Origin of the sequence: Mesorhizobium sp. 1B3, from assembly GCF_050958605.1 — a bacterium.
Lineage (GTDB): Bacteria > Pseudomonadota > Alphaproteobacteria > Rhizobiales > Rhizobiaceae.
The window spans coordinates 56,131-171,473 of record NZ_JBJHDO010000001.1 but is presented as its reverse complement, the minus strand read 5'-3'; the positions used below and the strand labels follow the sequence as shown (position 1 = coordinate 171,473).

General features: G+C 61.7%; 99 protein-coding genes, 1 tRNA gene and 4 pseudogenes (2 of these 104 only partly in view). 39 read left to right on the top strand and 65 right to left on the bottom strand.

The annotated features are described in order from the left end of the window. From ACCO56_RS00790 to ACCO56_RS00735, 12 genes are all read right to left on the bottom strand, one after another. Positions 1–301: the beginning of a M24 family metallopeptidase gene (locus tag ACCO56_RS00790; RefSeq protein WP_433636695.1), read on the bottom strand. 800 nt of this gene lie to the left of the window's left edge; 301 of the gene's 1,101 nt are visible here — the first part of the coding sequence; it begins with the start codon at positions 299–301; the stop codon falls past the left edge of the window. Between the two features lie 75 nt (positions 302–376). After that, positions 377–1,186, bottom strand: coding sequence for an aspartate/glutamate racemase family protein (locus tag ACCO56_RS00785; RefSeq protein WP_433636694.1), 810 nt, complete (start codon positions 1,184–1,186; stop codon positions 377–379). Between the two features lie 170 nt (positions 1,187–1,356). Then, a complete protein-coding gene (locus ACCO56_RS00780; protein WP_433636691.1) occupies positions 1,357–3,018 on the bottom strand; it encodes a hydantoinase B/oxoprolinase family protein in 1,662 nt (553 codons plus the stop codon). A 9-nt stretch (positions 3,019–3,027) separates the two neighbouring features. After that, the gene (locus tag ACCO56_RS00775; protein WP_433636688.1) at positions 3,028–5,097 is read right to left on the bottom strand and encodes a hydantoinase/oxoprolinase family protein; all 2,070 of its coding nucleotides are present in this window, start codon (positions 5,095–5,097) and stop codon (positions 3,028–3,030) included. Beyond that, positions 5,097–5,594, bottom strand: coding sequence for a GAF domain-containing protein (locus ACCO56_RS00770; protein ID WP_433636686.1), 498 nt, complete (start codon positions 5,592–5,594; stop codon positions 5,097–5,099). Before ACCO56_RS00770 ends, ACCO56_RS00775 begins: the two co-directional genes overlap by 1 nt. Then, positions 5,581–6,396 (bottom strand): ABC transporter ATP-binding protein, encoded by an 816-nt coding sequence (locus tag ACCO56_RS00765; RefSeq protein ID WP_433636684.1) that lies wholly within the window; start codon positions 6,394–6,396, stop codon positions 5,581–5,583. The genes ACCO56_RS00770 and ACCO56_RS00765 overlap by 14 nt, the downstream gene beginning before the upstream one ends. Then, entirely contained in the window at positions 6,393–7,283 is an 891-nt protein-coding gene (locus tag ACCO56_RS00760; RefSeq protein WP_433636682.1) for an ABC transporter ATP-binding protein, read from the bottom strand. Before ACCO56_RS00760 ends, ACCO56_RS00765 begins: the two co-directional genes overlap by 4 nt. After that, entirely contained in the window at positions 7,280–8,113 is an 834-nt protein-coding gene (locus ACCO56_RS00755; RefSeq protein WP_433636679.1) for an ABC transporter permease, read from the bottom strand. The genes ACCO56_RS00760 and ACCO56_RS00755 overlap by 4 nt, the downstream gene beginning before the upstream one ends. A 1-nt stretch (position 8,114) precedes the next feature. Beyond that, positions 8,115–9,140: an ABC transporter permease gene (locus ACCO56_RS00750; RefSeq protein WP_433636678.1), complete on the bottom strand. Its 1,026-nt coding sequence runs from the start codon at positions 9,138–9,140 to the stop codon at positions 8,115–8,117. Between the two features lie 104 nt (positions 9,141–9,244). Further along, the gene (locus tag ACCO56_RS00745; protein WP_433636676.1) at positions 9,245–10,843 is read right to left on the bottom strand and encodes an ABC transporter substrate-binding protein; all 1,599 of its coding nucleotides are present in this window, start codon (positions 10,841–10,843) and stop codon (positions 9,245–9,247) included. Beyond that, positions 10,840–11,520 (bottom strand): helix-turn-helix domain-containing protein, encoded by a 681-nt coding sequence (locus tag ACCO56_RS00740; protein ID WP_433636675.1) that lies wholly within the window; start codon positions 11,518–11,520, stop codon positions 10,840–10,842. The genes ACCO56_RS00745 and ACCO56_RS00740 overlap by 4 nt, the downstream gene beginning before the upstream one ends. A gap of 127 nt (positions 11,521–11,647) precedes the next feature. Next, positions 11,648–12,358 (bottom strand): phosphoribosyltransferase, encoded by a 711-nt coding sequence (locus tag ACCO56_RS00735; RefSeq protein WP_433636673.1) that lies wholly within the window; start codon positions 12,356–12,358, stop codon positions 11,648–11,650. Between the two features lie 137 nt (positions 12,359–12,495). Here ACCO56_RS00735 and ACCO56_RS00730 point away from each other — a divergent pair, with 137 nt between their 5' ends. Then, on the top strand, positions 12,496–13,674 hold the full coding sequence (locus ACCO56_RS00730; RefSeq protein WP_433636671.1) for a M20 aminoacylase family protein: 1,179 nt from the start codon (positions 12,496–12,498) through the stop codon (positions 13,672–13,674). A gap of 10 nt (positions 13,675–13,684) precedes the next feature. Here ACCO56_RS00730 and ACCO56_RS00725 read toward each other — a convergent pair whose 3' ends face one another. From ACCO56_RS00725 to ACCO56_RS00695, 7 genes are all read right to left on the bottom strand, one after another. Continuing rightward, a complete protein-coding gene (locus tag ACCO56_RS00725) occupies positions 13,685–14,596 on the bottom strand; it encodes a nucleoside hydrolase (protein WP_433636669.1) in 912 nt (303 codons plus the stop codon). A 5-nt stretch (positions 14,597–14,601) separates the two neighbouring features. After that, positions 14,602–15,924, bottom strand: coding sequence for an amidohydrolase family protein (locus ACCO56_RS00720; RefSeq protein WP_433636667.1), 1,323 nt, complete (start codon positions 15,922–15,924; stop codon positions 14,602–14,604). A 13-nt stretch (positions 15,925–15,937) separates the two neighbouring features. Then, complete coding sequence (locus ACCO56_RS00715) at positions 15,938–16,999, bottom strand: ABC transporter ATP-binding protein (protein ID WP_433636666.1); 1,062 nt, start codon at positions 16,997–16,999, stop codon at positions 15,938–15,940. A 4-nt stretch (positions 17,000–17,003) separates the two neighbouring features. Beyond that, on the bottom strand, positions 17,004–17,795 hold the full coding sequence (locus ACCO56_RS00710; RefSeq protein WP_433636664.1) for an ABC transporter permease: 792 nt from the start codon (positions 17,793–17,795) through the stop codon (positions 17,004–17,006). Positions 17,796–17,798: 3 nt separating this feature from the next. Next, positions 17,799–18,626 carry an ABC transporter permease gene (locus ACCO56_RS00705; RefSeq protein ID WP_433636663.1) on the bottom strand — a complete coding sequence of 276 codons (828 nt, stop codon included), beginning with the start codon at positions 18,624–18,626 and terminating at the stop codon, positions 17,799–17,801. 103 nt (positions 18,627–18,729) lie between these two features. Beyond that, entirely contained in the window at positions 18,730–19,758 is a 1,029-nt protein-coding gene (locus ACCO56_RS00700) for an ABC transporter substrate-binding protein (RefSeq protein WP_433636662.1), read from the bottom strand. A 155-nt stretch (positions 19,759–19,913) separates the two neighbouring features. Further along, positions 19,914–20,285, bottom strand: a complete 372-nt coding sequence (locus ACCO56_RS00695; protein ID WP_433636659.1) for an SET domain-containing protein — start codon at positions 20,283–20,285, stop codon at positions 19,914–19,916. Between the two features lie 270 nt (positions 20,286–20,555). Between ACCO56_RS00695 and ACCO56_RS00690 the strand changes: the two genes are divergently transcribed. From ACCO56_RS00690 to ACCO56_RS00680, 3 genes are all read left to right on the top strand, one after another. After that, entirely contained in the window at positions 20,556–22,025 is a 1,470-nt protein-coding gene (locus tag ACCO56_RS00690) for a GumC family protein (RefSeq protein ID WP_433636656.1), read from the top strand. Between the two features lie 69 nt (positions 22,026–22,094). Then, complete coding sequence (locus ACCO56_RS00685; RefSeq protein ID WP_433636655.1) at positions 22,095–22,895, top strand: CpsD/CapB family tyrosine-protein kinase; 801 nt, start codon at positions 22,095–22,097, stop codon at positions 22,893–22,895. Between the two features lie 460 nt (positions 22,896–23,355). Beyond that, a complete protein-coding gene (locus ACCO56_RS00680; protein ID WP_433636653.1) occupies positions 23,356–25,140 on the top strand; it encodes a hypothetical protein in 1,785 nt (594 codons plus the stop codon). Between the two features lie 187 nt (positions 25,141–25,327). Here the strand turns inward: ACCO56_RS00680 and ACCO56_RS00675 are convergent, their stop codons facing one another. Next, positions 25,328–26,335: a glycosyltransferase family 2 protein gene (locus tag ACCO56_RS00675; RefSeq protein ID WP_433636651.1), complete on the bottom strand. Its 1,008-nt coding sequence runs from the start codon at positions 26,333–26,335 to the stop codon at positions 25,328–25,330. 104 nt (positions 26,336–26,439) lie between these two features. Here ACCO56_RS00675 and ACCO56_RS00670 point away from each other — a divergent pair, with 104 nt between their 5' ends. Continuing rightward, positions 26,440–27,252 (top strand): glycosyltransferase family A protein, encoded by an 813-nt coding sequence (locus ACCO56_RS00670; RefSeq protein ID WP_433636648.1) that lies wholly within the window; start codon positions 26,440–26,442, stop codon positions 27,250–27,252. Between the two features lie 87 nt (positions 27,253–27,339). On the opposite strand, the gene ACCO56_RS00665 is transcribed toward ACCO56_RS00670, so the two are convergent. The 3 genes from ACCO56_RS00665 to ACCO56_RS00655 are packed head-to-tail and all read right to left on the bottom strand — an operon-like array spanning position 27,340 to position 30,486. Next, positions 27,340–28,614, bottom strand: a complete 1,275-nt coding sequence (locus tag ACCO56_RS00665; protein WP_433636646.1) for a rhamnosyltransferase WsaF family glycosyltransferase — start codon at positions 28,612–28,614, stop codon at positions 27,340–27,342. Positions 28,615–28,627: 13 nt separating this feature from the next. Continuing rightward, positions 28,628–29,548 (bottom strand): glycosyltransferase, encoded by a 921-nt coding sequence (locus ACCO56_RS00660; RefSeq protein WP_433636644.1) that lies wholly within the window; start codon positions 29,546–29,548, stop codon positions 28,628–28,630. A gap of 2 nt (positions 29,549–29,550) precedes the next feature. Next, complete coding sequence (locus ACCO56_RS00655; protein ID WP_433636642.1) at positions 29,551–30,486, bottom strand: hypothetical protein; 936 nt, start codon at positions 30,484–30,486, stop codon at positions 29,551–29,553. Positions 30,487–30,820: 334 nt separating this feature from the next. Between ACCO56_RS00655 and ACCO56_RS00650 the strand changes: the two genes are divergently transcribed. After that, entirely contained in the window at positions 30,821–32,293 is a 1,473-nt protein-coding gene (locus ACCO56_RS00650) for an O-antigen ligase family protein (RefSeq protein ID WP_433636641.1), read from the top strand. Between the two features lie 144 nt (positions 32,294–32,437). Here the strand turns inward: ACCO56_RS00650 and ACCO56_RS00645 are convergent, their stop codons facing one another. Together ACCO56_RS00645 and asnB are read right to left on the bottom strand one after the other, a co-directional pair. After that, positions 32,438–33,337, bottom strand: coding sequence for a glycosyltransferase family 2 protein (locus ACCO56_RS00645; protein WP_433636639.1), 900 nt, complete (start codon positions 33,335–33,337; stop codon positions 32,438–32,440). Positions 33,338–33,350: 13 nt separating this feature from the next. Next, positions 33,351–35,219 carry an asparagine synthase (glutamine-hydrolyzing) gene (asnB, locus tag ACCO56_RS00640; RefSeq protein ID WP_433636637.1) on the bottom strand — a complete coding sequence of 623 codons (1,869 nt, stop codon included), beginning with the start codon at positions 35,217–35,219 and terminating at the stop codon, positions 33,351–33,353. A 33-nt stretch (positions 35,220–35,252) separates the two neighbouring features. Between asnB and ACCO56_RS00635 the strand changes: the two genes are divergently transcribed. The 8 genes from ACCO56_RS00635 (at position 35,253) to ACCO56_RS00600 (ending at position 43,648) form a co-directional block, all read left to right on the top strand. After that, a complete protein-coding gene (locus tag ACCO56_RS00635) occupies positions 35,253–36,293 on the top strand; it encodes a glycosyltransferase family 2 protein (RefSeq protein WP_433636636.1) in 1,041 nt (346 codons plus the stop codon). 428 nt (positions 36,294–36,721) lie between these two features. Further along, positions 36,722–37,906 carry a glycosyltransferase family 4 protein gene (locus ACCO56_RS00630; RefSeq protein ID WP_433636633.1) on the top strand — a complete coding sequence of 395 codons (1,185 nt, stop codon included), beginning with the start codon at positions 36,722–36,724 and terminating at the stop codon, positions 37,904–37,906. Between the two features lie 230 nt (positions 37,907–38,136). Beyond that, entirely contained in the window at positions 38,137–38,637 is a 501-nt protein-coding gene (locus tag ACCO56_RS00625) for an acyltransferase (protein WP_433636631.1), read from the top strand. 1 nt (position 38,638) lies between these two features. Further along, positions 38,639–39,676, top strand: a complete 1,038-nt coding sequence (locus ACCO56_RS00620; RefSeq protein ID WP_433636629.1) for a Gfo/Idh/MocA family protein — start codon at positions 38,639–38,641, stop codon at positions 39,674–39,676. Further along, a complete protein-coding gene (locus tag ACCO56_RS00615) occupies positions 39,673–40,779 on the top strand; it encodes a DegT/DnrJ/EryC1/StrS family aminotransferase (protein ID WP_433636628.1) in 1,107 nt (368 codons plus the stop codon). Before ACCO56_RS00620 ends, ACCO56_RS00615 begins: the two co-directional genes overlap by 4 nt. Further along, entirely contained in the window at positions 40,769–41,494 is a 726-nt protein-coding gene (locus ACCO56_RS00610) for an acyltransferase (protein WP_433636625.1), read from the top strand. The genes ACCO56_RS00615 and ACCO56_RS00610 overlap by 11 nt, the downstream gene beginning before the upstream one ends. Continuing rightward, on the top strand, positions 41,484–42,461 hold the full coding sequence (locus ACCO56_RS00605; RefSeq protein WP_433636624.1) for an NAD-dependent epimerase/dehydratase family protein: 978 nt from the start codon (positions 41,484–41,486) through the stop codon (positions 42,459–42,461). Before ACCO56_RS00610 ends, ACCO56_RS00605 begins: the two co-directional genes overlap by 11 nt. Then, entirely contained in the window at positions 42,458–43,648 is a 1,191-nt protein-coding gene (locus ACCO56_RS00600) for a DegT/DnrJ/EryC1/StrS family aminotransferase (RefSeq protein WP_433636622.1), read from the top strand. Before ACCO56_RS00605 ends, ACCO56_RS00600 begins: the two co-directional genes overlap by 4 nt. Before the next feature lie 79 nt (positions 43,649–43,727). Here ACCO56_RS00600 and ACCO56_RS00595 read toward each other — a convergent pair whose 3' ends face one another. From ACCO56_RS00595 to ACCO56_RS00580, 4 genes are all read right to left on the bottom strand, one after another. Beyond that, complete coding sequence (locus ACCO56_RS00595; protein WP_433636621.1) at positions 43,728–45,245, bottom strand: O-antigen translocase; 1,518 nt, start codon at positions 45,243–45,245, stop codon at positions 43,728–43,730. A 5-nt stretch (positions 45,246–45,250) separates the two neighbouring features. Then, entirely contained in the window at positions 45,251–46,324 is a 1,074-nt protein-coding gene (rfbB, locus tag ACCO56_RS00590; protein ID WP_433636619.1) for a dTDP-glucose 4,6-dehydratase, read from the bottom strand. Between the two features lie 8 nt (positions 46,325–46,332). Then, on the bottom strand, positions 46,333–47,253 hold the full coding sequence (gene rfbA / locus ACCO56_RS00585; protein ID WP_433636617.1) for a glucose-1-phosphate thymidylyltransferase RfbA: 921 nt from the start codon (positions 47,251–47,253) through the stop codon (positions 46,333–46,335). Positions 47,254–47,324: 71 nt separating this feature from the next. Then, a complete protein-coding gene (locus ACCO56_RS00580) occupies positions 47,325–48,614 on the bottom strand; it encodes a polysaccharide biosynthesis/export family protein (protein ID WP_433636615.1) in 1,290 nt (429 codons plus the stop codon). A 508-nt stretch (positions 48,615–49,122) separates the two neighbouring features. Between ACCO56_RS00580 and ACCO56_RS00575 the strand changes: the two genes are divergently transcribed. Further along, positions 49,123–49,917, top strand: a complete 795-nt coding sequence (locus ACCO56_RS00575; protein WP_433636613.1) for a LuxR C-terminal-related transcriptional regulator — start codon at positions 49,123–49,125, stop codon at positions 49,915–49,917. 512 nt (positions 49,918–50,429) lie between these two features. Then, positions 50,430–51,017, top strand: coding sequence for a sugar transferase (locus ACCO56_RS00570; protein WP_433636611.1), 588 nt, complete (start codon positions 50,430–50,432; stop codon positions 51,015–51,017). Between the two features lie 191 nt (positions 51,018–51,208). On the opposite strand, the gene ACCO56_RS00565 is transcribed toward ACCO56_RS00570, so the two are convergent. Next, positions 51,209–52,009 (bottom strand): LuxR C-terminal-related transcriptional regulator, encoded by an 801-nt coding sequence (locus tag ACCO56_RS00565; protein ID WP_433636610.1) that lies wholly within the window; start codon positions 52,007–52,009, stop codon positions 51,209–51,211. A gap of 1,012 nt (positions 52,010–53,021) precedes the next feature. Here ACCO56_RS00565 and ACCO56_RS00560 point away from each other — a divergent pair. Next, on the top strand, positions 53,022–53,774 hold the full coding sequence (locus ACCO56_RS00560; RefSeq protein WP_433636608.1) for a Crp/Fnr family transcriptional regulator: 753 nt from the start codon (positions 53,022–53,024) through the stop codon (positions 53,772–53,774). A gap of 91 nt (positions 53,775–53,865) precedes the next feature. Here the strand turns inward: ACCO56_RS00560 and ACCO56_RS00555 are convergent, their stop codons facing one another. The 13 genes and pseudogenes from ACCO56_RS00555 to ACCO56_RS00495 all read right to left on the bottom strand — a co-directional run bounded on the left by ACCO56_RS00555 (position 53,866) and on the right by ACCO56_RS00495 (position 75,379). After that, positions 53,866–54,465, bottom strand: coding sequence for an NADPH-dependent FMN reductase (locus tag ACCO56_RS00555; RefSeq protein ID WP_433636607.1), 600 nt, complete (start codon positions 54,463–54,465; stop codon positions 53,866–53,868). Between the two features lie 165 nt (positions 54,466–54,630). Further along, positions 54,631–57,771, bottom strand: a complete 3,141-nt coding sequence (locus tag ACCO56_RS00550) for an efflux RND transporter permease subunit (RefSeq protein ID WP_433636605.1) — start codon at positions 57,769–57,771, stop codon at positions 54,631–54,633. A gap of 4 nt (positions 57,772–57,775) precedes the next feature. Then, complete coding sequence (locus ACCO56_RS00545; RefSeq protein ID WP_433636603.1) at positions 57,776–58,918, bottom strand: efflux RND transporter periplasmic adaptor subunit; 1,143 nt, start codon at positions 58,916–58,918, stop codon at positions 57,776–57,778. Positions 58,919–59,352: 434 nt separating this feature from the next. Further along, a complete protein-coding gene (locus ACCO56_RS00540; protein WP_433636600.1) occupies positions 59,353–60,762 on the bottom strand; it encodes an HlyD family type I secretion periplasmic adaptor subunit in 1,410 nt (469 codons plus the stop codon). Further along, the gene (locus ACCO56_RS00535) at positions 60,759–62,903 is read right to left on the bottom strand and encodes a peptidase domain-containing ABC transporter (RefSeq protein WP_433636598.1); all 2,145 of its coding nucleotides are present in this window, start codon (positions 62,901–62,903) and stop codon (positions 60,759–60,761) included. Before ACCO56_RS00535 ends, ACCO56_RS00540 begins: the two co-directional genes overlap by 4 nt. A 92-nt stretch (positions 62,904–62,995) precedes the next feature. Further along, on the bottom strand, positions 62,996–63,328 hold the full coding sequence (locus ACCO56_RS00530; protein WP_433636597.1) for a hypothetical protein: 333 nt from the start codon (positions 63,326–63,328) through the stop codon (positions 62,996–62,998). Between the two features lie 53 nt (positions 63,329–63,381). Further along, positions 63,382–64,608 (bottom strand): GTP-binding protein, encoded by a 1,227-nt coding sequence (locus tag ACCO56_RS00525; RefSeq protein WP_433636596.1) that lies wholly within the window; start codon positions 64,606–64,608, stop codon positions 63,382–63,384. A 1-nt stretch (position 64,609) separates the two neighbouring features. Beyond that, positions 64,610–71,074: a DUF4082 domain-containing protein gene (locus ACCO56_RS00520; RefSeq protein ID WP_433636594.1), complete on the bottom strand. Its 6,465-nt coding sequence runs from the start codon at positions 71,072–71,074 to the stop codon at positions 64,610–64,612. 180 nt (positions 71,075–71,254) lie between these two features. Next, a pseudogene (locus tag ACCO56_RS00515) lies at positions 71,255–71,536 on the bottom strand (slr1659 superfamily regulator); the annotation flags it as partial. Between the two features lie 261 nt (positions 71,537–71,797). Beyond that, on the bottom strand, positions 71,798–72,289 hold the full coding sequence (locus ACCO56_RS00510; protein ID WP_433636592.1) for an Hsp20/alpha crystallin family protein: 492 nt from the start codon (positions 72,287–72,289) through the stop codon (positions 71,798–71,800). A gap of 235 nt (positions 72,290–72,524) precedes the next feature. Beyond that, positions 72,525–73,637 (bottom strand): helix-turn-helix transcriptional regulator, encoded by a 1,113-nt coding sequence (locus ACCO56_RS00505; RefSeq protein WP_433636590.1) that lies wholly within the window; start codon positions 73,635–73,637, stop codon positions 72,525–72,527. A 184-nt stretch (positions 73,638–73,821) separates the two neighbouring features. Then, positions 73,822–74,816, bottom strand: a pseudogene (locus tag ACCO56_RS00500) (GlxA family transcriptional regulator). Continuing rightward, positions 74,813–75,379 carry an isochorismatase family protein gene (locus ACCO56_RS00495; RefSeq protein ID WP_433636588.1) on the bottom strand — a complete coding sequence of 189 codons (567 nt, stop codon included), beginning with the start codon at positions 75,377–75,379 and terminating at the stop codon, positions 74,813–74,815. The pseudogene ACCO56_RS00500 and the gene ACCO56_RS00495 overlap by 4 nt, the downstream one beginning before the upstream one ends. 194 nt (positions 75,380–75,573) lie before the next feature. Between ACCO56_RS00495 and ACCO56_RS00490 the strand changes: the two genes are divergently transcribed. Both ACCO56_RS00490 and ACCO56_RS00485 read left to right on the top strand, forming a co-directional pair. After that, entirely contained in the window at positions 75,574–76,032 is a 459-nt protein-coding gene (locus tag ACCO56_RS00490; RefSeq protein ID WP_433638269.1) for a carboxymuconolactone decarboxylase family protein, read from the top strand. Continuing rightward, positions 76,029–76,904, top strand: coding sequence for a sigma-70 family RNA polymerase sigma factor (locus ACCO56_RS00485; protein WP_433636587.1), 876 nt, complete (start codon positions 76,029–76,031; stop codon positions 76,902–76,904). The genes ACCO56_RS00490 and ACCO56_RS00485 overlap by 4 nt, the downstream gene beginning before the upstream one ends. Here ACCO56_RS00485 and ACCO56_RS00480 read toward each other — a convergent pair. Then, a complete protein-coding gene (locus ACCO56_RS00480; RefSeq protein ID WP_433636586.1) occupies positions 76,898–77,815 on the bottom strand; it encodes a LysR substrate-binding domain-containing protein in 918 nt (305 codons plus the stop codon). The genes ACCO56_RS00485 and ACCO56_RS00480 overlap by 7 nt on opposite strands. A gap of 109 nt (positions 77,816–77,924) precedes the next feature. On the opposite strand from ACCO56_RS00480, the gene ACCO56_RS00475 reads away from it, so the two are divergent. The 9 genes and pseudogenes from ACCO56_RS00475 to ACCO56_RS00435 form a co-directional block, all read left to right on the top strand. Beyond that, positions 77,925–79,088: a M24 family metallopeptidase gene (locus tag ACCO56_RS00475; RefSeq protein WP_433636583.1), complete on the top strand. Its 1,164-nt coding sequence runs from the start codon at positions 77,925–77,927 to the stop codon at positions 79,086–79,088. A 65-nt stretch (positions 79,089–79,153) separates the two neighbouring features. Further along, positions 79,154–79,927 (top strand): ABC transporter permease, encoded by a 774-nt coding sequence (locus ACCO56_RS00470; protein WP_433636581.1) that lies wholly within the window; start codon positions 79,154–79,156, stop codon positions 79,925–79,927. Between the two features lie 39 nt (positions 79,928–79,966). Continuing rightward, a complete protein-coding gene (locus ACCO56_RS00465; RefSeq protein ID WP_433636579.1) occupies positions 79,967–80,950 on the top strand; it encodes an ABC transporter substrate-binding protein in 984 nt (327 codons plus the stop codon). Positions 80,951–80,953: 3 nt separating this feature from the next. After that, the gene (locus ACCO56_RS00460) at positions 80,954–81,766 is read left to right on the top strand and encodes an ABC transporter ATP-binding protein (protein WP_433636578.1); all 813 of its coding nucleotides are present in this window, start codon (positions 80,954–80,956) and stop codon (positions 81,764–81,766) included. Continuing rightward, the gene (locus tag ACCO56_RS00455) at positions 81,763–82,515 is read left to right on the top strand and encodes a maleate cis-trans isomerase family protein (RefSeq protein ID WP_433636576.1); all 753 of its coding nucleotides are present in this window, start codon (positions 81,763–81,765) and stop codon (positions 82,513–82,515) included. The genes ACCO56_RS00460 and ACCO56_RS00455 overlap by 4 nt, the downstream gene beginning before the upstream one ends. Positions 82,516–82,547: 32 nt before the next feature. Continuing rightward, positions 82,548–83,399: a sulfite exporter TauE/SafE family protein gene (locus ACCO56_RS00450; protein WP_433636575.1), complete on the top strand. Its 852-nt coding sequence runs from the start codon at positions 82,548–82,550 to the stop codon at positions 83,397–83,399. Positions 83,400–83,439: 40 nt separating this feature from the next. Continuing rightward, positions 83,440–85,239 carry a gamma-glutamyltransferase family protein gene (locus ACCO56_RS00445; protein WP_433636574.1) on the top strand — a complete coding sequence of 600 codons (1,800 nt, stop codon included), beginning with the start codon at positions 83,440–83,442 and terminating at the stop codon, positions 85,237–85,239. 158 nt (positions 85,240–85,397) lie between these two features. Further along, the gene (locus ACCO56_RS00440; protein WP_433636573.1) at positions 85,398–86,975 is read left to right on the top strand and encodes an ABC-F family ATP-binding cassette domain-containing protein; all 1,578 of its coding nucleotides are present in this window, start codon (positions 85,398–85,400) and stop codon (positions 86,973–86,975) included. A gap of 78 nt (positions 86,976–87,053) precedes the next feature. Then, positions 87,054–87,254: pseudogene (locus ACCO56_RS00435) on the top strand (PIN domain-containing protein); the annotation flags it as partial. 21 nt (positions 87,255–87,275) lie between these two features. On the opposite strand, the gene ACCO56_RS00430 reads toward ACCO56_RS00435, so the two are convergent. From ACCO56_RS00430 to ACCO56_RS00410, 5 genes are read right to left on the bottom strand one after another with little or no spacing between them, the layout of a single operon-like run. Further along, a complete protein-coding gene (locus ACCO56_RS00430; RefSeq protein ID WP_433636571.1) occupies positions 87,276–87,722 on the bottom strand; it encodes a type II 3-dehydroquinate dehydratase in 447 nt (148 codons plus the stop codon). Positions 87,723–87,737: 15 nt separating this feature from the next. Continuing rightward, on the bottom strand, positions 87,738–89,039 hold the full coding sequence (locus tag ACCO56_RS00425; RefSeq protein ID WP_433636569.1) for a TRAP transporter large permease: 1,302 nt from the start codon (positions 89,037–89,039) through the stop codon (positions 87,738–87,740). Continuing rightward, a complete protein-coding gene (locus tag ACCO56_RS00420; protein ID WP_433636568.1) occupies positions 89,036–89,569 on the bottom strand; it encodes a TRAP transporter small permease in 534 nt (177 codons plus the stop codon). The genes ACCO56_RS00425 and ACCO56_RS00420 overlap by 4 nt, the downstream gene beginning before the upstream one ends. 55 nt (positions 89,570–89,624) lie before the next feature. Then, positions 89,625–90,611 carry a TRAP transporter substrate-binding protein DctP gene (dctP, locus tag ACCO56_RS00415; protein WP_433636566.1) on the bottom strand — a complete coding sequence of 329 codons (987 nt, stop codon included), beginning with the start codon at positions 90,609–90,611 and terminating at the stop codon, positions 89,625–89,627. Between the two features lie 15 nt (positions 90,612–90,626). After that, the gene (locus tag ACCO56_RS00410; protein WP_433638267.1) at positions 90,627–91,529 is read right to left on the bottom strand and encodes a shikimate dehydrogenase; all 903 of its coding nucleotides are present in this window, start codon (positions 91,527–91,529) and stop codon (positions 90,627–90,629) included. Positions 91,530–91,705: 176 nt separating this feature from the next. Between ACCO56_RS00410 and ACCO56_RS00405 the strand changes: the two genes are divergently transcribed. Continuing rightward, positions 91,706–92,383, top strand: coding sequence for a TetR/AcrR family transcriptional regulator (locus ACCO56_RS00405; protein ID WP_433636564.1), 678 nt, complete (start codon positions 91,706–91,708; stop codon positions 92,381–92,383). Here ACCO56_RS00405 and ACCO56_RS00400 read toward each other — a convergent pair. Continuing rightward, complete coding sequence (locus ACCO56_RS00400; protein ID WP_433636562.1) at positions 92,371–93,039, bottom strand: methyltransferase family protein; 669 nt, start codon at positions 93,037–93,039, stop codon at positions 92,371–92,373. The genes ACCO56_RS00405 and ACCO56_RS00400 overlap by 13 nt on opposite strands. 287 nt (positions 93,040–93,326) lie before the next feature. Between ACCO56_RS00400 and ACCO56_RS00395 the strand changes: the two genes are divergently transcribed. Next, complete coding sequence (locus tag ACCO56_RS00395) at positions 93,327–93,950, top strand: FMN-binding negative transcriptional regulator (protein WP_433636560.1); 624 nt, start codon at positions 93,327–93,329, stop codon at positions 93,948–93,950. Between the two features lie 112 nt (positions 93,951–94,062). On the opposite strand, the gene ACCO56_RS00390 is transcribed toward ACCO56_RS00395, so the two are convergent. The 4 genes from ACCO56_RS00390 to ACCO56_RS00375 are packed head-to-tail and all read right to left on the bottom strand — an operon-like array spanning position 94,063 to position 96,127. Then, on the bottom strand, positions 94,063–94,278 hold the full coding sequence (locus tag ACCO56_RS00390) for a DUF4287 domain-containing protein (protein WP_433636557.1): 216 nt from the start codon (positions 94,276–94,278) through the stop codon (positions 94,063–94,065). Positions 94,279–94,335: 57 nt separating this feature from the next. Then, entirely contained in the window at positions 94,336–94,929 is a 594-nt protein-coding gene (locus ACCO56_RS00385; protein WP_433636555.1) for an OmpA family protein, read from the bottom strand. A gap of 2 nt (positions 94,930–94,931) precedes the next feature. Beyond that, complete coding sequence (locus ACCO56_RS00380) at positions 94,932–95,429, bottom strand: hypothetical protein (protein ID WP_433636554.1); 498 nt, start codon at positions 95,427–95,429, stop codon at positions 94,932–94,934. Between the two features lie 35 nt (positions 95,430–95,464). Continuing rightward, positions 95,465–96,127, bottom strand: coding sequence for a TetR/AcrR family transcriptional regulator (locus ACCO56_RS00375; protein WP_433636552.1), 663 nt, complete (start codon positions 96,125–96,127; stop codon positions 95,465–95,467). A gap of 421 nt (positions 96,128–96,548) precedes the next feature. On the opposite strand from ACCO56_RS00375, the gene ACCO56_RS00370 reads away from it, so the two are divergent. After that, positions 96,549–97,742, top strand: a complete 1,194-nt coding sequence (locus ACCO56_RS00370) for a M14 family metallopeptidase (RefSeq protein ID WP_433636550.1) — start codon at positions 96,549–96,551, stop codon at positions 97,740–97,742. Positions 97,743–97,916: 174 nt separating this feature from the next. On the opposite strand, the gene ACCO56_RS00365 is transcribed toward ACCO56_RS00370, so the two are convergent. The 5 genes and pseudogenes from ACCO56_RS00365 to ACCO56_RS00345 all read right to left on the bottom strand — a co-directional run bounded on the left by ACCO56_RS00365 (position 97,917) and on the right by ACCO56_RS00345 (position 103,360). Further along, entirely contained in the window at positions 97,917–98,237 is a 321-nt protein-coding gene (locus ACCO56_RS00365; protein WP_433636548.1) for a hypothetical protein, read from the bottom strand. Positions 98,238–98,350: 113 nt separating this feature from the next. Beyond that, the gene (locus tag ACCO56_RS00360; RefSeq protein WP_433636546.1) at positions 98,351–98,548 is read right to left on the bottom strand and encodes a hypothetical protein; all 198 of its coding nucleotides are present in this window, start codon (positions 98,546–98,548) and stop codon (positions 98,351–98,353) included. Between the two features lie 161 nt (positions 98,549–98,709). Continuing rightward, positions 98,710–102,438: an autotransporter outer membrane beta-barrel domain-containing protein gene (locus tag ACCO56_RS00355; protein WP_433636545.1), complete on the bottom strand. Its 3,729-nt coding sequence runs from the start codon at positions 102,436–102,438 to the stop codon at positions 98,710–98,712. A 588-nt stretch (positions 102,439–103,026) separates the two neighbouring features. Beyond that, positions 103,027–103,215 (bottom strand): annotated as a pseudogene (locus tag ACCO56_RS00350) (DUF2274 domain-containing protein); the annotation flags it as partial. Next, positions 103,184–103,360, bottom strand: a complete 177-nt coding sequence (locus tag ACCO56_RS00345; protein WP_433636544.1) for a hypothetical protein — start codon at positions 103,358–103,360, stop codon at positions 103,184–103,186. The pseudogene ACCO56_RS00350 and the gene ACCO56_RS00345, both read right to left, overlap by 32 nt. 361 nt (positions 103,361–103,721) lie before the next feature. On the opposite strand from ACCO56_RS00345, the gene ACCO56_RS00340 reads away from it, so the two are divergent. Continuing rightward, a complete protein-coding gene (locus tag ACCO56_RS00340; protein WP_433636542.1) occupies positions 103,722–104,336 on the top strand; it encodes a Fic family protein in 615 nt (204 codons plus the stop codon). Further along, the gene (locus ACCO56_RS00335) at positions 104,333–104,752 is read left to right on the top strand and encodes a hypothetical protein (RefSeq protein WP_433636540.1); all 420 of its coding nucleotides are present in this window, start codon (positions 104,333–104,335) and stop codon (positions 104,750–104,752) included. Before ACCO56_RS00340 ends, ACCO56_RS00335 begins: the two co-directional genes overlap by 4 nt. 502 nt (positions 104,753–105,254) lie before the next feature. Here the strand turns inward: ACCO56_RS00335 and ACCO56_RS00330 are convergent. Continuing rightward, positions 105,255–105,331 (bottom strand) — tRNA-Arg (locus tag ACCO56_RS00330). A 189-nt stretch (positions 105,332–105,520) separates the two neighbouring features. Next, positions 105,521–107,017, bottom strand: coding sequence for an ATP-binding protein (locus ACCO56_RS00325; protein ID WP_433636539.1), 1,497 nt, complete (start codon positions 107,015–107,017; stop codon positions 105,521–105,523). 362 nt (positions 107,018–107,379) lie between these two features. Between ACCO56_RS00325 and rpmH the strand changes: the two genes are divergently transcribed. From rpmH to yihA, 4 genes are all read left to right on the top strand, one after another. After that, complete coding sequence (gene rpmH, locus ACCO56_RS00320; protein WP_011579721.1) at positions 107,380–107,514, top strand: 50S ribosomal protein L34; 135 nt, start codon at positions 107,380–107,382, stop codon at positions 107,512–107,514. A gap of 13 nt (positions 107,515–107,527) precedes the next feature. After that, positions 107,528–107,869 carry a ribonuclease P protein component gene (rnpA, locus tag ACCO56_RS00315; RefSeq protein WP_433636536.1) on the top strand — a complete coding sequence of 114 codons (342 nt, stop codon included), beginning with the start codon at positions 107,528–107,530 and terminating at the stop codon, positions 107,867–107,869. Positions 107,870–107,885: 16 nt separating this feature from the next. Beyond that, positions 107,886–109,700, top strand: a complete 1,815-nt coding sequence (yidC, locus tag ACCO56_RS00310; RefSeq protein ID WP_433636534.1) for a membrane protein insertase YidC — start codon at positions 107,886–107,888, stop codon at positions 109,698–109,700. Between the two features lie 180 nt (positions 109,701–109,880). Next, positions 109,881–110,561 carry a ribosome biogenesis GTP-binding protein YihA/YsxC gene (yihA, locus tag ACCO56_RS00305; RefSeq protein WP_433636532.1) on the top strand — a complete coding sequence of 227 codons (681 nt, stop codon included), beginning with the start codon at positions 109,881–109,883 and terminating at the stop codon, positions 110,559–110,561. Here the strand turns inward: yihA and msrB are convergent, their stop codons facing one another. The 4 genes from msrB to ACCO56_RS00285 all read right to left on the bottom strand — a co-directional run bounded on the left by msrB (position 110,562) and on the right by ACCO56_RS00285 (position 113,303). Further along, positions 110,562–111,062 (bottom strand): peptide-methionine (R)-S-oxide reductase MsrB, encoded by a 501-nt coding sequence (msrB, locus tag ACCO56_RS00300; protein WP_433636530.1) that lies wholly within the window; start codon positions 111,060–111,062, stop codon positions 110,562–110,564. 174 nt (positions 111,063–111,236) lie between these two features. Next, complete coding sequence (locus tag ACCO56_RS00295) at positions 111,237–111,794, bottom strand: fasciclin domain-containing protein (RefSeq protein ID WP_433636529.1); 558 nt, start codon at positions 111,792–111,794, stop codon at positions 111,237–111,239. Between the two features lie 235 nt (positions 111,795–112,029). Further along, positions 112,030–112,767 carry an anti-sigma factor gene (locus tag ACCO56_RS00290; RefSeq protein ID WP_433636527.1) on the bottom strand — a complete coding sequence of 246 codons (738 nt, stop codon included), beginning with the start codon at positions 112,765–112,767 and terminating at the stop codon, positions 112,030–112,032. Further along, entirely contained in the window at positions 112,764–113,303 is a 540-nt protein-coding gene (locus ACCO56_RS00285; RefSeq protein ID WP_433636522.1) for a sigma-70 family RNA polymerase sigma factor, read from the bottom strand. Before ACCO56_RS00285 ends, ACCO56_RS00290 begins: the two co-directional genes overlap by 4 nt. 130 nt (positions 113,304–113,433) lie before the next feature. On the opposite strand from ACCO56_RS00285, the gene ACCO56_RS00280 reads away from it, so the two are divergent. Together ACCO56_RS00280 and argB are read left to right on the top strand one after the other, a co-directional pair. Continuing rightward, a complete protein-coding gene (locus ACCO56_RS00280; protein WP_433636520.1) occupies positions 113,434–114,966 on the top strand; it encodes an amidase in 1,533 nt (510 codons plus the stop codon). A gap of 103 nt (positions 114,967–115,069) precedes the next feature. Beyond that, positions 115,070–115,343, top strand: partial view of an acetylglutamate kinase gene (gene argB / locus ACCO56_RS00275; RefSeq protein ID WP_433636519.1) — the 5' portion only. The gene runs 623 nt beyond the window's last position; 274 of the gene's 897 nt are visible here — the first part of the coding sequence; its start codon is at positions 115,070–115,072; its stop codon lies beyond the right edge, outside the window.

Here is a 115,343-nt window from a genome sequence, read left to right as displayed (position 1 = left end):
CGCTGCGCGCGCCGATCTCGTCGAGAGCGGCCTCGAGCGCAGCTTGCGGTCCATCCGCGTCAGCCCAGGTGAAGAAGGAGATGTCGGTACTCTCGCGCGAACCCTCGGCGTTGAGCACCGGCATCAGGAAGGTCTCTTTCTCGGGCGCGACCAGCAGCAGGCAGGGACGTTCATCCGGATGCGGATGGAAGCCGAGCAGCCAGTCCATGTGCGAGCCGGGAGCGATGGCGACGAGGCTCGTTCCCGTGTCTTTCATCCTGGCCCGAAGGGCGGCAAGCCGCTGCTTGGTATCGACTTTCACTGTATTTCCTTTCCATGAATTCGGAGGCGGATGTTGCTGGTGCCAGGGCCAAGGAGTGCATTTGCACGCAACCGGCTAGGCCGCTTCGACCACGACCCTGTTGCCGAAGGGTTCATTCGTATCGAACTGGCCGAAGCAGGCGATCTCTTCTTCCGGCGGCGGCTCGCTCGACCAGCGACGGCTCGGCACCCAGCCGCATTGGCGCTTCAATACGGCGCCGTATTCGGCCCGCTTGAGTGCTGCGATCGACGGGTCGATGACCGGCACGCCGAGCTTCTTCTCGACTTCCCTGTAGAAGCCGATCTCCATGGTACAGCCGAGGATCAGCGCCTCCGCATAGTCCTCCTCGACCGCCTTGCGACCTGCTTCGAGGAGCCTCCGCTCGGTTTCGGCATGGTCCTTCTGGAAGTCGTTCACGCCAAGCCCGACGTGATAGAAACCGGATAGCCGATGCTCGTGGCCGTAGTCGCGCACAGTGTCGTGCATCTGGTGCACCCATTTCCGGCGGCCGACCACGATGCCGAAACGGTTCGAGAGAGTCGCCGCGATCTCGCAGGACGAAAGGCATGGCGCGGTGACGATCATGCCCTCCGAGATCTCGCGGGCATCGTGTAGCGCCGTGTCGTAGAAGCAGCCGATCGCCAGAGCATCGAAGCCTTCACGCGCAGCGGCGCGAACGGCGCGGATGATGCCCTTCGTCACCATCGCTTCGTAGGACCGGTACTCGATATGAGTGAAGGAGCCTTCGCTCGGCGGGAGTGAGGTGATGTGGACCTCGGTTCCCGGCAGCTTGTGGTCGCGCGCCATGTCGGCGAACACGCCGTCATAGTCACTGTTGCCCACCGGGTTAAGATACATGATCTTGATCGGCTCTGACTGGGCCATCAATGTCTCCTCTTCCTTGTTCTTCGACCTCAAGCGCCGGCGCGCATCCGCGCTGGGCTTTCGCGCCAACAGGCGCGACGGGCGGTCGCCCTTGCTGTTTTCGACGCTGCCGAAAACAGGTTCTTGCCCCGGTCCGGCGGAGCCCGCCAGACCGGCCTCGTCCCGGCTTGTCACGACAAGCCATACACCTCACGGGCTCGCTCGGGCGTGATCAGCCCGTTGCGGATGTCCTCCGCGACGGCGGCACGATCGCGCTCCTTGGGGTCGCCGATACCGCCACCATTGCCGGTGACCACGCGGATGACGTCGTCCGTATGGGTGGTCAGGCCCGACACGAAGGAGAAACGGTCACTCGAGCCGTCCTTGCGCATCACCTTCACATAGTTGGGCGATCCTTCCAGACCGCCGTCGAGCGACCAGGGCGGGAACTTCGAACGGGTATAGCCTGCCGTCAGAAAGCCGTTGTCGCCACGGATGCGATAGTCCATCACGATGCCCCGGCCGCCGGTGAACTTGCCCTCGCCGCCAGGCTCGAGATTGAGTTCCATGCGGTCGACCAGGAGGCCGTTGCGAGCCTCGTTGATCTCGGCGGGGCAATTATAGGTCTCGCCATGGAAGCCACAAAAGATCGCGCTGTTGCCGTCACCGGCCCGGCTTGCACCCCAGCCACCGAGCTGGGGCTCGATGATGGTGTATTGACGGCCCGTGTCCGGATGGATGCCGCCGATGAAGGTTCCGCAAACCGAGGCGAAATGTCCGGCTGCCAGCCGTTCCGGCATATGTTGCGCGAGGCAGCGCCACATGATGTCGTATACGCGCAGTTCGATCTCGTAATAGAACCCGATAGGCGCCGGTTCCTTCGCCTGGAACACCGAGCCTTCGCGAGTCAGCAGACGGATCGGGCGAAACGAGCCCTCGTTGGCCGGCGAATATGGATCCGTCAGCGACTTGAAGATCATCTGGGCGGAGACCATGACGCCGTCACGGCTCGTGTTGACCGGTCCGGCGGACTGGTCGGGATTGTCGCGCAAGTCCACCAAGAACTCGGTGTCGCTGATGGTGATCTTCACGTTGAAGATGCGGCCGTCATCCTGCTCCTCCGACAGCTCGAACGTACCGTGCGGAAGTTTGGCAAGCTCGCTCAACGAGACCTGCTCGCCGAAATCCATGAAGGACGACATGGCGTTCTCGAAGGTCTCCACGCCGTATTTCTCTGCCAGGTCGACGAGACGCTTCGCGCCGATCCGCACCGATGCGATGGCCGCCCAGACGTCGCCTTCCAGCACATCGGGCATGCGCGAATTCACCTTGATGATGTCCATCACCGATCGGATCGTCTCGCCCTTCGAGATGATCTTGACGGCGGGCAGGCGCAGGCCTTCCTGGAAGATCTCCGTCGCCTCGCCTGTCAGCGATCCCGGCGCCATGCCGCCCACGTCGGAATTGTGGGCGATATTGGCCGTCCAGGCGATGATGCGGCCTCCCGCGAAGACTGGCATGGCGACGATGATGTCGTTGAGATGCGTGACGCCACCGTAATAGGGATCGTTGGTGACAAACACGTCGCCGGGCTCGATGTCGCCCGGCTTGTCGAACTTCTTCACCAGCACTTTCACGGCCTTGTCGAGCACGCCGATGAAGGCGGGAATGCCGGCGCCGGAGGACGCCAAGGCCCCCTTGGCGTCGGTGATGCCGGTGCCCATGTCGAGCACTTCGTAGATGATCGAGCTCATCGCGGTCTTCTTCATCACCGCGAACATCTCGTCGGCCGTTGCCTGGAGCGAATTCTGTATGATCTCCAGCGTGATCGGGTCGTTAGCCTTGTTCGACATCTTCCCCTCCTAGCCCAGATGGATGTGGATGTTGCCGTAGCCGTCGATCTCTACCCGGTTGCCGGGATGGATGACGACCGTGGTGCCGGGATCCTCGACGATGGCTGGGCCGGTGAAGCTCATGCCCGGCTCCAGCCTGGTCCCGTCGTAGATGGCAGCCTTGTGGACGCCCTCCAGCGCATAGTCGACGTCACGATGACCCTTGAGCGCGATCTCGGACTTGGCATCCGTCGCCTCACGCTTGCGCATGGTGAGCTTGCCCACTTCGGCCGATGCCACGAGGTGAATGCCGACCATCTCGACCGGAGCGTCGAGGCGGTAGGTGTATTCGCGCTCGTAGGTCTCGTGAAAGGCCGCTTCGATCGCCGCGAGCCGGTCATCGCTGACCGTGCCCTCGATCAGCACTTCGGTCGTATGCTCCTGGTTCTGGTAGCGGAACTTGCCGTAGCGCAGGAACCGGACTTTCGCCGGGTCGACGCCCTCGGCAGCGAACTGGGCCTTTGCCAATTCCTCCGCTTCTGCGAAGGCCGCTTCGATCCCTGCGGCGGCCCCCTTCTTGAGATCGGCCAGCCGCGTCACGAAATAGTCACGACGGAGATCCGACATCATCATGCCCCAGGCCGAGAACACGGAGGCGCCTTTCGGGACGACCACTTTCTTGACACCGAGCTCCGCGCCGAGCGCCACCCCATGCATGGCACCGCCGCCGCCGAACACGACAAGCGTGAAGTCGCGCGGGTCGTGGCCGCGATTGAGCGACACGAGCTTCAGCGCGTTGACCATATTGTTGTTGGCGATGCGGATGATGCCGCGTGCGGCTTCGTCCGCATGGACGCCGAGCTTGTCGCCGACTGCCTTGATGGCAGCCTCGGCCGCCTTCATGTCGGCCACGACCTCTCCGCCGCAGAAATAGTCCTTGTTGATGCGCCCTAGCCAGAGATTGGCGTCGGTCGTGGTGGCCTTGTCGCCGCCGCGCCCATAGGCCGCCGGTCCCGGCTTGGCGCCGGCCGATTGCGGCCCGACATGCAGCTTGCCGAAGTCGTCGACCCAGGCGATCGAGCCGCCGCCATTGCCGATCTCGACGAGATCGACCACCGGCACCATGATCGGATAGCCTGCCGAGGTGCGGTCGCGCTCGATCCAGTAGTCAGTCTTGATCTTGACCTCGCCGTTCTCGATCAGCGAGCACTTGGCCGTCGTGCCGCCGATGTCCAGCGCCAGCACGTTGGGCTCGCCGATCAGCTTGCCGAGCTCGGCCGCGCCCCAGAAACCTGAAGCGGGTCCGGATTCCACCATGGTGATCGGGATCTTCGCGACGGACTCCAGAGAGTCGACGCCGCAATTCGACTGCATGATGTAAAGGCTCCTGGCGAAGCCTTTCTCGACCAGCCCATTCTTGAGACGGGACAAATAGCGCTCCGCCGTCGGCTGCACATAGGCCGACAGCACCGCCGTGTTCGAGCGCTCGTATTCGCGCCACTCGCGGGTGATCTGGTGCGAAGAGACCACGGAAACGCCCGGCCACAGCTTCTGCACTTCCGCAAGCGCAGCCTGCTCATGGGCAGTGTTGGCGTAGGAATGGAGGAAGCAGATAGCGATCGCCTCCACCCCGTCCTTGCGAAAATCGTCGAGGATCGCCGGCAGTCCGCCGAGGTCGAGCGGCTTCAGCTCCTCGCCCTTGTAGGACATGCGACCCGGCAGTTCCCGACGCAGATAGCGGGGAACGAAGGGCTTGGGCTTCTCGTAGTGAAGGTTGAAGAAATCAGGCCTGTTGCCACGCGCGATCTCCAGCGTGTCGCGGAAACCTTCGGTGGTGATGAGGCCCACCTTCACGCCCTTGCGCTCGGTGAGAGCGTTGATGACCACGGTCGTACCGTGGGCAAGGAAATCGACCGCCTTCGGATCGACGCCGCCCTTCTCCAGGACGTTCAGGACGCCTTGCTCGAAATTCGGTGGTGTGGTGTCCGACTTCGCTGTGATGATGCGCGACTCGCCGGTTCCGTGATCGGTCTCGAAGCAGACCAGATCGGTAAAAGTGCCGCCGACATCGGTCGCGACGCGGATCGTCTTGTTCGTCATTAATGGCCTCCCTCGCATTCGTGGAGCAGAAGGCAGACGGTCCCGGGAAGCTTCAGCGCTTCCGCGGCCTCGACCTTCTCCCTGGTGTAGAAACCTGCTTCGTGCAGGCAGTTGATGGTACCGAGTACCCGTCCGCCGACGATGATCGGCACGTTGATGACCGATTCGCAGCCGAGCGATTTGATCAGTTCGTGGTCGCTGAAGACGGCGGCGATACCTTCGATGTCATTGGCTACGAAGGTCCGCTTTTCGCCGATCACCTGGCGCGTCCAATCGGTCTCGTTGGCAGGCTTGGTGCCGGAAACCGGATACGCTTCCGGCATGTTCGAATAAATGCGGCCGGCTTCGCCCGTTCTGGCGTCGTGGGTCATGACCGTGAAGAGCTTAACGCCCACGGCCTGTTTCGTGAGTTCGCAAAGCGCATCGAACGCCCCTTGCGCATCCGCCTTTTCGGCGGCGACGGATTTGGTGAAGGACGAGTAGTCAGGCACTTGCATTGCTCTTCTCCATGAGCCGGTCGCGCAACTCCACCTCTTCGGCGGTGACGACCGGTACGGCGCCGATGAGCCGGCGCGTATAGGGGTGCTCGGGATGGGCGAAGACGGTCTCGGTCGGGTTGAGCTCGACGAGCTTGCCCCTTTCGAAGACCGCGACTCGGTCGGCGATGTTGCGGACCACCGAGAGATCGTGGGTGATGAAGATGTAGGTCAGACCGCGCTTCATACGCAGCTCGTTGAGCAGCTTGAGGACTCGGGCCTGCACGAGCACGTCCAGCGCGGAGGTCGGCTCGTCGAGCACGACGATCTCCGACTGGCAGGCGAGTGCCCGGGCGATCGCCACGCGCTGCCGTTGGCCGCCCGACAAGGCGGCGGGCGAGCGCTTGCGGAAGTCTGCGGGCAGGCCGACTTCCTCGAGCAATTGTCCTGTGCGTTCGGCGCGGCCGGCCTTGTCGCCAATGCCATGCACGTCGAGCGCCAGGCGCAGTGACGCGCCGATCGTACGCTTCGGATTAAGCGACGACAGCGGATTCTGCTGGACGAGCTGGATCGCGCGGCGATGGGCGAGATCGCGCCGGGCCGGCAGCGCGCTGCCGCGGAAGCTTATCTCCCCAAGCGTCTGCGGATAGATACCGAGGATCATGTTGGCGAGTGTCGATTTGCCCGAACCGGACTCGCCGACGATGGCCAGGCATTCTCCCTCATGGACGTCGAAGGACACATCGTCCACCGCGCGCACCTCGCGCGAGCCCGTAGCGAAGACCTTGGAGACGGAACGAAGGGAAAGCATGGGATGGGTCATGCCGACCTCCCCGGTTCGCCATGGCCTTCGTGGATCACGAGCGGCGCGAAATAGGCTTCCGACGCGTCCTCGATTTCGGGGATGCCGCCTCCGGTGATGCGTGGCACGGCTCTCATCAAGGCCTGGGTGTAGGGGTGGCGCGGATCCTCGAAAAGACTTGCCGCGGGTCCCTGCTCGACGATGCGGCCCTTGTAGATCACGTAGACCCGGTCGGCGAATTCGCGCACCACACCGAGGTTGTGCGAGATGAAAAGCACGGAGGTGTGGTGCTTCTCGACAAGGTCGCGCATCAGGCCGAGCGTCTGCGCCTGGACGGTGACGTCGAGTGCCGTACCCGGCTCGTCGGCGATCAGCAGAGAGGGTTCGTTGGCGAGCGCCATGGCGATCATCACGCGCTGGTTCATACCGCCGGAGAGCTGGAACGAATAGGAATCGAGCACCCGCTCCGGCTCGGGTATCGCCACGTCCTTCAGAGCCGCGACGGCCTTGGCGCGAGCGTCCGAGGCCGAGATGCCGGGAGCGCCGCGCGACAGCACCTCGTGGAACTGCGTGCCGATCGTATAGACCGGGTTGAGCGAAGAGGTCGGATCCTGGAAGATCATCGACATCTTGGTGCCGCGCAGATGTTGGCGTTCGCGCGCCGACAGCCCGGCGAGATCGCGACCCTCGAATTCGACAAGGCCGGAAAGCCGCGCGCTTTTGAGCTTCTGCAGGAGGCCGAGCACGATGCGCGCCGTCACCGACTTGCCTGACCCGCTTTCGCCGACCAGCGCCACGCGCTCGCCCTTGCCGATATGCAGCGAGATGCCGTGCAGCACCTCGACCAAGCCCGACCAGGTACGGAAACCGAGCTTCAGGTCGCTTATGCGCAATGTGGGCGTCGTCATTGATCGCCTCCCAGGATTTCGCGCAGCGCATCCCCAACCAGGTTGAACCCGAATACGGCGATCAGGATCGCAAGGCCGGGGAACACGGTGAGCCACCAGGAGTCGGGCAGGTATTTCGCCCCCTCGGCGACCATCGAACCGAGGTCGGGGGTCGGCGGCTGCACGCCGAGGCCGAGGAAGGAGAGCGACGACGCGATCAGGATCACGAAGCCCAGATCCAGCGTCATCTTGGTGAGGATCGAAGGCACGCAGTTCGGGAGGATCTCGCGGAACATAACGTGCGATTTCGAGGCGCCGATCACCTCGGCGGCGAGCACATAGCCTTCTTCTTTCTCGGCGCGGGCGAGATTGTAGACGAGCCGCGTGTACCAGGGCCACCACATGACCGTGACCGCGATCATCCCGTTGGTGAGGGTCGGCTCCAGCAGGCCCATGACCGACATGGCCAGCACCAGCGGCGGGATCGACAGGAAGACGTCGGTCAGACGCATCAGCAAATATTCGGTCCAGCCGCCGAGATAACCGGCGAGCAGACCGATGGTGACGCCGACCGGCACGGCGATGGCCAGCACCACGATGCCGAGGATCAACGAAATGCGATAGGCATAAACGATGCGGGTGAAGAGATCGCGCCCAACGAGATCGGTGCCGAAAATGTAGGGCCATTCCGGCGGCCGGTTGAAATTGGCGAAATCGACCACCGCGCCGACATGTTCGGGGAACGGCGTGATGAAGTCCGCGAAGATCGCCGCGAGAACCACCACCGCGATCAGGACGAGCCCGAGCAACGAGAGCGGATTTCGCAGAAGAATGGAAAGGGTCCTCTTCATCTCAGGAGGCCCTCTGCGAATAGCGGATCCGCGGATTGATGAAAGCGATCAGCAGATCGACGATGACATTCACGATGAGGAACATGGCCGAGATGATCAGCACGGTGCCGACGATGGCATTGAGATCCTTGCGCAGGATCACGGCAACGCCGTAGCGCGACAAGCCGGGCCAGGCGAATACGGCTTCCACCAGGAAGGCGTTGCCGAGCATGGCCGCGAAGTCGAGGCCGATGATCGTAAGTGAGGGAATGAGCGAGGGACGGAAGGCGTAGCGCCGCGCGATGCGCTTTTCGGGGAAGCCGTAGGACTGCGCCATCTCGATGTAAGGCCGCTCATAGGTTTCCACCATGTTGGAGCGCGTCAGGCGCGCGGCCTGCCCGATGCCCGAAAGAGCCAGCGCGAAAGCCGGCAGCACGACGTGCCAGGCGGCGTTGCCGAAGGCCCTGATGTCACCGGCAAGCAGCGTGTCGATCAGCAGGAAGCCGGTGACGGGCGCGACGGTCATCGTGTCGGAGATGCGCCCGGCGATCGGGAAGAGCGGCAGGAAATAAGCGAAGACGAGCATCAGGATCACCGCCCAGACGAAAGCGGGAGCGGAGACGCCGAGCAGTGTCACCATGCGGATGCAGCCATCGACCCAGCTGTCGCGGTAACGGGCCGAAAGGACGCCGAGCGGCAAGCCGAATACCACCATCATGAGGCCGGCCACGATGACCAGTTCCAGCGTGGCCGGCAGGAACTGCGCGATGTCGACGGACACCGGACGATTGGTGTAGAGCGACATGCCGAGATCGCCGCGGAAGAGATCTGCGATGAAATAGCCATATTGGGTGACGAGCGACTGATCGAGATGCAGCCGCTCGCGCAGCGCCATTACCTGTTCGGCGGTCGCGTTCGGCCCGAGCGCTATGCGCGCGGGGTCGCCGGGAATGACCCTGGCGATGGCGAAGATCAGCATGGAGACCCCGATCAGCACGATCAAAGAGGTGCCCAGCCGCTTCGCGAGGAGGCGGATGACAGCAGGCATCGCGAGACGCTTCCGTTACAGGAGCGGCAGTGGCCATGCTTCGCGATTCCCTGGGCGTTCCCAGCTTTTGGAATTGCTTCGGCCACCAGCCGCTCGGTTTCAGCCTATTCGTTCATTTCCATCAGCCGGAAAGTGAAACCCATTCCCGGGAGGGTGAAAGCCTTGCTCTTGTCGGACAGCGCAGGCACCGATACCCGCTTGCTTGCAGCGAATACGGCATTCTGGTCATAGGCGAAAATTGTCGGCGCTATTTCACGCAAGCGCTTGCCTGCCTCGGTGTAGACGGCGGCACGCTCGTCTTCGCCCGTGACTGTGCGCCCCTTGTCGAGCAGCTCGTCGACCTTGGCATCTTTCAGATACTCCGTGGACTGCCATGTTCCGGCCGCTGAGGAATGATACATGTTGTAGAGCAGCGTATCGGGATCCGCTGTCACTGCATTGTTGAAGATTTGCGATATGTTGGGCGTGTTTTCGGGCTTGGTCACCTGCTCGGAAAACAGCGCCCAGGGAATCTTCCTCACCTCGGATTTGAGGCCGATCTCGGCAAAATTCGCCTGCATCAAGAGCGCGAAACGCTCCTCCAGCGGAACCTCGCCGACCCAGGAAAGCTCGACCGTGAATTCGTCGGGCTTGTATTTGCACTGAGCCAGATAATTCTTGGCCGCCTCGACGTCGCGCTTGAAGGTTTCGCTGGCCGGCAGCGAGCCGAGCATGCCGACAGGCAGCGGTCCCGTGGCCGGGCTGCCCAGGGAGACCGTGTCGGTGATCGCCACCATCCTGACGGCGGTATCGTAGTCGAACGCATTGGCCACGGCCAGGCGGCAGTTCACGTCGTCGAACGGTTTCTTGGCCGTATTCATCTTGATATAGAAACCGGTGCCGCCAGACTCCGTCAGGAGTTGGGCACCCTGCCCGGCGAGCGACTTCAAGACCTCCGGCGGCAGCCACTGCGAGGAGATGTCGTGCTCGCCCTGAGCGATAAGGGTGCGCACCGTCGCAGCCTCCAGCCCATAACGAAAGCGAACGGTTTCCGGCGCCTTGGCGGGCACGCCGAGGAAATAATCGGCGCTCTTGGCCATCACCGTTTCTTCCTGCGGATTGTGCGACACGACCTTGTAGGCGCCCGTGCCTGCCGCATGGGTGGAAAGATAGGCCTGGCCCCAATCCTTCATCTCGCCATCGCCGGCACCGAGATTTTCCATGACGAGCTTCTTGTCGACAATGGGAAGGCGCAGCAGCGCCGAAATGAAGGGCGAATACACATCCGAAAGCGTGAACTTAACCGTGCCGGCGTCGATGGCCTCCGCCTTCTCCACATCCGCGAAAAGGTGAGAAAGCCCCTGACCGATCGCCTTCATGCGGTCGAGTGAGAACACGACGTCCTCGGCCGTCAGCGGATTGCCGCTCTGGAATTTGACGTCCTGGCGAAGTTTGAACGTGTAGGTCTTCCCGTCGGTCTCCCAGCTTTCCGCCAGATGCGGGACGACGCCGGGTCCGCCCTGCTTCGACAGGACCAGCGTATCGTAGACGTTGAACATCAGGACAGAGTCGGCGTAGTCGCTCGCCTTGGCGGGATCGAGCTCGCCGACCGCCACTTCGTCGAGACGGAGCACGGTCTCGGCAGCCGCCTGGCCGGACAGGGCGGCAAACGACGCGGTGCCGGCGATCAGCGCGGCCGCGAACGGCTTCAACAATCTCTTCATGATGACTTCCCCTTTATTGTTTTCGGTTGCTTTGCTGTGCTCTTGCGGCCGTTCGCGCGCGACACGGCCATGCTGGTTTCCGGACGTCCCGTCGGCGCGCCGTCTCCGAACACATCCATCGTGCAGGTGTGCAGGAGCGTCGTCGTTTGCGCGGTATGGTTCCACGTCACATGCGTCCTGATAGACGGGAAATGGACGGAATCCCCGGCTTCGAGGATGGTGCGCTCACCGTCGATCTCGATGGTCAGCGAGCCGTCGAGGATGAAGAACATCTCTTCGCCCTCATGCGACATCGGCTCGCTTCGGAAGCCCGGCGGTTCATGGATGATCACGCTGCGCAGAACATTGCCGGGAAAGGACGCGGAAAGGCGCTCATAGGTGATCCCATTTCCCCCGAGCGCATAGGTCGGGCGGCTGCGGTGGCGCGTCACGGGTTCGACACCGCTCGGCTGAGACAAGAACTCACCGACCTCCGACTTCAATACGCGGCATACGGTTATCAACGAGACGAGCGAAGGCGTGGTGATGCCGCGTTCGATCTGCGAGATGAAGCCGACGGAAAGGCCAGCGGCGTCGGCGACATGCTTGAGCGTCAGGCCGAGAGACTGGCGACGGTCCCGCAGCCGCGTTCCCAGCGGATCTGCGAATTCCGACGATGTCTCGACTTTGCTACTCAACCGCGTCGTCCTCCACCGGTTTTAGTATTTCTAAAAAAGTAGACGGACCGGCAACGCTGAGTCAACAAGAATTTTAGCGATACTAAAACTGCGTGATGGGAATCGCTTCACTGCCCGGGCAGGGCAATTAAGTTATTGAAAAATTGCGGCTTTCAGGGGCCCATGATCCGTCCTCCGATCGCCGCAGAAGAGGCGAGGACACCGCGCCGGCCACAACGGGAGACAGCCTCGGGTCGAACTCTCTTATCGGCTTTCGCCAGCGCTCGCCCTGCAGCATGGCTGCGACGATCCCAACGGGGTTCAACCCTGCCTTGCGCAGCAGACGCAGCACCGAAACCATGGAAGCGCCGGAGCTGACGACATCGTCCACCACGACGATCCGGCGCCCCGTGAGCAGCGGCAGCATGCGCGGATCCAGATAGAGCCGCTTGGCATGGGTTGGGCTGGTGATCGAGGACATCGGCTCGGAAAGATCCTCGCTGTACCAGAATTTGCGCGAGGTTCCGAGTGCCACCATGCGGGGATGACCGAGGCGGCGGGCCACTCCGTTGGCAAGCGGCAGACCCAAGGTCGGAACGCCGACGATCACATCGGGCGCGTGATTTCGGGCGAGCGCGGCCATGGCTTCTGTGAGCGCGTCCTCGACGGCGAAGCTAGCCTGGTTGACGATGAGCGACGCCACGGCCGAGGTTCCGTCGCCAGGGAGGACGCGGATCGGCAAGGCGATCTGGCGACCGTCCGGCAGCACGGCGGGATAGAGATCGACGAAGCCCGGCACGACGGAAAAACTATCGGCGGGATAAACGACCTGCCAGAATTCATGCGGTGCGAGTGGCAATGCTCGCCTTTCTATTGCAGAAGGGCCAAGGCGTCGGATCGACGCGACGAGAGTCGGGATTAAAACATCGGCTTCGGATTTGGGAGCCGAATTCCACAATCCCATGCTTGGTATCGATTGCACTGACGGAGCGGACGATGGGCTTACAGGATGTGGACCCCGCTGAATGGGACATGCTGACGGCATTGCGGCGTGACATCCATGCCCATCCCGAGCTCGGCTTCGAGGAGGAACGGACGGCCGGCATCGTGCGGCGGATGCTGGCCAAAGCCGGTGTCGAGGTGCATGCGGGGTTAGGGAAAACCGGCGTGGTCGGCACGCTGAAACTCGGCGACGGGACAAGACGCATCGCCTTGCGCGCGGATATGGACGCGCTCGCCATGCCGGAAACGGCGGAGGATCGCCCGTACAAATCGCGGACGTCAGGTAAGATGCATGCCTGCGGTCATGATGGCCATACCGTCATGCTGCTCGGCGCCGCACGGCGGCTCGCCCAGCGGCGCAACTTCTCGGGAACGGTGCATTTCGTCTTTCAGCCGGCCGAGGAAGGAAGGGGCGGCGCACGCGCCATGATCGACGACGGCTTCTTCCGGCAGTTTCCCGTCGACGCGGTTTACGGGCTGCACAACATGCCGGGTCTGCCGCCCGACGAGATGGCGGTCGTGGCGGGCCCTCAGCTCGCTTCGTCGGATCGCTGGTCGATCACCTTCGAGGGCATCGGCACCCATGGCGCGAAACCGCATTTTGGACGCGATGCCATGACCGCAGCCGGCCAGTTCCTGACGTCGCTGCATACGATCGTGGCCCGGCGCATCGACCCGCTACAGCCGGCCGTGATCAGCGCCTGCGCCATCGAGGGCGGGCATTTCGAGGCTCTCAACGTCATCCCGGACAAGGTTCGGATCGGCGGCACGGCGCGGGCTTTCACGCCCGCTGTGAGAGACCAGATCGAGGAGGAGATCGGCGAGCAAGCGAAAGGCGTTGCCGGGCTCTACGGGGTCGCTTGCGACTACAGATATTTCCGGCAGATGCCGCCGGTGGTCAACGATGCCGGCGCGGCCGCACGCGCCCTCAAGGCGGCACAAAGCGCGCTCGGCGTGGAAAGGGTGCGGACGGCCTTCGCTCCCTCCACCGCAGGCGACGACTTCGCCATGTTCAGCAGCGAAGTGCCCGGAGCCTATGTCTGGCTTGGCAACGGTCCTGCCGAGGACGGCGCCCTGCACCACAACAGCCGCTACGACTTCAACGACGCCGCGATTCCCTCCGGTGTCGGTTTCTGGACGACACTGGTCGAACAGGAACTGGACAAGACGTAGTCTTCCTTGGCTACCGGGCCTTCAACCGTTCCAGGAGCAACTGGAGCGCCCCGGCAGCATCGACGGTCATCGCGATATCGACCGGCGCACCGCCCTTCTCGTCCAGAAGGAGCGACCCGGCATCGGGACCGTCGCTGATATCAACCGACAGCCTGAAGGTCTCGATGCCGAACAGGCCGGGTTCGATTGCCTGAAGCATTACGCAGGGATCGTGCAGGGGCCGGCTCTCGCGGCCGCTTCCCGACTGGAAGTAGGCATCGATCAGCTCGCCCGATGCGATGGCGGCCGTGGTGCCGGCAGCCTTCAGCAAGGTGGTGTCGGTTCGTGACGCGCGGACCTTTCGAGTCACATCGAGCGGGATCATCGTCAAGTTGAGCCCAGCCCGCAGGACGACAGCTACGGCTTCGGGATCGGCCGCCATGTTGAATTCCGAGCGTGGTCCGACGTTGCCGGGCTCGCGCACCGCCCCGCCCATGGCGATCACACGCCTGATACGTCGCGCGGAAGACGGCCTGTCGAGCACCAGCCGGGCCACATTGGTGAGCGGCCCGAGCGCGAGGATGTCGATCGTGTCGGGCTCGTTTTCGTCAAGCAGCCCGGCGAGCCAGCCCACCGCGTCGCCCGCCGGGGCGCTTGCCGGATCGGGAAAGGCGACACCGCCCAATCCGTCGCCGCCGTGGATGTCGGCAACGTCGAATCCCTTGCGCGACAGCGGCCCCGCAGCCCCGATCAAGACAGGAATGTCGCTCCGCCCAGCGAGCGCCAGGATGCGTCCCGCATTCCGCGTCGTCGTCGCGATGCCGATATTGCCCGCGACGGTGGTGATACCGCGAATGTCGAATTCCGGCGACCACAAGGCGAGGAGGATGGCCACAGCATCATCGATGCCGGGATCTGTATCGATCACAACCAACCGAGACATGCAATTCATCCCGCGGCGTCGATGCGCGCCATTTCGGCCTTGAAGGCGGCCGCGACCTGCAGCGCGTCGCGCATCACCTTCTTGCGGTCGAGCGTCAACACCTCCCGACCGCGCATCAGCCACTTGCCGGCGACCATGACGTCCCGGACATCGACCGGCATCGCCGAAAAGACGAGCGAGGCATAATAATCGTAGATCGGCTGCATGCGCGGCGCCGATACGTCAATGCGGACGAGATCGGCCTGCTTGCCCGGCTCCAGCGAGCCTATCCGGTCGTCGAGACCGAGCACCCGTGCGCCCTCGATCGTCGCCATGCGCAGCACTTCGACCGCCGGCATCGGCTTGCGGCTGTGGCCGAGCAGCTTCTGGAACATCGTGACCGGCGCGAATTGCGAAAAGAGGTCCAGCGTGTTGCCGCTCATCGGGCCATCCGTGCCGATGCCAACCGGGATGCCCGCCCTGCGCATCGTCTCGACCGGTGCGATGCCCCTCCCCGCCTTGGCGTTGGATCGGGCGTTATGAGCGACACAGACCCTGGCATGCGCCATCTTCTCAATGTCGCTCTCGCTGACATGCAGGCAATGGGCGCAGATCAAACCTTTACGCAACAGGCCTGCCTTCTCCACCACCTCAACCGGCCGCAGTCCGTGATTCCTCGCGCACCATTCCATTTCCGAATCCATCTCGGCGAGATGGATCTGCACGGGCACGTCGGGATGGTCGTCGGCCCAGCGGGCGACCCGGTTCATCACCGCGATGTCGGTCGAATAGGGCGCATGCGGCGCAATCGACGGAACGACGCGCGCATGGCCAGCGAACTCCGCGACCAGTTCCTCGACCAGCGCAAAACCTTCGTCGATCGTGCGATGGTCCGGCGGATCGAAGTCCGCGATCGTCTGCCCGACGACGCCCCGAAAGCCTGCCCTGTCGACGACGCGGCCGACCTCGGTCTCGTAATAATACATGTCGGCGACGGTCGTGACGCCGCCCTCGATCAGTTCAAGCGCGGCAAGCGCCGTGCCCGCCCGAACCATCTCCGGCGTGACGAACTTCCGCTCCATAGGCAGCACGTAGCGATAGAGCCGGTCGTCGACATCCTCACCGAGACCACGGAACAACGTCATCGCCATATGGCAATGCGGGTTGATCATTCCTGGCATGACGATGTCGCCGCCGGCGTCGATGATCTCCGCTCCGGCGATCTCAGGCGCAGGCCCCGCACCGACGGCCTTGAGGGCATCGCCTTCGACATGGACATAGCCGCCTTCGATGACGCTCATCGCGGCATCGCAAGGCAGGATGACGGCATTGGTGATCAGGATGGACATGGTGCCGACGCGCTCACTCCGCTTTCAGGACGCAGCACTGGTCCGGCACGGGCACGAGCCGAGCGGCGCTGCCGGGTTCCAACGGAGCCGAAAGCGAGCCGTTGGCGATCAGTTTCCCTGCGGCCGTGTCGCATTGGTACTGGTAGGCGCGACCGAGATAGGTGCGCAGGCCTAGCGTCGCGGGAATTCCCTCGACGCCAGGATCGGCCGAGAAGACCAGCCCGTCGGCACGCGTCGCAAGCACGAAATCATCTGGGATGACACCGAGCCTTTCCTGGTTCAGCGAGAGCCTGGTACCTCCCGCTGCCTCCGCCGTCACGAGAGAGCCATCGCGTGCGGCCACCTTCATGGGGATCAGGTTCTCGAAACCAACAAAGCGTGCAACGAAGGCATTGGCCGGGCGCTGGTAGAGCACCTCCGGCGTATCGAGCTGCATGATGCGGCCGGCGTTCATGATCGCAACGCGGTCGGAGATCGAGAACGCCTCCTCCTGATCGTGCGTCACATAGACCGAAGTGGTGGTATTGGCGCGCTGAAGCTGACGGATCTCCACACGCATGTCGACCCTGAGCTTGGCGTCCAGATTGGAAAGCGGCTCGTCGAACATCAGGAGCGGCGGTTCGATGACGAGCGCTCGGGCAAGCGCCACGCGCTGTTTCTGTCCGCCAGAGAGCTCGCCGGGCAGGCGATCGGCGAGCGTCGCAAGGCCGACACGTTCCAGCATCGCCTTGGCCCGCTTCTCCCGCTCGGCCGCAGCAATGCCCCGCTGCTTCAGGCCGAAGGCGACATTGTCGAGCACCGAAAGATGAGGAAACAGCGCGTAGTTCTGAAAGACCAGCCCGATGTCTCGCCGATGGGCCGGCAGCTTGGTGAGATCCTTTTCGCCCAGCCTAATGGAGCCCGATGTGGGCTCCAGGAAGCCGGCGATGAGGCGCAGGGTGGTCGTCTTGCCGCAACCTGACGCACCGAGGAGCGAGACGAGTTCGCCGGCACCGACGGTGAGCGAGAGGTCGTCCAGGACCTTTGTCGTCCCGTAATGCGCGGTGAGATTTTTGACTGTAAGGGACTGGGTCATCGTCTTATTTCGCGAGGAAAGTGAGGCCCAGCGTGCGCTCGACGATCGCCATGACGGCGACGGTGAGGAACATCAGGAGCACGGAAACCGAAGCGATCGTCGGATCGAAGAATTGTTCGACATGGGCGAGGATCTGGATCGGCAAGGTCGAGATGCCGGGACCGGTGAGAAAGAGCGAGGTCGACACGTCGTTTATCGAGGTGATGAACGCCAGGATGAAGGCCGCGATCACGCCGGAGCGGACATTGGGCATAACGATCGTGAAGAAGGTCTTGACCGGCGGACTCCCGAGGCTGATCGCGGCCTCTTCGACAGAGAAGTCGAAGGAGGCGAGGCTGGCGGAAACGACACGCACGCAATAGGGCAATACCAGGAGCGTATGTCCGATCAGCAATGTCGGAAAAATCGGCATGCTCGCCCCCACCGCCACCGACTTGAGGAGCGAGAAACCAAGCACGATTTCCGGCACCAGGATCGGCAGGACGAAGATCGTCGACAGCCAGGAGGGCAGGCGCACGCGATAGCGGTTGAGCGCATAGGCTGCGGGAATGCCGATCAGCAGGGCCAATCCAGTCGCCAGGAAGGCAAGCTGGAGGCTGGTGACGATTGTGCGGCGAAACGCGCTGATCTCGAAGATATTCTCGAACCAGCGCAGTGACAGGCCCTGCGGCGGGAAGGTCAAATAGGTCGTGTCGCTCACCGACGCGCCGAGCACGATGATCAGTGGGCCGACGAGAAAGATATAAACCGCTATGGTGAACAGGATAAGCAGCGGGTGGATGCGCGCGGTCATCATGGTCTAGGTAGCCATCGGATTGAGACGCCGCGCGATGCGGCTCATGATCAGCACGGTGGAGATGGTGATGACCACCATGATGGCTGCAATGGTCGAGGCGCCGACCCAGTCGAAGCGCACCATCGCCCGTTGATACATCAGCGTGCCCATCACCATCTGCTGCTCGCCGCCGACAAGCTGCGGGGTCGCGTAGGCGGTGAAGGATCCGGTGAAGACGAGCACGGCCCCGACGATCAGACCCGGCACGGCAAGCGGTAGGATCACCTGCCGGAAGGTCGCGGTCGGTGTGGCGCCGAGCGAGGCGGCGGCCTGCACCACGTCGTCGGGGATATTCTCGAGAACGCCCACAAGCGTCAGGATCATCAGCGGAACAAAGAGATAGACCATCGCCACTATCACCGCGCCCTCGCTGTAGAGCATGGAGAGCGGTTCGGTGACAGCGCCGATGCCGAGCAGAAAGTTATTCATGATTCCGTTCTTGCCGAGGATGATCAGCCAGGCGAAGGAGCGCACGACGACACCAGTGAGCAGCGGGAAGACGGCGGCGACGATAAGCAAGCTCTTCAGTCGCCCCGGCGTCTTGGCGACGACATAGGCCGTGAGGAATCCGACCACCAGCGAGATGGCCGTCGTCGCGAGCGAGATCTCGATCGTACGCCAGAGCACATTGCGGCGAAACCCGCTGCCGAAGAATGCGGCATAGGAAGAGAACGGTCCGGCTTCCTCGCCGAAGGTGGCAAAGATGGTGGCCGCTACGGGCAGCACCAGGAAGACGAGGACGATGAGCGTCGCCGGTGCGGCGAGCGCCCAAGCGGCATGGCGTTTGAACATTCCGGTGTATCCTGATCAACGGGCGCTCCGACAAAAGATCGGAGCGCCCGCCCTAGCTCTAGATGCCAGCGCCGCCTGTCGACCGACTTGGCGGCAGCCGCCTCTACATGCCGAACACTTCGTTCCAGCGGTCGATCCACTCGTCCTTGGCGGCGTTCAGCTTCTCGTAGTCGACGGTCTTCAGGGAAGCGACCACATCGGCCCCATAGGTCCATTGCCTGGCCTGTTCGGGCGTGAGCTTGACGGACGTGGCGACCGGCGCATCGACGCCGTTCTCCGCAAGGGTCTGCTGCAATGCCGGATCGAGCACGAAATTGATGAACTCGTGCGCCAGTTCGACATTGGCAGCATTTTTGGGGATGTTGATCGTATTGAGCGTGGCGATGGCGCCATCGGAAAGCTCGGCCCAGGTCGCCGTCGGCACGGCTGCCTGGATCTGGGCGAGGGTGAAGTCCTGGGCAACGGCGACGGAGATCTCCCCGGTCGAGAACAGATTCACCAGCTCCGAACCCGTATTGAAGTTCTTTACCACGTTGGGCTTCAGCGCCTCGATCGACTCGAAGGCCGCGTCCGCGTCGGCGAAGGCATCCACCCCGGCATGGCCGCCGGCGATCATCACCATCATCGGGCCGGCAGTCGTCGTGATGCCTGGCAGCGAGATCTGGCCCTTGAGCTCTTCCTTCCAAAGGTCGCTCCAAGAGGTGATCGGCGTCTTCACCTTGGCCGAATCGTAAATGATGCCGACACGGCCTATCGAATAGGCCGGACCATATTCGCCCTGGGGCGCCTTCGCGATCTCGTAGAGGCCGGCGAGGTTGGGCAGCTTGGATCGATCGACCTTCTGGAAGACGCCCTCCTTGATGCCGATCTGCGAATAGGCGTCCGTGAAATAGGCGACATCGACGCCGGCGCCATCCCGGATCTTGATCTTGTTCAGTCGGTCGGCATTGTTGCCGGTCTCGAAGACCAGTTCGCAGCCGCATTTTTCCTGAAACGGCTTGACGATGTACTGGTCGAGCTTGTCGCCATTGAACCCCCACCAGGAGATGGTGAGCGTCTTGGACTGCGCCATGACCGGCGCGGCTGCGAAGCAGGCAGCGCCTGCCAGCAGCAATGTGAGGAATCTGTTCATTCTGGCCCCTTCCTTTGCCGGCCCGCACGCGCCAAACTGTACGCCTTCGACGGCCGGACCATATTTTCGCAGCCTTCCTCCAGCAAGGCCAAATATCGCGCAACCGACAGGTATAGCTGCCCGCGAAACAGGCAACACAAGTGATGCGGGAAAACTCATGTGAGTTCGAAGCCTTCGTAAAACTCCCGGTAGTCGCAGGTGATTTCCTCGTCCGCGGCTATGTCGCGCAATGCCGTACCCTCGCCCTGCCGGGAGAAATCCGTGTTCGGAGTTTCGGAATGGTTCATGAAGCGTCCGTTGTCGGTCTCGTAGACCAGGAATCCCGGTTTCACCGGGCTTGGATAGGCATAGCGGTCGAGAAGTTCGCGAAGGTGTGAAGGCGCGGAGGCGTACTTCTCAATGGGGACGAGCATGTCGAAATCCGGGTCCGGCCGCCAGATGATTTCGCCCGCCACGATCGGGCGCGCCGCGAAGACCCCCACTCCTTCGATGCTGCTCGCGGCAATGTAGGTGCCCACCAGAAGCACGCCATCTCCTCGGTCGCTCGCCCGTTGCCGGCCCCTCAGGCCGTAGGGCTCCGATAATGGATAGCTCACTGAAGCGGATCGATCGAGCCCGAGACCGCACGGCGGCCGCCTAACGCATGGGTCGGAAGGGCTAATCCATTGGGACTATGGTTCGGCCGATCCGCCGGACGCCCCTAACCCGATCGATGATCTATCATATGTCCAACGCCCGCCCGAGAATGAACACGCGGCCATCGGGTCGTTTTCGGGGGCCGGTTCGGCGGGGCGGCAATGGGCGATCTCGACTTACGTTTCTATCTTTCCATTCTGTGGCGTAGATCACCTTACGCGGTAGCGATTGGCATCCTCGTCAGCGGAATCGCAATCGCGGTGGCGATGTTGATGCCGGAGCTCTACCGCGCGAACGCGAAGATCCTGGCGGAGGCCCCGCAAATCCCTGCGAAACTCGCCCGCACGACCGTGATGACGGATGTCGGCGGCCAATTGCAGATGCTCCAGCAGCAAGCCATGACGACCGAGAACCTCGTAGCACTTGCCCATAAGCTGAACATCTATGGGGACGATACAGCAAAGCTCTCGAACGAGGATATCGTCGATGATATGCGCTCGCGCATGGCGTTCGAAGCCATTCCCCTGGATCCCCAGCAGGGAGGTCAGGGCAATATGGTCCTCAACGTTACCTTCGACGCCGGTGATCCCGGCCTCGCCGCCGACAGCGTGAACGAGTTGGTGTCTTTCATCCTGGGTAAGAATGCACGCCAGAGGACCGATCGTGCTGAAGATACGCTGCAGTTCTTCGAAAGCGAGGTCGAACGGCTGCGGAGCGAACTCGCCAAGACGGAAGCGGATATCCTCAACTTCAAGAACGAGAACAAGGACACGCTACCGGACAGCCTGGAGTTCCGGCGCAATCAGCAGGTCGCCCAGCAGGAAAGATTGATGATGATCGAACGCGAGGGAACCGAGCTTCGCCGCCGGCGCAACAATCTCATCCAGACCTACGAAACCACTGGGTTCCTCAACAACGCCGGTCCGATCACCCCCGAGCAGCAGATGCTGCAGGAACTGAACCGCGCCCTGTCGGACCAGCTCGCGATCTTCTCGGAGAGCAGCCCTAATATCCTGGCGCTCAGGAAGCGGATCGCCGCCCTCCAGGAGAGCCTTCGCAGAAAGCAGGCCGAAAATCCAAAGGCCGACGGAAAGAAGCCCCTCTCCGAGTTCGATCTGCAGCTCTCCGACATCGACGATCGTCTGCGCTATATCGAGCAACTGAAGCCGTCGCTCACGCAAAGCATCGCAGACCTTTCCAGGACGATCGCCGCCACGCCGCAGAACGCGACGATCCTTAACGCGCTTGAACGAAATCGCGATAACATCCAGACTCAATACAATGCGGCTGTTGCAAGCCTCGCCGAAGCCTCGACGGGACAGCAGATAGAGATGCGTTCGCAAGGTGTGCGTCTGTCCGTGCTGGAGCCGGCGACACCACCGGAGGGCCGGCTGAAGCCCAAGCGGCGGCGCATCGTGGGGGCTGGCCTGCTCGGTGCCGCGGGCCTGGGACTTGCCTTCGTCGTCCTGCTCGAGATGCTGAACAAGACGATCCGCAGGCCGATCGAACTGGCAAAGGCGCTGGAACTCCAGCCTCTCGCGACCATCCCCTATATAAATGTGCCGGCAGAACCGCGCCGCCGAAACCCACTGCACCTGCTCGGCCTAAGATGGGCCGCTCGAACACCTTGATCTTCCCGATGCCCAGGCGGAGGCACACTCTTGGACTTGCAACAAGAATCATTCAACGGGATTGGGACGATGGAGCGCATACAGACAGCCTTGCAGAAGGCGCGCGAGCAGCGCGGTTCGGACCAGTTGGCTGAGCAGACGTTTTCCTCCTGTCTGCGCCTCGGCAGCGAGGTTCTTTGGGAGACCCTCCCCAAGCTGAACACCGACCCTAAGCTTCTGGCGCGTAACCGTATCGTCACGCCCTACAGGTCCGACACGGCCTATGTCACCTTCGACATGCTGAGGACCGCGGTTCTGCAGCAGATGCGCCAAAACAACTGGAAATCGGTGGCGATCACGTCGCCCACACCGGGCTGCGGGAAATCCGTCATCAGCCTCAATCTCGCTTTCAGCCTGGCCAATCAGAAGGAATGCCGGACAGCCCTGATCGATCTCGACCTCAGGCGGCCACAAATCGCGAAGCTCCTGGGGATGAAGACCCCGCCTTCCATCGAAAGTTTCCTCAGGGGCCATGCGGAAATCGAAGACGTATTCGTCCGTTACGGCGACAATCTCGCCATTGCGGGCAACGGACGGCCGGTGCGCTTCGCAGCGGAATTGCTGCAGAGCTCGGATACCGCCAAGACATTCAAATCAATGAAGCAGAAGCTCGATCCCGATGTTCTGATCATCGACATGCCGCCGATGCTGAGCAGCGACGACGTCCCTGCGTTCCTTCCCAATGTGGACTGCGCCATCCTTGTTGTCGCCGCCGAAATGACCACGGTGAGGGAAGCCGATATTTGCGAAAGCAGCCTGGCGGAAAAAACCAATGTGCTCGGCGTCGTGCTCAATAAGTGCCGTTATACCCCCGACAAATACGGCTACTAAAAATCAATCAACCGATCGCAAGCATCGACAAGCCATCTTTGGCTACTCAATAGAAATCGGAACATTCGGCTCCTCACTTGTCGTACTGATCAATGTCCCGCACATCCAATTTCAATCATTAATAAATATTTATATCCTTGCTCCGTCATTCAAGAATCGCTACCACCCGTGATTACGGCAGTATTAGGTGCTGCCGCATAAAACCCTTTCTGGTCGCTAATCCTTGAGTAATTTTAAGCGATATGCTGTCAGGATTCCGCCTCGCCCTGAGACATAACGGCTAAATTAGCTCGGGTCTCCAGTCACACTTCTTCATCTTTGTTGATTTGAAACTCCGCCAGAAGGCATACTAGCAAACGCTTTAGTAGCGTCTGCTTACTTATTTTGGCGCTGCCCATCCATATCCAAAAGTAGTGAAAGATCCCGGCCAACGGGCGTGGGGGAGAAGGGTTTTAGCAAAATGCCAAGCACAACTTTTCCCAATGAAAGCAATTCAGGCGTGCCTGCGGGGACAAAGCTGACTGCCTATACGGGTCCGATGAATATCACTCGGAACGGCACGGTCATCGAGAATGCCATCATCAACGGAACGCTGTCGATCAAGGCGGCGAACGTCACGATCAAGAACAGTATCATTCAGAATTTCACAACATGGGGGATCGAAGGTGAAGACGCAGCCAACCTTCGTGTCGAGAATAGCGACTTCATCGGATTGGGCCGCTCTCAAGTAACTAATTCCGCGATCCTCGGGTCGGGCACGTTTGTCGGCAACGACATTCAAGGCGTGGCGATCGGCATCCAGCTGACCGATGGCGCCAGCACGGTTCGCGGCAACTACATCCATGATCTCGCCAGCAACGCCGCCGACCCGCACTATGACGGAATCACCGCTCTTGGAAGGCAGAACAACGTCCTGATCGAGCACAATATGATCTCCGTGCCTCAGGATCATGGCACGGCTTCGATCCTGATCCAGAACACCTTCGGCCCTGTCAACAATGTCACGGTCCGGGACAATTTCATGATCGGTGATCCGTCGTATACATTGTATGTGGATGGATCGAGGGATGGCGGCCCCATCACGAACGTGACGGTCGAGGACAACTATGTCGACCGGGGGGCCTACGGCTATTTCTCGGTCACCAACTCGAACCCGGTCATCCGCAACAATATCCAGTGGCAGGAAGGCAAAGACCCATATCCCATCGACCCGGACACAACACCCACTCCGACTCCGACGCCCACACCTACTCCAACGCCCACGCCCACTCCGACTCCGACTCCGACTCCGGACGGCCGCACGATTACGGGAACGAGCGGAAACGATTCCCTGGCGAGCAAGGGGCTGGCAAGTGCATGGAACGAGAAGTTCCTTGGCCTTGCAGGGAATGACACCCTGACCGGTGGCGCCGGCGCGGATCATCTCGATGGCGGCGCGGGCATCGACACCGCCAGCTATGCAGGCTCCGATGCCGCGGTCAATGTCCGGCTCGATACCGGCAAGGCCTCCGGCGGCCATGCGACCGGCGACAAGCTGGTCAGCATCGAGAACCTGACCGGCTCGAGCCACAATGACACGCTGCGCGGCAATTCCGGCAACAACGTGCTGGATGGCGGCAAAGGCGCCGACTATATGGCGGGTGGTGCCGGCAACGACACCTATGTCGTGGACAACGCCAAGGACGTCATCTTCGAAGCAGGCAGGGGCGGCGGCCGCGATACGGTTAAGTCGTCGGTCAGCTACACCATCGTCTCCAACGTGGAAGAGCTGCATCTGACCGGCACGGCCAATGTGAACGGCACCGGCAACACCGGCAGCAACGTGCTGCGCGGCAACTCCGGCAACAACGTCCTGAACGGCCACAATGGCGACGATGTCATCAATGGCGGCCTCGGCAACGACACGCTGACCGGCGGCTATCAGAAGGACACCTTCGTGTTCGATACCGCCCTCAGCGCCTCGAACAATGTCGACCGGATCACCGACTTTTCGGTGGTGGATGACGTCATCCATCTCGACAACGCGGTGTTCACGGCGCTGACCAAAACCGGGGTTCTCGCCGACTCGGCCTTCGTCAAGAACACGACCGGGCTCGCCCAGGATGCCAACGACCGCATCATCTACGAGACCGACACCGGCGAGCTGTACTACGACGCCAACGGCAGTGCCGCCGGTGGCTCGGTACACTTCGCGACCTTGAAGGCCCACTTGAACCTCACCGCGGCCGACTTCGTCGTGATCTAGTAATCAGCAATCTCCCATCGGCAGCTTCACTCACGGTGGGCACACTGGACGGACTTACCAGGACCCGTCCGCTGCCAACTGGGCAAGCTGGAGCGCTTCTCGTCGCGCCCCTGGGCGTCGCGTGAATCCTTGTTCACGCGACGCGCTGTAAAAGCGCAGGGCGCACGTCACCGGAAAGGAGACTCGGCTATTTGTTGTCTCGCACTGCAATGTGATTGACGAACGACCTGACTGAGAGCCAAGTGTTCGCTCCCATAGCGCGTTTCAGAGCCAGTTTCATCCAAGGCAACGACAACCGCGACGTCGGGACAAGCTCCACAGCAAATCGAGCGATTGCATTGCTGAGATCGGGATTGCGGCGATTAAAGGCTACGCTTGCCTCATTGATTGCCTGCGCGGCAAGATCGCGTAGCAATCCACTCCGGATGTCGTCGCCCTCTCTCTGCATTCGCGGGTCGCATTCGAAGAGGCATTCTATTGCCTTTCTGCGCTCCTCCAGGTCGCGAAGGATATACTCGCCAAAATACGTGAGAGACATGTTTGAGCCATGCTGCCTGTACACGGCCTGATACTCGTCAACGAAACCGACCGGCGCCCGCATGGCCAATCTCATCCACATCTCCATATCGCCACTGTGCGGCAGATCTTGACGATAGCCGCCAATGTCCTTTTGCAGTTTCGTCCGAACAACAGCAGTAGGTGTCGGCACGATATTCTTGGCCCCGCTTAGCCGAAAAAAAGATCTCCCGTCCATCGCACTGTTTTGAACGAAGCCAGGTGCGCGCCCCAAGGGATGTACAGGCAAGGACGTTCCATCCTCATTGAGCACGGTTGCGGCGCCAAAAGCGAAACCCACTTCCGGCATGCCCGACAAGAGCCTTGTCGAGCGTCCGAGTGAGCCGGGCAACAGATAATCATCGGCTGAGAGCAGCAGGAAGTACTCTGCGGATGCCCATTCGATCCCTTCGTTGTAGGTCGCGATGTGGCCCATGTTGACCGGGTGACGACGAAATAAAACTCTGCTGTCTGAATGCGCTAGAGATGATGCAACTTCCGCGCTATCGTCAGGGGACGCATCATCAATGATGAGTATGCGCGCATCAACATCCCCCTGAGACAATACGCTTTCGACGCATTCCTTAAGAAAATGTCCGTATCGATAGCATGGCACCACCACATCAATTGAATGCGCCATATTGATCTCCCAGGTTGACCCACACTGACCTATCCCGAACCATAACCAGGATAGTAGGCTTGTTGTGTTCCTGAAGGTTGTCAATTGTCACGGACGAGCAATGCATGGCCTCGCCTACTGCTTTCAACGCAGACCTGCCTCCCGACAGGCCCACCTATACCGCTCTCATTCGGACCTTCAACTCGGAAGCAACCCTGCCGGATACGCTCCGCTCACTTGAACGTCAGTCCCTCCCTCCCCACCGGTATGTATTTGTCGATTCAGGGTCCACGGACCGAACGCTGTTGCTGTTTCCACCCGGCTCAACAATTCACGAATACAAAACAGATAAATTCAATTATTCTATCTCTCTTAACCTTGGAATAGATTACATCGTCGATGAATTCACCTTAATTACCAGTTCACACACAACAATACTTGGAAGAGAAGCCATTGAATACGCGATCAATCTTCTTCGATCGAGAGATGACATCGGCGCGGCCTATTTCTTACAGGAATTTTCTGATAATATTCGCTACTCTCTGATAAATCAGAAGACTTTTTCGGGATACAACGGCGTATGGAATACATGCGCGATTTATAAGACCGAACTTCTCAAGAAAAGACCATTTCGGCCTGAGGTTTTCTCAGCAGAAGATCAGGACTGGTCGCGATGGCTCCTGCACGAGGAAGGACTACACATAGCACAGATACACGGATACGGCATGTCATATAACAACCCATCCAAGTATCCTATTAGAAAAAAATTAAATGAGGAATTTGCAATTGCCCTGTTCGTTAAACCTGAAATGATGAGACTTCCCTATATTATCAAACTAATTCTTAGATCCGTAAGACCTATCTCAAGCATAAGAGATCGCGCCTGCAACTTATTGCTTGCATATCGTATCATTCATCGAAACCTCTTTCGAGAATAGCTTGTTGTTCGAGCCGCGCCAGAGACCCGCAGAGGTCATCGAGCGCTTGATCCTCCAGCTTTTGATCTCGAGCACAGGACGAGCCGGCTACGTTCCCAGTGCTCGGCGAAGCGCCACATCCACCGCGGCTCCCGCGTCGTCCCATGAGGCCGAGACGACGCTTGCCGCCGCACGCCGGGAGACAGTGTCGAAGCTCGATTTCGTGACCACCGCTTCCAGCGCCCCCGCCAGCGCATGCGGTGTCGGGGGGGCGTAGACCACATGGGGATTGTCCAGAACGATGCGATTTTGATCAGCGTCATTGACGACGGGAATGCAGCCGCAGGCGAGCATTTCGTGGGGAACGAGCGATACGTTCGTCAAAGACAGCGAAAGGCCGGCAAAGCAGCGATTATAGATTTCGTTCAGCTTCGCCGGCGTCACCAGACCGTGATTCACGAACTTGAATCCCAGGTCCCCCATCCTTTCACCAAAGAGATGCAACTCGATCTGCGGCTGGCGCTTCGCAAACAGCCCTAGCGCCAACAGACCGAGTTCGACCGCGCGCCGTGGGGTTTCCGCGCGCGCGTAAAATGCCACTCCGTTACGTTTCACGGCTGGATCGTGGCTGTATCTTGCAGTATCGCACCCGAACGGGAAATAGTCGGTCTCCATGCCGAAATCCCGCGACAGCTTTTCCGCCAGCCACCGTCCCGCCGTGATGCCGTGAAAACCCATCCGGTAGGTATTTTCGGCAAGAACGCTGCTGGTGCCCACCGAGTAAAAATACGGCTCGTAGTCCTGGACAAAGTAGAACCGCTTTCCATGACAGGGAGAGTTGAACACCGGATATGCTGACGTCCAGTTGGTCGCTACGACGGCGTGGGCATGACGCATGCCGTCCTTCACATTGCCGATTTCGCATGTGAGCCCGTAATGTTCGCGCGCGATGGCCTCATAATATCGTTGGTCACCGCCGTAAGGCGCATAGAAATATACGCGGTTGGAATAGCCTCTCCCCTGCAGATACTTGACGATACGATAGAGGGTCGTGTGGCCGCCCGAGCCTGGGCCGGCGGGTCCTGTAACCCAGTTCACGGCGATCGGTTCGCCCGGAGTGATTTTCGGAAACACTATCTTTTTGGGCCGCGTCAGGTCCGCAGCCATTACATCCTCCGGAAAGACAGGCCAGACGACGCCGCGTGGCCGGACCCAGTCCGATGCTTTAGAACGGACGCGAAAGACAACTTCCTTGTACCCGCCCTTTGCAAGGATATTTACAAGCTGACGAGCGCGGCGGCTTGCCTGGCGATGCATGGCGCCGAGGGCCGACGCCCCGGGAGCGGCGGCGGCTTCTATGATTTGTGATGTGCTGAAATCCATTAGCCTGAAATCCTCAGGATGCGGGTGGCTTTGCTGGCCCGGCATTCAAGCCTTGCCGCAGCCCGAACCTTGTTCTCCAAAGGAGCTTGACCCGATCGAGTCCGTCGCGTCCGAGAAGCCCCATCACAAGACGTTTGCCTGTTGCCCTGCCGGATTCACGGACGAAACGGACCGGCCGGGAAATGAACTGATCTCTGCCGAGGTCGAGAAGACGTGGCTCGGCGACACCATCGAGGAGTCGTCCAAACTCATGCCTGTAAGGCGTTGGCGCCACGAGGCGTCCTTGGACGCGGTTGCTCACGTTTGAGCCGTGGACGATCTGCAGCCAGCCAGGAGATCCTTCGAGCTCGACGACAGGCATGCGGTTGCCCAGTTCGGTATGCCATGCTGACCACGCCATGACCGGCGCGGACCAGGACTCTCGAACCGAATTGAACGCGTTCCGCGGATAGCGATACAGATACAGACCTTCCGACCGCCTGATCAGACCGTTCACGAGGTAAATCGCAACCCTTTCTTGGGCCGTGGTGACCGCCTGCACTCTGTCGACAAAATCGACCGCAATCCCATCATCGTTATCGAGATTGGTTGTGATAAGGACCTCACGCTCACGATCGATCAACCCGCGGATGTCACCCATCATCTCTGCGTTCGACACGCTTTCGCGATAGATCGGAGCATAGTACCCGTGCTTGACGTGGCTGGCGATGCGATCGCGCAGCCATGCCGGGCTTGCGGGATCGAAATAGATCATCCAAACGAAATTCCGGTTTGTTTGCGCTGCCACGGACGGCAGGCAATATTTCTCGAACAAACCCACGCGCTGGCGGAGCCAGCCCTCCTTGGCCCTGATCAGGCTCTCCACACCAGGCGACGGCAAGTTAAACCGTGTAAGCAATATGTGATTGATGGATGTTTTGTTGGATTCCCGCATGATCAGCCGCCGTTTTCGGTATTGCAGGGTTGCCAGTATGAAGCGCCGGGCTGACCGTTCGCATCAAGGGTAACGATCGCCGCATCCCAGATTTTTACGACCGAGCACTTGACGTCTATTGGGCCGTACCCCCAGGACTTGACCACGATATTGAGGTCTTTCACAGATCCCGGCATGCCTAGTCGAAACGGATAACCTCCGCCGCTGACGAGAAGACCGTCGATGTCGACCGAGGCGTTGCCCTGGTTGCTAGGGTAGAAGAAAGGAGCCGTTCCGCCACAGCCAATGGCAGTGCCGAGTTCGAGCGTAACGTTGCGCACCCTTAATGGTGGGCCGTCATAACCTTGAATACCGTCTCCATGCCAATCACGGCATATGTCGGGTGCGACGACCCGCGCGAAGCTGTCCTCGATTGTGACTGGACCGCATTTGCCGTCGCTTGCCCCTCCGATGCGAAAACCTTGCGCAACATTGTCGATCTTCACGTTGCGCGCCGTGTAACCACCCACTCCGATTGCCGGCTGATCGGTGTCAAGGGTTGGTGCGGTGGAGCGCGTCACGGTTGTATCCTCGATGACCAAGCCATTATGGCATTCGGAGCCAGGCCGGTTGTCGATACGTCCTCCGCGGATCTCGACGCGGCGAATAGTGACGCCCGGCGCATCGATCATCAGATCACCATCCGTGATCCTGAGATCCTCTACGACGGCCCCTGGCTCGCGAACCCAATAATCCCCTGTCAATGATCGCACCGGGACCCAGTTCGATGGGATGCCGGTCGTACCACGTGATGGAAAAAGACGCTCCGCCTTCATGCCTCGCGAAGCGGACCTTGCCTCGGCCAGTTTCACGGCGCCGAACGCGGCAGCGGGCGGCGGCGGAGCCTCGCCCAGACGACGAAGACTCTCCTGCGTGGCAGCCTGCGGCGCATCCGCCAACGACACGCGCGCGAACCCGACAACAAGCAGTAGGCAAGCCACGAAAACGCCGAGCTTGTCCGAAATTGCGAAAAGCAGACGCATATGCTTTGCACGGCGCGTTCCGCCACTCATCGCTCTCATCCTGGTGACATTCTGGAAGCTCCCGCCGGCCCATTGGGTATTCGAGATTTTATGCGTCGCGCACAGCAAGGAAAGGCGCTGCGGCCCCTCCATTCGGACTAGGAGGCATAAGCTAGATGGATCAGTCGCGCAGCGAGAGAGGCTGTGTATAGTCGGGTCGTTCTCCAAAGGTGCGCGGGAAATGGGCATCGGTGCAACCAGGACACCGCGGGTGACCACGGGACTCGATCCGGCGCTTCAGTCGGAACAGTCAAAGCCTGTCACGGTGGTGCGGTCGGCAAGTGCTGCACGCTCCTTGACGCGCGCGACACGATCCAACCGGCGGACGAAGATCGGACCGGATCAGACCGGCCAGGTTGAAGCTGGAACACGGCCACAAAGAGCGCCCTGGCCAGTCTTGATCTTCATTGCCAGCCTCGTGATCCCATGGATCATCCCGTTGGGTCCGCTGAGCATGTCGCCATACCGGTTTGTTCTGCTGGCTCTCCTGGTGCCTTGCCTCGTAATGTGGGCTGGAGGTCGCGCGGGTCCCATCCTGGCAGTCGACGTGGCAGTCCTCCTCTACTGTGTGTGGTCAGCAATCAGCGTGGCCGTGGCCCACGGTGCCTCGGCCTCGGTGCAACCAACCGGCATCTTCTTCATCGAGACAATGGGCGCATATCTCCTGGCCCGCTGCTACATCCGCACGGCCGCAGACTTCGAGAGCATGGTCGTTCTGGTCACCAGGACCATTATCCTGCTACTCCCTTTCGCAGCCTATGAATGGGTTGCCGGGCAGAAACCACTGCTCTCGATATTTGGAGCGGTCTTTCCTACAGTCGACGTTACTTTGATGGAGCCGCGGCTCGGTTTCTGGCGCGTGCAAGGTCCGTTCGCCCACGCCATCCTTTTCGGGCTTTTTTGCGGAAGCATGTTTGTTCTGGCATTCTACGTGCCTGCCGCAGGCTACAAGACGATCCGAAGGCGGTTGTCGACAGGCATGGTCGCTGCCGCTGCTGTTATGTCGATGTCTTCAGCGCCTATCGCAGGCCTACTTTTCCAGCTCGCGCTGATCGGCTGGAATTGGCTCCTGAGGCAGAACAAGAATCGCTGGAAAATCCTTTGGGCGCTGGCCTTCGCCGGGTACCTGGTCGTCGAACTTGGGTCCAACCAATCACCGATCCAATTCTACATATCCTACTTCACTTTCGACAAGAATACCGGCTGGTTTCGCCTTTACATCTGGGAATACGGGTCTGCTTCGGTCAGAAACAATCCACTTTTCGGGATTGGCTTCAACGACTGGGTACGACCGAAATGGATGGTCCCAGATAGCGTCGACAATTTTTGGCTACTTACTGCCATGAGATACGGAGTCCCGGCCCTGGCCTTTATCCTGGGAGCATATCTCTGGCTTCTTTTTCAGATTGCTTCCAGAAAGTTTCAGGATGAAAAACTACAGACCTACAAGGTGGCCTATCTGATCTGCATGACGACTTACTTCATCGTCGGAACCACCGTTCATTTATGGGCTGCCCCCTATGTGTGCTTCTTGTTCCTCCTGGGAAGCGGTGCCTGGTTCCTCCACGCCAGCGCAGAGTGCCCGGAGGCGCCGGTCGATGTTACAAAGAGCAGCCTCAGCCGAGGCAATTTCAACCCGAAATACTCCAGGCGAGCGCCGGCACGGGCACGTGAAAAGCAGTAGGTGGCATTGCGCGAGCCATCGTCTCCGGAGCCGGTTGCAATTTCCGAATTCGCGCGGCAGGGAAGTTGGTCAGCCCTCGCCCTCGCCTCCTATGTGCCGGCACGGCTTCCCCGGAACGCGCCATCAGCCAGAGCCGCAATACGGTTATTGCCGGTTCCACGCGCTCGAGATGGCACGCGCATCCTCATGTATCAGCACTTCGATCATACGCCGCCCGCGATAGAGCCGGATGCGGGCGAGGCACAGGAACGCCAGTACGCGTTCCCATGCGCCCGAGACACGAGGAGAGAAGAGCAAGGTACGAAGCTCGAACGCCGGTGAGCCTGCGATTGCGATCGCTCTCGCAGCCCATCGCAATGCTCCCAGCCTACGGGAACGCATGAGTTCATAGTCATGCGCGATGTGCCTGTCCCACTTTCGGGTGAGTTCGGAGAAGGACTTCCGCGCGGGGTGATACACGATCATCTCGGGGACGTACCGTATCGCATAGCCTTTTGCGCCTGCTCGCAATCCCCAGTCCCTGTCCTCCGCTGTCTCGATTCCTGCAAAGGGTCCGACCGCTGCAACGACTGACGGCAAAGTGGCAAGATTGCCGGTGCCCGAGAATCCTTCCGCTATGTGTTCGTTGTTCCGGTACGAGTAGATGCTTTCGTAAGGTTCGAGGAATGTCGGTCGAGAGGGGCTCTCATAGCCAACCCTTACGTCGCCACCGATAATCTGGGTCCCGGCTTTGGCGAAAGCTGCTTCGATCGCCGCGAGCCATCCCGGATCGGCCCGGCAATCCGCGTCGATGAAAGCCAGTATGTCGCCGTGAGCCTCCCGGATACCGCGGTTACGTGCCGGTCCAGGACCAGGCGTCCTCTCCTGAACGAGCCTTACATCCGGCCATGCGGCGCAGACTTCGGCTGGAAGCCGGGCGGAGCCGTTGTCGACGACAATGATCTCGCGCTCGGCGACCAAGCCTTTTTGTCGATGCAGGGCCTCCAGCGACGCCCTCAGGTGGCTTTCCTGATTCAAATGCGGAATGATCACCGAAATCAGCATGTCGATTGCCCGCTCAGAAGAATTCACGCATGAACGTCTCAAGGGAAAACAGAGCCCATAAAGTCTTGTCGTGGTTCTGTTTCCCCATCGCGTGACTATCCAGCAATTGCGCGACTGTGGCGCGATCGAGGTAAGCCGCGCTGATGCTGTCTGTCCCAAGCAGAATGGATCGGGCTGGATCGCGAAGAGGACCTCGAAACCACTCCGTGACCGGCATCCGAAAACCGTTCTTCTTGCGAGTGAGGACTGCCTTTGGCAGCCGTGAGCCAAGCGCCTCGCGCACGATCCGTTTGGTGGCGCGCCCCCCTATTCTCCAATGGTCAGGCAGGGTGCTCGCGAATTCCGCGAGGCGAACGTCCATGAAGGGGGTCCGAGCCTCTATCGAAGCCGCCATCGTCATCATGTCCATGCGCTCGAGCAGGTTGTCCGGCAGCCAGGAAGTCTGGTCGAAGTGGAGCACGCTGCGCAGCGGCGTGCTTCCCGACGCGGCCTGGAAAGGACGGCCGTCCGGCGCACGCGATGGTTTGGGCCCGGCCCAAAGCGCTTCGCGTTCCCTTGGTGTTATTGCGCCGAACCACATGATCATCCTATCATCGAAACGCGGGGCGCACATTGCTCGTGCGGCGATCCTCAGCCGCCTTGCCTTCGCCGCGACCGGGGATGTCGCGGCAAGCAAAGCACGTCCGGCGACCGACATGAGGCCGGGTTTAGCCAGATGCCCGAAGTAGCGCTCGACGAAATGCTTCGGATAGCCGGCGAACATCTCGTCGGAGCCCTCGCCCGAGAGCACGACCTTGACGTATTTGGCGGCCTCGACCGACATCAGGTAGATAGGCAAATCGGCAGTCTCCGACACAGGCGCCCCCCGATGCCGGCTCAACATGGGCAACAAGGTTGTCAGATCGTCGGTAGATAGTTCCAGCGGGGTATGGATCGTGCCGATTTGGCGAGCCGTTTCCGCGGCAAGAGGTAATTCCGAAGCCTGGTCGCCTCGAAAGCCGACGGAAAACGTTCGTATCTGCGGCGCGCCCAGATGTGCCAGCGTGGCGACGATCGACGCGGAGTCCAGTCCTCCCGACAAGAACGCGCCGACCGGAACATCCGCCCTGAGGCGGAGCGTAACCGCTTCATCGAAGATCTCGCGGAACGCGCCGATCGGATCGGAAGGCACTGGCCTACCTGAATCGACTTCTTCTGGACCGGTCCAATAGCGTCGGATGGTCGAGCGTCCACCTTTCCAAGTCAGATAGCTGCCGGGCGGAAGCTTGTGGATGCCGCGAAAGAAAGTGAACGGGCCCGGCGCGTAACGCCAGCACAAATATTGATAAAGCGTATCTACATCGAGTTCGGCTTGCACCGCGGGATGGGCGAGCAAGGCGCGAATTTCGGAACCGAACACCAGGACAGACCCTGACGGCGTCTGGCGCTCCGCAAGGAAGAGCGGCTTCTTGCCGAATTGATCGCGCGCCAGAAAAACGCTTCGCGTCTTTTCGTCATGTAAGGCGAAGGCGAACATACCTCGAAACCGTGCCAAGCAATCAGGCCCCCAGACCCGCCAAGCTTCGAGAATGACCTCGGTGTCCGACCGTGTCGTGAACTTGGCATCGGCCTGGATGAGTTCCTTGCGAATTTCCAAATAGTTGTAGATTTCCCCGTTGAACACGACGGTGAAGCGGCCGTCATGGCTGGTCATGGGTTGAGCCCCAAGGGACAGATCTATGATCGAAAGCCGGCGGTGGCCGAACGCCGCCACCGCCCCCTCGGAAAGTGGCAGGACTATTTGACCCTCCCCGTCGGGACCGCGATGCCTGAGGGATTCCGTCATGTCATGCAGACGTCCCGGAAACATAGGAGGCCCAATCCACCCCGCGATGCCACACATGGCCTACCCCCTAGCCCGTTGACGGAAAGAGAGATGAATGTCGCAGCCAGCAAACCTTTTGGCTGTATTGCCCATGGCTCTCGAAAAGATCATACAGTCTCGATCGGCGACGAAAGCTTCCCACCAATGCAAGACACCGTGCCTGCGATCTCTGTAATTGTTGTCAGTTACAACACTCGAGACATGACCTTGGATTGTCTCCGGTCTGTCCAAGCGCAAACCCGCCGGGATTTCGAGCTGATCGTGCTGGACAACGCCTCGTCCGATGGCTCCGTCGCCGCAATACGTGCCGAGTTTCCGAGCATTCGCCTTCTTGCCGAGACCGAGAACCACGGATTCGCGAAGGGCAACAACATCGCCGCAGCCCACGCCCGTGGCGACTATCTGCTGCTTTTGAACCCGGACACCGTGGTCCTGGACGGTGCAATCGATCGGCTTTTCGACTTCGCGAAAAGCACGCCCGAGGCTGGAATCTGGGGAGGCCGCACGCTGTTCGGGGACCGCAGCCTTAATCCCGCCAGCTGCTGGCGGCGCATGACGCTTTGGAGTCTTACGAGTCAGGTGCTGGGCCTTTCGAGCCTTTTTCGCCGCAGCGCAGTTTTCAACCCGGAAGGATACGGCGGTTGGGAAAGGGACACCGAAAGAGGCGTGGACATCGTCAGTGGATGTTTCTTGCTGATCCGACGGCGCTTCTGGGAAGAGCTTGGAGGCTTCGACCTCAGTTTCGTGATGTACGGAGAGGAAGCCGATCTCTGCCTGCGCGCGCGCGATAAAGGAGCCCGCCCCCGTGTCACGCCCGAGGCCCAGATCATCCACTATGCCGGGGCCTCCGAAACCGTGCGGACCGACAAGATGATCAGATTGCTCAGGGCCAAGATACTTCTGATCCGGCGGCATTTTCCTCCCTGGCAGCGCCAGATCGGGCTCATGATGTTCAGGCTGTGGCCATTCGGTCGATACTGGGGAACGAGGGCGTTCGGGCGGTGGGAGAACTCGAAGACCTGGGGCGCGATTTGGGGCCGGCGGTCCGAGTGGTGGCACGGGTGGCCGGAACTGCGGACGCCCGCCGAATGACGGCTCTCGCAACGCAGTGGCCGCGCATCTGCGCATAGTTGGAAAGCCCTTACCGACAGACGCGTCGCGCATTAATGTTTGGCTGAAACGGCCTGATCTGTGCCCCATGTTCGGCCCCACAAGTTTCCTCACGCTACATGGGCCTCCGCCGTCTCCGAGGGATGCCGTGTGTCTATTGTTGAACTTGTGAGCGCTCGCCTTGCAAGTAACCCGAACCCTGCCAGAAGTCGGTACGGCCGAACTGCTCCCTTACGTTTTATAACCATGGGGGCCGCTACAGTATCTCGACAAAAGGGGTAGCAGCCTATTCCGTTTGCTGACTGGAGTGTTCAAGAGGCCAAAACGTATCGTCGCCGCGACTTGCTTGTGGGCAGGAGGCGGCCATTTCGAAGAACCACCACATTCTCATTCTCGTGGAGAATTTGCCCGTGCCCTTCGATCGGCGCGTGTGGCAGGAGGCTCAGGCCCTTGGCGAGGCCGGATACGAAGTGTCGGTGATATGTCCAGCCGGCAAAGGGTTTGACAAGACGTACGAAGTCATCGACGGAATCCACATTTACCGACATCCCCTGAAGGAAGCGGAGTCGGCTGCCGGATATGCGCGAGAGTACGGCAGCGCGCTCATGCACCAGATACGGCTTTCATTTGCGGTACGCCGTCGCAGGCGGATCGACGTCATACAGGCCTGCAACCCTCCTGACCTGATGTTTCTTGTCGCGCTGCTGCACAAGCTTCTGTTTGGCACCTACTTCGTGTTCGACCACCATGATCTCGGGCCGGAGCTCTATGTCAGCAAGTTCGGCCGAAAGGACTTTTTGTACCGGATCATGTGTCTGCTCGAGCGGCAGACGTTTCGAACTGCTGACGCAAGCATCGCAACGAACGAGACCTTTCGCGACATCGCGGTGGCTCGCGGCGGCATGGACCCGAACCGGGTTGTCGTCGTCAAGAGCTATCCTGAAGCGAGCAAGTTCCGGCTTACGGCCGCCGAGGAATCGCTCGTTGTGCCTGGAAAGCATCTGATCGGTTACATCGGGATCATGGGCGCTCAGGACGGCGTGGAGACCCTGGTTCGCGCGATGGCCGAGATCCGGCACGTCCGTCGACGGGATGACATCAACTGCATCATCATCGGAGACGGACCGGAATTGGGCAGGTTGAAGGAAATCGCGGCCTCTTTGGATCTCGACCACTCTCTTCAATTCACGGGATATCTCAGCGGACCACAGCTCATGGCGCACCTGTCCGCCTTGAACCTGGGCGTCATTCCGGATCCACCGAACGAGTTCAACGACAAGCTCTCGATGAATAAGGTGTTCGAGTACATGATGCTCGGTCTGCCTTTCGTTCAGTTCGACTTGCGCCAGGCCTCCAGCGAGGCGGGAAGCGCGGCACTGGTGGTGCGGGAGCATTCACCGCAGGCGCTTGCCAATGGAATCGTGGAGCTGATCGACGACCCCGAACGCCGCAAACGGATGGGACTATTGGGGCGCGCCGTGGCGGAGCGGGAGTTTCAATGGTCGCTCGAGGCACGGCGATATCTCGATGCATATCGGAACCTGCTTCGCCCCGGCCTGGCGCAACGCGGCCATCGGCCGCATCCAGCATCGTAGCCGGCGCGACCGACGCGGCGCCTTTCCTGCGTCATCACAATGATGAAATACAGATCACGGTGTACTTTCTCATCTTGGAGTTCATTCGCTTTGTCTCGCGATACTCCTTTGGGTCAATTTCCTACCAAGATTTGTTTCCTTTACGCGGATGGGGAAAAGCATTCCTGTGTTTTGCACATTCCTGTTCGAACGTCGTGAGTTGCAGCGATCGAGGCGCTGGGGGCATTAGCATGATCGCATCGAGTGTCGTCCTGGATGAGGGTGTGGTCATTCATCATCCGGATCTCGTCAATCTCTACGGCTGCAAGATTGGCGCTGGCACACGCATCGGCACCTTCGTCGAAATTCAGAAGAACGCCTCCGTCGGCCGCAACTGCAAGATCTCCAGCCACTCCTTCATCTGCGAGGGCGTGACCCTGGAGGACGGTGTCTTCGTCGGCCACGGCGTCATGTTCACCAACGATCTCTACCCTCGGGCGGTCGCGCCCGACGGAACGCTGATCAAGGATGGCGACTGGAGCGTCGTTCCCACCACCGTGCGCAAGCATGCTTCGATCGGCAGCAACGCGACCATCGTCGCAGGCATCACCATCGGCGAAGGCGCACTCATCGGCGCCGGCGCCGTCGTAACCAAGGATGTTCCCGCCCACGCAACCGTCGCCGGCGTGCCGGCGAAGGTCGTGGGACAAGCCAACCACATGCCGCTCAGGCAGGTTCTTCCCGGAGAGTGAGATGATAGGCGTCGCCGTCGTCGGTTATGGTTATTGGGGCCCCAATCTCGTCAGGAATTTTGCTGACACACCGGGTGCGCGCCTGGTGGCAGTCTGCGACCTGAAGAAGGAAAGGCTGGCTTCGGTCAAGGGGCGCTATCCCTCGATCAGGATCACCGACGATTTCGACGAATTGCTGCGCGATCCCGAAGTCGCGGCGGTCGCGATCGCCACTCCAGTCTCCACGCATTTCCGGCTCGCCATGAGCGCCCTGATGGCGGGCAAGCATGTCTTCGTCGAGAAGCCTATCGCCTCGTCGTCGGAGGAGGCCCAGCGCCTCGTCGAGGAGGCTGTGCGGCGAAAGCTCGTGCTGGCCGTCGACCACACCTTCATCCACACAGGCGCGGTGCGCAAGATGCGGGAGCTGGTCGAGGACGGCCTGGGCGAAGTCTATTATTACGACTCCGTGCGGGTGAATCTCGGCCTGTTCCAGCACGACGTCAGCGTGATCTGGGACCTCGCCGTGCATGACTTGTCGATCATGGACTATGTGCTGCCGGTCCGGCCCGTAGCGGTCTCGGCGACGGGCATGAGCCACGTCGCCGGCGAGCCGGCGAACATCGCCTATCTCAACCTGTTCTTCGAGAACAACCTGATCGCCCACGTCCATGTGAACTGGCTGGCGCCGGTGAAGGTACGCCGCACGTTGGTGGGTGGCAGTCGCAAGATGATCGTCTACGACGATCTCGAGCCAAGCGAGAAGATCAAGGTTTACGACAAGGGCATCACCCTCAACGGAGACGCGCGGCAGGCCGGCGAAAGGACCTACCAGGCGCTCGTCGGTTACCGCACCGGCGACATGTGGGCGCCCCATCTCGACGTGACCGAGGCCTTGGGCAGCGAGATCCGCGAATTCATCGGCTGCATTGAACGGTCGGAAATACCGGCCGCCGACGGGCGCGCCGGTCTGCGGGTCGTGCGCATCCTGGAGGCTGCCACTCAATCGCTCGCTCAACGCGGGCGCGTGATCGAACTCGAAGGCGTGAGGCGGGTGGCATGATCCCTTTCCTTGATCTCAAGGCGCAATATGCAAGCATCAAGGACGAGCTCGACGCGGCAGTGCTCAAAGTGCTCGCCTCTACCCAATACATTCTCGGCGAGGAGGTCGCGGCATTCGAGCGCGAATTCGCCAGCTACTGCGGAACCAGGCATGCGATAGCGGTGAATACGGGAACAAGCGGGCTGCATCTGGCGCTGCTTGCAGCCGGCATCGGGCCGGAAGACGAAGTCATCACCATTCCTTTCACCTTCGTCGCGACAGTGTCGGCGATCTGCTACACCGGCGCGCGGCCAGTTTTCGTCGATGTGGATCCTGTGACGCTGACGATGGATCCGGCAAAGCTCGAAGCTGCGATCACGCCGCGCACCAAAGCGATCATGCCTGTCCATCTGTACGGACAGATGGCGGACATGGCCGCGATCATGGAGATAGCCGGCAGGCATGGCGTCCCTGTTATCGAGGATGCCTGTCAGGCGCATGGCGCTGAATACCTCGGCCGGCGGGCGGGCAGCATCGGTCTTTCCGGTTGCTTCAGCTTCTATCCCGGCAAGAATCTCGGGGCCTGCGGAGAAGGCGGCATTGTCGTCACCAACGACGACCAGCACATGAAGACCATCCGCATGCTGCGCGACTGGGGCCAGGAACAGCGCTACCACCACACGCTGAAAGGCTTCAACTATCGCATGGACGGCATTCAAGGCGCCATCCTGAGGGTAAAGCTGCGTCACCTCGACGGCTGGACCGACGCGCGCCGGCAGCGGGCGCGCCACTACTCCGCCCTGCTCGCGGGCCCCTCCCGCATCAGGACACCCGTCGAAGTTCCGGGACGACGGCACGTTTACCACGTCTACGCCATCCGCGCTCACGACAGGGATGGGCTGCAGCGCGCGCTCCAGGCCGAAGGCATCCAGACCGGTCTGCACTACCCGATACCGGTCCATCTTCAGAAGGCCCATCTCGATCTCGGCTATGGGGCGGGCGACTTTCCCGTTTCGGAAGCTGCCGCGCGCGAGGTCCTGTCGCTGCCGATCTATCCCGAAATGACCATACGCCAGGTCGAGCAGGTCGTGGCGGCCGTGGAGCAGGAAGTCTATGTCGGTTGAGCCCATCGGCAATCGAGTGGTGAAAGCCGTCCATGGCCGGCAGGAGGTCGCGCCCGATCCCGATTTCGAGATCGGACTGAGCGAAAGCCTGAAGGCTTCCTATGGGAACGAAGGGTTGGTCGAGCTCTACGGACGTTTCGCCAATGGCGACGGCGCGCTCGACGCTCTGATGCGCCGCGCCATATGGCGTGGCCTGGCTCGCAAATGCGGCGCCAGGCTCCAGGTCGGCAGCGGCGCCGGCTTCAAGCATGCGGAGACCTTCGAGATCGGCAAGGGCGTCTTCATCGGCGCCCAGGCCTATATCCAGGGCCGCTATGACGGGACCTGCGTGATCGCCGACAATGTCTGGATCGGGCCGCAAGCCTATTTCGACGCGCGCGACCTGATATTGGAGGAATTCGTGGGATGGGGGCCGGGCGCCAAGGTGCTGGGCTCGACTCATACCGCATTGCCCGTCGACGTTCCCATCGTGCGCACCGATCTCGAGATCAAGCCCGTACGGGTAGGGGCCTGGGCCGACATCGGCACCAATGCCACCATCCTTCCCGGCGTCACGATCGGCACTGGCGCCATCGTCGGGGCGGGTGCCGTGGTCACAGAAGACGTTCCGCCCTTTGCCGTCGTTGCCGGCGTTCCAGCAAGGTTCCTGCGCTGGCGCACCGGCTCCGAGTTGCCGCCCGCGCTCACGTCCAATGGAGAACCCCATGAAGAATAAGCGTGTGCTGATCACCGGCGGCGCCGGCCTGATCGGCTCCCACATCGCCGACCTCGTCGCGCTTGAGCAGCCGCGCGAGATCATCATCCTCGACAATTTCGTGCGCGGGCGGCGGGAGAACCTGCGGCAGGCTTCCTCCCGCTTCCGTCTCAAAATCGTCGAAGGGGACATCCGCGACCAGTCGCTGCTCGAGAAAACCCTCGACGGCGTCGACGTTGTCTTCCACCAGGCGGCCATCCGCATAACCCAATGCGCGGAAGAGCCTCGGCTCGCCTTCGACGTATTGGCCGGCGGCACGTTCAACGTGCTGGAAGCAGCCGTGAATGCAGGCGTTTCGAAGGTGGTGGCGGCGTCCTCTGCTTCCGTGCTCGGCCTGGCCGAGAGCTTCCCGACCACGGAGGCGCATCATCCCTACAACAACAGAACCATCTACGGCGTGGCCAAGACCTTCAATGAAGGGCTGCTTCGGTCATTCAACGAAATGTACGGGCTGGACTATGTCGCATTGCGTTATTTCAACGTCTATGGACCGCGCATGGACGTTCACGGCGTCTACACAGAGGTGCTGATCCGCTGGATGGAACGCATCGCTGCCGGAGAACCGCCGATCATCCACGGCGACGGCACCCAGACGATGGACTTCGTCCATGTCCACGATATAGCCCGCGCCAACCTTCTCGCCGCGAAGTCGCATATAGGCGATGAAGTGTTCAACGTGGCGAGCGGATCCGAAACGAGCCTGCGCGAGCTGGCGGACAGGCTGATCCGTATCATGGGAGCCAAGGGCCTGGAGCCGCAGCACGCGCCAGCCCGCAAGGTCAACGGCGTCACGCGGCGCCTGGCGGATACGCGGAAGGCGAAGGAGCTTCTCGGTTTCGAGGCGAAGGTCGATCTCGACCAGGGCTTGCGGGATCTCGTCATGTGGTGGCAACAGGAGCGGCGCGCAACGCCGGTGGCAGCCGAATGAGCGGAGCGCAACGCATGATACCGGTCGCCAAGCCGCTCCTCGACGAGCGGGAAGTCGACGCGGCGCGACGCGCCATCATGTCTGGATGGGTCACCCAAGGCCCGGAGGTGGCGGCATTCGAACGCGAGTTCGCCAGCTTCGTCGGTGCTCCCTATGCCTGCGCAGTGTCAAACTGCACGACAGCGCTTCATCTGGCGTTGAAAGCTGTGGGCATCCAGCCGGGCGACGAGGTCGTCACGGTGACCCATTCCTTCATCGCGACCGCCAACGCCATTCGCTACTGCGGCGGCATACCGGTGTTCGTAGACATCGAGCAGGGCGGCTACAACATCGATCCCGACCTGATCGCCGCGGCGATCACCAGTTCCACACGCGCCATCCTTTGTGTGCACCAACTCGGCATGCCCTGCGATCTTACCCGTATCCTCGAAGTGGCAGGCAGCCACGGGCTGCCCGTGATCGAGGACGCGGCCTGCGCGATCGGCAGCGAGATCCATCTGGGTGGAGACTGGCGCAAGGTCGGCACGCCGCGCGCCGACATCGCGTGCTTTTCCTTCCACCCGCGCAAGGTCGTCACCACCGGGGACGGTGGCATGCTGACCACGGCCGATCCGGATTATGACCGAAAGTTCAGGCTCTGGCGCCAGCACGGCATGAGCGTGAGCGACACGGTTCGGCATGGCGCACGCGAGGTCATCTACGAGAGCTATCCGGAGCTGGGCTATAATTACCGCATGACCGACGTACAGGCGGCCATCGGCCGCGAGCAATTGTGCAGGCTGCCGGTGATCATCGAACGCCGGCGCCAACTCGCCGAGCAATACAGGAACGCGCTGGGCGACATCCCGGGGCTCGCCACACCCGTCGAGCCCTATTGGGCGCGCAGCAACTGGCAGAGTTATTGCGTACGGCTTCCCGCAGCCGCCGACCAGCGGTCGGTGATGCAGGCGCTGCTCGACCGCGGCATCTCCACGCGGCGCGGTGTCATGAACATCCATCTCGAACCGGCCTATGCCGATCCGAATTCCTTTCGCCGCGCATCGAGCCTCAAGAACAGCGTCGCGGCGCAATCGGGCTCGATCATCCTGCCGCTCTATGCGCAGATGACTTCGGAGGAGCTTTCGGCGGTCGTGGAGGGGCTCCACGAGGTCCTCGGCAGGCGCCAGGTCGCTGCCGCGCGAGCCTGACCGTTTTCGGCATCCACTTGAGCCGCGCCTCGTCTGGGAGCGCGGCTCTCTTAATTTCTGGATCTGCTTCACGGAACGCTCATATCCAGCGCGGCAACCAGTGGCCGAGCGGCAGATTCTCGCGGGGAACGAGCTTCAGAAGCATGCGCAGCGAATAGACACCGCTTGCGACCGAGACCAGTGCGCCTATGGCGACGGCTTGGGCCAGCGGAAGAAGATAGAATACCGAAAACACCACCGCGGATGCCGCGAGGAAAAGTGAGCCGAGCCCCAAATTCGCCGCCGACCAACGGAACCCGCTCATGGTGCGGGTGATCACGTAAGTCAGGGCCGTGTGCCAGACATAAAGGCTGAAGAAGGCGATGCCTGCCCCGGTCAGGCCGAACAGACTCACGAACAGCCAGGCCAGACCCACATGGACGACAGTCGCTGCGACTTCCGTCCAGAAAAAGATGTTCTGCGCGCCCTTGGCCACGATGATGAATCCCATCGGCCAAGAGGCGATCCGCAGCATCATGCCCAGGCAGATCCAGCGAAGCAGGTCGGCAGCCGCCTGAAATTCCGAGGAATAGAAAAGCACCATGAGGAGCGGCGCGGCCGTCAGCGTGGCCATGAGCCCAGGGCCTGCCAGAAGGAGACTGATCTGCGCTTGCTCGTTGACCAGGCGGTTACATTCTTGATTGTCCTCGCAGACGGCGGTCAGGCGCGGATAAAAATCCGTGCCCATGGCTTGCAGGATGAACCCGGCGTATAGCCCCCCCAGCGCCCAGGCCGCCTGATAAAGACCGGCGGCCTCGAAGCCGCCCAATCTCAAGATGATGAGGCGGATCGCGTAGGCAGCGCCGGCTGTCAGGACGGCGCTTGCCATGAAGGCGAAGCCCAGCTTCAGAAGCATGGTCGTTTCCCGCCGTGTCTGGAGGAGCGACGTTGCCGGCTTTGGCAGATGCACCTTGCGCCGATACCACCAGGATGTAGCGAGGGTCGTGGCAGCGACAGCGACGAGCGACGGCACGATGCCCTGCTCGCCGAACAGATAGATGATCGGGATGGTGATGATGGTGCTGGCTAGCGCGCCGACAATGTTGATCCAGGCCAGGTCGGAAATCCGCCGGAGGCCCTGAAGCAAGGCGGTTTGCCCGGCCGATACAAGCTTGAGGAACACCGCCAAGGAGAGAAGAACGAGGGCAGCAGCGTGGCCGCGGTCGCCGAAGGTGAACTGGGCGACCGGTAACGACAATGCTGTGAGAAGCAGCCCCCCCAGCAAGCCCAGCGCAACCGATACACGCCCGAGCACGATTGCGGTCCGTGCAATGCGGTCCTCGTCACCGGTGCCCACCGCTTCGGCCACTTGACGGACACCGCTTGCCTGGACACCCAGGCCGGCTACTGTCTGCGTGAGATCAGCGATTGTGTTGAACAATCCCATCAGGCCGACGCCGTCGGGCCCGAGCAATATGGCGATCGCCTTGTTGCGCACAGCCGCGAAGGCGATGTTGACGACGGACGAGCCGCCGATCACCGCTGTCGACTTCAGGATCTGAACGTAGGATTTCTCGCCTTCTCCGGCCGTCTCGCCGGATTGGACCTGCGCATCCATCTGTGTCAGCCGGTCCCGGTCGCCGCCAGCCGGCCGAGCCGCTCACCGGCATAGGCGCCCTGGCGGATGGGTTCCCACCACCATCTGTTAGCAAGATACCAGTCGATGGTGCGGGCAAGACCTGTCTCGAAACTCTCGCTCGGTATCCACCCAAGGTCTCGTTCGAGCTTCGATGAATCCATCGCGTAGCGGCGATCGTGTCCCGGCCGGTCCTGCACGAAAGTGATCAGTTCGCGATGGGCCGCGCCATTGCGCCGTGGCGCCTTCACGTCCAGAAGGTCGCAGATCGTTTGCACCACCGCCAGGTTCGTACGCTCGGCACGGCCCCCGATATTGTAGCTTTCGCCCATCGCCCCCCGTTCGGCGATGAGGGCCAGCGCCCGGACATGGTCGTCGACATAGAGCCAGTCGCGAACGTTGTCGCCCCTGCCATAGATCGGGAGGGGCTGTTCATCCAGCGCATTCAGGATCGAGAGGGGGATCAGCTTCTCGGGGAAATGGAAGGGCCCGTAATTGTTCGAACAGTTGGACAGCACGACCGGCAGGCCGAATGTGTGGTGCCAGGCCCGCACGAGGTGATCCGAGGCTGCCTTGGAGGCAGAGTAGGGTGACGAGGGCGCATAGGGCGTTTCCTCGGTGAAGAGGCTGTCGTCGAAGGGAAGGTCACCGAAGACCTCGTCCGTCGAAACGTGGTGGAATCGGAAGTTCTCGCCGGCCTCTCCTGTCAGGCCGCGCCAATAAGCCAGCACGGCATCGAGAAGCCGGAACGTGCCAACGACATTGGTCTCAATGAAGGCGGACGGCCCGTCGATCGAGCGGTCCACGTGGCTTTCGGCGGCGAGATGGATGACCCGGTCGATCTCCTCGGCGCGCAATATGGCTGATATCTGCTGGGCATCGCCGATGTCAGCCCGGACGAAGCGGTAGTTGGGATAGTTCTCGACAGATCGCAACGATGCGAGATTGCCGGCATAGGTCAGCTTGTCCAGATTGACGATCCGGTTGCGAGGATCGCCCGCCAGATAGCGGCAGAGCGCCGATCCGATGAAGCCGGCGCCGCCGGTAACGAGAATCCTCATGGTCGGCCTCACGCCGTCATGCGTTCCGGCCGGATGCCGGAAACGGCCCCAGGCACGGGTACGAGCTCACCGACGATGCGGCGCAGATAGCTGGCGTAGGAGGTCTTGCCCATCAAAGCGGCGCGCCGGAGCACCTGCTCTGCGTCAAGCCATCCCATGTCCAGCGCGATCTCCTCGGGACACGCGATCTGCACCCCCTGCCGCCGCTCGACCGTACGAACGAAGGAAGCGGCGTCGTAGAGACTGTCATAGGTGCCCGTGTCCAGCCATGCGTAGCCGCGGCCCAACTGGCAGACGTTCAGCCTCTCGCGCATGAGATAGGCATTGTTGACGGCGGTGATTTCCAGTTCGCCGCGCGCGGAGGGCTTCGTCGCGGCGGCGATGTCCACGACATCGTTGTCGTAGAAATAGAGCCCTGTGACCGCCCAGTTCGACTGAGGCTCGGCTGGCTTCTCTTCGATGGAGATGGCCCTGCCGGTGACCTTGTCGAACGTGACGACGCCATAGCGTTCGGGGTCTTCGACATGGTAAGCGAACACCGTTGCGCCGTTGCGGCCGGCCGCTTCCTGGCAAAGTCTGGGCAATCCGTGCCCGAAAAAGATGTTGTCGCCGAGCACCATGGCGACGCTGCCTGAACCGATGAAGTCGCGGCCGATGATGAAGGCTTCCGCCAAACCGTTGGGATGCGGCTGTGTGGCGTAGGACAGGTTCAGCCCGAAATCGGAACCGTCGCCGAGAAGCGCCTCGAAACATGGCAGATCGCGAGGTGTCGAGATGACGAGGATGTCGCGAATGCCCGCGAGCATGAGCACGCTCAACGGATAGTAGATCATCGGCTTGTCGTAGATCGGCAGGATCTGCTTCGATACCGCAATCGTGAGCGGATAGAGCCTGGTGCCGCTGCCGCCGGCAAGAACGATTCCCTTCATGTCTTTCCCTTGTCCGGTTGCGAGTTGCGTGGCGCTTCGCGCGCCCGCCCGAGAGCGGACGCGAGCGCCGATCATTGGCTGGCCTCGGATGCGACCGTTGTCTTCGTCTTGTTGTCCACGGCCGCCACCGGTCGGTCGCTCACAGGCAGAGAAGCCGATGCGACCGTGACCACGTCACCCGGCTGCAGCGCCGTTGTCTCTAACGCTGAGATTTCGACCGGTTTGCCGTCCTGCCGGCGCGTGATGACGAAGGAGAGGTCGCCCTTTGCTTCGCCCGACCTTGCGGCCAGCGTCTCCAAGAGGATTTTCTGCGAGGCCTCGCGCTTCAGTCTGAGAGTAGCAAGCTTTGCCTGCTCGTCTTGCAGAGCGGTCGCAACTTCTGTCTTCTGGCGGTCGAGGAGCCCGTCCGCACTCCTCGTTGCCTCGGTGATCGCCTGGCGCGCCCTCATGACAGCCGTCACCTGATCGAGACGGTCGGTGCGGTAGCCGGCCAAGGAACGCTCCAGCTCCGACTTACGGGAGGCGGTCGCTATACCCTTCTCGACCAGCGTGGTGACATTGGCGAGTTCGGTCTCGGCCGAAGCGATGCTGGCATCAGCCGCCTTGATCTTTTCAGTCAGAACATCGATCTCGGCCTTCAGCAGTCCGCGCAGATCGGCAAGCGACTTCGTCTGCCTATCGAGTTCGCTCGCCCGGCTCGTGAAGATGACCTTCTCCCGCGCGAATATCTGCTTTGCCACTTCGTCGCTCGCCGGCACGATGGGAAACCGGATCTCGGTCGCGCCTTCGCTTTCGGCTGTCAGCCGCGCGATCTTGGCCATGCTCCGTATAATATCCGCATCCATCATCTGTATTTCGGAGACGAGTTCGATCTCCTTTTGGGACTGTTCCCCTTCCGCTTTCGGTCGGCCACCGCCGAGAGCCAGCGCCTGCAGCACCGTCATGCCGGATCGGTACTTATACTCGCCAGGCGCCTTGACCGCGCCGAGCAGGTAAACCGGTGGATAGTCCAGGATTTCAACGGTCGTGTCCGGCTTGTCGACAAGGACCAGCTTTTCCTGAAGCCGCTTGGCGATTTCGGCTGCCAACGCCGTGCTGTCGAGATTTCCGACGGGCACCGGGCCGATCACCGGCAGGACGACCTCGCCCGATTGGGAAATCTCGAACTCACCGCCGAGCGCATCCCAGCGCTCATATGTGCCCTTGGTAGGCATCCATTGGATGACCGTCACGCGCAGTTTCGTCTGGGGCGTGATCTGGTCGGCCAGCGCCGCAAACGACGACCAGCCGAAACCGCCGGCGGCCAGCATGCCCGCTACCATCAGCGGGCGAATCCTTAACGTGACGATTTTCAAGGGCATATATCGCTCTCCGGCCGGCCGCCTCATCGACCCCTGACAGTCGCTTCCAAGTGTCGGGCAAGGCCGGCGATCGGCTTCACTGTGCGGATTCGCGCGGGTGTTGGAAAGTGGAAGGCCGGCATGCGCGCTTCATCAAAATTGGGGAGGCGGGTGGAACGCACCTCCCCCGAGGGTGAACCGGCTTTGGCCATCTCGCATGGATATGCGCCCATTGCCGGTCGGCTGCACGGAGCCTTGAGACGATGTATGCGCTGGGCTGTCCATCAAGTGCCGGTTCCGTCATGCGGACGGCGATCCTGGAGATAGTGATTGCCGTCCCGGTCTAGTCCGTTCGGATGAGGCGTGCCTACGGGGGCAATCCGATCGGCCGCATGCCATAGTCCCGCCTCTCTCCCTATTGGCTCGTCGCGGCACCCGCGGCGCCCCGCTATGCTCCGGACAACGTTACAAGAAACGCCTTGCGGGGTACGGGCGACATGCCGGCTCCTACCAGACTCAGGTGATCGACATGGCACCGCTGATGTACAGGGACGAGCAAGATCGCGCGGGTATCGGCGACGGCTACGTAAATCCGGAAACGCAATGCGAGCCGCAGCGGGCCATTATCGTCGCCGCGTCGGCGGGAACCATTTCGGAGCGGTTACTGCACGCGCTTCGGCGGGAGTTCCCCTGGACGATCGTCCAGCAGGTCGCCAACATCGAAGCTGTGTGCACCGGCTTTGCGGTGCCCGTTTCGCTGATCCTCCTCGACGCCCCGTTGCTGCGGGCCGCGGAGGACGCTTCCCAGGCACTTTCCAGGCTGCATCCTCAGGCATTGACCGCCGTCATCGAACTCGATGACCACAAACCGGTCTGTTCGCTTCCGGAGATTCTGGGATCCCAATTGGTGCGCGGCATCCTGCCGATGAACCTCGGACTCGATGCCTGGCTTTCCGTGATCAGGCTCATGCTGTGCGGCGGCGAATACTATCCGCCACGGATGTTCCGGTCCTTCGTCGAAAAGGCAGGAGAAGGGCGCGGCTCCCTGCCGAGCTTCGGCGGCAGGCCGGCCCATCGCGGCCGCGACGCGGACTTGGCCGACTTGACCGCCCGGGAGATCCAGATCCTCGAGATGGTTGCCCGCGGCATGCAGAACAAGACGATCGCCGCCGAATTCCGGCTGTCGGAACACACCGTCAAGATCCATCTGCACAACATCATCAGCAAGCTTGGTGCCCACAACCGCACCGAGGCGGCAGCGCGATTCCGGAACTTCCAGGAACGCCGGGCGGTGTCGACGGACATGACAGCGTCCAACCCATAGATCGGCTAAAGGCATGTCGCATGTCGGACGCCCAAAACAGCAGCAGATTTTGGGCGACATGCTTTAGCGGCCGAGTTCTCGGCTAGTCCGACTCCGGCCGCGCCTCCGCAGCATGGCCCCTCATATCCGCGCATTTGGCTGAAGCTTGGATTGGCCTTCCGCTCCCCGCGCCGCGCTTTCAGGCGCAGACGACCTGCATAGCTCCTCCATCCTAGGAAGAACTAGCTATCGCGGATTTATTGATCGTTACGGTTAATTTTCCGAAAATTTCATTCAGGCGTCGCAGCTGTCTTGGTTTTTCTCACGCAAGAACAAGAACACTTGCACGTCCAAAGATCGAAAAAGGCGAAAGTCAGAAAAAATCATCCGATAAAAGCCTTTCAAATTCGCAATAAATACCACAATTGGAGGCATTTATGCTGGATGAATACTCCAGAGCATACCATCACAACCTTTCGGACGATGGGCTCTCATCCGAAAGAGGTGTTCGCTCCAAGCCTGTGTATCTGGCCATGAAACGCGGTTTCGACATCCTGGCGACGCTGGCGGCCGCGCCCTTCGTCGTTGCGATCGTCGGTATTCTTGCCCTGCTCGTCCGAATGGACGGCGGCAGCGCCTTCTATCGTCAGCCGAGACTTGGAAAGGATGGCAAGGTCTTCAGCATCTGGAAGCTAAGAACCATGGTGCCCGATGCCGAGTTGCGGCTGCAGGAATATCTCATGCAGAATGCTGCCGCGCGCGTGGAGTGGGATCGGGTGCAGAAACTCAAGAACGACCCGCGCATCACGACGCTGGGCTACTATCTGAGAAAATACTCGGCCGACGAGTTGCCTCAGCTACTGAATGTCTTTCTTGGCCAGATGAGCCTCGTCGGCCCGCGGCCCATGTGCCCAGAACAGAGGCCGCAATATCCCGGCAGCGCTTATTTCGACATGCGACCCGGCATAACAGGCCTCTGGCAAATCAGCGAGCGCAACAGTTGCTCTTTCGCTGAACGCGCCATGTATGATGCCCGCTACGCCGGCACCATGTCTTTCTCGACAGACATGCGGATTCTGCTTTTGACCCCTCTCACCGTCCTGAGGGGAACAGGCCTGTGAGACGGCGGCGGACGGCATCCCCTCCAACGATGGGTCCACCGCTTCTGTCTCGTAGCGCAAATATCATGCTCCTAAAGACAACGAGCCGCGGCATGACTGCCGCGGCTCGTTTGGTTTTTGTGCCCGATTTTTGAGCCTTCGCGGGTCCGGACCTCGTTTCCAGTGATGCGAAGTCCGGCTCCCGTCAACTCTCAAGCGGCCGACCTGCTGCTGGCCGAGGAACCCGAATACTCCATCGGGAAGAGGTCGTTTATCTTATATGCCACTTCTGTCCTGTTGGTGGCTTTGACCTTTTTCATGATGTTGCGGATGTGAACCTTGACCGTGCTTTCGCGCAGCTTGAGTTCATAGGCGATGATCTTGTTCGCCTTCCCGCGACGCAACGCTTCGACAACTTCCGCCTGCCGCGCCGTGAACATACCGGCCATCGGCCGGGCAACGGTGCCGCCGGTGTCCAGCACTTGGCGCATCGCGAAGACGCTGCTGGCAGGCACGAAGATCCCACCCGCAAGCGCCAGCCCGATCGCCTCGATACACACTTCGATGCCGACCGACGATGGAATGTAGCCGCGAGCCCCGAGTTCCAGTGCCTTCATGATCTGCGGCAGATCATCGGTATCGGCGAGCACTATGACTGGCGTCGTCTCGAACTCGGTGGAAAGCTTCCGGATTTCCTCGGCAACACTGGGTTCAGCTACTTTCTTGCCCCCGATGTTGAGAAGGATCGCCGCAAGGGGGGGATACTCTTCCCGCTTTACCTTCCATTCCTCGATCGTTCCGAATGCCAGGACCTGCATTCCGACACGATGGGCCGTTATGCTCTGGGCCAGGCACTCGCGGTCGAGCGCGCGGCCATCGATGATGATCAACGAACGGCTAGAGCGCGACGACGTCTCGGAAGCGGCCGCAGCACGCGTATTACCTCCCGCTGCGACCGGTACATTTAGATTTATTGCTGTATTGCTTCCATTTGCTGCGATTGCTGGATTCATGTTGATTCACCCCTAAGAACCAGTCGAAATCGCGATGTATCGCCCCGATACATCAGACTGGCGTTACTCCCCAACACATCCATCGCCGGAATAAGGTTAAGCCCGAGCCCGCGCCGTCATAGTCTAACTGCGACCATCATCAGCAAAAAGGATACGGATAGCCCCACCCGACACCGCGATTGGCTCGCGGCCATACTCAATATACACGCTCCGATACCAAAGAGTTTAACTTGGGTTAACCAATCCATAAATTTAGTTACAAAGGGCCAATTCCGTCCGTATTCTTAACGGAACTGCGATCTTCGATGTAAATATGAGACAGCGTTGGATCACTATCTCGCGTGATCAAAGGTGTGCGTTTTATATCCCGCCACCAGGACAAAGCGCCAAACCACACAAAAACTTAAAATCCGGAAGATATCTTTTGATGATTTCAAATCATCGCCCTAATTTATGACAATATTTCTATATATAATACTTAAATATCGTTTTAAACACCTTCGCATTATCGCTAAAATCAAAATATCTGATCAATACGCCACCTTTTTGCATTCGCCTGATCATTGCTGTTTTTCTAATGAATTTTTATGTTTTTAAGAAATACCTTTAAATGTCTAGATAACCTAACGATATTACAAATATAATTAACTAATCAATAGTAAAACGTAAAAGTTTTAATTAATTCCGTTTGATATATACAAGTCGGAACGATCTTGTGATCTCCGGGTGATGCAGGCGTGACCAGTCCGGCCGATTTCGGTTTACCCGGGCAATGATCTCCCTCGACCGGATGAATGATGATTTGCAACGCCTGTACTCCGCCATGCTCCTTATGATCCGCTTGCCAGAGACCTGATCCCACGTGACCATGGGTGACCGCGCCTGAAAAAGTTCCCAATAAAGCAAGTTGCAGGGCAAGCAGAATTGACGATAATTCATTTCATATAGCCCCGAAATACCAATACTCGGCTGGAACCTCATTCACGTGAATATGCTTTTGTAGAAAATACAAATGTCACTACTCGCATCGAAGGGGACAAATTTGGCGGGCATCGGCACGGACGCATTCTCGAGACGCTTCGACCGATTCGCGCCAACCCTGACAGAGAAGGCGATACTGGCAGAGTTCCGCAGCGCCCGGCATGTCGTCGCCAAGCGCAAGGAGCTGGTTCACGAAAGCCATACCGCGCCGGTAGCCTATATCCTCCACGACGGATGGATGTGTTCATACAAGCGGCTCCCGGATGGAGGGCGGCAGGTCGTCAACATCCAGCTCCCCGGGGACATCGTCGGACTGAACAGCCTTTTCCTCCAGACATCGGACCAGAGCATCGAGGCATTGACGGACACCATCGTCTCGGAAATCGGCAGAGGACAATTGCTTTCGGCCATGCGGCAATCGCCCCGCCTGGCAGAGGCGGTGATGTGGAGCTTCGCGCGCGACGAGGCGATCATCGCGCAGCACCTGGCGAACCTTGGCCGGCGGAGCGCGCTTGGCCGCACAGCGCATTTTCTGCTGGAACTCGGTTTCAGGCTTCAGGAAGCCGGCAGGGCCACGGCCTCCGGATATGATTGCCCCCTTTCGCAGCAGCTCCTGGCCGACGCTCTCGGCCTGACGAGCATCCATTTCAACCGGATTCTCCGCTATCTTCGCGAAAAGGAGCTGCTGCTCTTCAGCGGCGGCGCCGTCGAGTTCCTCAACCGGCCGGCTCTCACCCAGCTAGCCGGCTTCGATCCATCCTACCTGGAAGTGGCTGGTTCATAGAACGCCATGCGTCCATCCGGACAGCACGCCAAGTGCTTCAGCTTGGTCGCTCGGGCGCTCTCGCTCGAGTTTCGCCAGGATCGGGACCGCTTCATTCGGGCTTCAGCTTTCCCGAAGGTGACGCAGTCCTTGGAAGAACCGTATAAACGCGCGCGACGAAGGCGTGGAACTCGGACATGTAATCGCGGAGAAACTCCCGCGTCGATTCGACCGTCACGTCCCCATCATCGGTGATGAGGCCAGGCTTGAACTGTATGTAAGCCTCTGGCGCATTCATCTGAGGCGAATTGCAGAAACTGAGCACGCTGCGCAGTTGCTGCTGCGCAATCGCCGTTCCGATCGCCCCAGGCGATGTACCGATGACGGCCGACGGCTTGCGCGCGAACGAGTTCGCTCCATAGGGCCGGCTTGCCCAATCGATAGCGTTCTTCAGCCCGCCCGGAATCGATCGGTTGTATTCGGGTGTCACGAACAACACCGCATCGACCGCAGCGATAGCCGCCTTGAATGCGCGCGCGGCCGGCGGAAAATCCGAGTCATAGTCATAGCTGTAGAGCGGCAGGTCCCTGAAGGAAATCTCCTCCATCTCGAGCCCCTTCGGAGCAAGCCTCATCAGCGCCTGGCAAAGCTTGCGATTAATGGATGCCGTGGCGAGGCTGCCGACGAGGCAGCCAACTTTGTAGGTGGTCATTTGACAGTCTCCATCACGCCCCTTCATGGTTGCGGCCGTCGCCCCGCAATGATCGTGCGCTCGGACCGGATGCGTCGTCACCTGCGACATCAGCCATCGCCCTTGACAGCCTTGCACCGGAGTATCGCCTTCCCGCCGCCGATCGCCTCCGGCACACGATCGAGGCTATTCTGCTCTCGCGGGTTCTTCCGATTTTCGCCTTCCGCCCAGCAGCTCCCGCGATCTCTGGAAAAATACGTAGAGCGGTGGAATGAAGATGATGCCGACAAAAGTCGCGGCCAACATGCCTCCCCATACCGGCGTGCCGAGGGCCCGACGGCTTCCAGCCCCGGCGCCGGTCGCGATAACGAGCGGAAACACGCCGATGATGAAGGCGAGCGCGGTCATCAGGACTGGTCGGAACCGCTGTTTTGCCCCCGCGATGGCGGCATCATGGGCAGAGAGCCCTGCCTCATGCTGCTCCTTGGCGAATTCCACGATCAGGATCGCATTCTTGGCCGCGAGCCCGACGAGCAGAACGAGCCCGATCTGCGCATAGATATTGTTGTCCAGCCGCGCGATCCAAAGCGCGGCCACCGCGCCCGCTACCGCAAAGAGGACCGAGAAGACGACAGAAAGCGGGATCGACCAGCTTTCATATTGGGCCACGAGGAAAAGATAGGCAAACAGCAGGGCCAACGCGTAGACCAGCAATGCCTCTCCGCTTACCAGCTTCTCCTGGAAAGACATGCCGGACCATGCGATTCCGAAGCCCTCCGGCAGCTCGCTCGCTGCTACCCGCTCCATGGCGGCAAGCGCCTGGCCGGAACTGACGCCCGCTGCCGCCGAACCGTTCACGGTCGCCGATGGAAACAGATTGAACCGGTTGACGACTTGAGGCCCCAGTGTCGTCGAAAGCGTGACGAGGGTCCGCAGCGGCACCATCGCGCCGGTGGAACTGCGGACATAGAGCTGATCGATCCGATTGACCCGATCGCGGAATTCCGCATCGTCCTGGATCCTTACACGGTAAACGCGGCTATAGAGATTGAAGTCGTTGACATATTGCGAGCCGAGATGTGCCTGGAGGGTCGCAAAGACGTCGCTGATCGGCACGTTGAATAGTTCGGATCTCGTGCGATCGACATCGACGCGGATCTGCGGCACGTTTGCCGAGAACGTGCTGTAGGCGGCACCAATCTCCGGAGCCTGGTTGGCAGCGTAGATGAGACCGTTCAAGGCGGCCGCGATCTCCTGCGGGGTTTGCCCCTGCTGGCCCTGCAGGCGCATGTCGAATCCGCCGGCAGCCCCGAGACCGGGAATCGAGGGCGGATTGAACGCGATAACATTGGCGGACGGGATCGCCGCGAAGCGCGGCATGAGACTCGCGAGCATCCCTTGGACCGTCAGTTCTGGCCGCGTGCGTTCTCTCCACGGGTCGAGAACGGCTATCGCCATGCCCACATTGGAAGACGACGCACCGCTGAGCAGGCTGAAGCCGGAGACCGAAATGACGTTCGCCACGCCTTCCGTCTCCTCCAAGACGCTCCGCGCCTGGTCGAGCACTGCTTCGGTTCGGTTGAGAGAGGCTGCATCCGGCAATTGCACGTTGACGAAGAAATAGCCTTGGTCCTCCTCGGGCAGAAAGCCGCTCGGAAGCCGGGTGAGCCCGAAATACACGCCTGCGCCAACGGCCAGGAACAGGACGGCCAGAACGGTCAGGCGTGCCCCAAGCCATCCGACGACGAGACCGTAGCGCGTCCGGGAAGTATCGAGCAGCCGATTGAACCAGCCGAACGGTCCGCGGCTGGAATGCTGGGGACGGCGCAGGATCAACGCGCAGAGCGCCGGACTCAAGGTCAGCGCACATACGCCGGACAGGATCACGGAAAACGCGATGGTGACGGAAAATTGCCTGTAGAGCTGCCCGGTGATGCCCCCCAGAAAAGCGACGGGAACGAAAATGGCAGCCAGAACCAGCGTGGTCGCCACGATGGCGCCCGTGATCTGCTGCATCGCCGCCTTGGTGGCATCCCGCGCCGAAAGCGAAGGATTCTCCTCCATGACGCGCTGCACATTTTCGACGACAACGATGGAGTCGTCGACGACGAGGGTGATCGCAAGCACGATGGCAAACAGCGAAATCGTGTTGGCCGAATAACCCAAGGCGTAAAGGACGGCCATCACCCCGATCAACGAGACGGGTATCGTCAATGTGGGAACGAGCGTCGCACGCCAGTCCTGCAGGAACAGATAGACGACGGCGACCACCAACAGGAAAGTGATGAGTAGTGTCTCGACGATCTCCTCGATCGTGGCGGAAACGAAATCGGTCGTATCGAAGATGATGGCGTGGGCGACGTCGGACGGAAAGCTCTGAGCCAGCCGGTCGAGTTCGGCTCGCACGGCCTGAGAGACCTGAAGCGCGTTGGCGCCGGGGGACTGGTAGACGACCACAAAAGCTTGGGGTTTTCCGTTTAGCTTGGACTGGGCGTCATAGCTATCCGCTCCCAATTCCACACGAGCGACGTCCCCGACGCGCACGACGGCGCCCTGTTCGTTCGCGCGAATGATGATGTTCTCGAATTCGGCGGGGCTCTGAAGACGCCCCCTGGCGATGATCGTGAGTTGCTGTTGCTGGTCGGTCCCGATGGGTGCGCTTCCGATCTGGCCGGCCGGGGCGAGCACATTCTGCTGGGAGATTGCAGCCGCGATATCCGACGCTGTCACGCCCAGTTCGTTCATCCTGGTCGGATTCATCCAGATGCGCATGCTGTAGTCGAGCGCGCCCAGGACGGTCGCCTCGCCGACGCCGGCCACCCTTGCCAGGGTGTCGCGAATGTTGATGGTGGCGTAGTTGCTGAGGAAGATGGCGTCGCGCGTTCCATTCGGAGAAAAGAGGTTGACGCCGAGCAGGATTGAAGACGATCGCTTCTTGCTCGATATGCCGAGCTGCGTCACCTCGGAAGGCACGCGCGGAGTGGCAAGTGAAACGCGATTCTGCACGTTGACGGCCGCCAGATCGGGATCCGTCCCGACGGCGAAGCTCACCGACAATGAATAGCTGCCATTGCCGGAGCTGGTCGATTCCATGTAGAGCATGTCATCGACGCCGTTGACTTCGGCCTCGATGGGGGCTCCGACAGCGTTGGCGACGTCCTCGGCACTCGCGCCGGCGTAAGTGGCCGAAACCTGGACCTGAGGCGGCGTTATGTCCGGATACTGGGCGACCGGAATGACCGATAGCGCCAGCAGTCCCGCCAGGGCGATCACGATCGAGATGACAATCGCGAAATTTGGTCTGTCGATGAAGAATTGAGGCGACATGCCGTCACTTCGCGGTTTGAGCTGCGGCAACCGTCTGGACCTGCCCGCCGGGTCGTACCTTCTGCAATCCCTCGACAATCACCCTTTCGCCGGCCTTTAAACCGTCCTCGACAGCCCAGCTCTGCCCGACCTGCTGGGTGACCTTGATCGGACGCTCCTCCACTTGATTGTCCGAGCCGACGACGAGGACGAACTTGCCGTCCCGACTCTGCTGGACGGCCTGGACCGGGACCAGGGGCATGCGCCTGCTTTCGGCCGGCCGCACGCTGACGCTGAGCGTTCCGCCAGGCAGCAACATCCTGTCCGGATTGGCGAAAGTCGCACGCACCGGTACCGTTCCGGTCGCCGGATCTATCTCATTGCCGACAAATTCGATCTTGCCCTCTCCGGGATATGCGGTCCCGTTGGGCAGCGTGAGCGTCGGCACGAAACCTGCGTCGATCTGCTGGATCGACGCGCCCTCTTGCTGTTGGGCGACTGTGATGAAATCCCGCTCGCTCACGGAAAACACGACGCGGATCGGATCGAGCTGAACGACCCTGGCCAGCACATCCGAGCTGGGACTGACGACATTGCCGGCGGTGATGTTGGCTTTGCCGATCCTCCCCGCGATCGGCGAGGTGATGCGCGTGTAGCCGAGATTGAGCTCCGCGATGCGCACCGAGGCTTTCGCCGACTCCAGCGATGCCGCCGCGGCATCGCGATCGGCAGTCGCCTGATCCAGGTCGGCCCTCGTTCCCGTGCGGGTGTTATAGAGCTGCTGGCGCCGGTCGAGTGTAAGCTGGGCATTGGCCAGATTGGCCTCGGCGCTTGCCTGTTGGGCCTTTGCCTGGCTCAGCGCAGCCTCGTACTGATCCGGTTCGATGACGAACAACAGATCGCCCGCCGCAACGTCCTGTCCCTCGCTGAAAGCAACTTCATCGAGGAACCCGTCAACCCTGGCGCGCACATCCACCTGCTGGATGGCCTCGATCCGCCCGATGAATTGGATCTTGGGCGCGACATCTTCGACCTGAATGGTCGCGACCGTCACGACGGGAAGTGGTGCCTGCGCAGTTTGAGCAAAGGCTGTTCTTCCGGCTACCGCCATTGAAAGCACGACCAAGGCCGCCGCAGCAGTCCCGCGAACAACTTGGAGGATGGCCACGCACTGTCGCCTCGATCTTGCCGATTGCTTGGAGAACGACTGCTTACACATCGGCACGATCCCCTTGCCTTCTGGTATGGTCGGGCGTTCAACACGGATGAAGGGGCATCAGATTTCTCATCCGCGAATGACAATAGGGGAAGAGTTCAGATTACTGCAACTGGATTTGCATCGAATTGGGTCAGCAGATATTGGATGGCTCGTTTCGAAAAATAGTGACAGATACTGCTGACGATCCGGTAGTTTTGTAGTGCAACGGCCTCCAAATTTGTCGGTTATTAGGCCAGCTCCGCATTCAATCCGGCGGTGATGCGACATCCGTGCATGCGCTCCTCTTCGCCCGCCCTTGGCAGGCCGCCGAAACGTGGCGCGATAACCAGAATTGCCCGGTATTCGGCACAGCTGACGGCCGGTTCTCGTTGCCGCGCGAGCTTTCAGGGTTCGCGTATGCTGTCGTCCAGGCCGCGGATGAGGGGATACAGGAAATAGGAGATGACGGTGCGTCGGCCGACCTTGATCTCCGCGGAAACCGTCATGCCTGGCAGGAGCCGCACCGGCTCGCCAGCGCCTGCCAATCTGGTGTCGCCGAGCCGGACACGTGCGCGGAAGTAGGGAAGCGGGGCAGCGCCGTCAGGGGACTCCTTTGCGTCGGGTGAGAACGCGTCGCGACTGATCGTGCGTATGCTACCCGAAGCAGTGCCGTATTTCTGGAAGGGGTAAGCGTCGAACTTGATACGTACGTCGTCCTCGTTCTCGACCCGCCCGATGTCACGCGCATTCACCGACACTTCCGCTTCGAGCGGCACATCCAAGGGGACCAGCGTCACGATCGGCTCTGCCTCCTTGACGACGGAACCGATGGAACGCTCGGCGAGATCGAGCACCACGGCATCGGCGGGCGCCGTCAGTGCCACCATGTTGCGGCGCAGCTCCATTTTCTTCAGTTCTTCCCCGACCGTGTCGCGCTGGCTTTTTGCCTCGACCAGTGTTTCGACGGTGGCTCGCCGAAAATCCTCGATGAACGCCTGCCGATCGGCTTTGAGCTTTGCCAGAGTGTGCTCGGCCTCCACTGCCTTTCCCTGGAGCTGCGCCAGATTTGCCTCGACCTCGAGACGTGCGTCCCGCGATCCCAGCAGCGTCAGGAGCGAGCCCGTCTCCTTGTTGTAGAGTTCTTCCCGTGCCGCCTCGATCCGAACCAGCCCGTCGCGCCGGTTCTCGAGGATAGCCCGCTCTCGCTTGCTCGAAGCAATGGCCGCGGCCTGTCCGGCGATCTGCTCGTCGAAATTGGCGAGTTGAGCAAGGCGGAAGGCACGGCGCTGTTCGAACAGCTGCAGTTGAAGCTGTTCGTCGCGGGAGCCGCCAGCGACGGCGGCATAGTCCGAGCCTGCGAGCTCGGCATCCATTCGCTTCACCTGTGCCTCGAGCGCGGCAAATCTCACGCGCTGCTGCTCGACGTCCGACTGACTGAAGGTGGCGTCGAGCTTCGCAAGCGTCTGGCCGGCCTTCACGACATCGCCGGCCGCCACATCGATCGATCGGATGATCGAGGTTTCGAGCGGCTGGACGACGATTGTCGGCTGCGTGGTGATAAGCTTGCCGGGAGCCACCACGATCTCGTCGATCAAGGAAAGCGATGCCCACAGCAGCGCTGCGCCGATCAGTGCGGTCACGCCGTAAAGCGTAAGCCGTGCGGTCCTCGGCGGAATACGCTCCTCGAGCTCCACCGCATCAGGATGGAACTCCGCGATAACAGGAGAGAGAGAAGCCTTGCGCACGATCTCGCGTTCCGGGCCGCGTGCCGGCACAGGCAGGTTTACATTCGGCTGTTCGGGTTCCGTCGTCATGCCGCCTGCCTGTTCTGCTGGGTCCAGAGGTGACGATAGGTCATGCAGCGCGAGACGAGCTGATCATGGCGTCCGATATCGGCCACCTTGCCCCTGTCGATGACGAGGATCGCATCGGCATCCACCAATGTGGACAGGCGGTGCGAAACGATGATGACGGTCCGACCCCTGGCGATCTGTGCCAGATTCTGGCGGATGATCGTCTCGCTGTCGGGATCGAGCGCGCTGGTCGCCTCGTCGAAGATCAGCAGCCGGGGATTGGTGATGAGCGCGCGGGCGATGGCCAGGCGCTGCCTCTGTCCGCCGGAAAGATTGGAGGCGTTCTCTTCCAGCATGGTTTCGAACCCGCGGGGCAACCTCTCGATGAACTCCTCGGCTCCGGCGATGCGAGCGGCCGTGGCGATCTCCTCCAGCGACGCATCCGGCTTCGCCGCGGCAATGTTGTCGCGCACGGTCCCGCGGAAAAGAAAGCTGTCCTGCAACACGACGCCGATGCTCTTCCTCAGATGGACGAGATCGATCTCGCGGCTGTCGTGACCGTCTATGCGGATCAGCCCCTCCTGGGTGGGATAGAGCCCCTGGACGAGGCGGGTCACGGTGGTCTTGCCCGAACCGCTCTTGCCGACGAGCCCAAAGACGGAACCGGCCGGCACCGTAAAGGAAACATCGTCGAGCGCCGGGGACCCGTCTGGCCCGTAGCGGAATGAGACCTTGTCGAATTCGATGCGGCCCTTGAGCTCCGGCCTGAGACCGCGGGCACGGCCGTGCTGCTCCGGCCGCCGGTTCATGACCTCGCCGAGCATGCGCACCGACAAGGCAACCTCCTGATATTCGTGCACCATGGTGACGATCTGGACGAGCGGGCCGGACACCCGGCCGGCCAGCATGTTGAAGGCGACGAGGGCGCCGATCGTCATCGAGCCGTCGAAGACGTCGAGCGCGCCAAGGCCGACGATGGCGACGCTCATCAGCTTCTCGAGCAAGCCGGTCAGCGACTGGGCGAAGGTCGAGATCTTCTCGACGCGGAAACGCACCGAGATCGATTGGGCCGACTGGTCGTCCCAGACGCGGCGCTGGCGCGGCTCGAGCGCCAGCGATTTGACGGTCCGCATCCCGTGGATGGTTTCCACCAGAAGAGCCTGGCGTTCGCCTTCCGCTTGATAGAGCGCCTGGAGGCGCCGCTGGAACGGTCCGACCAGCAGCATGACGACCAGCCCGACAAGGGCGGCGAATCCGAGGACGACGAGGGTCAGCTTGACGCTGTAGAGGAGAAGGATCGGCACGAAGACCAGAAGGGAGAGGCCGTCGAGCAATGTCAGGAAAAGGCGGCCCGTCAGGAATTCCCGGATGCGCCCGGTCTGCTGCATATGCTTGACCAGCACGCCGGCCGACGCCTGCTCGAAAAGGGCGATCGGCAGGTTCAGGAGGTGCCCGAAGGTGCGTGTCGCGACCCTGATGTCGATCCGGTTGGTCGCATAAAGCAGGAGATAGCGTCTGAGGAAGGAGAAGGCGGCATCGAAGACAAGGGCAACAGCGATGCCGATGGTGAGCACCGTGAGCGTCGCATAGCTCTGGTGAACGAGCACCTTGTCGATGACGAGCTGGAAGAAGATCGGCGTAAGCAGCCCCAATCCATAGAGCACGAAAGCCGCCAGAGCGACATCGCCGAAGAGGCTGCGTTGACGGATAAGTTCGGGCAGGAACCAGCGGAAGCCGAAGGGCTGGTCGTCGTCGACGAGCCGATAGTTCCGCTTGAGCAGGACGATCGAACCGCCCCAGTTGCCGGTGAATTGCTGCTCGGTGAGCAGCAGGATTTCCGCCCTCTCCGCCAGCGGGTCGAGCACCCTGACGATATCCTGCTCGCCGCCGGTGACGAAGCCGGCGATCACCACCCAATTCCCGTTCTCGAGCTCAGCGAGCACGGGGTAGGCATCGCCCAATTGCATCAGTGCCGACCATGAAAGGAAGGTGTGGCGCGCCCGCAAGCCTGCATCCTTGGCCATGCGCAAGAGCTGTCTCGTCGCGATGGGCTCATCGCCGACCGCGTAGTCGTGCATGAGGCGTTCGGGCGACAGGTCGACGCCGTGGTGGCGAGCGACCAGAGCAAGGCATTGAAGGTTCGTGTGCGGATTGGCCTGCATTCTTCACACCGTCCATAGCGGCGGAACCGGCGCCTCCGGGTGAGCCGCTCTGTTTCACGAGGCAGGCGGACACCGCCCGCCCGGGTCGACCGTCAGTTGAAATTCGGCGACACGTTGGATTTTGAAGAAGCGGCCGGCGGTCCCTGGTCGGTACGCTCCGGAGCGGCATCTCCCCGCGGCAAGGCCTGGATGTCGGCAACGCGGCGGATCGTGCCCGCCTCGACAAGTCCGCCAAGGGCTTTCTGCATCAGCTCGACGGCATTGGCGAAAGCGTCGACCGGCATGATGATGCGCTGCCTGAAAACGGCCTTGGGGTTACCCTTCTCGTCTTTTTCCGTAGCCGACAGGCTCATCAAGTCGATCCTGACAATGGCGTTGGTGACGGTGATCTCGCTGATCCCATCGGCATAGAGTTCGCTACCCATCTCAATCTCCCCGGGTTGCTTGGTGGATCGGGACAATCGGTTCCCTTTCCGGGTTACGCGGCATGCGCCGGCCGCCATGGCGGAAACGGATCGCGGAGGTCACGGACAATCCGCGGATCGTATCCGGCTTCGCTTCCGACCAGACAGCCATCAAGCGCCGCCCGGATCGCGTCCCGGGCGAGGCCTGTTCCGATGAAAACCAGTTCCTGGCGGCGATCACCCCAGACGGGATGCCAATGCCGTTCCAGCAACTGATGAAACTGGGGATGGCGCGGCCATTGCGCCTTCGGCACGACCGCCCACCAGAACGCCTTGGGATCCACCCGGCGCTGGGCGCCGGCTATCGACAGAAGACCTACCCATTCGGGTCGGGTGACCAGCCAGAAATGACCCTTGGCACGGATAAGGCCGGGCCACTCCCCTTGCAGGAAATCATGGAAGCGGGCCGGGTCGAAAGGACGCCGCGCGCGGTAGACGAAGCTCTCTATGCCATATTCCTCCGTCTCCGGCACGTGGCTCGCCGAGCCATAGAGCTCCTTGTGCCAGAGTGGGTGGCGTGCCGCCTTGGCTTCGTCGAACAGGCCGGTGTCGAGGATGGCCGAAAGCGGCAGTTCGCCAAAGTCGGTCTCCCAGATCCGCGCGTCCGGATTGAGCGCCGTCACCACACGTCGCAGTTCACGACGGGTTTCCTCGCCCACCTCCGAAATCTTGTTGATCACCACCACATCGGCGAACTCGATCTGCTCGACCAGAAGATCGGCCAGGGTACGCTCGTCGCTCCCGTCCCTCGTCTCGCCGCGATCCCTGAGGAAATCCCGGCTCGAATAGTCCGACAGCAGGTTCACCGCATCCACCACCGACACCATCGTATCGAGCCTGGCGATATCGCAAAGCGCGGCACCCGTGGCATCCCGGAAGGAAAAGGTCGCCGCGATGGGCAGCGGCTCGGCTATGCCGGTGCCCTCGATCAGCAGGTAGTCGAAACGCTTCTCGGCCGCCAGACGGCGCACCTCGCTCAGCAGGTCGTCCCTCAGCGTGCAGCAGATACAGCCATTGGTGAGTTCGACCAGCGTTTCGTTGGTCCGCGACAGATCGGCACCCCCGTCCCGAACGAGGTCGGCGTCGATGTTGATCTCGCTCATGTCGTTGACGATGACGGCGACCCGCCGTCCATCGCGGTTGCGCAGCACCTGGTTGAGCAGCGTCGTCTTGCCGGCGCCGAGAAACCCTGTGAGCACCGTCACGGGCAAGCGGGTATCGCTTTCGGTCCGTGTCTCCATCCTAGCCTACCAGCTGCGGCCTGAACGCCACGTCGACATAGTAGTTCGTCGCGGCAAAGCTGTTGGTCGGGAACGTGCCGCTCGGGCCATAAGCGAAGACGCCGTTCCCCGCACTCACGGCGCTCGATGGTGCGGTGAGGTCCTGGTTCGAGAAATCGGCATTGAAGAAATTGCCCGTTGCTGAATAGAACCCATTCGAGTGATAGGAGACGACATATGTCGTATCGGCTTGGATCGCGACTTCCTGCGAAAGATACGCGGTCTGCCAGCCGCTGGTTGTCTCGTTGGCAAAGGTCGCCGTGGCGAGCAGCGTCCCGTTCGATGTCCAGAGATGGGCTTCGTGAGGGCCAACATTCTGAGGGCCCTTGTAGAAGCGCAAGCCGCTGATCCAACCATCCACGTCGGCTTGGAACTTCATGCCGAGTTCGACATCACCGGTGTCATTCACCGTAACGGTGGTCGGCGTGGCGCTCGACGCGAACAGATTCTGCGTGCCCGCGGGCCCGACGACCAGCGATGCCTGCGCCGTCGCCGTCCCTCCGTTGCCGTCCGAGATCGTGTATTCGAAGCTGGCGTTGCCTGCATAACCGGCGGTCGGTGTGAAGGTGACGATATTGGTCTGGCTGTTCAAGCTGACCGAACCGTTCACGGCGTTTCCGACCCCCGTTATGGCGAGCTGGTCGCCGTCCGGATCGCTGTCGTTGCCGAGCAATGCCATGGCCTGGAGCGAAAGCACGGTGTTGTGCCCGGTCGAGAAACCGGCATCGTTGTTGGCCACAGGACTGCGGTTTTGCTCGGTCCGTTCGTAGAGCACGTCCACCCAATAGTTCGACGCGCCGAAGCTGGATGTCGGGAAAATGGTGCCGGTGCCGTAGCTGAAGACACCATTGCCGCCGCTTGTCGCGCTCGACGGAGCCGTCAGCGAGCCATTCACGTGGTTCGACGTGAAGTAGTTGGGCGTCACGGCATAGCGGCCATTGGAATGATAGCTGGCGACATAGGTCGTGCCGGCGGTCACCGTCACCGGTTGCGAAAAAACCACGGTCTGCCAGCCGCTGGTGCTCTCATTGGTGAAGGTGGCTGTGGTCAGCAGCGCCCCAGTGCTGATCCACAGCGAGCCCGTATGCGCGCCGGTGTCGAGCGCGCTCTTGTAATAACGCATGCCGGTGATCAAGCCGTTGGCCGATACCGTGAACTTGACCCCCAGTTCGACCGAGCCGGTATCGTCCGACGATGCGACGCTCGGCGTATCCACTGTCGAGAACAGGCTCTCGGCCGTGCTCGGCGGGTCGACCGTCAGGTTCACCGTCGCGGACGCCGTCCCTCCCCGACCATCGGCGATGGAGTAGGTGAAGCTTGCCGGACCGGTATAGCCGTTGGTGGGTGTGAAGGTGACCATGCCGGTCTGCGTATCGAAACTCACCGAACCGTTCGTCGCTCCGCCAACGCCGGTCACTTCGAGCTGATCGCCGTCGGGATCCGTATCGTTGAACAGCAGGGCGCTCATCGCGAGCACCAGCGGCGTGTTGTTGATGACCGTGAAACTGTCATTGCTGGCCGACGGCGCCGTGTTGATGGTCGACTGCTTGAAGACCACGTCCACCCAGTAGTTCGTCGACTGAAAGGATGACGTGGGGAAAGACGACGCGCCGTAGGCGAAGACGCCGTTTCCTCCGCTCGTCGCCGAAGACGGCGCGGTCAAAGAACCATTGGTCTTGGCGTTGGCGAAATAGTTGGAGTCGGCGACATAGGTGCCCGCCGTGTGGTAGGAAGCGATATAAGTGGTGCCCTTCGTGATCGTCACCGGATTCGAGAAGGTCGCTGTCTGCCAGCCGCTGATGGATTCGTTGGTGAAGGTCACCGTGGCGAGCAGCGTCCCGTTCGTCGACCAGAGGGAACCGGTATGCGTTCCGGTGGCTCCAGCCGGCTTGTAGAAGCGGATGCCGGTCACCTGTCCGCCGGCCGACGCCGTGAACTTCATGCCGAGTTCCATCGGCGTGCCTTCGTGGATGGCAGCTCCCGAGGGACCTTCGCTGTTCAGGAACAACGAAACGCCGGCCGGTTCCTCGTCGACATCGATGCTCACGTTGGCCGTGTCGGTGCCACCGCGGCCGTCCGACACGGTGTATGTAAAGCTTGCCGGACCACTGTAGCCCGCAGTGGGGGTAAAGATCACATTGCCGGTCTGCGCGTCGATGGCCACGGTTCCATTGGTCGCGTTGCCGACGGCCGTGATCGTAAGTTGATCGCCATTGGCATCGGTGTCGTTAGCGAGCAGCGTCGGGAAGGAGATCAGCAGAACGCCGTTCTTGCCGATCGCGAGGCCGGTGTCGCTGAGCGCCTCGGGCGCAACGTTCGGATCGGGCGCGAAAACGACGTCGACCCAGTAATTCCGCCCACCGCCGCTATTGCCCGGGAACACGCCGGGCGTGCTGGTGTAGGCATACACCCCCTCCTCGGCAGTAAGAGGCCCGTTGGTGCGGGGCTCCGTGAAGTACCCCGTGTCCATCGGATAATACCCGCCGGTGTGGTAGGAGGCGACATAGCTCGCACCGGCGTCGATATGCACCGGCGTGTTGAAGATCACCGTCTGCCAGCCTGTCAGCGACTCGCCCGTGGAAACGCCGGTAGCCAGCAAAGTGCCGTCCGCCGTCCAGAGATTCACGATGTGCTGCCCGACGTTGTAGAAGCCCTTGTAGAAGCGGACACCCTGGACGAAGCCGCCGGTCGACGCCTTGAAGCGCACGCCCAGTTCGATGCCGTCCCGTTCGAGTGTCGTGTCGGAAACAGGCTTGTTCGCGAAGGTCCATATGCTGGAGGTCGTGGGCAGATTCACGGTCACCTGTGTGCCCGTTGACGGCGCTTCGAGATTGAGACTGTCATCCACGGCACGGGAGCGGATCGTGTAGGTGGCGTTGGCCTGGGCGATCCAGCTATAGGTCCAGTTCTCTCTGCCGGTGGCTTTCCACCAGCTCTGCCCGCCATCCGTCGAAACCTCGACGCCGGCGACAACGCCTCCGCCGAAATCCTGGGCGGTGCCGGTAATGGTGACGCGCTGCCCTTCGGCGAACGTCGCACCGAGAATGGGCGAGGTGATCGTCGACGTCGGCTTCAGCGCGTCGGTCGACGCTGTCGCCATGATCAGGCTGGCGTCCAGCGTCTGCGGCTGGATGCCCATGTCGGCAAACATGTTCACCATCGCCTGGCGAACATTCGGATCGATCGGCGTGGCCGGGCCTTCGTGCTGGTCGTCCAAACCCCAGGACCAGAAGACGGTGCCTGCGCCGAAGACGAGCGCGCCGCTCTCGGCACGATACATGGTGAGGCTGTGCGTCACGTCGGCCGAACCGATCGACGTGCCGTAATCGCGCAGATAGGAATTCACAGACACGGTCGAGAGCGACAGGTTGATGAGACCGGCCGGACGGAAGCCGTTCTCGACATCGGAATCCCACTCGTAGCCGAGCAGGTTCTGGACCAGGGAGCCGGTCTGGCCCGGCTGGAGGTCGGCGATATCCGTGTTGCGCCAGAAGCGGAAGTTCGACATCTCGTAGGGGATGGTGATGGTGTCGAGCCTATAGCTGTCGACCGTGAACATTGTGCCGGTCAGCGCATTTTCCGGCTTTTGCCCGGGATCGGCGAAGCGAGGATCGCGCCAGGTGCCCGTGCCGATTTCGCTGGGATCAGGTGTACCGCCCCAGGTTTCCTTGTAGCAGACCATCGTGCGATAGGGCGTACCATTGCCGTCGATGCTGGTTTCCCAACGTACCTTCCAGTAGACCTCGTTGCCGCTCCAGAAGGCGAGATTGACGCCCGAATCCCGTGCCGCCTCCACATTGGTCCGCTGCTCTGCCGACCAATATTCATCGTGGCCGACGGAAAGGAACGCGTCGTGGTTGAGCAGCTGGCTTCCGGATCGGGTGGTATCGACGCCTGAAATGTAGGAGACGTCGTAGCCATTCTGCTCGAGCCAGCGCACCGCCGAATGCTCGACGCCGAAGATGAAATCGTGCGTTCCGCCGACCGGGCTCGTATTGGTGATGAAGGGGCGATTATAGCTGACGGCCGTCGCGCGGCCGATCGCTGTCAGCCCACAACTGCAATTGGGCGGCATATAGCCGATCATGTCGGCGGGATCGACCGGTACCTCGCCATAATAAAGGCTTGCCCCACCCCAGGCATTATATGCCTGCCAGGTCGTGTCGGAGGTCTGAAAAACGATGTCGCTTGTCGAGCCGTCGTCGCGGACGATGAACGGGATATGGCTTTGCCCAGACGTGCCGTCCTCTCGCACCAGCTTGGCGATGTAGATGCCCGAGACAGCGTCTTCAGGAATTTGCCACGTTGCCGACACCTCCCAGTTGCCGCAGTCGATGAGGCCGCGCGACATGTCGACGATCGGGTGAGGTTGCACCTGGGCCGTGGTGAGATTCCTCTCGATCGTGTCCACCTTTCGGGCGCCGTCCCCGCCGTAATAGCCGAGCCGATAGATGTCGATCCGGTAGTTGGTGGAATCGGTAGCGATTTTGAATTCGACCGTTTGGCCGATGTTCCTGCTTATGTCTGTGGCGAATCCTTGAATGTTCCCATCGCCATCTCCCTCGATGCCCCATTCGCTCTGGGGATTGCCCTGTTTCATATTCTCCAGGACGATCTTGTTCGGGCCGGCCGTGGTGAGCTGTGCCGCCGTGCGCGTCCCGTCGGAAAATTGGAAGTGCTCGACATTCGTCACGGTGTCGGTGCCGTCCGGTGCCCCGGCGCGTTTGTCGGCGATCGTATACGTGGTGCCAGACAGCGTGATCGTGTAGTCGGCCATGGCACCGCTGAAGATGGCGGTATCGCCGGTTCCGGCGCGGCCATCGATCGTGTCGTTGCCCCCGCCACCCCGGATCGTGTCGTTGCCGGCACCCCCGGTCAGCACATTCGCGCCGCTGCTGCCCGTCAGGTTGACCGCCGCCGCCGATCCGCTTGCATCGACGTTCTCGAAGCCGCTGACATTCGCAGTGTCGCCGATGCTCTGGTCGGCCAGCGACAGGTTGATGTTGGCGGCCCCGTTCACCATGAGCGTGTCGATATCGGCACCGCCGCCGATCGAAACGTCATTCGCGCCATAGCTCAAAATGTCGTTGCCCGCCCCGCCTTGCAGGGTATCCGCACCACCACCGCCGACGATGGTGTCGGCTCCCGATCCGCCGGTCAGCGTATCGTTGAGGTTGCCGCCAGTGATGGCGAAGCCTTCCGTCTGACCGCCGAGCGTTATGGTGACGCCCGCCAAAGCCGAAGCCGCCGAAATCGCCTCGACACCCTGGATGGAATTGTTGCTCGCGCCGAGCGTGTTCAGGTCGGTCGAGGTGCTCGTCAGGTTGATCGTGTCGCCGCTCCCCGCGCCAAGATTGACGATACCGGAACCGGCGACGATCGCGTTGAGCTGGGAGCCGCTAAGCGTGACGGAGTCGGTGCCGGCTGTTCCGGTGAGACTGGAGTTCTCGACGCTGCTCAATGTCGGCGACGGCAGCGTCGAGATGTTGCCGCTGGCCCGCACGTTCAACGTATCGGTGCCGAGCCCCAGGCCGAGGGTGCTGAAACTTGCCCACTGCGAAGCAGTCATCGTGACCGTGTCATTGCCGATGCTGCCAGTCAGGGTCTCGATGCCGGAGACTGAGCCCACGGAGAAGTCGACTGTGGTTCCACCCGTCGTCAGGATGATCTGATCGCGCGTGCCGCTTGCGCTGTTGCCGCCGCCCTGGAGATTTTCTCCGGCGACGAACTGCCCGGTGCCGAGATTAATCGTGTCGTTCCCGCTGCCGGCGACGATCGTGTCGGCGCCGTTACCGCCATTGAAGGTGTCGCCGGTGCCATCCTGGAGCTGCGCCGCCGTGCCGCCGGTGAACCCCGTGATCGTTCCTGTCGTGGCATTCGCCACGTCGCCGCCGCTTGTTCCGTTGAACGTCGCCATGACCCCGGGATAGGTCGCCATGCACTTCACGGTAAGAGGGGCTCTGGTGCTGTCCGCATGGCCGTCCAGCATCCAAGTTCCGCCGAGCGCCTTCGCACCCACCAGTGCCCCGGAGGCCGCTACGTGGACGCCGGCAGCGCTGGCAAGCGCAGCGACGAAGGCTGCGCCGCGCTCGCCCGAGCCTGTGTTGCAACTCCACAGGAAGAGGCAACCGCGCGCCGCGAGAGCCGACCCGATATCGTCTAGGTCCTTCGCGCAAGCATCTACGGTTTCGTTCGAAAAGATGCCCGCAGCAAAGTGTATCGCGCCGGGCTCGCCGTGGGCGATCACATGGATCGCATCGACTTCCTCCCTGTCCTCCACCGTTCGGACAATTTGCCGGAGAGCCGGCTCTTGATCGGAAAGAAGGATTGCTTCAATGCCTGGCCTAACGCCGGCGAGCAACAATTGCGGACCCGTCACGGCCGGATCGACAAACGCAATTTCGCGGCGGCTAGGACCTTCCCGCATGATGTGGTCACCCCCTTGGTTGCCCGCGCGAGCATTGCCTGGACTGCTCGGCAGCTTCGGATAGTGACAGTTTTTAGTGCTCTACAAACGACACCAAAGGGTAGAGTGCCCCCTCACCCGAAGGGATGATGCCCGCTCGGGCGACGTCTCGGGAACAGCTTGAAAGCTCCGGGGGCAGGCGATCGCAATATCCATGGCAGGGTGGAGTTTCTTCAAATTGGGCAGCGACTTCGATTGCCACGGGATATGCGCGGAACCTTTCACGGCAAGCCGGACCTCCGGTTGCTTACGCGCCGCTATCGCAAACTTGGCCAGAAGGTTGATGCCGGAACTGTTGAGGAATTGCAGCTCCGTCAGGTCCAGAACAGCGACTTGCGGCCTGGCCGCCAGCACCTCGTTCATAAAGGCGAGGATGGGCGCGTAGGTGCTCCGACAAACGCGGCGGGTGGGAGCCCCAAACATTCTCTCGACAGATCGACGGCATATTCCGGCGAGCCTCCGCAGCCGGACACTACTGGACGGCTTTCCGCCACCGTCGGCGATCATGACTTCAGGCTCTCAACCCGATAAACCGCAAGATATGCCACCCTCTGGTTGATTGTCGTCCGGCAGGGCAAGTATCGCACTCGATGATAGACGAAATCTTCACCCCGCCCGCGAAAAATCCGCGATTTGACCGGCAGATCCGGCCCCGAGCCGGTCTCCCGGGGCCGGCAACGTCGCTCAGTTGCCTTCGATTGCAATCCGCCTGCTTTTTGTTTGGGCACGTTCGGTTTTCGGCAAGATGACGGTCAGGACGCCATTCTTGAACGAGGCCTTCACCTTGTCTTCGGCAATCTCGGCGCCCAGCGGTATACGGCGCTCGAAACGGCCATAGGTTCTTTCGGAAAACTGGCGCCCCTTATCGTCGGTTTCGGACCGCTTTTCACCTTTCAAGGTAAGCACTCCGTCGTCGAGCAGCAGTTCGATGTCCTTCTCTTCCATGCCGGGAACTTCCGCCATGACGCGGACTTCCTTGTCCGTCTCCGAAACCTCCAGGCTCGGCCAACTTCCGCCTTCGCCCGAAAACCTCCCGAAAGCCGGGAGTCCAGCGCCTCGGAAAGCGTCGTCGAACAGGCGGTTCATCTCCCGATGCAAATTCATGAACGGATCACGGTAGGTTGCGGGAGATTGGCTGCCCGTGCGCCCCCAGGGCATGAGATCGCGAACGCTCATCGCATTTCTCCTTCATATTGTTTTGCAAGGGACATGTCCCACGCCCGGATCGTGTTTGGCCGTTCCAGCCCGCTTGCCTGATTGGGAAAGCACCGCCCATTGCCAGCATAGCCACACCCGACGCCGGAGTCGGAACATGAAACGGCCTTCTCGGCGCTGCGTCGAGCGGCCGCCGCTACCGATCTGGCGCTGCCATCAGGAGTGTCAAGAGGTGGGCTGCAGACCGAGAGCCCGGTCAGGGCGCGTGCGCCTGCTTGAGGACCAGTGCCACCAGTTCCGACTGCCTGTTGACCCCGGTCTTGGTGAACACGGCCCGCAACTGCGTGCGAGCCGTTTCATAGGAGATGCCCAACCGACCCGCGACTTCGAGCAGAGTGCCGCCATTCGGCAACGCGGTCGCCAGCCGAGCCTCCGACTTGGTCAGTCCATAGCGAGTCTGGAGGCCATCCGTCGGCGTCGTTTCGGAGCGGGGCCGCAGCACCACCAGCGCCACGACCTCCGGAAGGAACATCGGCAGCACTCCGCTCAAGGCCATCGATCGCAGATTCTGGGCCACCGGCATGACGGCGATGGAAAAAGCGCCTCGCGGAAGCGTCAACGAGAGATCTTCGATCGAAGACAAGGCGCCCGGCCCGGCGCTGCAGAGAAGACGAATTTTTTCGGCGAAGGCCTTGTCGATCCTGGCATCGGCGAAGTGGAGCAGATCGCGCACGCCGACGTAAGGATTGCGACCCGAAAACAACTCCTCCGCCTTGGCATTGGCCGCAAGGACCCGGCAGTGCCGATCCACGATGAAAGCGGGGTGGAGCAAGGCATGAAGAAGGTCGAGATCGAGCCCCAAGGAGGGTGTCGAACGGTAGATCGCCCGGTTGACATCCAGCGCCTGCCGCATGGAAGTCGCCAACGCCTGAACCAGCGGCCCCAAAACAGCGTGCATCTCCTCGCCCTTGCCGCTGTCGTAGTGCACGGCCAGCATCGCCAGACGACCGTCCTCCTGAACGACCTTGATGCCCGTGGCGGCGTCAACCTCTCCCTCCGGCCGTAGCATGTCCGCGTAGTATTCCGTCTTCCTCAGTTGGGGATTGGGAAGATAATCGTCGGCCCAACAGGCACGCATCGGCGGCATTTCGAGCCAGGCCGGCCGCCATGGATTGATCTCGCAATAATAGTCGCTGTAGGCCTGGATCGTGGCGGGGCTCCAGCCGCTCGATATCAGAGGAAGCGGCGGAGAAAGGCCGTCCCAGACCTGCATGACGACCTTCGTGCCCGGCACGCAGCGGGGCAGACGATCGGCAACCTCCTGCCATTGCGCCGGCTGCAATGCCGCAGCCTGAACGGCTTCGGTCATCTCCGAAATTATTCCATGCAGTTCAAAGTGCCGTGCCACTGATCCCCACCGATCGAGCCTAGCAATGGTGCGGCAAGCCAGTCCGCCCCGTACGCGCGAAGGCCGGCCTCCATCCCCGCCCACCTTAGCCAAATCTAATGTAACCCAGGCGCTCGGTTGGATACCAGGGAAATCTCGCGCCGAACTAGGCCGCTCTCTCGTTCCGGAAACGGCTTGGCGGCAGGTCGTTGAGCCGGTTCCAGGCCCTTCGGAACTGGCGCGCCGAGGCGAAGCCGGAGCGTTCGGCGACGCTTTCCATGTCGAGGCGCGACGCCGCGACAAGCTCGCGCGCGAGGGCTATGCGCATGCGGTTCACATATTCAGTCACGCTCATGCCTGCATGCTCGTTGAAAAGCCGCGAAAGGTTGCGCGGGCTCGCCGCCGCCGCCCGAGCAAGCGCCCCAACGGACCAGTCGCGCGCGGGATCGGCGGCCACCGCGTCCTGAACGCGGTGGATCGCCGGATGGATGTGGTTTCGTCCTTCAAGCCAAGGCGAAATCTGAGGGTCGCTGCCGCCGCGGCGAAGATAGACGACGAGATAGCGGGCGACAGCGAGCGCCGTCGCATGACCCGCCTGCCGCGCAACGACATGCAGTATCAAGTCGATACCCGCGGTGATGCCGGCGCTCGTCAGCCGTTCGCCGTCCTCGACATACAGCCTGTTCTCGCGAATGCGCGCGGCAGGCGCGAGGCGGGCCAGTTCGGCAATCGTCTCATGGTGCGTGGTGCATTCGAAGCCGTCGAGCAGGCCGGCGCGCGCGGCGAGAAGAGCGCCCGAGCAGATCGACGCCAGTCGTATCCCCGGCCTTATCGCACTCGCCAGCCATGCGACGATATCAGTCTCCAGAACGGCGTCCTGATCACGGCTCGGGGTGCCGCCGAGCGGCAGGTCGGCGGCTCCGGAGACAACGACCAGCGCCCCATCGGGGAGTTTCTCCGGCAGCGGCGCGACGCCGGTGACGTCCAGCCCGATAGAACTCCTGGTCCGGGAGGATGGGCCCACATAGTTTACCGTGAAGCGCACGGCGTCCTGTTCGAGGTTGGCCTTGCGCAGCACCTCCATGGGTCCCGCCACGTCGAGCAGCAGCACGCGCGGCGCACCACGACATAGACCGGGATCTCGATGGGCGGCTCCGTCATGCCGCTATTTTCCTCGCCGGCCCGGCCAGTGCCTCCTCGACTGTCGCGATCCGCGCGAAGCGTCCGGCCAGCACGAGTTCGGTGCGCGCCCTGATTTCGGCTGGGCTCCATTCCCGCCCGGATGCATCCGTCATCGGAAAGGTCAATGTCGCCTCGCCGACATAGTCCACGAGATAGCCCAGATCCGAGGCGTGACGAGTGGTGGTCTCGCAGCATTGCTCGGTGCGGATTCCGGAAACGATGATGCGGCGGACGCCGTTCTCCGTCAGCCAGACGTCGAGGCCGCTGCCGATCAACGCGCTGTGGCGACGTTTCCGGAAGACGGCGTCGGGCTCGATCCTCAGCGGAGCAAGCGTCCTCACAAGGCCCGAGGTCTCGGAGAACACACCGCTCTCCTCGACATGGAATATCTGGACGACGGCAATGCCGGCCGCCTTCGCGCCGTCGATCAGCGCCTGCTGACGCTCGATGAACGCCGGCACGCCCTCTTCACGATAGTATGGCCGGTGCCGAAAGGATTCCTGAACATCTACGACAATCAGCGCGGTCTCACGAACGGACATTTCCTGTTCTCCTTGGATATCGAACATAGCCGATCCTATGCCTTTTCATACAAGGCGAAATTCCATCTTGGGACGAAGTTCGGACAAATCACGCCATCGATGCGACAGGAGGACATGAAAAAAGTTGAGACGCATGTCACATCGGGCGGGGGCCATCTCGTCTTGTCCTTGCAATCCCAATGAAGGAGATGATCATGGTCCCGAGATTGAATCCGTTCGCCGCCGCCCCTGCTCCGATGCAATCCTGGATGGACTTCGGCAAGACGATCCTGCAAAGCGGTCTGGAAGAAAGCCTAATGGAGCTCGTGAAGATCCGCGCCTCCCAGATCAACGGCTGCGCCTTCTGCCTCCACATGCACACCGCCGAGGCCAGAAAGAAAGGTGAGACCGAAGAACGCCTCTACCTGCTCGACGCGTGGCGGGAATCGCCACTCTACGGCCCGCGCGAACGTGCGGCCCTCGGCTGGACAGAGGCATTGACCCTGGTGTCCGAGACACGTGCACCCGACGACGCCTATGCTGAGGTGAAGGAACAGTTCAGCGATGAGGAACAAGTGACGCTTACCCTGCTCATCGTGGCGATCAATGGCTGGAACCGGGTCCAGGTCGGGTTCCGCGGTGTTCATCCCGTCGAAAAGAGGCAAGCTGCATGATGCCGACGCCGAGCCAGGACCCAGCGGCAGCCTTCGATCCGCTGCGTCCCCGCTTGAGCCGCATCGCCTATAGGATGCTGGGTTCGGTCGCGGATGCGGAAGATGTCGTGCAGGAAGCGTTCCTGCGCTGGCTCGGCACGGACCGCGATGCGGTGCGGGCACCCGAAGCGTTCCTGCGCCGTGTGGTGATGCGCCTCTGTCTCGATCAGTTGAAATCGGCGCGGCGCCGACGTGAGACCTATGTCGGCCCATGGCTTCCGGAGCCGGTCATCGAGGCCGACGACGAGGGCATGGATGACGACGTCACTCTGCCGCTGATGATGGCGCTGGAGCGGCTCTCGCCGCTGGAGAGGGCAGCCTTCCTTCTCCACGACGTCTTCGGCGTAGGCTTCGAAGAAGTCGCGGAGACGATCGGGCGCGAGCCGGCAGCATGCCGCCAACTCGCCAGTAGGGCGAGAACCCATATCCGGGCGGCACGGCCGCGCTTTCATGTCCCGAAGGAGCATGGCCTGCAGATCGCGGCAGCCTTCTTCGCGGCCTCACGCGGCGGTGACATGCAGCAGCTGCGATCGCTCTTGGCGACGGACGTGATCGTCTATGCCGATGGCGGCGGCAAGGCTTCGGCGGCAACGGAGCCGGTCACGGGCTTCGACAATGTCATCGAGCTCCACGTCTTCTTGTCTCGTGTCTTTGCCAAAAGCATGTCCAGGATCCAGCGCTATGCGTTCATTGATGGGCTGCCCGGCTTCGTCACGATCGAGCCGGGCGATGTCGTCCAGACGACGGCGTTGCAAATCGAGGACGGCAAGATCGCGGCGATCTATGTCGTGCGCAATCCCGACAAGCTGCGTCACATCGGTTCGGTTCACTGAACGGCCGGCTCGGCGGAGCTCGGGTTCAACTCGCCGGCCAGATAGGCACGCAGTTCCCGCGCGAACGAGCGCGCCAGGCCGGAGGCCGGCCAATGCTCGGGCCACACGAGATTGAGGTTGAACGACAGCGACGGCCGAAAAGGCCGAAGCTGTTCCACGCCGCCAGGAATGCGCGAAGCGGTCAGGCGATCGACGATCGAAATGCCGACGCCGCGCATCACCAGTTCCATCGCCACGGATGTCCAGAACACTTGGACGCGGCGGCGCGTATAGACCTTCTCCTGCTCGAGCAGAGCCTCCAGCCAGAACTGGGTGCGGTCGAGATGGTCGTAGGTGATGAGATCGCGACCTTGCAGATCGCCGATCTCGATGATGTCGTGGCTTTCCAGCGGATCGCCCGGCGGCAGCGCGCAGAACAGCTCCAGATCGACGAGCGGCTCGATCAGGATGCCTGGTGGTTTGGAGAAACAGAAGCAGACGCCGAGATCGACCTGGCGAGCCGAAACCCATTCCACGATCCGAGCCGAGCTGCGCGTTTGCAGCGCGACGGAAACCGAAGGCCGCTCGCGCATGAAATTCGCCATGATTTCCGGCATAGCCGTCAGCGACAGCAGCGGAAGGCAGGCGACGGTCAGGTGCCCGTGCCTCTCTCCCCCCAGATCCTTCATGAACTGCTCGAGCTGCGACAAGCCAAGAAACAGACGCTCGACCTGATCGTAGAGGGCGGTGCCCTCCGGGGTGGGCACCAGACGGCCACCATTGCGCACAAAGAGCGCAAGGTTCAGCCGTCGCTCCAATTGGGCAATGTATTTGCTTGCGGCAGGCTGCGAGATCATCAGCCGCTGCGCCGCCCGTGATACCGAACCTTCCATCATCACGGCCCGGAAGATCTCGATTTCCCGAATGTTCAAGAGGCCCCTCCTATATCCAATAGGTTATACTGCACCAAAGAATTGGTATTTGGAAGTTATGGGGTGCGGCGCTAATGGTGCACGCAAAAACCGCCATTGGGAGCTTTTCGTGGCCGATCAATATGCGCGCATGCAACTGGCATTTCCGTCCAGTGTCTATCGAGCAAACCTCGCCCTTATCCAGGCCGACATGCGCGAGCGTGGCTTGGCGGCGACGGCGCTGTTCGACCCGGAAAGCATCTATTGGCTCACCGGCTACCGCTCTATCGGCTATTTCACCTTCCAATGCGTCGTGGTGCTCCCTGATGGCGGCCCCATCATGGTCTCGCGCCAGGTCAACCATGCGGTCGCGCTCGGCAACGACAATATCGCGGAGTTCGTGGCGATCGACGACACCAGCGATCCGATCGACATTCTTTCGGGTCTACTGCGCACGAGGGTCCGGGGCAACGCGGCGATCGGGCTGGAGACGGCTTCCACCTATCTCAGCGTGCAATCCTACAAGAGCCTGGAACGAGCGATGCCGGGCCGGTTCGTCGACTGGGGTGGCGTCATCGAGAAAGCGCGCACAATCAAGACGCCGGAGCAACTTGCGTTCATGCGACAGGCCGCCAGAGCGGCGGTCGCCGGTCTCGATGCCGCGGTGAAAGCGGTCCGTCCCGGCTGTACGGAGAACGATCTCGCCGCGGCAATGCTCCACGGTGCGACGGCGGCAGGCAGCGAATATACGCGCGTTCCACTGGTCGCTACTGGCCAAGCGACAGGCGTATGCTTCACGACTTGGGAACGGCGCGAAGTGAAACGCGGCGACGTGGTCTTCCTCGAAGCCGCCGCCAACATCAATCGCTATCACGCAATGATCGCCCGCAATTGCATTGTCGGTCCCGCCACGGCAGAGCACAAGCACTACGCGCAAGTGGTGATCGACGCGCTTAACAGCGCGATCGACACGATCCGCCCGGGTGTGACGTCGGGCGCGGTCGATTTGGCCTGCCGGAGCGTCTTCGAGAAAGCAGGGCTAGGACAATATTTCGATCACCGCACCGCTTATGGCATCGGGATCGGCTTCCCACCGAACTGGGCGGAGGGGCGTTTTCTGGCGCTCAAGCCGAACGACCCGACCCAGTTGCAGCCGGGCATGACGTTCCATCTCGTACCGTCGATCTTCATGCCGCAATTCTGCTTCATGACAAGCGAGAGCGTCGCGGTGACCGAGGACGGCTGCGAGGTCCTCACGGAATATCCACGCGAACTCATCGAGATCGACATCTGATCATCCGGGGCGACAGCTACACCGTCGCCCGCAAGGCGACGCAGGCATAAAGAGCAGGATGCGACATGCGAGCAAACTGGATCTATCCATCGGCGGCAATTCTCTGTGTGATTGCCTTGTGGCAGCTCTCCATTTCGCTTTTCGCGATCCCGGCCTATCTGCTGCCGCCGCCGCTTGCCGTGCTGGAACGGCTGGGCGCCGACTTCGGTTTTCTCATCCATCATTCCTGGATTACGACGCTGGAGACGCTTGGCGGCTTCCTGCTGAGCATCGTGATCGGCATCCCGCTAGGGATCCTGCTCGTCTGGTCGCGCACGCTCGAGCGCGCCATCATGCCTTTGCTCGTCGTGTCGCAGGCCTTTCCAAAGGTCGCGATCGCGCCGCTGATCATCATCTGGTTCGGTCTCGGCCTCTTTCCAAAGGTGCTGATCGCCTTTTCCGTGGCTTTCTTTCCGATCGTGGTCAGCACCATCGCCGGCATGCGCTCGGTGGATTCAGACCTCAACGATCTTGCTCGGTCCATGCAATCTTCAGCCCTCAAGACTTTCCTCAAGATCAGATTGCCGTTCGCCATGCCGCAGATCTTCTCCGGTCTGAAAGTGGCCATCGCCTTCGCCACGGTAGGCGCCGTCGTCGGTGAATGGGTGGGAGCGGAAAGCGGGCTCGGCTACCTGCTCCTGTCGGCCAACGCCAATCTCGACACGACGCTGCTCTTCGCCGTGCTCATGGCGCTGATGGTGATCGGGCTGGTGCTCTATTACGCCGTAGAGATCGCCGAAAGACTGATGATCCCGTGGCATATCAGCGTGCGTAGCGACGAAGCGCTTGCCTCACGCTGACCACGGATCGTTCTTAACAAAACCAGAAAAGAGGGAACCATGAAACTTCGCATTCTCACGATCGCCGCGGCCATGGCCGCTTCCGTCGCCGCGAGTGCCTCCGCAATCGCGCAGGAAAAGCTGGGCCTGAGGCTCGACTACAGCATCTACGGCACACACGCTCCGTTCTATCTCGGCATCGACAAGGGCTTCTACAAAGAGGAAGGCATCGACCTTCAGATCGGCGAAGGCAGCGGTTCCAGCAATACGGCCAAGCTTGTGGCCCAGGGAACGGACCCGATCGGCTTCATGGATTACGGCACCATGGTGAAAGGCATCTCAGCCGGGATGCCGCTCAAGGGAATTTTCGCCGTCCATCAGCGTTCGCCCATGGTCATCATCAGCCATGCCGATGCCCCCATCAAATCGCCGGGGGAACTTGAAGGCAAGGTGCTCGGCATGAGCCAATCCGAGTCCACGGCCCAGATGTTCCCGGTGCTCGCAGCCATTGGCGGTGCCGACGCCTCCAAGATCAACGTCATCTCGCCTGCGGTCGGAGCCAAGACGGCACTCTTCCTGCAGAAGCGGGCAGACGCCATCACTGGCGTCACCTATTTCCATGTCCCGCCGCTCGAGGCTCAAGGCGCCAAGCTCAGCTATTTCTACTATGCCGATTTCGGGGTCACTGCGCTGGAGGGTGGCGTGGCCGCGAACACTGAATGGCTCGAGGCCAATCCCGATCTTGCCCGCCGCTTCATAACGGCCACGCGCAAGGCCTTCGAGATCGCGAAGGCCGAACCGGCCACCGCCGTCGACGCGCTGATCAAGCTACGGCCGGAACAGGCCCGCAACCGCGACCTGCTCGTGCGTCAGCTCGAGCTGTCGATGGAAGCGACCTCCACCGCCAACACGCAAGGCATGCCCTTCGGCAAGATGTCGGAAAAGGACTGGCAGGCCATGGTCGACCAGTTCGTCCAGTCCGAGCAGATGAGCGAGCCGATCGCGCTCGACAAGCTTTATACGAACGAGTTCATTTCCGAGTAAGCCATGTCGAGCGCCGACACCGCCTCCGCCAAATCCAAGGACCGACGGCAAGGCCGTCCGAAGAACGCCATCGACATCGAAGGGGTCACCCAGCGCTTCGGATCGTTCCAGGCCCTCGACACGGTCGATCTCGTCATTCCGGACGGACAGTTCCTGTCGGTGCTCGGTCCCTCCGGTTGCGGCAAGAGCACGTTGATGCGCGCCGTCGCCGGGCTGGTTCCGCCTACCACGGGTACTGTGAGGATTGCTGGAGAGATCGTCGAGAGGCCGCACCCCGATGTCGGCATCGTCTTCCAGAAGGCGACGCTGCTGCCCTGGCGCAGCGTCGTCGACAACATCGCTCTCCAGCTCGAGATGCGTGGCAAGGCGATCGACGGCTACAGGGGACGGCTAAAGGAACTGATCGAGCTGACCGGTCTCGTCGGCTTCGAAAAGGCCCTGCCGCACCAGCTCTCAGGCGGCATGCAGCAGCGTGTCGCCCTCTGCCGCGCGCTGATCCACGATCCGCAGATCCTGTTGATGGACGAGCCCTTCGGCGCACTCGACGCCATGACCCGCGAGACGATGAACCTCGAGCTTCAGCGGGTTTGGCTGGAAAGCCGCAAGACGGTGATGTTCATCACCCATTCGATTTCGGAGGCCGTGTTCCTCTCCGACCGAATCGTCGTGATGAGCAAACGACCCGGGCGCGTGGCCACAATGATCGACGTCGACCTGCCGCGTCCACGCGACTATTCGATGGTGGGCGATCCCGCCTTCGTGGAAGCCACGACCAGCATCCGGCAATGCTTCGATGCCGTCGGCATGACGGAATGACGGCGCTGCCTTTCGACGCACGGTTCGGCGACGGGCCCTATCCACGGGCCCGCATCGGCTTCATCTGCGTCGCCAATGCCGGACTGACGGAAGGCGACATGTTCGCCATGCGTCCGCAAGGCGTGGGGCTGAGCTTCACCCGGGTGCGCATGCATCCGGATTGCACGATCGCCAGCCTGTCCGGCATGGAGGACGATCTCGACGAAGCGATCGGGACGCTGTTCCCCGGCCGCACCGACCTCGATGTCCTCTGTTACAATTGCACTGCCGGGAGCTTCGTCATCGGGGAAGACAAGATTGCCGCTAAAATGAAGTCGGCACGGTCGGGCACAAGGGCGACCACGCTGCTGTCCGGGGTCAGCGCGGCCCTGCGCGCCATCGGCGCCAAGCGCATCGCTATGGCAACGGCCTATACCGCCGACATCAACGCCCTGGAGGCCGGGCATTTCGCCGCCATTGGTTTCGACGTCGTGAACGTGGCGGGGCTGGAGCTGCTCACGGATGCCGACATGAACCGTGTTTCGCCCCACTACCTTGCCGAGTTCGCGAAATCAGTCGATCGTTCCGAAGCCGAGGCACTCTTCATCAGCTGCGGCGCACTTCGTTCTACGGAGATCATAGAGCGTCTGGAGAGCGAACTCGGCAAGCCGGTGATCGGCAGCAACCAGGCGAGCATGTGGAATTGCCTTCGTCTGGCGGGTATCAAGGACCGCATGGACGGATTCGGGCGCCTGCTGCGCGAATACTGAGACCTGGACTCTTCGATCGGACGGCTCTCGACATGTTTGGCATTCCTCTTTTCGATCTCGCCTGGCTGACATCGGCACTGCTTGTCGCCGGCGGGCTGACGGGCCTCCTAGCAGGCGTCTTCGGTGTCGGCGGCGGAGCGCTTGCCGTGCCAGTGCTTTATGAGCTCTTCACCTACCTGGACGTGCCCGAAGAAGTGAGGATGCCGCTTTGCGTCGGCACGTCGCTGGCAGTCATCATTCCAACCTCGATCCGCTCGTTTCGGGCTCACCGTGCCAAAGGCGCGGTCGACATGTCGATCCTGAAGGTATGGGCCGTGCCGGTGGTGATCGGCGTCGCTGCCGGCAGCCTGATTGCGCGTTATGCGCCGGCGGAACTGTTCAAGGCCGTTTTCGTGGCTGTCGCAGGCGTTTCGGCATTGCGGCTCCTGCTCGGCAAGGACAGCTGGAACTTCGGCACCACCATGCCCGGCCGCGCCCTTATGATCTTCTACGGCTGGATCATCGGGATCCTCTCGGCATTGATGGGCATCGGCGGCGGCCAGCTCTCCAGCCTGTTCATGACTTTCTACGGTCGCCCGATACACCAGGCGGTCGCGACGTCGTCGGGGCTGGGCATTCTGATCTCCATCCCTGGGGCATTGGGCTACATCTATGCCGGCTGGCCACGCGCCGCCGAGTTTCCGGACGTTTCGGCCCTTCAGCCACCGCTGGCACTCGGCTACGTTTCGCTTCTCGGCCTCGTCGCCTTCATTCCGACCAGCACGCTCGCCGCGCCACTCGGCGCAAAGCTCGCCCACACGCTGTCGAAGCGTCAGCTCGAGATCGCTTTCGGCATCTTCCTGCTTTTCGTCTGCGTGCGCTTCCTGATCGACCTCCTCGACTGAGCTCGATCGCAGGGGAACGAGACTTTCCTGCCGAAAGGACATGACCTTGTTTACGACACGCCCCGAGATCCTCGGCACATTTGGAGTGGTGACCTCTACCCACTGGCTGGCCACAGCGGCCGGTATGCGCATGCTCGAGCTCGGCGGCAACGCATTCGACGCTGCCGTGGCTTCCGGCTTCGTCCTTCAGGTCGTCGAGCCCCATCTCGTCGGCCCCGGCGGCGAAGTGCCGATCGTTTTCCATTCCGCCGACACGGGTAAGACCGAAGTCTTGTGCGGACAGGGAACGGCACCAGCCGGCGCGACCATCGCGCACTATCGCGCCGAGGGGCTCGAGATGATCCCAGGCAACGGGCTTCTTGCGACGGTCATTCCCGGAGCGTTCGACGCCTGGATGTTGCTCCTGCGCGACCATGGCACGATGGAGCTTTCCGAAGTCCTGGCACCGGCGATCGACTATGCGGAAAACGGTCATCCGCTTCTCCCGCGTGTTGCCGACACCATCACGGGTCTTGCCGGCTTCTTCGCCAAGGAATGGCCGACCTCCGCCGCTCTCTTCCTCCCCGGCGGGGTGGCGCCGTCGGCCGACAAGCTTTTCCGCAACCCACAGCTTGCCGCGACCTGGAAGCGCATCATCCGTGAAGCCGAATCCGGCGGAAGCCGAGAAGCAAGAATCGACAAGGCGCGCGACTGTTTCTACCGGGGCTTCGTCGCCGAGGCGATCGACCGGTTCGTTCGGGGAACCGAAGTGATGGACGAATCCGGACGACGTCACCGTGGCGTCATTACCGGCCAAGACATGGCCGGCTGGTCGGCTTCTTACGATACTCCCCAGACCTACGATTATCACGGTTATCGGGTCCACAAGATCCGCCCCTGGGGGCAAGGCCCGGTCTTCCTGCAGACGCTGGCGCTTCTGAAGGGGATCGACATCGGCGCCATGGGGCCGGCGAGCGCCGAATTCGTCCATACGCTTACCGAGGCGATGAAGCTCGCCTTCGCGGATCGGGAAATCTATTACGGGGATCCGGCCTTCGTCGACGTGCCGATCGACGCCCTACTGTCCGACACTTACAACGACGAACGCCGGCAGCTCATCGGCGACAAGGCCTCGCTGGAGCTGCGCCCGGGAGCCATTCCAGGCTACGAGGATCAGCTCCGCCGCATGATGCAGGCGCTCTCCCGCCTCTCCAAGACCGCCGATCCGGATGCCGCCTCCACCGAGCCGACGCTCGCCGACATGCGCTCGGCACGGCGGGGCGATACCGTCCATGTCGATGCGATCGACCGGCATGGCAACATGGTCGCGGCGATGCCGTCGGGAGGATGGCTGCAATCCTCTCCGGTCATTCCGGAACTCGGTTTCATGTTGAACAGCCGCGCCCAGATGTACTGGCTGGAGCCGGATCTGCCGGCGAGTCTCGCGCCCGGAAAGCTTCCGCGCACCACGCTCACGCCCACCCTCGTGCATAAGGACGGGCGGCCTTACATGGTGTTCGGCTCGCCGGGCGGGGACCAGCAGGAGCAATGGCAGTTGCAGCTTTTTCTGCGTCATGTCCATCACGGTCTCAACCTTCAGCAGGCGATCGATACGCCGATGTCGCACACCGCTCATTTCCCGAACTCCTTCTATCCACGGCAGCAGAAGCCCGGCCACCTGGCCGTCGAGGAGAGCTTCGGGGACGACGTCATCTCCGATCTACAGGCTCGTGGGCACCGGCTGGAGGTGGCGCCGCGGTGGACGATCGGGCGGCTTGTCGCCGCAAGCCGCGACGCGGACGGGCTGCTCCATGCAGCGGCAACACCGCGGCTGATGCAGGCCTACGCGGCGGGACGATGATCGATCAACGATCGGTCTCCGCGGCGCTCGGAGTCTCTTGAACCGCCGCCCCTTCCGGCCTATGTGGTGGCGACCTGCAACTTCGATGGGACCGGCAGCAATGGATTTCCACCTTTCAGCAACGCCAATTCGCCTTGCCTGGAAGGAAATCCGTTCACATGCCTGCCACCATCACTCTCTCGGACATTGCCTGGGCCACGCCTGACGGCCGGGCTCTCTTCCCCAACCTCGATCTGAGCTTCGACGGCGTCCGCACCGGACTGGTGGGGCGAAACGGCGTTGGCAAGACCACGCTGCTCAAACTAATCTCGGGTGACCTGCTGCCTCGGGCAGGCAAGGTGACGGTCAGCGGGACTCTGGGCGTTCTGCGCCAGTCTGTGCGGGTCGCGCCCGGACAGACAGTCTCCCATCTCCTCGGCACGAGGGAAGCGCTGTCCGTATTGCGACGGGCGGAAGCCGGAGAGGCAGGCATTGACGAGCTCGCTGCCGCCGATTGGACCCTCGAAACGCGCATTGCGGCGGCCCTTGCCGCTGTCGACCTGGACGTGTCGCCGGAAACGCCGTTGGACGCGCTCTCTGGCGGGCAACGGACGCGCGCGGCGCTTGCCGCCCTCGTTCTGAAACGGCCGGATTTCATTCTCCTGGACGAACCCACCAACAATCTCGATCGAGACGGGCGCAACGCGGTGATCGAACTGCTCCGGAACTGGCGCAACGGGGCCGTGGTCGTCAGCCACGATCGCGAACTGCTCGACACGATGGACGCCATCGTCGAGCTGACTTCGCTCGGGGCGACCCGCTACGGCGGCAACTGGAGTCGTTATCGCGAACGAAAGACGACCGAACTGGCGGCGGCGCGGGATGATCTTGTCCATGCGGAGCAGCGGGTCGAGGAAATCGAGCGCCGCGCACAGACCACTGCCGAGCGCAAGGCGCGCCGGGATGCCGCCGGCCGGCGCAAACGAGCCAAGGGAGACATGCCGCGCATTCTCCTGAACGGCCTGAAGAACAGGAGCGAAAATACGGCCGGCGGGAATGCGCGATTGGCGGAAGACCGCCGCGAAAAGGCTCTCGACGACCTGGCTTCGGCTCGCGAGCGCATCGAAGTCCTTCAGCCCTTCTCAATTGTCCTTCCGTCGACTGGCCTGCCACCCGGCAAGACTGTCCTGAGGCTCCACGCAATCCGTGCCGGCTACCAGCCCGACCGGCCGATCATCCGCGACCTGTCCCTGATCATAACCGGTCCGGAGCGCCTGGCCGTGACAGGGCCGAACGGGTCGGGCAAGACGACCCTTCTCGAACTCATCGCGGGCCGGATTAGCCCTTGGTCGGGCAGCGTCAAGATCACGACGGACTTCGCGATGCTCGATCAGCAGGTGTCGCTGCTCGATCCCCGGCTTTCGATCCGGGACAATTTCCTGCGCATCAATCCCGGGCAGAGCGAAAACGCCTGCCGCGCGACGCTCGCCCGTTTCATGTTCCGGGCCGACGCCGCCCTGCAGACCGTCTCCAGCCTGAGCGGCGGACAGATGTTGCGGGCGGGCCTCGCATGCGTCCTAGGGGGCAAGAAGCCTCCGCCGCTTCTGATCCTCGACGAGCCGACCAACCATCTCGATATCGATTCCATCGAGACGGTGGAAGCGGGCCTGCGCGCTTATGACGGCGCGCTGCTTGTCGTCAGCCACGATGAGACTTTTCTGGACGCGATCGAAGTTTCGCGCAAGATCGAGATGTAGCCTGTGCCGGGATGCCCCCTAAAGCCTCGGCTTCCTGACGGTGAGATCCAGATACGGCTACGATCTGCTGGCGACCCCCCCGTTATACCGTTCGAGCAGGCGGCAGATAGCCATTATGGCGACATCTGCGCCACGCTTGAAACGGCAGGACAGACGATAGGCATGAACGACCTGTTGATAGCCGCTCACGCCCGCGCCCTGAATGCAACGATCGTCACCGCAAACTACGGAGAGTTTCGCCGCATCGATCGTCTTCGGATCGAAAACTGGCTGGAGTAGCCAGATTGATCTGGCCAGAACTCAAGCTGGCTCCATTTGCTCGTCAATCATATCCCTTAGCGCCCGCACCGCGACACCATACCCGCGCGGGCCGAGACCGGCGATCACTGCCGTCGCCACCTTGGAAACCAACGACTTGTGATAGATCTCCTCGCGCCGATGGATGTTGGAGATGTGCAGTTCGACGATCGGCCCCGGAAACATCTTCAGCGCGTCGAGGATGGCGATCGAGGTGAAGGAAAACCCGGCCGGATTGATGACGATGCCGGCGCCCTCGTCGATCGCGTCGTGGACCCAGTGCACGATCTCGCCCTCGAAATTCGACTGATGGAATCTCAGCGGCCGCTCGCCGGCTGCTTCCAGGCACATAGCCTCGATCTCGGTGAGCGTCGTCTTGCCGTAGATCGTGGGCTCGCGCGTGCCCAGCCTATTGAGATTGGGACCATTGATTACGAAGATCGGTTTCATCGACTTGTCTCCTAGTCATCCCTGATAGCCCAGAAGACGCGGCAGCCAGAGCACGAGAGCGGGAAAGAAAGTGATCAGCGCAAGCGACCCGATCATCGCCCAAAGAAAGGGCAGGACGTCGCGAACGAGATCTCTGAGCGGCACTTCGGCGATGCGCGTCATGATAAAGAGCAGCAGCCCATAAGGCGGCGTGACCAGGCCGAGCATGATGTTCACCACGACCATCACACCGAAATGGACCATATCTATTCCCAGCGACTGGGCGGTCGGGATCAATACCGGAACGACCACGAGAAGGATCGTCGTTCCCTCGAGCACGCAGCCCAGGACAAGCAGCAGCACGTTGACGAGGATGAGGAAACCTGTCGGTGAGAGATCCCAGCTCGTGAAGAGAACGCTGAGGGAGTGCGGTATGTTCTCCACCGTCACGACATAGTTGAAGACGAGCGCGCCGGCGATCAGCATGCCGATCGAGGCCGTGGTGCGCGCGCTGGCCAGCACCGAGCGATAGAAGTCCGAGAAGCCGACGCTGCGATAGAGCACGACCGAGATGAAAAGGGCGTAAGCCGCGGCCACCGCGGCCGCTTCGGTCGGCGTCGTGACGCCGCTGTAGATGCCGCCTAGAAGCACGACCGGCATCATCAGGGATGGAAACGCTTGCAAGGTAACGCGTGGCAGCTTTCTGAGCGGCGTCGGCGGCTCGACAGGGAAGTTCCTGCGGCGCGCGTCGATGGCGACGATGACCATCTGGGACAGCGCCATGAGCAGCCCTGGAATGACGCCCCCGAGGAAGAGGTATCCGATCGAGGCGTCCGATACGAGCGCGTAGAGCACCATCGGGATGGAGGGTGGTATAATCGGGCCGATGACGGCGGTAACGGCTGTGAGCGCCGCGGCATAGCTCGGCGGGTACTTGCCGTCCTTGGTCATCATCTGCTGCATCATCTTGCCGGTTCCGGCCGCATCGGCGATGGCCGAACCGGACATGCCGGCAAAGATGATCGACTGCAGTATGTTGACATGCGCCAGGCCGCCTCTGAATCGGCCGACGAAAGCATTGCAGAAGGCCATGAGGCGGTCGGTCATCGAGCCGATATTCATCAGCTCCGCGGCAAGGATGAACAGCGGAACGGCAAGGATGATGTAGTTGGTGTACATACCGTTCAGGAACTGCTCGGCGGCGGTTCCCATGTCGAGGCCCGCCAGCAGCAGGTAGAGGATCGACCCCGCGATCATGGCGTGCCCGATCGGCAGGCCGAGGAAAGCGAGCGCCGTGATCCCGACGATCGAGATCGAAAAGGGGCTTGCGAGATTCATACGCCCGAACCCGCCTTCGTCGGATCGAATTCCTGAGGCGCACGGCCGAACATTGCCGACCAGCCCAGCCAGAGATAACGAATGATGACAGCGACAACGAAGACGAGATAGATCGAGAACAGCCAGTCGAAACGGATCTTCAGATAGGCTGTGCTCTCGACCTTCATGAAGGTGACGTAGTCGAAAGTCGCCGGGAAGGAGATGGCGTAAAGGATGATCAGGGCAGAAGCCGCGGTCAGGAACATAACCCGCCGCGCGCGCGGCCCGACCGATGCGTAGATCAGGTCGAACCTGATCTCCTCCTCTTCGCGGAGGACGAAGGCAGCGCCCCAGAGCACAAGCCAGATCCACAGGACGACGCTCAACTCATTGGTCCAACCGATCGGGAAATTCAGTAGATATCGGAACACGATCTGCAGGATGAAGGCAGCGAACATCACTGCGAGCATTGCGGCGAGGACATTTTCCGCGCGGCGATAAAGCCAGCCGCCAGTTCGGCGAAGAGTCGAGGGCACGGCGTCCGCTTCCATTCTCTGTCCAAAATAGAAAACCCGGCGAGCTGAAACCCGCCGGGGGCTTGGTCCACTACAGCGCGTTGATCTTGTCGACCCAGCCGGCCGGCCAGTCCTTGGCCAGGTCGGAAGCCAGGTATTTTTCCTGCGCGAATTTGCGGAACGCGGCAATGTCGGGTTCGTAGAGCTTCAGCCCCTTGCTCTTGAAAAGTTCCACGAGCTCCTTTTCGCGCGCGAGATGCTTCTCGGTGCTGAAGTCGATCGCCGTATCCGCCGCTGCCTGGAACTTCTTCTGCTTCTCCTCCCCTATTTCGTCCCACACCTTCTTCGAAACGACGAGCAGGTCGAAGCCGACGAGATGCGAGGTCAGGACGATCTGCGACATCACCTCGTAGAACTTCATGTTCTCGACATTGGGTAGCGGATTGTCCTGGCCGTCGATCGCGCCGGTCTGCAGGCCGGTATAGACCTCTGCATATGCCATGGGCGTGGGATTGGCCCCCAGGGCAGTACCCAGGAACTGCCAGGCATCGCCGCCCGGCATGCGCAGCTTGATGCCCGCCATGTCAGCCGGCGTCTTGATCTCCTTGTCCGGCTTCAGGCCGACCTGGCGCGCGCCGAAATAGGTCGGGCCGAGAATGCGTACGCCGAGCTGGTCCTCGGCCATCTTCTTCAGTTCAGCTCCCATGTCGCTCGCGAAGAACGCCTTCAGATGTGCCGCGTCGCGGAAGAGATAGGCAGATGTCACGATGGACCATGCGGGGATCTGCTTGGAGATATCCTGCGGGGCGATGTTGCCCATCTCCAGATTGCCGCGCTGGAGCGCGACGAGTTCGGTGCCCTGCTTGAAGAGGTTGCCGCCATAGTATCCCTCGAAGACGAAGTCGTCCTTTATGGCATCGGCGAACTTCTTCATCATCTCGGCGCGGATGTCCTGCTCCGAAAACACGGCCGAGAAGCGCAGCTTCGGCTTGTCCTGAGCGAAGGCTGGAACTGCCGCGGCGACGGCCACCATAGCCGTGCCGACCAAAAACTGCCGGCGGGTTGTCCTAAGGTTCATGTCACTTCCTCCCTGTTATCTGTTGCTACGTTCAACAGCGCCCATGTCATCGAAACTGGCGAAGGCCCGCTTCATGCGGTCCACATCTGGCGAAATACCGGTGAACAGTTCGAACGCGCGAGCAGCCTGATAGACGGCCATGCCCTCGCCGCCGAGAGTACGACTGCCGCGCCGCCGCGCCTCCCGGAGAAGCTCGGTTTCGAGTGGAAAATAGACGATGTCGGCAACCCAGCTTTCCGCCCGCAGCAACTCCGGATCGAGCGGGATGCCGGGCAGCTTGGCCATGCCGACCGGTGTCGCGTTGACGATGCCGTCGACTCTCGCCGCTGCTTCACCCATGTCCGTTGCGATCGTCACCCGATCGGCGCCGAAGCGCGAGGCGAGACGTTGGGCAAGGGCGGCTGCTTTCGTGAGGTCGACATCATGAAGAGCCAGATACCCTGTGCCGCTGTCGAGCAATGCATGCGCGACCGCGGCCCCCGCCCCGCCCGCCCCAAGAAGCAGCACGTTTTCACGGGGCGCGCCTGCCATGTCTCGCCGGAAACTTTCGCGGAAGCCCCACATGTCGGTATTGTGGCCGATACGCCGGCCTTCGCGCAGCACGACCGTGTTGACCGAGCCGAGCGCTTCGGCCGCTTCCGACAAGCCGTCCAGGAGAGGAATGATCTCCTGCTTGTAGGGAAAGGTGACGTTCAGCCCATCGAAGCCGAGATGCTCCGCGAAGGCGAGGATTTCGGCAAGTCGCGGCGGGGCAGCCCCCATGCGATCCGTGTCGAGCAGACGATAAATGTAGGAGAGGCCCCGGGCGCGGCCTTCAGCTTCGTGCATGGCCGGCGTCCGGGACAACTGAATGCCGCGCCCGACGAGCCCTACCAGAATCTGATAGGGGCCGGATCGCACATCACAATCTTCCGCCATCGTGGCGATGGGCGATGACACCAGCAAGCCTCCCGATGTCGACCCCGCTTCCGGCAGGGCTCCTCCCTGACATCAAGAGAACTTTGTACCAATCGGTTAATTTCGTCAATCACTTTGTACGAGCCGGTTAATTTGCTATGACGCCGTGCGACGGCCATGGGAGGAGTAGAGGGATAATGGACGACAAGCCGGCGGGCAGCCGTAGCGGCTGGAAGCAGGACCCGGCAGGTGTGCGCAAGAACATCCTTGCCGTCGCAATGCAAGAATTCGCTGCCAACGGGCTGTCAGGCGCGCGTATCGATGAGATCGCGGCAAAGACCAATACGTCGAAACGGATGATCTATTACTATTTCGGCGACAAGCAGGGCCTCTACACCAGGGTACTGGAAGAGGCTTACCGGCAGGTCCGGGCCGGGGAGCAGGAACTGGAGCTCGACCATCTCCCTCCCGTCGAGGCGCTCAAGCTGCTTGCCGAATTCACCTTCGAGCACCACAGCCGTCATCCCGATTTCATCCGGATCGTGATGATCGAGAACATCCACGACGGCGCCTATCTCGAGCAATCCGAACTGATCCGCCTCCTCAACGCGGGCGCGATCCAGAAGCTCGAAGCGATCTGCCGGCGCGGGCGGGAGTCAGGTCTCTTCCGCGACGACGTGACGCCGCTGGAGCTGCATTGGCACATCAGCGCGCTGAGTTTCTTCAACGTCTCCAATCGCGCCACTTTCTCGCGCATCTTCGGCGACGCGCTCTTCACCGCCGATGGACAGGAAGCGCTCCGGGCGCATCTCGTGGAAATGGTGGTCGGGCTCGCGCTCAACCCCGATCGGCGCGCGCGGCGCTACCAGACATAGGGAACGAGGCGGTAGCGCACGCGGGCGGCATAGTCCCGATAGCCCTGGAGTTCTTCAGTCAGGGTGCGTTCCTCATGCACCGCACGCCATGCGATGCCGAGCATCAACACGACGGAGAGCACCAACCCGATCCAGGAGCCGAGCAACAGCGGAATGCCGGCAAGCAGCAGCAGCGCGCTGGCATACATAGGGTGTCGCACGATCGCGTAGGGGCCGCTGTCGATCACCCGCTGGCCGGCCTGGATCTTCACGACAGGGGCAGCAAAAGCGTTCTCGCGGAACGTCCACATGGCGCCGAGCATATAGAGCACGATGCCCGACCCGCCCACCGCCTGAAGCCAGACCGGCATAGCGATGAAGCCGGTTCGCGCCGCGTCCCAACTCATGACCACCAGCCACGCGAGGAATGCGATCACGAACAACCCCAGCCAGACGCGGTCCCACGGCTTCTGTTCACGCTGCATGGGCGAGGACATGCGCTCGCGAAGCAGAGCCGGACTGTGTTTCCCCAGCCAGAGGATCATGACGAGGCCACCGAGCCCGAACAACGCTATCAGAACCCAGGCGCCGGGGTAGGCCAGCGTGCCTGCCGGCCACAGGATCAGAACGGCCATAAAGGCTACCCAAGCGGCAAGCTGGAGCAGATAGACGGCCATGGCTTCCTCCGGGCTGATGGCTGCAAATCAGGTTCTGTGGTTGAATATAATTCCAGGAGGCGCCGCGGACACCCGAAGATCACCCGGACAGGCTGAATTGCGCGGAAAGGGCACTGCGTCTTACGTGCTCGCCTGAGCGCATCACAAGTGTCCCGCCTGAAAGTCCGGGCCATAGAGCGTCGGGGGACCGGCGCGCTTCAGCGACTGGACCACATCAAACCTTCAAAACTGGATTCCAAGCGAGCCAGATCTTCGGCATCTTTCCCTGAAACGCAAGGAGCTTCGCTGTGTACACGCCCCCCGCATTTCGAGACGACGACAAGGAGAGCCTCAGGGCGACGATCCGCGCGGCGCGGCTGGCGAGCTTCGTCACCGCCACAGCTGACGGGCCGTTCGCGACACCACTGCCTCTCTACTTGGACGACAGCGAGGGCGAGTACGGCGTGATCTATGGTCATCTCGCCAGGGCGAATCCTCAGTGGACTGTTCCGCCGCTGGGCGATGGCCTGGCGATCTTCATGGGACCGGACGCTTACGTGACGCCGACGTGGTATGCGACCAAGCAAGAAACGGGGAAGGTCGTGCCGACCTGGAATTACGTTGCCGTCCACGCCTACGGTCCGGTCGAGTTCTTCGAGGATCCGGACAGGCTGCTGGAAGCCGTGAGTTGCCTGACCAACCTCCACGAGGGCGAGCGCGTCTCGCCTTGGGCAGTGTCTGACGCGCCGCCGGATTTCGTTCAGGCGCAACTGCGCGGGATCGTCGGGCTGCGCATGCGGGTGACGAGGCTCGAGGGAAAGCGCAAGATGAGCCAGAACCGGAACGCGGCCGATCGCGGCGGCGTGGCCGCAGGCCTTGCAGCAAGCGACCGTGCATCCGACCGAGAGGTCGCCCCTCTCATCCCGTTGTGAGATCGAGCGAGCCGGCGGCTTCCTCTATGCTGGTGCCGCGAAAGGATCGGCCAAGAACGATCGCCTCGATATCCTCGCGGATAAGCAAGAGGCCGTGTACGTGGCTTCGCAGCTAGGTTGCGCTCTGTGCCCGATGATAAGCAACCAGAGCGTTGGCATGCCCATGGCCCAGACCATGCTCCTTCTTGAGGAGTTGGACCATTTCCATATGCTTCTTCCCATTCAATGCTTCGAGGGTTTCCAGCCAATGGCTTATCGGCTTGCCATACTTTTTCTCAATGGAAGGAAAGTATGACTTCGGACCTTTGACTGCATTGTCTTGCGACATGACGGCTCCTTAACACTTTGCCTGTCTGGCTGTGTCTGATGGCTGTTACAGCAAATTTCATTGGGTCTTGGGCAGTACGAACTCGACACGCCGGTTCAATGCACGTCCCTCCGGGTTGTCCAATCCGTTTTCACCTTCGTTCGGCGCAACCGGACGACTGCTGCCCAAACCGACGACCGACAGTTTTGCCCTGTCGGCGCCGTGACCAACGAGCCATGTGGCGACAGCCTTCGCCCGGCGCAGGGAAAGGGTCCGGTTATAGGTATCCGAACCCTTGGAATCGGTGTGGCCCTCGATGACTGTTTTGCCAACGGGGACCGATGCGATGAGGCGTGCGATCTCCTTTAGTGTCGGTTCCGCGGTTGTTCGAATGTCTGCCTTGTCGAAAGCGAACAGCACATCACCCGTCATCGATACCCTGATGGCATTATCTTCCTGCCGCACCGTCAGATCACTCTGGTTGGCGGCAAGATCCTCAATCCGAGCAAACAGCGCCGAAGCTGTGGAATCCAGATCTTGCGGAAGGCCTTTCAAGTTCAGGATTGTCGCTTTGAGGTCCCTGACCTCGCGTTTGTAATCCGACGCTTCGGCGCTCGCATGGCTTGTCGAAAACAAGAGCGCAAGAGCCGCCATTCTCGCAAACTTGCCCATGGCTATCTGTCGGCAATTGGAATGGAATCGATTGTCTCGACACCGTGGATGGTCAAGGAGACTTCCGTGATGTCCTTGGGCGGTGCGGGAAATCTTCCATACCAGGTGCCCGACACCGGCGAATCCTTGGTGTTGCGAATGGAAAGCTGCGGGCTTGCCAGTGGCGTGTCCTGACTGTCTCTCAGCAGAAGGTATTTTTTGTCACCTGCAAGGACGTAGAAGCTGTTCTCGTAATCCTTCTCGGTGATCTGGGCATAGATCGATTCCATCTTGTCCGGCACGAGCGGTGCAAATCGAATCTTGATCGTGAGGATATCTCCCTTGCGGGTAGCCTCCGTAACTTGCGCTTCCGCCGCACCGCTATTGGTTATCCCGGTTGCCAATGGCGGTTTGGATGTGGTCAATGCCTCAGATCGAGCAGTATTGAAGCCCGCGGCGCTACCGATCACCACAGCGAGACAGGCGGCGGCGACGAGCGAAATGGATTTGTTTGAACGCATTCCCGGTTCTCTCCTGTGAAACATTGTGGATGCGCCTATGGATGAGGAGGGACCGCAGTCTGCGTCACCGGATCCGTCCCTTCCGAATGCCGCATTTCCGCTTCCAGAAAGGAAAAGAGCATTTCCTTTTGCCGCTCCAGGAACCGTTCGTCAGGCGCTATAACGTTGTAGAATACATAGCCGCGCAGGGTGGCGAGCGTGAAATGCATGAGGTCAGCGCGCTTCCTTCGATCGGGAATGCGACCACCGAAGACATTGCCCCAAAGCCGTTCCAGAATCGCCTGCGATTGGATCCTGTGCTGCATGACCAATGTATGGAGGTGCGCGTCCGCGCGTGTCCCCATCACAATTTCCCATATCGCCATATAGCGGCGGCCTGCATAGATTTTGCGCAGCAACTCGATAAAGGTCCTCCAGTCGGTGGTGGAGCTTTCATCATTCGCGAACGTCTCGAGTTGGAGTCGGACTTCTTCGAACTGGTAGTCCACGAGGGCAAGGACGAGTTCTTCCCTAGAGGCAAAATGATGCTGTAGCGCGCCGGACGTCAGACCTGCCCTGCGAGTAATCTCGTTCGTTGTGGCACCCGCGTAACCACGCTCAATCAGCGCAGACATCGTCGCTTCGAGCAGAGCTTTCCTCGTTTCCTCGCGCCGTTCTTGCTGCGTGCGGCGCCGTGTGCGCAACTGCTTTGCAGGCATTGGCATTTTTTCCTTCCAACATAAAACATCATAGTGATGATGTTTTATGTTGGAAGTGATTTTGATGACCGGGCGATAAAAGCAGGGAGAACAGCACCATTGTCAAAACCGCGAAGTTGACGTGACTGACCGGCGCAGGTGGAGGAGGGAATTCCGGGCCGCGAAGTGGCGCAAAAGTCCGATTTTTGCCAGCGACTTTGTCGCAAAACTTTAGGAATTACGCGACACAGCAAGGTCACAAGCCCCGACATGGCTCCCGCAGAAATCACGCAACCTTGCGAGTTCAGCGGCATACCCGTATTTGAAGTTGCGCGGAATTTTGCGACTGAAGTGCATGCAGTGCCGTCATACGAACGTTGCCTTTCACAATGACAGTCCTTTCACAATGACAGTGCCTTTCACAATCACAAAGGACCCCATCATGCCGGATAAGTCCGCAAAAGGCATCGACCGCCGCGATCTGATAATGGCATCCATTGCCACGGTCGGCGCGGCGGCCGCCGTCGCCATCAACGCTGGCGCTGCGAATGCCCAGGACGCGGCGACACCCCCTGCCGATTCGGCATCAGGAACGGTCTATACCGGCGATGTAATCGACGGAAAGAGAGTCGTCACCAAGCTCGACGTCAACGACCTAGAGCCCGGCAAGAAGCACCGTTTGTATTTTCAGGGCGTTGAGATGCCCACCGGACAGCACTGGTATGTGTCTGTGACGGTCGCGAAGGGGGCAAAGCCGGGTAAGCGCGGCGTCCTGACCAGTGGCGTGCATGGCGACGAGATGAGTTCTGTGCATACGGTTTACAGCGTGATGAACCAGCTCGACCCGGCGGAGATGTCGGGCACGGTGATGGCGGTCACGGACGTGTCCCGCCCGGCCCTGGAAAGCATGCAGCGCAGATGGCCCAACCAGGGCAGAGGCATCGATCTGATCGATATGAATCGGGAGTGGCCCGGGAACGAGAACGGCGCCACCGCGCCCAGCCGACACGCAGGGCTCCTGTTCAACCGGCTGCTACGGCCGAACGCCGACTTCGCGATCGATTTCCACACTGGGACAACCGGATTCGAAGTCGCCGCATTCAATATTGGCGGTATGGATGTGCCCGAGGTCCAGGCGATGGTGGAACTCTATCCCGTCGGCCAGATCTTCGACAATCATGTATATCCCGGTGTCCTGCACAACGCGTTTATGGACGTCGGCATCCCGGCGTTCACGCCGGAAATCGGCGCTGCGCGCGTCTTGGACCACGAGATGATCTCGCTGTTCGTGGAAGGCACAATGAATGTCCTCAAGCATCACGGTATCGTTGCCGGGCCAATGGGACGCACAGGCAAGGACGTGGCTGTCTTTGTCGGGAACAGTGCGTTCCCGATCCTGGCCACCACGGGCGGGCTCGTTGAACATCTGGTCAAACTCAACGACAAGGTCGAAGCTGGACAGAAGGTTGCCCTCCAGCGCGATAGCTTCGGCGAGGTGGTTGCGGAGTATACAAGCGGCGTGGCCGGAGAGATTACGGGCCAGCGCAGCGATGCAATGTCCGAGCCCGGCAACCCCTTGGTATTCATCCTTTTCAACAAGCCGGGACCGGAGGACGCTCAGGTCTATCCCGAGTAGTTGCCGCACCGCCCCCGAGGCCGTGGCGTGACTTTCACGACGGTCAGTACGTGTAGAGCACGCTCAATTCGACGGCGGGCGGCGCTTGCCCAGGCTGCCCACAACCGGCGATGCAGAGCGCGGCCGAGCAGAATAGTCTTTGCACATCATTTTTCCGGCAGCGAAACGAGACGCTCAACCGCCGGTGCATGCGGACGGCACGGCTCGGCCAATGCCCCACGATAGGCGCCCCTGTGCGATGGTCAGCGTCTGCCGGTCGTTCGAATAGGTCGTTCCTTCTGGCCCCATGGAGGGCAGATCGACCGCGGCTGCGCCGTTGACGGATACCGAAGCGCGATCACCGAGAAGACGCACTGCCAGACGCGTGCCGTCCTCGCACGTGTAGTCGCTGACGGGATAGGGGTTACCCGCACCGACCGACGCGCCAGACGCGGAATGCCCGAAGCTTGCAAGCATCAACGCGCAGATTGCCGCGATCGATAAATGTCTCAACATAATAGTCCTCCAAACCGGCACAAACTCATCGGCACGCGCAGGCCGAAGCACATGGTCAGCAATGCGCTGGCCGCCCCCGCGACGATCGACCCGATCTCGTAGAGCGAGACAGATCAGCCCACCAAACCGGCCCCGCCAATCTCGGCCACGATGGAGGGGAGCATGGTGGCGACGATCAGGCTGTCGGCCGCGTGCAGCCAGACGGCCAGGCAAACCAGGGCCAGCGATGGTGCGTAAGGGCTTCCAAGAAACTCCCTCCATGATACGAACGACTCCGTGTCTTTCCCCGCCTCGGTGCCCTTGTCCGCCATGCCCGTCTCCTCTTGGCGGATATGCTGCTACGGCCTCAACATTGGTTGAGGTCAAGGAGTTTCCGAATGGCGAAGAAGGAATTGTCGGTCGGCGAGCTCTCGGCGCTCACCACCTACTCACCCGAGCAGAACGCTTGAGAACAAAGACAAGCGCGCGGCGGTCACCAGTTGAACCGGACGCCGAAAGTACCGGCGGCGGCGGTCTGACGGCTACGGCCGTCGTCAAGTGACCAGCGGTAGCTGCCCTGTCCGTAGAAACTAATATTTTTATTGACTCGCGCGGTGACGCCGCCCCCGACCTCAAGCGCCGTACCGCCAAAGCGGGTGTCGATGGCGGGCGAGGACTGGCCGAAGATCGTGCTGTCATTGCCGGAGAAGGCGTGCCAGAGATTGATCCGCGTATAGGGTTGCCAGAGGGTGCCTTGCGCGTCCTCGCTAGTATACTGCAGCCGGGCTCCGAGCCGTCCCGTCCAGGCGGTGCCCTCGCTCCAGTTCACACTCGAATAGGCGTCGCGCGAATGGTCGACCGAGATGGTTTGGTAAATGACCTGCGCCTGCGGCTCGATCTGCCAGCGGTCCTCCGCCCCGAATCGGATCGGATAGCCAGCTTCGAGTGACGCCGTGTAGCCGGTAGCTTTTGTGCGGAGGCCGGCGGCGAAATCGGAGTGGGCGGAAATGTCGTACCAACTCGCCTGGAAGACAGCGTCAAGATACCAGTTGCTCGGTCCGAAATGGGTCCAATAGGCACCGGCCGATGGGCCGTTCATCTGCAGCCGGCCGACGCGGAGATTCTGCACGCCGAGGGCGAAGCCGGAGATCGATGGCGCACTGTAATCGGTATAGGCGCCATAGACGCCAAGATGGTCACGATGGCCACCGGCATAGGGATCAGTGCGGACGACATCGATGCCGGCCTGCAGGCCAACGAGATTGCCGATGGCGGAGCTGTCGACGGTGCCATCCCAGCGATTGCGAGTGCGTTCGCCGATGGCGCGGGCCCAGACGCCATTGAGATAATCGCTGCCGCTCAGGGCACGGATATTCTCCTCTTCGCCGACCCGCTCATGCAGCGTGCCGAGGGTTGTAAGCCCCATTTGCCGACCGATCGCAGGGATCGGCGCGTAGAGCGCCACTTCCGGCCGGTGGAGCGGGATGTCTGGACCGCTCGGCGTCGTCGGGGTCGGCGTGTCGATGAGGTGGGAACGCAAGAACCAGTCGTCAGTGCCGGTGCTGCCACCACGGAAGAGTTGGTATTCGTAGGCGCCGGCGGCGACACGCTGACGGAGCGTGAAGGCATCTGCCGCCGTGACGCCGCCATTGGTCGCCTGCACAAGGCGGATGCCATCCGCCACGGTCTGCGCGCCCGGACCGCCGGTATTGTTGACCAGCACTGAGGTCGTGCCGCTGGCTCGGCCACCATCGATCACCAGCAAGTTGGTCGGCGAGTTGTCCGCGCCAAGATAAGTATTGAAGCCGATGCGGCTGCCGGCGCCGCCGACATAGCTGCCGACCGTGAGCGTGCTGTAGGCTCCCGGCCGTGCCAGGAACTGGATCAGACCGGCGTTAGTCACCGTGCTGGTCGCGTTGGAATCTCCAGTCACATTCCAGGCGCTGCGGGTGTCGATCGCGACATTGGTCGCGTTCCGCGCCAAGCCGGTCCAGAGGCTGTCCTGCGCCAACGCCACGTCGGCGGTGTTGCCGGCATCGGCCAGCAGGTCGCCGGTCCATTGCGACGCAGCTAGGTTGGCGCTGGCGGTACTACCCGGTCCGGTCAGCACGAGATTGCCCGCCCAGCGGCTGTTGCCGAGATTGTAGCTGAGGGTCGAGGGATCGACGATGATGTCGCCGGTGAGCGATGGTATACCGGCGATGTTCAGCGTCAGGTTGGCCGGGTTGCCCGCGGCATCCTCGGTCACCAGCGCCAGCAATGGCCGGCCGTTCACGACGGCAGGGGTGATTGCGGTGCCACCGCTGATCGAGACGGTGCCGATCCCGCCCTCGGCGAGCACGATCGCCCCGCCGGTGGTGCTCAGGCTGCCGCCGACGACCGACACGGTGCTCGGCGCGCTGCCAGCGAGGTAGATCGGCGCCGATCCGGCGCCGCTCACCGCGACCGCGGTCCCGGCGGCGGCGAGGGTGCCGCCATTGATGGTGGCGATACCATGCGCGCCGGCACCAGTAGTGATCACCGAGCCGCCAGTGACCTGGACGGCGCCCATGTTACTGGCTTGGACGCCAGTGGCGGCGGCTCCGGCGGTCGTGATGGCGGCATGGGTGAGGGCGATGGTGCTGCCAGCATCCTGGGCATGGGCGCCGAAAGCATTCTGCCCCTGTGTGGTGACTGTGACATCCGTGGCGGCGATCGTGCCGCCTGCCACCGCGTGCAGGCCCGCGGCGTTAATATTGTTGGTGGTTACTGAGGTGCCGATCAGGGTGACGCTGCTACCGGTGTCGGTCGCCCGAACGCCGTCGGCACCGCCAACGGCGACGGCGTCGGCGCCGTTGGTCGTTATGGTACCGTCGATGACGAGGGCCGTGCCGCCTTGGCTGATCCTGACCCCGATGGCACCGTCGCCATTCGTGGTGATGGTGCCGTTCTCGGCCTGCAGCCGGCTGCCGGCCCCGACCACGTCTGCGCCATGGGCTTCCAGGCCCATAGCGTTCGGGGCCTCGAGGACCGGCCCGGTCGCCCGGTACCCGGTGCTGATCTCGGTGCCTGTCACGATGATCGTGCCCGCGTTGGTGACGAGCAGGCCCGAGCTGGAAGGACCGGACGTGCGATTTCTGGTGTCGGTCAGGGTAATCGTGCTGCCCGACCCATTTGCCACCGCCCCGGGAGAATTGGGTTGGTAGGTGAAAATCCCGAAACCGGAGAAGTCGATCCTGCCCCCGGCCTCGGCCCATACACCCGGGCTGTTCGCGCCATAGGTAGCGGAAGTCGCGCCATTGCTGACCCGGATGCTGCTGCCGACACCCCGGGCGAGCATGCCCGGAGCGTTGGCGATGATGGTGCCTCCGTAGTAGTCGCCGGTCACGATGGCGCCGCCGCTCGTCGTAATCGTTCCTCCGCTGGTGGCGAGCAGCCCGCCGCTGTCGTTGCTGAAGACGTTCACATAAGTATTATTCAGGTTGAGGCTGCTGCCGCGTCCCGAAGCGACGGCGCCCAAGGCATCGCTTGCGCCCATGCTGAAGGTGCTCAAGTCGTTGAGGATGACCGAGCCACCGGCGTCCACGAAGACAGCGGAAGCGCCCGCGCCGTAGGTTTGGATATTCGCCCGGATCAGGGAGATTGTCCCGCCGCTGGCCGCATAAGCGCCATACGAGCCGTCGCCGTAGGTGTCCACTGCACTATCGGTCAGCGTAATTCTGCTGCCCGTTCCGGCCGCACCGATGCCATAAGCGCCGGCGTCGTTCGTGTAGATGGCAGTATTGTCACCGGTGATCCGCCCGCCGCCACTAGCATAGAGGGCGTGGCTGCCCACGCCATAGGTCGAGATCTCGCTCAGCGTGGTGGCGCTGTCGGGCGTGCCGGTCAAGGAGATCATCCCGCCGCCGGCCGCATGTGCACCGTAGCCGCTGCCGGTCACCAAAAGATGGGTGGAGGTGGCGCTGTAGCTTCCCGCACCGGTGATCTCGACTACAGTCCCCGGACTCTCCCGCGCGGTGAACGCCGGATCCTCACAATTGCCGGAGGAGATGCTGATCGCCGCAGGCGGCGATGGGGCGCACTGTGCGAACGCTTGCGCCGAGGGCAGCAGCATCGTCATCGCGGTACCCAGGACGAAGCGATGATTGCAGATGGAGCTCAGCAGCGCGTTCTTCAGCGAGTTGGCGGCGAAGGTATCGAAGCCATGAATGGCAATTGGCTTGTTCAGGCGGTCAGTATGCAATTGACTCAGTCTAAGGACATTTCCGAGAATCATTCATCGTCATTCTCACAGCGATTTCATAAACAATCTCATAATCTGGCGACAAGTGATGACTGGGTTTTGTTGCAGAAATCGCCAAGCTCGGACTGGTTTCACGCGCCTCGCCTTCGGTGACTGGGAGGCGGTCGATCGGACAAAGTTTTTCAGAGCCGACGAGAGTGTACGGATCGGCGCCCATCCCAGCCATTTAAGCCGCGAAGAGCTGTTCGAGCATGCGGCTGTTTGGGCGATGCAAGCGTCGGAAGACGTTTGCCGTGCAGGGCGATTTGCGCCAGGACGGCAAGCGGGCAGCTTCCATTACAGTGACGATCGCCGACGCAAGGGAGACGCCGACGCGGGAGGCCCGCGCCACGGCGAAGGAATACCTCGCGAAGATCAGCCGGGGCATCCGAAGGCCGAGGAGCTTGCCAAAAGGAGGAGGTTAAGGAGCCGACCGCCGAGCCGGCTCCGATCGTCGGCATCACCCTGCGGGCCGCATGGGAGCGCTACAGGGACGCGCATATAGTGCGCAAGGGCCGTAGCGAACGGACGATCGACAGCTATCGCGATCTTGTCGGTCGCCATGAAGCGCTGGAGCATGGGCGCCACCAGCTTGGCCGGATCGGGCGATGTCCTGTTGCCGGCAGCACGGCCGAGGATCTCGGCATAGGCGACGAGATCGCGGTGGACGGCGGTCGGCAGCTCGACGATGATCTTCACCGGCCTGTCAGGGATGGCGGAGAGCTTCAGCTTGGTCATGCTCGGCCATCAGAGCATCGTACTCGTCGCGCAACGCCTCGCGCTGCTTGCGCTCCTTGCGCGTGAGTTCGGGCGGCCTTCTTGATGATGCAGGGATCAGACCGTCCTCGAGGAAACGCCCCGCCTTGCGGACAAGATCGGCCATGGGATCGGCCATACCCCAACTGGGAGCGGTACTAATCATTTGAGATCAAGGCGGTAGCTCCAAGCGACATCGGCCAATGGTGCGCCGGTCGCTATAGGCGAAATTGATGGGAAGATCGGCCAAAAGATCGGCCAAATTCTTTATGCAGTGCGGAATATGTGTTTATACTCATGTGATTAGAATAGTCACAGATCGGCCAGATTGATGGAAGAAAGCGTCCAGCGGATCAAACCAGCCCGGCTCGAGGATGTGTCCGAGACCGTCTCCGGACGCACTGGCGGAGCTTTCGGCCGCATCAGCCACGTTAGGGAGCAGCCTGCATCCGCGCACGGCCGCCAGCCTGGCGGATCTCGTGCGCATTATGAACACCTACTACAGCAACCTCATCGAGGGGCACGACACGCGGCCGCGCGACATCGAGCGTGCCCTTGCGGGCAGTTTCGACGAGGACGAGAAGCGGCGCAACTTGCAGATCGAGGCCGCTGCCCATGTCCAGGTTCAGGCAGAGCTCGACCGGATGGCTGCGCAGGGGCGGTTGCCGGAACCAGCATCTGTAGATTTCATCCGGTGGCTGCACGCTGAGTTCTACCGCGACGCAGAAGAACTGATGCTGCGCATCAAGGGCGCGGGGCAGGAATTCATCATGACACCCGGAGAATGGCGTTCCGCGCCAGAACACGACGTCGCGGTCGGCCGCCATGTGCCGCCCTCCAGTGGGAGGGTCGGGGACTTCATGGACTATTTCGAGCGGCGCTATCGGTTTGAGAAGCTGGGTAAAGCCGGCCGGGTGCTGGCCATCCCCGCCGCGCATCATCGCTTCAATTACATCCATCCCTTTCCAGACGGCAATGGTCGCGTCAGCAGGTTGATGAGTCATGCGATGGCGCACGAGGCCGGTATTGCGGCTCATGGCCTTTGCCGATCTCGCGGGGCCTGGCTCGCGGCCTCGAAAGCCGCAAGGACTACAAGCGCATGATGGACCACGCCGATATGCCGCGTCAGGGCGATCTCGACGGGCGCGGCAATCTCTCGCAGCGTGCGCTCGCGGACTTCACCTTGTGGTTCCTGCGCGTCTGCGTCGACCAGGTGACGTTCATGTCGGGCCTGTTTGATCTCAGCACGCTGGCGAAGCGGTTGCGCAGCCATGCCGAGCGCAGCGGCCTGAAGCCGGAGGCCGCGCGCCTGCTGGAAGAGGCGCTTATGCGCGGCGAGTTCGAACGAGGCGAAGCCGGGCGCATCACGGGCTTGCCCGAACGGACGGCAAGGCGAGTGTTCAACGACGTGATCTCGCTCGGGCTGCTGGCGTCTGAGACACCGAAGGGGCCGGTCTCGCTGCGCTTTCCGGCCGATGCGCTGGATGTCCTGTTTCCGAAGCTGTTTCCAGAGACATAGGCAGCGCCTATCGATTGCTGCGTGGCATCGGGGCGCGTTTGACTCCTCCCGGCCAGCAGTTATTTTGGTGCGCGGCATGATGCCGACATCGGGAAAGATGAAGCTGGTACGCCAATTTTTGCGCTTACCGCTGCTCCACTGATGGATATGATCGGGCCGAACAAGACCGACACGGCCAAGGGCGACATCTATGTGACGCCGGCCACCATCGAGAAGCTGCATCAAATCTGCATGAGCATCGTCGCGACGTATTGACGGCGTTCCGAAACGTAGAGGGAAAACGGGTCTTAAACGGCCCGTTTTTCGTTTCGGCTTTGGTCTCAAATGTGGCGCAAAACGGTCTCAAAGTGCGCGGCGCGCAACAGATTCATGCGCTGTTGGTGCTGATGCTTCGCGCTCATCGGCCGAAAAACCCCAGACTAAAACCCAGACTAAAAGGGATTTCTATGCTGGGGAGCCGTTGCGGTGAAGACAGAAAATGAAGGTATTCCATGTGGTTAAATGGCGCGCCCGAAAGGATTCGAACCTCTGACCCCCAGATTCGTAGTCTGGTGCTCTATCCAGCTGAGCTACGGGCGCGCAGTGGGCGGTTTGTCGACCAGCCCGACAGCCTGTTCGAAAGAACCGGCCGCGAATGTGGGTGCTACCTAGCGACTGGCCGCGCGAAAAGCAAGCGGGGCGATGCGAAAACTTTCAAAGACCACAACACCCTGCGGCAGCTCCGGCCGAGAAGCACGAAAAAGCGGCACCGGCAAACTCCGGCGCCCGTCAAGCAGGCCGGCGGAAGGCGCTGCGTGCCTCGTCGAGCTGCACCGGCTGGTCAGGGATCATCACGGCAAAGACCGTATGGCCGCCGACACTTTCCACAAGTTCGATCGAGCCGCCATGGGCGCGAACCAGTTCGTTGGCGATCGCGAGCCCGAGACCGGTGCCGCCGCTGCGCGCCGAGCCGCGAAACGCTGCGAACAGGTTCTCCCGCGCCTTCTGGGGGAGACCGGGGCCCGTGTCGGCCACGAGGATGCGGCTGATGCTGCCCGTCCGTTCGGCCGAGACGGTCAGCCGCCGCACCACCGACGCTTCCTTGTCGGCGCTCATCGCTTCGACCGCGTTACGGCACAGGTTGGTCAGCACACGGAAGAGGTGTTCCGAATCGGCGTCCACCTGGAAGTCGGGCTCGACCAGATTTTCGAACTCGACGCTTGAACCCGGATCTATGCCGAGCACGCCCTGCACCTCGTCGACCAATTGCCGCAGCCTGAGCTTCCGGCGCATGGGCGGCGGTTCCTGGGTGCGGCCATAGGCCAGCACGCCTTGCGAATAGGCGACGGCGCGATCGAGCGCGCGCACGAGCTTAGGCGCGAATGCCTGGACGGTCGGATCCTTCACCATGGCGAGGCGATCGGAGAGGAGCTGCGCCGAAGCGAGGATGTTGCGCATGTCGTGGTTGATCTTGGACACCGCCAGGCCGAGATCGGCGAGATGGCGCTGCTCTGACAGCGTACGCTGCAATTGCATCTGCAGCCCGGCAAGCTCCTTTTCGGCTATGCCCAATTCATCGTGACGCCCGCTCGGCCTCAAGACCCGGGTCGGATCGTCCGGCGCCTCGGCGAAGCGCAGCATCGATTGCCGTAGGCCACGAATCGGCCCGATCATCAGGCGGTTGATGGCGGTGAAAACCAGCGTGGCGGTGACGACGGAGATGAGCAGCGACAGAAGCGCGATATTGCGCGCGTAAAGCAACATGGCCTTGCGCAGCTTGCGGTCGGGGAAGATCAGTTCGAATTCCTTATCGCTGTCGCCGACCTTGCCGAACACCCGCACCATCCGGTCGCCGCCGAAGAACACGGTGTCGAGCGCGTCGACCACAGCGGCGGCGGGTCCGATATCGGCGAGATCGATATGTGCGTCGACACGCGGCGGCATGTCGGCAACCGCCAGCAGGCGGGACACGCCGGCGTCCCGCACGGCGATGGCCTTCGCGCCGAGCGCCCTCAAAAGCTCATCCTGGGCGGAGCGCGACAAGGTGACCGGCTCGCCCTGCATCAGAACGACGCTGACCGATGCAGCCGTGCCCAGGCGCTCCTCCAGCCAGCGTACCCGGAAATAGGAGATGGAGGGCACGAGGATTAGGAGCTCCGCGATCATTACGAAAAGAATGGTGAGCAGCAACAGCTTCGTCGACAACCGACGCACGACCGGCACGCGCCTGGCAATTGGCGTCAGGTCGTCGGATTGTTCTGGCCCGCCGGCCGGCCGTTCCGTCATAGCACGCGCCCTCTACCGCGATCCCCTGCCCCGCCAGGGAGACAACGCTTGCCCGGCTTGCAAACCGTGGCTTTTGCGTTGCAACAAAAATAGGTGTTCGCCACGCATTTGCCAGCTTTCGATTTTCCGGACCAGCATTGCGTCCTGCCAACCTGATGTCAGGAGACCGGGAAAGCCGGCCCGTGCCGCCTGGCTTTCCGGCAAAGCCCGCGATTGACTTCGCGGCACCTTCTCCATATAAGCCCGCTCACGCTCGGGTCCTTGGTCCGGCGCAATTGGTTTTGCGCGAGAACAAGCCGGCGAACGCTCCTGCTCATCAAGAGACAGAATGAAGAAGGGCCGCACACCGCGGTATTAAATAAATGAAGCGCACCTACCAACCGTCCAAACTCGTCCGCAAGCGTCGGCACGGCTTCCGTGCCCGCATGGCCACCAAGGGTGGTCGTGGCGTGATCGCCGCTCGCCGCAACCGCGGCCGCAAGCGGCTCTCCGCCTAGGAAGGCGGCAGCCTTGCCGGTGACCGGCAAGCCGCCGCGAAGGCTTCGCAAGAGAGCGGAGTTCCTGGCCGTCCGGCGCGGTGAAACGCGTCGCGGGCGGCTTTTCGCGCTGGAAGTGCTCCATCGAGGCGACGGCGGCGCGCCGCGCGTCGGCTTCACGGTCACCAAGAAATCCGGCAATGCCGTCCGGCGCAATCGTATCCGGCGCCGCCTCAAGGAAGCCGTCCGCTGCCATGCCGCAGGTGACATGGCGCCGGGCAACGACTATGTGATCGTCGGGCGCAGCGACATTCTCTCCGCCCCTTTCGGCCAGTTGGCGGCCGAGTTGACACGGCGCATCCGCAACAAGCGGTAAGATCCCAGGTCCATCGATGGAAAACAACCGGAACTTCTTCATCACGATCGCGCTTTCAGTGCTGATCCTCACGCTCTGGCAGGTGTTCTATATGAACCCGCGGGTCGAGTCGCAGCGCGAAGCGGCTCGCATCGAAGCCGAACGGGTCGAACAGCAGAAGAAGACAGAACCTGCCAGCCGCGGCGACGTTCCCCAGCAGACGGCGATTCCCGGCAGTGCTCCGGGCGGGGTTCCTGGCAGCGACGGCGCCACGGCAGCCACGCGCGATTCCGCGCTGGCAGCCACGTCGCGCGTCCAGATCGACACGCCGCGTCTTTCCGGCTCGATCAACCTCGCCGGCGCGCGCCTGGACGACATCCGCCTCAAGGACTACCACCTGACGATCGACAAGAGCTCGCCGACAATCGAACTGCTCAACCCGTCGGCACTTCCCAACGGCCAGTTCGCGGAAATCGGCTATGTCGGCAACGACGCGACAGGATCGGTTCCCGGAGCCGACACGGTGTGGACGGTCGAAGGCAATCCGGTGCTCACCCCGGCAACCCCCGTAACGCTGACCTACACCAACGACAAGGGCCTGACCTTCAAGCGCATCATCGCGGTCGACGGCGATTACATGTTCACGGTTTCCGACACGGTGACGAACGCCGGTGCAGCACCCGTGTCGCTGTCGAATTACGGCCGCGTCACCCGTTTCGACAAGCCGACCCATGCCAGCATCTACGTGCTCCATGAGGGGCTGATCGGCGTCACCGGTCAGGAAGGCCTGCAGGAGATCAAATATTCGGCCATCGAGGAAGACAAGGAGGTCAAGCCCGGCAAGTCGTCCGACGGCTGGCTCGGCATCACCGACAAATACTGGGCGGCGACGCTCGTGCCGTCGGGCAAACAGGAGTTCCAGCCGCGCTTCGCCTATTTCCCCGACGACCGTCCCCGTTTCCAGGCCGACTTCCTGACCGATCCTATCAATGTTCCCGCCGGCCAGTCGGCGACGATCGAGACGCTCGTCTTCGCCGGCGCCAAGGAAGTCGCCACCGTCGACGCCTATGAAAAGGACCGCGGCATCCGTCAGTTCGAACTGCTGATCGACTGGGGCTGGTTCTATTTCATCACCAAGCCGATGTTCTGGTTGATCGACACGCTTTACAAGATGCTCGGCAATTTCGGCCTGGCGATCCTGGCCACAACGGTTCTGGTCAAAGCCGTCTTCTTCCCGCTCGCCAACAAGTCCTACAAATCGATGGCGAACATGAAGAAGGTCCAGCCCGCCATGCTGGAGATCCGCGAGAAATACGCGGACGACAAGATGAAGCAGCAGCAGGCGATGATGGAGCTCTACAAGAAGGAGAAGATCAATCCGGTCGCAGGCTGCTGGCCGGTGCTGATCCAGATCCCGGTGTTCTTCGCCCTCTACAAGGTTCTCTACATCACCATCGAGATGCGGCACGCGCCCTTCTTCGGCTGGATACAGGACCTGGCCGCGCCGGACCCGACCTCGCTGTTCAACCTTTTCGGGCTCCTGCCATTCGCCGTGCCGGAGTACCTCCATATCGGCGTATGGCCGCTGATCATGGGCGTCACCATGTTCCTGCAGATGCGTATGAACCCGACACCGCCCGATCCGACCCAGGCGATGATCTTCAACTGGATGCCGGTGATCTTCACCTTCATGCTGGCGAGCTTCCCGGCGGGCCTCGTCATCTACTGGGCCTGGAACAACTTCCTCTCGATCGTCCAGCAGGGCGTGATCATGAAGCGTCAGGGCGCCAAGATCGAGCTCTGGGACAATCTGGCGAGCCTGTTCCGAAAGAAACCGAGCCCGGCCGAATAGTTCCCGACCCGCGAAGCCCCGGCCCTGCCGGGGCTTCGCAATATGTCAGACCGGTTATGCGTCCTTCGAGGCTCGCTTCGCTCGCACCTCAGGATGAGGTTGGCCGGCGCTACGGTCCTCATCCTGAGGTGCGAGCGAAGCGAGCCTCGAAGGACGCACCAGCTATGGGAAGGTTTCGTCATGACAGGCACTGATCAATCGCCAGGAACCAACGGCTTGACCGAGATCGACCCTAGCCTGTTCATCCGCCCTTGGGTCTTTATCCGCGGCGTGCCGGCCATGAAGTTCCTGCCGCCGGAAGGTCCTCCGGAGATCGCGCTTGCCGGCCGTTCCAATGTCGGCAAGTCCTCGCTGATCAACGCGCTGATCGGCCAAAAGGGTCTCGCCCGCACCTCCAACACGCCCGGCCGCACGCAGGAACTCAACTATTTCGTGCCCGACGGCTTTTCCGGCGAAGGCGGCGACCTGCCCCCGCTCGCCCTTGTCGACATGCCCGGCTACGGATACGCACAGGCACCCAAGGAGCAGGTCGAGAAATGGACGAAGCTGGTGTTCGACTATCTCAGGGGCCGCGCCACGCTAAAGCGCGTCTATATGCTGATCGATGCCCGTCACGGCATCAAGAAGAACGATGAGGAGGTCTTCAGCCTGCTCGACAAAGCAGCCGTTTCCTACCAGCTCGTGCTCACCAAGACCGACAAGATCAAGGCTGCTGGCGTGCCGCGCCTGATCGCCGAGACTTTGGAGCGGATCCGCAAGCGCCCGGCAGCCTATCCCGCCGTCCTGGCGACGTCGTCAGAGAAGGGCTCGGGCCTCGATGAGCTTCGCGAGGCCATTCTGCTCGCCGCGCATGGCGGCTGATCACAACGCCGCAGGGTGGAACGTCAGCGCCACGCCGTTGATGCAATGGCGCAATCCCGTCGGTGGCGGTCCATCGTCGAAGACGTGGCCGAGATGTCCGCCGCAACGCCTGCAATGGCACTCGGTGCGCGTCATGAATAGCGAATTGTCCCGCCGTGTGCCGATGGCATTGGGAAGCGAATCCCAGAAGCTCGGCCAGCCCGTGCCGGATTCATACTTGGTCCGGGACGAATAGAGCGCGAGATCGCAGCCGGCACAATGGAAGAGGCCCTCGCGCTTTTCGTCGAGCAACGGGCTCGTGCCGGGACGCTCGGTGTTCTCCTTGCGAAGGACCGCATACTGTTCCGATGACAGGATGCTGCGCCATTCGGCATCGGTCTTCGTCACTTCGAATGCCTCGGCTTGCGCAGAGTCCGTCCGGTTGAGGCGCGACAATGCCGCCGCACCCGCGAGATAGACGACGCTCCTCGCGCCCGCCAAAAGAAAATCCCGACGTTTCATCGGCATATCTCCTGCTGCCAGCATAAGCCACCACGATCACTGTCCGGAAATCAAATCCCATTGACGGTCTGACGCCCCGCACCGCAAGGCCCCAATTTCGGCGGTGCGGGGCTGGCCGCGGCGGCCGGACGGATACGGCACGCCGCGGTCGATGCTGCTGCCCTCTGAGACGGTTCACATCTTCGGCAGCAGCACCTTGTCGATGACGTGGATCACGCCGTTGGACTGATCGACATCGGCAATGGTCACCGTGGCGACGTTCCCGTTCTCGTCCTCGATCTTGACCTTTCCGCCATCATGCTTCGCCGTCCAGGTGCAGCCCCCGACCGTCTTGATCGGATGCTCGCCCTCGTCGTCGTCGATCATCTTCGTGATATCCTTGGAGAAGGCCTCCGCCGCCACGACATGGCAGGTCAGGATCCTGGTGAGCAGGTCCTTGTTCTCGGGCTCGAGCAGGGTTTCCACAGTGCCCTTCGGCAATGCGTCAAAGGCTGCATTGGTGGGAGCGAAGACCGTGAATGGTCCCTTGCCCTGCAACGTCTCGACCAGACCTGCGGCCTTGACCGCCGCGACGAGGGTCGTGTGATCCTTCGAGTTCACGGCGTTCTCGACAATGTTCTTGTCGGCGAACATGGGAGCTCCGCCGACCATGGGATTGGCGGCCAAGGCAAGCGAGGTGAATGCCGAGAAGGCGATCGTCCCGGCGAGAATCGAAGCTGTGTATTTCGGCATGTCAGTGGTCTCCTCTTAACGCCCCCCGATCGGGGTGCACGCGAGGAGCTACGACTACCCATCCCGGGAAGTTTCAGAGACCGGAAAGAATTTTCTCATCCCAGTGGCCCTGGATATTGACACATCCAGGGCGCCTCACTCGCCGGCGCGGCCCATCCGGGCCACTTGGCTTTCGCGCCAACAGGCGCGGCGCGCAGTCGCGCGCTCCAATGGTCAATCTTATCGACCATTGGTATCAGATGCTCTTGAGATCGCCGGCGGCAACGACGGGTCCCGTGGGCTGGCCGGTCGGAGAACCGCCGGATGGCTCGAGGCTGACGGCGAGGATCGCGCCGGCTGCAAGCCGCGCCCGTGTCGCTCCGCCGACGGTCAGATGCGCAGTCGCACCCGCCGGAATAACGCCCAGCGACACCGGCGCATTGCTGCCCTCGATCATCCAGAGCTCGAAATCCCTGTCCTGGGCGCGTTGCCCTGAGACGTGCGAAAGGCTGACCTCTCCGCGTACCTCGTCATAGACGGCAAGGTAGCGCACGTCGCTGCCTTCGGCGGAGAGCGAGGCGACCAGTCGCGGAGCCGGAGGCTCGGTCGGCGGCGTGAAGGCCGGTATGGCGACATAGAGAACAAGAGCGGCAAGAGCCACGGCGGCAAGACCACGCCAGAAGGCGAGGCTCGACCAGATGCGCCGGCCGATCGCAGCCTCGTCCGCATCCGGCCCAGCAGCGGCGGATGGGCCGAACAGCCGTCGGTCTATCGCTGCCTTGGCGCCAGCCGGCGGCTCGACCGACGTGTAAGCGGAAGCCAACGGGCCGAGATGGGCCTCCCAACTGTCGACCAGATGAGCGAAATCCGGCTCGCTGTCGATCCTGGCCGCCACCACCCGCCGTTCCTCCGAAGACAGGACGCCAAGAACATATTCGGCGGCAAGGATGTCGTCGCCACTCGGCTCGGGTCCGTGTTCGTCCGTGAGCGTCATCGTTCGAGGCATTCCCTCAATTTCATCAGGCTACGGCGCAGCCAGGTTCTCATCGTGTTGAGCGGCACGCGGTGGCGCTGCGCCAGCTCGGCATAACTCTCCCCCTTCAGATAGGCGCCCCGAACGGCTGCCGCCCGATCCCTATCCAACTCGTCGAGGCACTGGTGTATCCGTTCGCTTTCCCCGGCCGCGACGGCAGCCGCTTCCGGCCCGGGCGCGGGATCGGCGAGATCGAGCGCCGCTTCAATCCCGACCGCCGCTCCCCGTCGCGCCCTCACACGATCGATCGCATGATTGCGCGCGACTGCGACAAGCCAGGTGATCGGGCTCAAATCGGAGATGGCGAAGCGGTCTGCCTTGTTCCAGATCTTCACATAGACTTCCTGGAGAGCCTCTTCGGCCTCCGCGCGGTTGCCTAAGACACGCAGGCAGACGCCGAAGAGTTTCGCGCTCGTCTGCCGGTAGAGCGCATCGAAGGCTCCCCGATCCTTCATCGAGGTCCGCACGATGAGCTTGCTGACGTCTTGCGGGGTCATCCCGGCGGAAAGACTACGCCCTTGCCTCGTATTTTCAACGCTGGTGCGGGTGGAAGTAAAACATCGAAAGATTGTTCTCACCTTTCCAAGCAATGCTGTAGCTTGCCGCGAAAACAGATGGAGGATCAAAATGCCGGTTGAGGGGCTGCTTTGGGAACATGATGCGACGGGGCTCGCGGAACTCGTGCGCAAGGGCGAGGTCAGCACGATCGAGCTGGTCGAGGCGGCAATCGCCCGGGCCGAACGAGTGAACCCACGCATCAACGCGATTGCGGAGCGCGCCTACGAGGAGGCGCGGGAACGAGCCGGAAAAGTCGACCGCCAAACGCCGCTTGCCGGCGTTCCGTTCGCCATCAAGGATCTCGGCATCGCCTGGAATGGCGTGCCGGTGCATGGCGGCAGCAAGGCACCCTTCTTCGTGCCGGACTTCGATTCGGTGCTGACCGAACGCTACCTCGCCGCCGGTTTGATCCCGATCGTCACCAGCACCACGCCCGAATACGGACTGCGCCTGATGACGGAGTCGCTCGCCTTCGGCATTACCCGCAATCCCTGGAACACGGATCATACGACCGGCGGTTCGTCAGGCGGCGCGGCTGCTCTGGTCGCGTCCGGCGTCGTGCCGGCGGCGCATGCCTCGGATGGCGGCGGCTCGATCCGAGTTCCCGCGGCAACGACGGGGCTGGTCGGCCTGAAAACCTCGCGCGGCCGGGTGCCGCTGTCGCCGCTCGCGACGGAATCCTGGTACGGCTTCGTCGTCGATCATGCGCTGACGCGCTCTGTACGCGACAGCGCACTGCTCCTCGATCTCACGCACGGTCCCGATCCCTTGGCTCCCTATGCGGCCCGCCCGCCCAAGGGGACATTCGCGGCCGCCGCCATGCGCGATCCCGGCCGGCTGAGGCTCGCCGTCTATCGGCAGTCCCCGCTCGGACTGGAAATCTCGCCGGAAACGCTGGCGGCTCTCCACACGGCGGTCGCGCTTGCCCGAGAGGGCGGCCATACGGTCGAGGAGATCGCCCTGCCGATGATCGACCGCGACTTCATGGCTGGCTTCGCCGTCTCGGTCAGTTCGGCGGTCGCCGGCACGATACGCATGGAGTCAATCCGGACTGGCCGTTCGATCATCGGCAACGTCGAGCGCGCAACCCGCGTGCTTGCTCGTTTCGGCGAGCTGCTTTCGGCCGGCGAAGTCTATGCCACGCTCGAGCGACTCCACGCGGCCGCCAGGCAGCTCATCGCCGCGACAGCGGCATACGACGCCGTGCTGATGCCCATCATCGCGCATCCGCCGCTTCCCTGCGGGGCGATGGACCCCGGAGGTGCGGACGAATTCATCGAGGACATGCTGGACAAGCTCCGGCTCACCCGTCTGCTCAGGATCAAATCCCTGCTCGGGCAATTGATGGACAAGAGTCTCTGGTTCACGCATTGGCCGGCTATCCAGAACGTCACCGGCCAACCGTCGATCGCCATGCCGGTCTATGTGACCGATGCTGGCCTGCCGCTCGGCATCCAGGCGGCGGGCAGGCCGGGCGACGAGGAGACCCTCCTTTCGCTCGCAGCCCAGATGGAAGCGCTATCGGGATGGCGGAGCCGCAGGGCGCCACTGATGGCGCCGGCGCAAGCGGCCGGAAAGGCCCGGCTGGCCGCAGCTTCCTAGCCCTTTCATACGTCTCGATTCGGCAACGTCGGACTGGTGAATCATTGCCCGACTTGCGGTTTCCCGCTAAGACGCCGCGACCCCTTTCTTCCGCGAGGCCCTCATGACGACGGATACCGCCGAAACCGCCGCAGCGCAGGCAAGCCTGCTTTCGGCCGCCCTGCCCTACATGCAACGTTACGAGAACAAAACGGTCGTGGTGAAATATGGCGGTCACGCCATGGGGGACATCGCGCTGGGCAGGGCTTTCGCGCGCGATATCGCTCTGCTCAAGCAGTCGGGCGTCAATCCGATCGTCGTACATGGCGGTGGCCCGCAGATCGGCGCGATGCTCTCCAAGATGGGGATCGAATCGAAGTTCGAGGGCGGCCTGCGCG

What these genes read in the sequence shown, in the direction of transcription:
- ACCO56_RS00785 (WP_433636694.1), bottom strand. Translation starts at nt 1,186, where the DNA reads ATGGCCCAGTCAGAGCCGATCAAGATCATGTATCTTAACCCGGTGGGC.
- ACCO56_RS00780 (WP_433636691.1), bottom strand. Translation starts at nt 3,018, where the DNA reads ATGTCGAACAAGGCTAACGACCCGATCACGCTGGAGATCATACAGAAT.
- ACCO56_RS00775 (WP_433636688.1), bottom strand. Translation starts at nt 5,097, where the DNA reads ATGACGAACAAGACGATCCGCGTCGCGACCGATGTCGGCGGCACTTTT.
- ACCO56_RS00770 (WP_433636686.1), bottom strand. Translation starts at nt 5,594, where the DNA reads ATGCAAGTGCCTGACTACTCGTCCTTCACCAAATCCGTCGCCGCCGAA.
- ACCO56_RS00765 (WP_433636684.1), bottom strand. Translation starts at nt 6,396, where the DNA reads ATGACCCATCCCATGCTTTCCCTTCGTTCCGTCTCCAAGGTCTTCGCT.
- ACCO56_RS00760 (WP_433636682.1), bottom strand. Translation starts at nt 7,283, where the DNA reads ATGACGACGCCCACATTGCGCATAAGCGACCTGAAGCTCGGTTTCCGT.
- ACCO56_RS00755 (WP_433636679.1), bottom strand. Translation starts at nt 8,113, where the DNA reads ATGAAGAGGACCCTTTCCATTCTTCTGCGAAATCCGCTCTCGTTGCTC.
- ACCO56_RS00750 (WP_433636678.1), bottom strand. Translation starts at nt 9,140, where the DNA reads ATGCCTGCTGTCATCCGCCTCCTCGCGAAGCGGCTGGGCACCTCTTTG.
- ACCO56_RS00745 (WP_433636676.1), bottom strand. Translation starts at nt 10,843, where the DNA reads ATGAAGAGATTGTTGAAGCCGTTCGCGGCCGCGCTGATCGCCGGCACC.
- ACCO56_RS00730 (WP_433636671.1), top strand. Translation starts at nt 12,496, where the DNA reads ATGGGCTTACAGGATGTGGACCCCGCTGAATGGGACATGCTGACGGCA.
- ACCO56_RS00725 (WP_433636669.1), bottom strand. Translation starts at nt 14,596, where the DNA reads ATGTCTCGGTTGGTTGTGATCGATACAGATCCCGGCATCGATGATGCT.
- ACCO56_RS00720 (WP_433636667.1), bottom strand. Translation starts at nt 15,924, where the DNA reads ATGTCCATCCTGATCACCAATGCCGTCATCCTGCCTTGCGATGCCGCG.
- ACCO56_RS00715 (WP_433636666.1), bottom strand. Translation starts at nt 16,999, where the DNA reads ATGACCCAGTCCCTTACAGTCAAAAATCTCACCGCGCATTACGGGACG.
- ACCO56_RS00710 (WP_433636664.1), bottom strand. Translation starts at nt 17,795, where the DNA reads ATGATGACCGCGCGCATCCACCCGCTGCTTATCCTGTTCACCATAGCG.
- ACCO56_RS00705 (WP_433636663.1), bottom strand. Translation starts at nt 18,626, where the DNA reads ATGTTCAAACGCCATGCCGCTTGGGCGCTCGCCGCACCGGCGACGCTC.
- ACCO56_RS00700 (WP_433636662.1), bottom strand. Translation starts at nt 19,758, where the DNA reads ATGAACAGATTCCTCACATTGCTGCTGGCAGGCGCTGCCTGCTTCGCA.
- ACCO56_RS00690 (WP_433636656.1), top strand. Translation starts at nt 20,556, where the DNA reads ATGGGCGATCTCGACTTACGTTTCTATCTTTCCATTCTGTGGCGTAGA.
- ACCO56_RS00685 (WP_433636655.1), top strand. Translation starts at nt 22,095, where the DNA reads ATGGAGCGCATACAGACAGCCTTGCAGAAGGCGCGCGAGCAGCGCGGT.
- ACCO56_RS00680 (WP_433636653.1), top strand. Translation starts at nt 23,356, where the DNA reads ATGCCAAGCACAACTTTTCCCAATGAAAGCAATTCAGGCGTGCCTGCG.
- ACCO56_RS00675 (WP_433636651.1), bottom strand. Translation starts at nt 26,335, where the DNA reads ATGGCGCATTCAATTGATGTGGTGGTGCCATGCTATCGATACGGACAT.
- ACCO56_RS00670 (WP_433636648.1), top strand. Translation starts at nt 26,440, where the DNA reads ATGGCCTCGCCTACTGCTTTCAACGCAGACCTGCCTCCCGACAGGCCC.
- ACCO56_RS00665 (WP_433636646.1), bottom strand. Translation starts at nt 28,614, where the DNA reads ATGGATTTCAGCACATCACAAATCATAGAAGCCGCCGCCGCTCCCGGG.
- ACCO56_RS00660 (WP_433636644.1), bottom strand. Translation starts at nt 29,548, where the DNA reads ATGCGGGAATCCAACAAAACATCCATCAATCACATATTGCTTACACGG.
- ACCO56_RS00645 (WP_433636639.1), bottom strand. Translation starts at nt 33,337, where the DNA reads ATGCTGATTTCGGTGATCATTCCGCATTTGAATCAGGAAAGCCACCTG.
- asnB (WP_433636637.1), bottom strand. Translation starts at nt 35,219, where the DNA reads ATGTGTGGCATCGCGGGGTGGATTGGGCCTCCTATGTTTCCGGGACGT.
- ACCO56_RS00635 (WP_433636636.1), top strand. Translation starts at nt 35,253, where the DNA reads ATGAATGTCGCAGCCAGCAAACCTTTTGGCTGTATTGCCCATGGCTCT.
- ACCO56_RS00625 (WP_433636631.1), top strand. Translation starts at nt 38,137, where the DNA reads ATGATCGCATCGAGTGTCGTCCTGGATGAGGGTGTGGTCATTCATCAT.
- ACCO56_RS00620 (WP_433636629.1), top strand. Translation starts at nt 38,639, where the DNA reads ATGATAGGCGTCGCCGTCGTCGGTTATGGTTATTGGGGCCCCAATCTC.
- ACCO56_RS00615 (WP_433636628.1), top strand. Translation starts at nt 39,673, where the DNA reads ATGATCCCTTTCCTTGATCTCAAGGCGCAATATGCAAGCATCAAGGAC.
- ACCO56_RS00610 (WP_433636625.1), top strand. Translation starts at nt 40,769, where the DNA reads ATGTCGGTTGAGCCCATCGGCAATCGAGTGGTGAAAGCCGTCCATGGC.
- ACCO56_RS00605 (WP_433636624.1), top strand. Translation starts at nt 41,484, where the DNA reads ATGAAGAATAAGCGTGTGCTGATCACCGGCGGCGCCGGCCTGATCGGC.
- ACCO56_RS00600 (WP_433636622.1), top strand. Translation starts at nt 42,458, where the DNA reads ATGAGCGGAGCGCAACGCATGATACCGGTCGCCAAGCCGCTCCTCGAC.
- ACCO56_RS00595 (WP_433636621.1), bottom strand. Translation starts at nt 45,245, where the DNA reads ATGGATGCGCAGGTCCAATCCGGCGAGACGGCCGGAGAAGGCGAGAAA.
- rfbB (WP_433636619.1), bottom strand. Translation starts at nt 46,324, where the DNA reads ATGAGGATTCTCGTTACCGGCGGCGCCGGCTTCATCGGATCGGCGCTC.
- rfbA (WP_433636617.1), bottom strand. Translation starts at nt 47,253, where the DNA reads ATGAAGGGAATCGTTCTTGCCGGCGGCAGCGGCACCAGGCTCTATCCG.
- ACCO56_RS00580 (WP_433636615.1), bottom strand. Translation starts at nt 48,614, where the DNA reads ATGCCCTTGAAAATCGTCACGTTAAGGATTCGCCCGCTGATGGTAGCG.
- ACCO56_RS00575 (WP_433636613.1), top strand. Translation starts at nt 49,123, where the DNA reads ATGGCACCGCTGATGTACAGGGACGAGCAAGATCGCGCGGGTATCGGC.
- ACCO56_RS00570 (WP_433636611.1), top strand. Translation starts at nt 50,430, where the DNA reads ATGAAACGCGGTTTCGACATCCTGGCGACGCTGGCGGCCGCGCCCTTC.
- ACCO56_RS00565 (WP_433636610.1), bottom strand. Translation starts at nt 52,009, where the DNA reads ATGAATCCAGCAATCGCAGCAAATGGAAGCAATACAGCAATAAATCTA.
- ACCO56_RS00560 (WP_433636608.1), top strand. Translation starts at nt 53,022, where the DNA reads ATGTCACTACTCGCATCGAAGGGGACAAATTTGGCGGGCATCGGCACG.
- ACCO56_RS00555 (WP_433636607.1), bottom strand. Translation starts at nt 54,465, where the DNA reads ATGACCACCTACAAAGTTGGCTGCCTCGTCGGCAGCCTCGCCACGGCA.
- ACCO56_RS00550 (WP_433636605.1), bottom strand. Translation starts at nt 57,771, where the DNA reads ATGTCGCCTCAATTCTTCATCGACAGACCAAATTTCGCGATTGTCATC.
- ACCO56_RS00540 (WP_433636600.1), bottom strand. Translation starts at nt 60,762, where the DNA reads ATGACGACGGAACCCGAACAGCCGAATGTAAACCTGCCTGTGCCGGCA.
- ACCO56_RS00535 (WP_433636598.1), bottom strand. Translation starts at nt 62,903, where the DNA reads ATGCAGGCCAATCCGCACACGAACCTTCAATGCCTTGCTCTGGTCGCT.
- ACCO56_RS00530 (WP_433636597.1), bottom strand. Translation starts at nt 63,328, where the DNA reads ATGGGTAGCGAACTCTATGCCGATGGGATCAGCGAGATCACCGTCACC.
- ACCO56_RS00525 (WP_433636596.1), bottom strand. Translation starts at nt 64,608, where the DNA reads ATGGAGACACGGACCGAAAGCGATACCCGCTTGCCCGTGACGGTGCTC.
- ACCO56_RS00520 (WP_433636594.1), bottom strand. Translation starts at nt 71,074, where the DNA reads ATGCGGGAAGGTCCTAGCCGCCGCGAAATTGCGTTTGTCGATCCGGCC.
- ACCO56_RS00510 (WP_433636592.1), bottom strand. Translation starts at nt 72,289, where the DNA reads ATGAGCGTTCGCGATCTCATGCCCTGGGGGCGCACGGGCAGCCAATCT.
- ACCO56_RS00505 (WP_433636590.1), bottom strand. Translation starts at nt 73,637, where the DNA reads ATGACCGAAGCCGTTCAGGCTGCGGCATTGCAGCCGGCGCAATGGCAG.
- ACCO56_RS00495 (WP_433636588.1), bottom strand. Translation starts at nt 75,379, where the DNA reads ATGTCCGTTCGTGAGACCGCGCTGATTGTCGTAGATGTTCAGGAATCC.
- ACCO56_RS00490 (WP_433638269.1), top strand. Translation starts at nt 75,574, where the DNA reads ATGGTCCCGAGATTGAATCCGTTCGCCGCCGCCCCTGCTCCGATGCAA.
- ACCO56_RS00485 (WP_433636587.1), top strand. Translation starts at nt 76,029, where the DNA reads ATGATGCCGACGCCGAGCCAGGACCCAGCGGCAGCCTTCGATCCGCTG.
- ACCO56_RS00470 (WP_433636581.1), top strand. Translation starts at nt 79,154, where the DNA reads ATGCGAGCAAACTGGATCTATCCATCGGCGGCAATTCTCTGTGTGATT.
- ACCO56_RS00465 (WP_433636579.1), top strand. Translation starts at nt 79,967, where the DNA reads ATGAAACTTCGCATTCTCACGATCGCCGCGGCCATGGCCGCTTCCGTC.
- ACCO56_RS00460 (WP_433636578.1), top strand. Translation starts at nt 80,954, where the DNA reads ATGTCGAGCGCCGACACCGCCTCCGCCAAATCCAAGGACCGACGGCAA.
- ACCO56_RS00455 (WP_433636576.1), top strand. Translation starts at nt 81,763, where the DNA reads ATGACGGCGCTGCCTTTCGACGCACGGTTCGGCGACGGGCCCTATCCA.
- ACCO56_RS00450 (WP_433636575.1), top strand. Translation starts at nt 82,548, where the DNA reads ATGTTTGGCATTCCTCTTTTCGATCTCGCCTGGCTGACATCGGCACTG.
- ACCO56_RS00445 (WP_433636574.1), top strand. Translation starts at nt 83,440, where the DNA reads ATGACCTTGTTTACGACACGCCCCGAGATCCTCGGCACATTTGGAGTG.
- ACCO56_RS00440 (WP_433636573.1), top strand. Translation starts at nt 85,398, where the DNA reads ATGCCTGCCACCATCACTCTCTCGGACATTGCCTGGGCCACGCCTGAC.
- ACCO56_RS00430 (WP_433636571.1), bottom strand. Translation starts at nt 87,722, where the DNA reads ATGAAACCGATCTTCGTAATCAATGGTCCCAATCTCAATAGGCTGGGC.
- ACCO56_RS00425 (WP_433636569.1), bottom strand. Translation starts at nt 89,039, where the DNA reads ATGAATCTCGCAAGCCCCTTTTCGATCTCGATCGTCGGGATCACGGCG.
- ACCO56_RS00420 (WP_433636568.1), bottom strand. Translation starts at nt 89,569, where the DNA reads ATGGAAGCGGACGCCGTGCCCTCGACTCTTCGCCGAACTGGCGGCTGG.
- dctP (WP_433636566.1), bottom strand. Translation starts at nt 90,611, where the DNA reads ATGAACCTTAGGACAACCCGCCGGCAGTTTTTGGTCGGCACGGCTATG.
- ACCO56_RS00410 (WP_433638267.1), bottom strand. Translation starts at nt 91,529, where the DNA reads ATGGCGGAAGATTGTGATGTGCGATCCGGCCCCTATCAGATTCTGGTA.
- ACCO56_RS00405 (WP_433636564.1), top strand. Translation starts at nt 91,706, where the DNA reads ATGGACGACAAGCCGGCGGGCAGCCGTAGCGGCTGGAAGCAGGACCCG.
- ACCO56_RS00400 (WP_433636562.1), bottom strand. Translation starts at nt 93,039, where the DNA reads ATGGCCGTCTATCTGCTCCAGCTTGCCGCTTGGGTAGCCTTTATGGCC.
- ACCO56_RS00390 (WP_433636557.1), bottom strand. Translation starts at nt 94,278, where the DNA reads ATGTCGCAAGACAATGCAGTCAAAGGTCCGAAGTCATACTTTCCTTCC.
- ACCO56_RS00385 (WP_433636555.1), bottom strand. Translation starts at nt 94,929, where the DNA reads ATGGGCAAGTTTGCGAGAATGGCGGCTCTTGCGCTCTTGTTTTCGACA.
- ACCO56_RS00380 (WP_433636554.1), bottom strand. Translation starts at nt 95,429, where the DNA reads ATGCGTTCAAACAAATCCATTTCGCTCGTCGCCGCCGCCTGTCTCGCT.
- ACCO56_RS00375 (WP_433636552.1), bottom strand. Translation starts at nt 96,127, where the DNA reads ATGCCTGCAAAGCAGTTGCGCACACGGCGCCGCACGCAGCAAGAACGG.
- ACCO56_RS00370 (WP_433636550.1), top strand. Translation starts at nt 96,549, where the DNA reads ATGCCGGATAAGTCCGCAAAAGGCATCGACCGCCGCGATCTGATAATG.
- ACCO56_RS00365 (WP_433636548.1), bottom strand. Translation starts at nt 98,237, where the DNA reads ATGTTGAGACATTTATCGATCGCGGCAATCTGCGCGTTGATGCTTGCA.
- ACCO56_RS00360 (WP_433636546.1), bottom strand. Translation starts at nt 98,548, where the DNA reads ATGGCGGACAAGGGCACCGAGGCGGGGAAAGACACGGAGTCGTTCGTA.
- ACCO56_RS00345 (WP_433636544.1), bottom strand. Translation starts at nt 103,360, where the DNA reads ATGGCCGATCTTGTCCGCAAGGCGGGGCGTTTCCTCGAGGACGGTCTG.
- ACCO56_RS00340 (WP_433636542.1), top strand. Translation starts at nt 103,722, where the DNA reads ATGAACACCTACTACAGCAACCTCATCGAGGGGCACGACACGCGGCCG.
- ACCO56_RS00335 (WP_433636540.1), top strand. Translation starts at nt 104,333, where the DNA reads ATGATGGACCACGCCGATATGCCGCGTCAGGGCGATCTCGACGGGCGC.
- ACCO56_RS00325 (WP_433636539.1), bottom strand. Translation starts at nt 107,017, where the DNA reads ATGACGGAACGGCCGGCCGGCGGGCCAGAACAATCCGACGACCTGACG.
- rpmH (WP_011579721.1), top strand. Translation starts at nt 107,380, where the DNA reads ATGAAGCGCACCTACCAACCGTCCAAACTCGTCCGCAAGCGTCGGCAC.
- yidC (WP_433636534.1), top strand. Translation starts at nt 107,886, where the DNA reads ATGGAAAACAACCGGAACTTCTTCATCACGATCGCGCTTTCAGTGCTG.
- yihA (WP_433636532.1), top strand. Translation starts at nt 109,881, where the DNA reads ATGACAGGCACTGATCAATCGCCAGGAACCAACGGCTTGACCGAGATC.
- msrB (WP_433636530.1), bottom strand. Translation starts at nt 111,062, where the DNA reads ATGAAACGTCGGGATTTTCTTTTGGCGGGCGCGAGGAGCGTCGTCTAT.
- ACCO56_RS00295 (WP_433636529.1), bottom strand. Translation starts at nt 111,794, where the DNA reads ATGCCGAAATACACAGCTTCGATTCTCGCCGGGACGATCGCCTTCTCG.
- ACCO56_RS00290 (WP_433636527.1), bottom strand. Translation starts at nt 112,767, where the DNA reads ATGACGCTCACGGACGAACACGGACCCGAGCCGAGTGGCGACGACATC.
- ACCO56_RS00285 (WP_433636522.1), bottom strand. Translation starts at nt 113,303, where the DNA reads ATGACCCCGCAAGACGTCAGCAAGCTCATCGTGCGGACCTCGATGAAG.
- ACCO56_RS00280 (WP_433636520.1), top strand. Translation starts at nt 113,434, where the DNA reads ATGCCGGTTGAGGGGCTGCTTTGGGAACATGATGCGACGGGGCTCGCG.